Here is a 115,343-nt window from a genome sequence, read left to right as displayed (position 1 = left end):
AATTTTATACCAAAAACAACAAAACGATCGTGAAAAATGGAACATGATAAACTCATCTTTCATTACAACATTGCCAGATACTTGGGCTATTAATAAACGTTTCTTGATGCTGCCTTTAAATCGCTGGAACGATAGTTACGAGCGTGTTTTATTAGGTGGTTTAACTTGTGATAGTGATGATTATTACAACAGTGAGCAGAACATGAATGCGATCTATTTACCAAAGTATGATAAAGATAAACCTTTATATATCGGCTTTTTTAATACGGGTGCTTATCAAGAAACCATTGGTGGTTTTGGAGGTTTGCAGCACTGTTTAATTCCGTCGCCAAAGCATATTTTGATAGATAGAGATGAGGATGGAAACATTACAAAGAAAATATTTAGTGAACAACAAAAAAGTGAAGACTTACTTAAAATTTTAGGTTATGAGTAATAATACCTACGCTGGAATTTCAGAAGAGTTTGCGAAAAAAGAAACCGCAAAAATCGTTTTAATCCCTGTGCCTTATGATGGTACAAGCACTTGGCAAAAAGGAGCAGATAAAGGACCGAAAGCTTTTTTAGAAGCATCGGAAAATATGGAGCTTTACGATATTGAAACGGGAACAGAAGTATACCGACAAGGTGTGTATTTAGCAGATGCCGTAACTGAAAACGATTCGCCAGAAGCTATGGTGGAAGCCGTACATAAAGCGACTAAAAAATATATTAAGAAGAATAAGTTTGTAACCATTTTTGGAGGCGAGCATTCGGTATCTATCGGAACTATTCGTGCTTTTAATGAAATGTACCCAAGCTTAACAGTTTTGCATATTGATGCGCATGCCGATTTGCGTAAGGAGTATGATGGTTCTAGCTGTAATCATGCTTGTGCGGTTTACGAGGCGAGCCAAACTACAAATTTAATACAAGTAGGTATTCGCTCTATGGACGTTATGGAAAAAACGGTAATGGATGAAGAGAAAACTTATTTTGCTCACGATATGGCTGTGGATGATACTTGGGTAGATTCAGCAATCGATCAAATGACGGATAATGTATTTATTACTTTCGATCTAGATGCTTTCGATCCGTCGATAATGCCAAGCACGGGCACACCAGAACCAGGTGGTTTATTGTGGTACGAAACGCTTGACTTTTTAAAACAAGTGTTTGAGGAGAAAAATGTGGTAGGTTTTGATATTGTAGAACTTTGCCCGAATAAAAAAGAAAAATCGTCAGACTTTATAGCTGCTAAATTGTATTATAAGATGCTAAGCTATAAATTTATGAACGAGGATGTAGGCGAAGATTACGATAACGCTTACACCAATACAAAAGAAAAAACTAACGCAACTAAATTCAATGACAACGATGAGTACTAAAGGACCAATTTCGCAATTTATAGAAAAACATTATTTACATTTTAACGCAGCAGCTTTGGTTGATGCAGCAAAAGGGTACGAGGCTCAGTTAGAATCTGGCGCAAAAATGTTAGTGTCTTTGGCTGGAGCAATGAGCACCGCTGAGTTAGGTATTAGTTTTGCTGAAATGATTCGTCAAGATAAAGTACAAATTATTTCTTGTACTGGTGCAAATTTAGAAGAAGATATTATGAATTTGGTAGCGCATTCTCATTATAAACGTGTACCAAATTACCGTGATTTAACACCTCAAGATGAATGGGATTTACTTGAAAAAGGTTTAAACCGTGTTACAGATACTTGTATTCCCGAGGAAGAAGCTTTCCGAAGATTGCAAGAACATATTGTTCAAATTTGGAAAGAAGCTGAAGCTAATGGCGAACGCTTTTTACCACATGAATATATGTACAAAATGTTACTTTCTGGTGTTTTAGAAGAATATTATGAAATTGATTTAAAAAACTCTTGGATGTACGCTGCAGCGGAAAAAAACCTGCCAATTATCTGCCCAGGTTGGGAAGATAGTACTATGGGGAATATTTTTGCGAGCTACGTTCTTAAAGGTGAATTAAAAGCAAGTACCGTAAAATCAGGTATTGAATACATGACGTTTTTAGCAGATTGGTATACCCATAATTCTAAAAATGGTATTGGTTTCTTTCAAATTGGTGGTGGTATTGCTGGCGATTTTCCGATATGTGTGGTGCCTATGTTGTATCAAGATATGGAACGTACAGATACACCGTTTTGGAGTTATTTTTGTCAAATTAGCGACTCTACAACCAGTTATGGTTCGTATTCTGGAGCGGTTCCAAACGAGAAAATTACTTGGGGTAAATTAGATATTAACACGCCTAAATTTATAATTGAAAGTGATGCTACTATTGTTGCACCTTTAATCTTTGCTTACCTTTTAGGTCAATAAGCCATGAATATTAAAAAAATAGAAAATATAGAATTAAAGTATCTAACAGTTGATGATTTTGAAGAATTAAAAACAGCAACTTTAGAATCTTACGGAGGTGTGCTGGATTCGTATTGGAAAAAAGACCATATCCAGAAATTAACAAGCATGTTCCCGGAAGGGCAGGTGGTTATTAAAATTGATGGAAACTTGGCAGGTTGTGCATTATCGCTTATTGTAGATTATGATAAAATAGATGACAATCATACTTATAGTGATATTATTTCAGGCGAATCCTTTAAAAATCATGATCCAGAAGGCGATGTGCTTTATGGTATTGATGTGTTTATAAAACCAGAATATAGAGGGTTGCGTTTAGGTAGACGACTTTACGATTATAGAAAAGAAGTTTGCGAAACATTAAACTTAAAGAGTATCGTATTTGGTGGGCGTATGCCAAACTATCATAAACATAGAGACTTAACGCCTAAGGAGTATATTGAAAAAGTTAAACGCAAAGAAATTCATGATCCGGTTTTAAACTTTCAAATATCTAATGATTTTCATCCGGTTAGGGTTTTAAAAAACTATTTAGAAGGCGATACAGCATCAAGCGAATATGCGGTTTTAATGGAATGGGATAATATTTCTTATACCAAACCCAATAAAAAAGCAAGTAGTATTAAGACGGTTGTACGTTTAGGGTTGATACAATGGCAAATGCGACCGTATAAAGGCCTAGACGATTTAATGCAACAAGTAGAGTATTTTATCGATAGTGTTTCGGCATATCGATCGGATTTCGCTGTGTTTCCTGAGTTCTTTAATGCACCTCTAATGGCGGAATTTAACCATTTGCATGAGCCAGAAGCTATTCGAGAATTAGCAAAGTTTACTGAAACTATTGTTAATAGAATGAAGCAGTTATCTATTTCATATAATATTAATATTATTTCGGGAAGTATGCCAGAGTTGGTTGGTGATAAACTATATAATGTTGGGTATTTATGCCGCAGAGATGGTAGTTTTGAACGTTACGAAAAAATTCACGTTACACCAGATGAGGCTAAGGTTTGGGGTATGCAACGCGGAAATAAATTAAAAACTTTCGAAACCGATTGTGGTAAGATTGGTATATTAATTTGTTACGATTCGGAGTTTCCTGAGTTATCTCGTTTATTGGCAGATGAAGGTATGGATATTCTATTTGTACCGTTTTTAACCGATACACAAAACGGGTATTCTCGAGTGCGTTTATGTGCACAAGCACGTGCTGTAGAGAACGAATGTTATGTTGCTATTGCTGGAAGTGTTGGTAATTTACCAAACGTGAATAACATGGATATTCAATACGCGCAGTCTGCTGTATTTACACCATGCGATTTTTCGTTTCCAAGTAATGGAATAAAAGCAGAAGCTACGACTAATACAGAGATGATTTTGGTTGCCGATGTAGATTTAAGCTTATTGCGAGAACTACATTCTTTTGGAGCTGTTAAAAACCTGAAGGATCGACGAAAAGATTTTTATGATGTAATTCGTGTAAAGTAATCATAAATAATTATATTTATCTTGTGGCTAAATAATGCCCGAATCTAAAAAGGAATTAACCCTGTTTAATGCAAATAATATGTTTTTAAAAGGTACATGTGAAACCTAATAACTAAATAAAAACCAACACATGAAAAATAGAAATGAAAATTTAAAACGTGTCATTGTTGATTTTAAAAAATTGACACCAGAAATATTAGCCTTGTTAGTAGAACGATATCCTGACGGTTATGATGATGATCAAATCATTTCATTTAAAAATCAGCATAACGAAATGATAGAAGCGGTTGAGGTAACTACGGCGGATACCAAATATTTAGTAAAAGTAAGCTCGAAATTAGCCGTAACCATGGAGAATTATGATGAAGATGATTATGAGGATTTTGAAGATAACGATCCAGAAGCCGTGCAGGAGCCTAGTGTTGAGGACGAAGAAGATAACGATTAATAAAATTTAATATTATGAGAACAGCTGTTTTTAAATCTTACGAAAACGGTTACTTTAATTTTTGGTTTGAAAATGGCGAGGAGCTATTTTTTGAAGAAGTGCATCCTCGCGTTTTAAAACAATTCGATTTAAAAAACGATGACTCTTTAGTCGATAAAGAGTTCAGAATCACATTTGTTGAAGATGCAGATGGTGATGATGCCATTTACAGGGTTCAAAGTTTAAAGCCGATAGATTAATAATTAATAGAATATTTAGACCTGATGGGTTTTAAAATCTGTCGGGTATAAAATACCTTGCTCTAAAAATAAATAATATTTTATAAAACAAAATGTACTGTGTAGTTGCTTACCAAGTAGCTAGTGCTATCCAATTAAAAACTAGTAAACAAGAATTGCCGTGGCAATTAGTGTTTCAAGATAGCGACGAACTTTATTATAAAAGTTCAGATCAAAAATTTATTTACATCTTTCAATACGGGATGGTGTGTTTTTTTAATATGGCTCATGCCGAAATTGAACAGGCTTTAAAAAAAATAAAACCTTTTTGTTCTAATTATTTTACTGAAAAACTTTCTGAATCGGTTTCTGTTATTATAAAACCAGAAACCCTAAGAGTAACTTTCGATCATGTGGTACTTCCAAAATTAGATCAAGAAATGATTAGGTTAGTAATGCTGAATACATCGCAATCGGTGGCTTTAAATCGCTATGCGGAAATTACCGAAGAACTGCTTATCGAAACAAATAAGCATACGTTGTATTTAGAAGAAAAAGGCAAGCTCGATATTTCTGGAAATAAATTAAAACGGTTTATTGGGAAGATTTTAAATATTAAAAATAAAATTTCTGAGAATTTATATATTTTCGATTCCCCTGAAAGTACTTGGGAAAATGAACAGCTTAATAAACTGAATCAGGATTTAAAACGGACTTTCGATTTACAAGATCGATACCGATTAATTCATGATCGTATCGAGATTATAAAAGACAATCTCGAACTTTTTAAAGATATCATGGATCATAAAGAAAGTAGCAGACTAGAATGGATTATTATCATTCTAATTGTTATAGAAGTGATCGATTTATTTGTTGGAAAAATTTTAGGGTAACCCTTTATTACTGGTGATTTGTTTATTGTTTTTAACGATATTATATTAAAAAATAAAAGCGCATTTCTAAATTTAGAAATGCGCTTTTCACTAACTATAATCAATCAATCTAACAAAATTATTAATCTTTTTTGTTGTTTTTTCCTTTTTTATCACTGTCTTTTCCTCCACGTTTTTTATGACCTTTTTTCGCTTGAGATTTTTCCCATTTAGCGTATTGTTCATCATTTAAAATCTTTTTCATTTTTGCTTTTTCCGCAATTTTGTGGTCAAGCATGTCATTCATCATTTTTAATTTTTCTTCTTTTGATGGTTTTTCTGCAGTTCCAGCTTCTTTTTTAGCTTTGCGTTCAGCCATCATAGCTTTTCTTTGTGTGGCGTTGTCTAAATTTATTTTGTAAATTTTGTTTTGTTGCCCTTCATCTAAATCTAATGTTAAAGTCATTTTTTTAGTTTGAAGCGTAGCCATTTCTTCTGCAGTAAGATTCATCATTTTTTCTCCTCTGTCATTATTTTTTGGTCCGCCATCTTTTCTTTGAGCTGTTGCTTGTAATCCGATAAATGCTAATGCAATAATTATTAATTTTTTCATCTTATTTAAGTTTTAATGTTTATTTGCTATTAGGACTGTCACATTTCAAAAAGGTTTAAAAACATTTGTGGTTTTAACTAGCTTTTAACAAAAAAGGCTCCCAGTTATGGAAGTCTTTTAGGTGTGTTAATTATTTGATTTCTTATTGTTTAGGGTCTAAAATCTGATTAATTTGTTCGATCATATCTCTAAGATGAATATTCGTTATTGCATTTCTCGATCCAATACGGGAACGCACAAGATTTCTTAAAGTAGTAAGTTCTGCTCGTGAAATAGCTTTAATATCAGAGCTACTTTTACTTGTCATTAAATAAGCTAATCGACTAACATGTGCACGTTGTAAATTACGTTTGTAGGTGTCAATATTTTTTCCTGTATATAACTCTTTCCAAACACCTTTTCTTAGGTCACTCATCATAGAAGTTAACTTGTATGCCTTGTTACCGTTAAGAGATTCATTTTCAATCATTCTCTCCATTCTAGAAGTACTCAAGATACTGTTTAAGGTTCTAGTTTGAAGTGCATTAATGCGCTCTATAATTCCAGAAGCTTGAAGTTTATTGTTAATTTCAGGACTTATTAACCATTCTGGTGTTTTAAATAATTGATCGTTTATAAAAAGTAAAGATTCTTTTTGACGGTCTTTATCAACATGGCTATAAACATCACCTTCTTGATCGGCTGTTTTGTAGTTTTCGTAAACACCACCAATGTTATTAGAAACATGCCCCATATATCTGTTGAATTGTGAGAACACGTGGCCATACATAGTTTTTAGATCGTCGTAATCCGAAGTGTTTTTAGTGGTCCATTCAATTAAGTTTGGCACAACACGCTTTAAATTTTTAATACCATAAGTACTTGCTAAAACGGCGTCATCTCCTAAATCTTCGGTTTGTGAACTTGGATCTATAGTTTCTCTTTGTTGTTTACCGAATCTATAAAGGGGGTCTCCATTATGTTTCATAATCCAGCTGTCTAAAGTTTCTTTTTCTTCAACAGCAGTTTTGTCTAAAATAGGTTTGTATCCCCAAGCAATCGCATATTTATCATAAATACCAATGTTCGGGAATAATGAAACCCCAACATCTTCGGGTTGTGCAATATAATTGAAACGTGCATAATCCATAATAGATGGAGCTGTTCCGTATTTTTTAGTGAATTCTGGGTCGCGTAAATCTTCGACTTTATAAGCAGAACTACTCCCCATGTTGTGAGGCAAGCCTAAAGTGTGCCCAACTTCATGAGATGATACAAAACGAATAAGTTCTCCCATAACCTCATCGCTAAACTCGGAGTTTTGAGCATCTTTATTTGCAGCAGCTGTTTGGGTGAAAAACCAGCCGTTTACTAAGCTCATTACGTTGTGGTACCAGTTAATATCCGATTCTAATATTTCACCAGATCTTGGGTCACTAACGTGCGGGCCATTGGCATTAGGTATTGGTGATGCTAAGTAGCGCACTACAGAATAGCGTGCGTCTTCGGGAGTCCATTCTGGATCTTCTTCTATGCTTGGAGGATCTTTGGCAATTATTGCATTTTTAAAACCTGCAGCTTCAAAAGCAGTTTGCCAATCTTCAATACCTTGTTTAATGTATTTCCTCCATTTTACGGGAGTTGCTCTATCTATATAGTAAACAATTTGTTTTTTAGGTTCAACTAGTTCGCCATTTTTAAACTTTTCTAAATCTTCATCTTTCACTTCTAGTTTCCAACGATCTAAATATGTTAAGTTTTTACTTTTTTGAGCCTCTAAACCATAATCGGTTTGGTTGCTTGTAAACCATCCAACACGCTTATCGAAATAACGACGCTTCATTGGTGTTTTAGGAAGTAAAATCATGGAGTTGTTCATTTCAATACTAATAGTTCCTGTACTAGAGTTTGAAGGTGGATTTCCTGAGTAATATGTTTTTACATGGCGAGCTTCAATATTCAACGGGTAGCTTTTTACAGATTCTATGTAAGATTTGCTGTCGTCTAATCTAGTTACTTTGTATCTTTTTTTTGTATTAACACTTAGTCCTAAAGAGTTAACGTCTTTTTTATACAAATCGGTAACATCTATAACTGTTGCTGTAGAGTCTTTACTGAATGCCTTTATAGGAAAGGCATATAGGATAGGTTCGAAGTTAGAGTTTACAACCGCCTCGTGTATTGGTAAAGATTTATCGGCAACCACGTTGTTTGATACCACGCGAAGTAATACTTTTTTATCCTTTACTTGCCAGCGTAACACTTGTGTGTTTTCTTTTCCACCACCAAAGCCAAGTCCGTTTGCTGTTTTAGCAATACGGGTTACCATTAGCATTTCTCTATCAAATAGAGAATCTGGAATTTCATATAAATATTTATCGCCGATGGTGTGAATTTTAAATAAACCATCATCCGTTTTTGCTTCTTTCGTAACAATTTTGCTGTACGGTTGGATTTGTTGCTTTTTCAGTTTGTCGGCTTTCGCTTTCTTAGCGATCATAGCTTTTTTTGCCGCATTGGCTTCAGCTGTCTTTTTCGCAGAATTACAAGACAGTACTATTGTTGTAGAAAGCAACAATAATAGCTTGGTAGTTTTTTTCAATTGTGTAAGGGTTGTTAGTTAATAACGTGAAAATATTTATTTTGTAGAAAATTATCAGCTATTAGAGTGAATTTTAACGAAATTTTAATTAAAATCAATAAAAACGTGAATTTTATTTAATTAAATACGGGTATTTTAATGTTAAATCCTGTTTGGAAATCTGGAGCATTATTAACAATAAAATCTTCTTTTGCGTAAAATGCCAATTGTAGGTTTGGTCTGCCGTAAGTGTAAGTAAAATTCCAATTGGCTAATGTTCTGTAAAGTGTACTAATACCATATTGCCAACCACCATTTATTTCTCTCCATTTGCCAACAAGCCTGTAATAGCTTGCTTCTTCTTTTTTGTTGTAGCGTGATTGTAATTGATAATTAATACTGAATGCGTTATAATTTCTTTTTTTAGTGTATTTTGTAATTTCAACGGTGCTTTCGGCTGTTCCTAAATAATGGTTGTTACCTAAATCTACATTGTCTTGAAAATCAATTAAATTTTTGCGTAAAAGGTTTGCGCCTAATGCAATATTAAGCTCATAATTGTTTTTTAAATCAATCTTTTTTACGGCATTAGCAGAGATACCAAAATCTATAGATGAATTATATTTTGAAGTATTTAAACCTAAGTGACTTCCGAAATTAATAAATATGTTTCGATTCTTATTAATTAAAAACTCTGGATAGTAATAATGGTTTAGTTCTAAGCCTCCAATAAAAAAGTCGTTATTATCAAACTCTAAAACCTTTCCGTTTCTGTCTGTGTATTTAAAATCAACTTGATTTAATCCGTAATAGCGTCTGCCATAAGGGTCTTCGCCTCCTGCAATATTACTATGAAACCATTCTATACTTTCATCACTTGTAAAAAGTGAGAACGGATATTTTCCTTTGGTAATTAAATTAGAACGCAACGAAATACTTAACTCCTGATTTTTAGATAATGGTATACTTAAGTTTGCTCGAAACTCTTTAATTACTGCATCAACTACAATATTCATGTAATCGGCCGGAGTGATTTCTTGATCAATATAATTGAATGTGCGGTCATGCCAAATTAATTGACTTAAACGGTCTCTCGTATCTTGGTCTTTTGGTAAATAAGCTTCCACAAAAGGATGAAAGGTGTTTCCGTTTGATATATTGAAATTAAAAGTGGTTCTTTTTGGAGCTTTAAATTTAAAGTTGGTTGAAATTCTTGAACTAAACATTCCAAAATGATGCGTTGTTAAATGGTTTGGGTTATCTATTCCGTTTTTAAAAACCAAACTATCGCTTTGTTGCGCCTTAGCTATAAAACAACAAAGTAAACAAGCCGTTAAGAGGATGTTTTTATTCATTAAACAAATGTAAATAAAGTAATTCTATATGTGATTAAGAATTTTATGACGAAACATCTTGGAAATCTTTAGTAAGGTTTAAAGTGGTTAAATATAATGCTTCGCCTTCCATTTTGCTTTTTAGCCAGGCGTAAAAACTCATCACAAAAATATCTTCCTTCTCATTACTAATCCAAACAAAGCTCTGTTCTACGGTGTTTTTAAAAGCTTCGGAAGTTATACTTTCTGGATTTTTATAAAACTGTTCTACAAAACTTAAGAAAATAATAACACGTTCTTGATTTATGTTTTTTAAGTAATTGAAGTGTGAGCGTTTAAAGCTTAATAATCTTGATTCTACTAAATCGATATTATTTAATTCTATATGAAGTAATATTTCAATAATATTCTTTTTCATAGTCCATTCTTTTCCTTTTTTTTCGGTGTACCAGTTATCGGTATGATAAAATTTAGAAAATAATTGATGTGCTTTTTTGAATTCATTATTCTGAAAGTAAAAAACAATTAAACTTAACCTAATCCCTAATAAAGATTCAATGTCGTCATGTTTTTTAGGGTTTATTTGTTCTAAAAGTAGAATGGCCTCATTTTGTTTATTCGAGAAGTTTAAGTTCAATCCTAATAAAAGATGATGTTTTAATATAAAGCTGTTGAAGTATTTGTTTTGAGTATTTTGCATTTCACTAAGCATTAATTCGAGATAATGTTGCGATGCACTAAATTTTTTATTTCTGAAAAGGGTATTTGCAATTAAATATAATATTTGGATATGATAATAACCCTGTTTGTCTTTGTTTTTATGCTGAAGTATAGTCTCATAGGTTTTAATTAAAAACGGTTCTGTTTTTAAATAATCGTTGGTTACAAAAGCCGAAAGCCCAATAATAGACATAAGTTGGTAGAGTGATTTAAAAGATAAAGCTTCGGTTATACTTATGTTGTGATCTATTAAAATCTGATTTAAAATAGTTTCAAAATCTATAACCGCACCTTGATAAGTAATACTGTTTAATGTTTGGCGAACTTTGGAATAAACTACATTAAGCTCATCTTCTAAATAATGGTTTTTTTGATTTTGCTTAAATTTTAAAATTTCATCTTCTAAATTTAAACTTGGATTGGCATAAGCATATTGAATTTTAGTGTGGTAAATTTCATTTAACATCGGAAACAAGAAATGCTCCATTGCTAATAATTCTGCTTTATTCAAAATTTTATAAGCTATTTTATATTGTTTATGTTGCAGGCATTTTCTAGCAGCCAGTATGTATTTAATAATTTGCATATCGGTCGAGCTCTCTTCTTGTAAACTCGAATTCGCAATAAAATCGATAATAGATTGATATAGCCGTTTACGCAAAGCATGGTAAGCTCCTAGTTTTTCAGATCCGTAAATTTCAGTACAAACCGCTTTTGTTGGCAGCTTATTGCTTAGTAGTAGCTTGAAGAGTTTTATGTTCTTTACGTCGCTACGTTTGTTCTTTTTTTCTAAATATGAAATAAAAAACTGTTGTTCTTCAGTAGAAAAAGTAGAAACTATGGCGTTTAAATCATTCATTTTGTCGTCAGTAAATAGTTGTTATATGCTATAAAAATAATATTTATTTAATAAAATAATTAAATTATATCGTCAGTTTTATTAAAACATTGTGTTTGTCATGTTTCCGAAGTGTCGCAAATTTGCCATGTAATCATTAAAACAAAAATTATGAATTATCAAACAACAGTTTCAGTAGACGAAAAATCTTCTGATAAAAAAAAGAAAAAAGAAAATAAGCTTTACGATAAAAAACCAACTGCTGCATTTATAGGGGCGTCGTGGTCGGCATTACTAATTGGGATGACGTCATTTTGCATTGGTTTATGGAATGCAGATATGTTGCTTAATGAAAAAGGATATTACTTCACTATTTTGCTCTTTGGTTTGTTCTCTGTAATCTCTGTGCAAAAAGCGGTACGTGATAGAATGGAAAATATTCCAGTAACCGATATGTATTATGGTATTAGTTGGTTTACAACGGTAGCGTCGATTGCGCTGCTCGTTATCGGTCTTTGGAATGCTAATTTACTTTTAAGTGAAAAAGGTTTTTATGGTATGGCATTTTTATTGAGTTTATTTGCCGCCATTGCAGTGCAAAAAAATACACGAGATGTTCAATTTGTTGATAATAATGAAGATGAGAACATTTAATAAGCATTTAAGTTGTAATCAAAACACAAAACATAACGATTTGTTTTGATGGTTGGTTAGTTAACCAGAAACCTCGTAACACTTTGTTACGAGGTTTTAAATAATAGTATCTTTAAAATTGTTAAAATAAAAAGTATGTCATCAAAACTTCAAAGCGATATAAAAGAGCTTGTTAAACATAAAGTGATATCTCAAGATGTTGCTTTTAAAATTGAAAATTATTATCAATCTAAGGAACCCCAAACTTCAAACCGTTTGTTTACAGTATTTGCTGTTTTAGGTTCTACATTGGTAGGGTTGGGGCTTATTCTAATATTAGCTCATAATTGGGATCATTTTTCGCGAACTATAAAAACTGCTTTTGCTTTTTTACCATTAGTTATTGGGCAGTTCTTTGTTGGGTATTCTATTTTACGCCGTAAAAGTGAAACTTGGAAAGAAGCCTCTGGAGCATTTCTGTTTTTTGCAGTAGGGGCAAGTATGGCTTTGGTTAGCCAGATTTATAATATACCAGGAGATTTAAGTAGTTATCTTTTAACTTGGGTGTTACTTTGTTTGCCTCTCATCTATTTACTAAAGTCGAATGCTTTAGCGCTTTTGCATCTCATTTTTATAACTTGTTATGCGTGTTCACTCGGTTATTTTACCAGTAGTAAAACGCCATGGTTATATTTAGTAGGTTTAGGTTTGTATTTGCCTTATTATATTAAACTAGGAAAAGGTAAAAATATAAGCTCTGTTTTAAATTGGCTTACACCTTTAAGTTTGGTTATTGTTTTAGGTGCTTTTATAGATCATGATGAGCAAACAGGTTTTTTAATGTATGTTGTTTTGTTTGGCTTGTTGTATAATATTGGTAGAATGCCATTTTACGCTAATGAGAAATTAAGACGAAATGGATATTTAATTATTGGCTCGTTAGGAACGGTTTGTATGCTTTTAACAGCTAGTTTTAAATGGTTTTGGGAAGGTTTTTTTAGCCAAGGATATAATTTTGAATCACAAGAGTTTGTTATCACATTAATCTTTTTTATTGCTGCTTCTGGACTTTTAGTGAATTCTATTATTAAAAAGGGGGTTTCTAACGTTAATCTTTTTCAGGTGAGTTTTATATGTTTTACTATTTTGTTTTATCTAGGATTAGTAGATGGTTCAATAGCTGTAATATTAGACAATTTGTTTGTTTTAGCTTTAGGAGTTATGGCAGTTAAAATTGGTGCCGATAGGTATCATTTAGGTGTTTTAAACTATGGGCTGCTTATTATTACGGCATTAATTACTTGTCGTTTTTTCGATACGGATATCAGTTTTGTTTTTCGGGGATTATTGTTTGTTTGTGTTGGCGTTGGTTTCTTTTTAACGAATTATATAATGCTTAAAAAGAGAAAAAATAATGAAACTCCTAAAATTTAAAATTATGAAAACTAAATATATATTCATTCTATTTATACTTGTTGCGTTGGTGCAACTTGCTATTCCTGCTCAAATGATTTTTGGTCAAGAAACGGTGTTAAAAACAGGTGTGGCCTATAAGTTTAAAACACGACCTGTAGATCCGAGCGATCCATTTAAAGGAAAATATATCACCCTTAATTTTGATGTAAGCAATTTTAAAACTAAAGACTCCTTATGGGAGCGTAATGAAGAGGTTCTTGTTTATTTAACAACAGACTCGTTAGGTTATGCTAAAATAGACGCAGTAAGTAAACATGTTTTAGAACGTAATACTAACGATTATGTGAAAGCAAAAGCGTATTGGTATTCAACGTACTCCAAAGAGCTAGCTATCCGGTTTCCTTTCAATAAATATTATATGAAAGAAACAAAAGCCTACGCAGCGGAAACTGCAGTAAGAGATAGACAGCGCGATTCGTTACCAAACAATACACATGCCTTAGTTTATGTGCAAGAAGGAGAAGCTGTTTTAGAAGATGTTATTATTGATGATATCTCGATTAAAGATTATGTTGAAAAAAAGTAATTTATGTCAAATGTTTTAGGTCGAAACAGTTCGAGTTTTCTTAAAAAATTAACAAGTGCTGGTCTTTATTCTTAAAGAAAAGATAAAACTACAGCAAAGCATGTTAAACAAATCTAAACAAGGATTATAGTTTCGAGTTTAGGGTGTTTCTTTGTATAGAATTTAAGGAGTAGTTAACCTTAATATTTAATTTTCATAAAAGTTGATTAGTTAATTAGTTAGTTAAAAAGCCCGTAATCTCGTTAGAAATTACGGGCTTTTTTATTGTTGTAAAATGGTATGTTTTATATCACTTCTCTTAAAAAATTAACACATCGCGATCTGTTATCTTAAAGAAATTATAAAAAACATCAAAAGCATGTTAAACAAATCTAAATAAGTATAATGGTTTCGGTTTTAGGGTGTTTCTTTGTATAGAATTTAAGAAGTAGTTAATCTTGAATTTAAATTTTTCATAAAATTTGATAAGTTAGTTAGTTAGTTAGTCAAAAAAGCCCGTAATCTTGTTAGAAATTACGGGCTTTTTTAATGCTTTAAAATGGCGTGATTCCCGGCTGGTTTCTTAAAAAATTAACAGCTAGTTCTGTGTTCTCTTAAAGAAAATATAAAATACGCAGAAAGCATGTTAAAGATATCCAAACACCTATTGTCGTGCCATTTTTAGGGTGTTTCTTTGTATGGAATTTAAGGAGTAGTTAACCTTAAAAGTTAAATTTCATACAATTGGTTAGTTAGTTAAAAAGCCCGCAATTTATAAAATTGCGGGCTTTTTTAGTATGTTATAAAATGGTGAAACTTATATAGCTCCCACAAACAACCCTTCATCGGTTTTTTCAACCTTAGCCAAGTTGTGTTTAGTTAAACCTTTAATAGTTTTATCCCATTTTTTATTAGATAAACCACTTTGAGTTTTCAAAGTATTTAAATCAATTTTCTCTACCTTTTCAATTAAAGCAAGTAATGCTTTTTCATCGTCGTTTAATTCAACCGAAGAAGCTTTCTTTTCAGGTCGCATTTGCGGAAAGAATAAAACCTCTTGTATCGATTGGTTATTCGTTAAAAACATAATTAAACGATCCATACCAATACCCATACCAGATGTTGGAGGCATACCGTATTCTAATGCACGTAAAAAGTCTTCATCAATAAATTCAGTAGCTTCGTCATCACCTTTTTTAGCAAGCTTTAATTGGTGCTCAAAACGCTCACGTTGATCAATAGGGTCATTTAATTCCGAATATGCATTCGCAATTTCTTTACCACAAACCATTAGCTCAAAACGCTCAGTAAGTTCTGGGTTGTCTCTATGTTCTTTACATAGTGGGCTCATCTCCTTTGGGTAATCTGTAATAAAAGTTGGTTGTATGTAGTTGCCTTCACATTTTTCACCAAAAATTTCATCAATTAATTTCCCTTTCCCCATGGTGTCATCCACCTCAATGTGCATGCCTTTTGCAGCAGCTCTAATTTCATCTTCAGTTTTACCAGTAATATCAAACCCAGTAAAGTGTTTAATGGAGTCTGCCATAGTAACACGAGCGTAAGGCGCTTTAAAATCAATTTTATGCTCACCAAAAGTAGCCTCGCTAGTTCCGTTTACGGCAACAGCACAATGCTCTAAAAGTTGCTCACAGAAATCCATCATCCAGTTGTAATCTTTGTATGATACGTAGATTTCCATGGCTGTAAATTCAGGATTATGCGTTCTGTCCATACCTTCATTTCTAAAGTTTTTCGAGAATTCGTAAACCCCATCAAATCCACCAACAATAAGTCGTTTTAAATACAACTCGTTGGCAATTCGCATATACAACGGAATATCTAAACTGTTGTGGTGTGTAATAAATGGGCGCGCCGCAGCACCACCCGGAATAGGTTGTAAAACCGGAGTTTCAACCTCAAAATATCCAGCATCGTTAAAAAACGAACGCATAGCATTAAATAATTTAGTACGCTTAACAAATACCTCTTTTACGTGTGGGTTTACCACTAAATCGGCATAACGTTGGCGGTAGCGTAATTCTGGATCCGTAAAAGCATCAAATACTTTTCCGTCTTTTTCTTTTGGTAATGGCAATGGTTTTAAAGCTTTGCTTAATAGCGTAAAATCTTTAACACGAATAGTTTTTTCACCCACTTTCGTGTTGAATAATTCGCCTTCAACACCTACAAAATCACCTAAATCTAGTAATTTTTTAAAAACATCGTTATACTTTGTTTTATCTTCACCCGTACAAATTTCGTCACGGTTAAAGTAAACCTGAATACGGCCTTCGCTGTCTTGCAACTGCGCGAACGATGCTTTACCTTGTATGTTTATTGCCATCAATCTACCAGCAACAACCACCTGTTTTTCCTCAACAAAATCCTGTTTTATCGATTTCGATGTGTGGGTTACAGGGTATAAATCCGCTGGATATGGGTTAATCCCCATAGCGCGTAATTTTACTAATTTCTCTCTTCTTACAAGTTCTTGCTCTGATAATTGCGACATAGTCTAAATGCTCTAAAAATTTTAAAGGCACAAAGATAAACATTTGGTAGCCCAATTTCCATTATCAATTACCCATTTTTTTTTGGGCGCTACCACAAGGGTCGGGCTATTCGCTACAAGTCCTCGCAGGCCCAATTATCATTGGTTCTGCTGTGGGCTTTCCGCTGCTATCCCTAGCGCGGGTACAATTGGAACATTAAGTTTTAAAACGGCTATTTAAAGAACTATCAGTCAGAAATAATTCTCAAAAACTTGAAACTTTAAATTAAAGTGTAACAAAACAGTTAATAAAACGTCAAATAATTAAAATCATCAATCAAAATCAAATCATTATGAGTTTCTGGAGAGTTTTACTTTCAATCATTTGTCCGCCATTGGCCGTTTTAGATAAAGGCTGCGGATCTATAATAATCGTTTTCTTGCTATGGCTTTGTGGCTGGGTGCCAGGCGTAATTGCAGCATTAGTTATTTTAAATAATCCTAAAAATTAAGTTTTAGTTTTTTTAGAATAAAAAAAGGTCGTTACAATTATTAGTTGCACCGACCTTTAAAATAAGATGAAATATGTTTTATTGACAATAAGGCACTGTAAACGTACCTTCAATAGTTTTATCAGAACTAGAATCGGCTTTAATTTTCACAGTAATTTCATTATCAGTAAGTGATGTTACTTCAACGGTGGCACCTAGATAGTTGTATGGCGGTTCTCCGTCTTTATTGAAAACAACATTTATTCCTTCATAAACACCTACTTCAGGTGTAACGTAAGTAGATATTTCTAGGTCATAATCAAGAACAGAAGATTCACAGTCGGCGGCTATATTTGTAATGTTTACAGAAATATCTTCACCAGAATCGAATGCTTTACCTCCTAAAGCTGTAAAATCATTTCCAAATACTTGTCCTTGTAATATTTGATTAGAAATGTTATCTCCTGAATTGTTGTCGTCGTCCGAACAACTTATCATTAGAGTAATTAATAATGTTAATGAAATTTTAAAGTAGGTTTTCATGGGTTTTGTTTTTTTGTGAAGAACAAGATTAATGATAATCTTTGATATAATAAAATTCTTTCATTTATTAAATAATCAGTTTTTCTAATCACTCAAAATTGGTCACTAGTGTTCTTGGTTTGTAATACTTCAGTTTATAGTTTCTATTCTATAGGTTTGAAATACAGGTCTAACTTGTTGATTTTGAGTTAAAATTGTTCTTTGGGTTAGCTGAATTCAAGTAGAACAAAAACGGGTAAATTCATCGAAAAAAAGAAAATATTTCATTATTTTTGCACTTCATTTTTAATAAGATAGCAAACCGTTAATTATGTGGATTACCAACTGTGGACTACTAAATACGGATTGCCAACTGAATACTTAAAAACCATGTTCAATAATTTAAGCGATAAATTAGATAAAGCCTTACACGTATTAAAAGGTCACGGAAGCATAACCGAAGTAAACGTAGCCGAAACTTTAAAAGAAGTTCGTCGTGCGCTTTTAGATGCCGATGTTAACTTTAAAATAGCCAAAGATTTTACCAACCGTGTAAAAGAAAAAGCGCTAGGGCAAAACGTTTTAACCACTCTGCAACCAGGGCAATTAATGGTTAAAATTGTAAAAGATGAGCTTACCGAATTAATGGGGGGCGATGTAGAAGGTATTAATTTATCTGGTACGCCAAGTATTATATTAATGTCGGGTTTACAGGGTTCTGGTAAAACTACCTTTTCTGGTAAACTTGCAAATTATTTAAAAAATAAAAAAACTAAAAAACCTTTATTGGTTGCTTGTGATGTTTATCGTCCGGCAGCAATAGATCAGTTACATGTTGTTGGTGATCAAATTGGTGTTGAGGTTTTTAGTGATAGAGGAAATACCGATCCAGTAGCTATTTCGCAAGCAGGTATTGCTTATGCAAAAGCGAATGGGTTTAACGTTGTTATTATTGATACTGCTGGTCGTTTAGCTGTAGATGAGGTGATGATGACCGAAATATCGAACATTCATAAAGCCATCCAACCACAAGAAACTTTGTTTGTTGTAGATTCTATGACAGGGCAAGATGCTGTTAATACGGCGAAATCTTTTAACGATGTATTGAATTTTGATGGTGTTATCCTTACTAAATTAGATGGTGATACTCGAGGTGGTGCAGCTATTTCTATTAAATCGGTAGTAAACAAACCAATTAAGTTTATTGGTACTGGAGAGAAAATGGAAGCCATCGATGTGTTCTATCCGTCACGTATGGCCGATCGTATTTTAGGTATGGGAGATGTGGTGTCGTTAGTAGAACGTGCACAAGAACAATTTGATGAGGTTGAGGCAAGAAAACTTCAAAAGAAAATTGCTAAAAATCAGTTTGGTTTCGACGATTTCTTAAAACAAATTCAACAGATTAAGAAAATGGGAAACATGAAAGACCTTATGGGTATGATTCCTGGTGCTGGTAAAATGCTTAAAGATGTAGATATAGATGATGATGCTTTTAAAGGTATCGAAGCTATTATTCATTCTATGACACCTGGTGAAAGAACAAATCCTTCGACTATTAATGCAAGTAGAAAAGTAAGGATAGGTAAAGGTTCCGGTACATCGGTACAACAAGTAAATCAACTTTTAAAGCAATTTAACCAAATGAGCAAAATGATGAAAATGATGCAAGGCGGTGGCGGCAAAAAGATGATGCAGATGATGCAGAATATGAAATAAGCTTGCAGTTAGTATACTAAAAACATTAAGTAATTATAAATTTAAAATAAACTTATAGCCTTAACATTTTTACGAAACAATATTCGGGAACTTGTGGTGAAAACAGATAAAAGATGACAATTTTAGACGGAAAAAAAGTAAGTAATGATATTAAAGATGAAATCGCCGAGTATGTAACTGCTATGGTTTCTAAGGGTGAAAAAGTGCCGCACTTAGCCGCTGTTTTAGTAGGAAGTGATGGTGCGAGTATGACTTACGTGAATGCAAAAGTAAAAGCTTGCGAGCGTATTGGATTTAATTCTACTTTAATCGATTTACCAGATTATACTACCGAAGAAGAATTACTTGAAAAAATTCACCAATTAAATACCGATAACGATATTGATGGTTTTATTGTGCAATTACCATTGCCAAAACATATCGATGAGCAAAAGGTTTTAATGGCTGTAAATCCAGATAAAGATGTGGATGGTTTCCATCCAACAAATGTAGGTAAAATGGCTTTGGATTTGCCAACATTCTTACCAGCAACACCTTATGGTATTATGGAGTTGTTAGAGCGTTATCAAATTGAAACGTCTGGTAAAAATGTGGTCGTTTTGGGACGTAGCCATATTGTTGGTCGTCCGATGAGTATTTTAATGAGTCAGAAAAGAAAAGCAGGTGATGCAACAGTAACCGTTGTTCATAGTCGTTCTAAAAACTTAAAAGAAATTACACTAAAGGCAGATATTGTTGTTGCGGCCATTGGTATCTCTGAGTTTTTGACAGGAGATATGGTTAAAGAAGATGTTGTAATTATCGATGTTGGAATTACACGTGTTCCAGATGCTACAAAAAAAGCAGGCTATAGATTAGCAGGAGATGTAGAGTTTGAAAGTGTTAGCAAAAAAGCAAGTTATATTACTCCTGTTCCTGGTGGAGTTGGACCAATGACGATTGCCATGTTACTTAAAAACACATTATTGGCTCGAGAAAGAAATATACAATAGACGCTTAATAATTAATTTAATAGTTAAAATATAAAAATTATGCTGGATGCATTAATATTAAGGTATTTAACAAAAAAGGGAGTTATAGCGTATTTCGCAGGGCAAATTATATTATTTGGTCTTTTAGCTTTTTATATTTTTGGAATAGAAGATAACTCGATGGAGCAAGGAGAAACGCCTTTTTTTATAGGGATGGTTATTATCGCTCTAGTTTGGGCTGGTGTATGTTTGTTACTTTGGAAAAAGCCAAAGGAAAATAAGAATTTAGAAGCTACGGAAACTGAAAGTTAGAGCATAGAAATAAGAAAAAGTAAAAAAGCCCCAAATTTAAATTTGAGGCTTTTTTTTATGCTTTTCGTTTTTTATTGTCTTCATAAGTTTTTGTGGAATCTTCCAAAAGCTTATTTAAATCAATAAATTCATCCTTGCTTAACTCACGATATTCACCAAGAGGCATATCGAGTTTAATATTCATAATTCGAACACGTTTTAAAGTCTCTACCTCATAGTTTAGGTAATCGCACATACGACGAATTTGGCGATTTAAACCCTGTGTTAAAATAATTTTGAATGTGTAAGTATTAATTTTTTGAATTTCACATTTCTTTGTGGTTTTGTTTAACTCTGCTAAAGGAATTCCACCAGCCATGCGCTCAAGAAACGTTTGCGAGATTGGCTTATCTACAGTTACCAAATATTCTTTTTCGTGATTGTTACTGGCACGCAAAATCTTGTTTACAATATCTCCATCGTCAGTTAGTAGAATTAAACCTTCACTAGGTTTATCAAGTCTTCCAATTGGGAAAATACGTTTTGGGTAATTTATAAAATCAATGATGTTGTCTTTTTCCACGGAAGTGTCCGTAGTACAAACAATACCAACAGGTTTATTAAAAGCTAAATAAACAAACGATGTTTTTGTGTTTGTAATTTCTTTGCCATCGACACAAACTACATCATTAGGCGCTATTTTTGTTCCCATTTCAGGGATGCTTCCATTGATTGTTACTCTTCCGGCATCTATTAGTTTGTCGGCTTCTCTACGCGAGCAATATCCAACTTCACTTAAAAATTTATTAATACGTTTTAATTGTACTTCCATGTTGCAAAAATACGTTAATTAAGTGTTTAAAAAGTCTAAAATATGAGTGTAAACTAATTCCGATTTTAATCCATGGCCAAAACCTTTAGTAGAAACAAACTCAGCATTTGTATAGCTCTGTTTAAATTTTAGTCCATCCTTGTAAGGGATAATCCTATCTTTTTTGTCATGAACGATAAGTCCTTTAGCTTTAAAATTAGTGGTGAATTTAGCGGCGTCGAAATATTCTGGTAAGTGATTAAAACGCGCTAATACATATTTCCCCATAGCTTTGGAAGTACGATTATTATACCCCATCATGTCTATATATCTAGAAAAAACACCAGTAAAATCGGCGGGAGCTCCCAAAAGAACAAGTTTTTTTACCTGTGTTAATGGAAAGTTGTAATTGCCAAAAGCTGTTGCCATGCCGCCTACAGAATGCCCAATGATTACAGAGGTGTTAAATTTTTTTGCAACAGCATGTATGCATTCTGAATAAATTAAAGCATTAAAAAGTTTTCCGCTAGAGCTTCCGTGTGCTGGTGCATCTAGGGCGATTACGTTATAGTCTTCTGCTTTTAAAAGTTCAATTAAATCCTTCCATCTATATGTATTGCTTTCCCAACCATGTGCTAATAAAACAGTGTCTTTTTTACCAGACCATTGGTATGTTTTAATAGTAATACCGTTACAGATAACTTCGTCTTGCTTGGCTTCTTTTAAGTAGTTTGCTTGTTTCTCGTTTGTTTTTCCTTTTTTAGGAGAAGAAAACAAAGTCATTGATAAATGAGCAGCGTATTTTGGAGACAATATTCCAATGCTATTTATACCGAAACCAACAATTTTAGGGATATATTTTTTCATGATTAATTTAATCTTCTCTGTTTACTAAATCTATTGAAAAGGCAGGGGTGCAAATGGCAATGTATTCGCAAACCTCGGTAAATGGATTAGAGTATTGAACACGAGTATTTCGTTCAATTTTAATAGATTGGCCAGCTTCTAGAATAATAGCTTCGTTGTCGATAATAAATTGTTTTTTACCACTAATAATAAAGGTGAATTCGTCGAATTCTGGAGTTTGAAACGGTTCACTCCAGCCTGCAGGAGCTTTCATATGTGCAATACTAATGTCTTTATTGCCATCGGTAGTATTTCCAAAATGTTCTTTAATCACTTTGCCGTCGGTAGTTGGTACAACAAAGGGGTTGTTTTGAATGGTGTATTTTTTTTTAGACATAATTTTAATTTTGCTTTTGTCTTATGTTATTTTACTTCAATTTATCTCCTTAAAAAATTGTAATTTTGTAGTCTATGAATAAGCAAATTGAACTGCAAGATTTAGGCTATAAAGATTACAAAGAAACTTGGGATTACCAAGAGGCTTTGTTTAAGGAAGTTGTTGATGCAAAAATAAAGAATAGGAGAGAGGAAACCGCTCTAAAAACCAAAAACTATTTTTTGTTTGTTACGCATCCGCATGTATATACTTTGGGTAAAAGTGGTCACATGTCGAATTTACTTTTAAATGAAACACAGCTTGCTGAAAAAGGAGCAACGTTTTATAAAATAAATCGTGGTGGTGATATTACGTATCATGGGCCAGGACAAATTGTGGGTTATCCTATTTTAGATTTAGAAAATTTCTTTACAGACATTCATAAGTATTTACGTTTTTTAGAGGAAGTAATTATTTTAACCTTGGAAGAATATGGTTTAAAAGCAGAAAGGAGTCCAGGAGAAACAGGAGTTTGGCTTGGTGTAGGGACGCCTTTTGCTCGAAAAATTTGCGCAATGGGTGTGCGTGCAAGTCGTTGGGTTACTATGCATGGTTTTGCGCTTAATGTAAATGCTAATTTAGGGTATTTTGATAATATTATTCCCTGCGGAATACGTGGCAAAGCAGTAACATCGCTTAATGTAGAATTGGCGCAGAAAACGGTTGATGAAGCAGAGGTTAAAGAAAAGTTGTTAAAACATTTTGCAACGCTTTTTGAAGCCGAATTTTCATAGGTTTTAAGACATTCAGAAAAATATAGTATTTTCAGTTTTAAAAAGAACATTAAATTTGATATCACCAGCATCCATAGATTTAGTCTTTGAAACCGCCCGTGTAGAGGAGGTTATCGGCGATTTTGTAAACTTAAAAAAAGCAGGAAGTAACTTTAAGGGATTAAGCCCTTTTAGTGATGAGCGTTCGCCAAGCTTTGTAGTGTCTCCAGTAAAGCAGATTTGGAAAGATTTTTCTACAGGAAAAGGTGGTACGGCTGTTTCTTTTTTAATGGAACACGAGCATTTTACGTATCCAGAAGCTATAAAATATCTAGCTAAAAAGTACAATATTGAAATAGAAGAAACAGAACAATCTAACGAACAAAAAGAACAGGCTAACGAGCGTGAAAGTTTGTATTTAGTTAGTGAATTCGCAAATACCTATTTTCAGAAAATTCTTCATAAAACCGATCAGGGAAAATCTATTGGTTTAAGTTATTTTAAACAGCGTGGTTTTACAGAGGAAACTATAAAAAAATTCGATTTAGGTTATTCTTTAAACGAATGGCAGGGTTTTACAGATGAAGCTTTAAAGCAAGGTTATAATATTGATTACCTTGCTAAAACAGGGCTTACTATTGTTAAACAGGACAAGCGTTTCGATCGTTTTAAAGGTCGTGTTTTGTTTCCTATAAAGAGTATGAGTGGCCGTGTTTTAGGTTTTGGTGGACGTATTTTAGTGCTTGATAAAAAGGCGGCTAAATATATGAACTCGCCAGAAAGTGATATTTACCACAAAAGTAAAGTTTTGTACGGTATTTATCATGCGAAACAAAGTATTGCCAAAGAAGATAATTGCTATTTGGTAGAAGGTTATACCGATGTTATTCAGTTTCATCAAAGAGGAATTACAAATGTTGTAGCGTCTTCTGGTACAGCATTAACACCAGATCAAATTAGATTAATAAACAGGCTTACAAAAAATATCACCGTACTTTTTGATGGTGATGCAGCGGGTATGCGTGCATCATTGCGTGGTATCGATTTAATTCTGGAACAAGGCATGAACGTTAAGGTTTGTACTTTTCCAGAAGGAGAAGATCCTGATAGTTTCGCGAAACAAAACTCTTTAGAGGAGGTTACAACTTATTTATCGGAAAACGCTAAAGATTTTATTCAATTTAAAGCTTCTATTTTATTTGAAGAATCTAAAAATGATCCTATTAAAAAAGCGGAAACTGTTAGAGATATTGTAAATAGTATTGCTAAAATTCCTGATAATATAAAAAAAGAGATATACATTCAGGAATGTGCGCGCATCATGGATATTAGTGAGGAAGTTCTGTTTAGTACTCTGGCGCAAATTAATAGTCAAACAGCATCAAAACAAGATTCTAGGCAAGCTCCTAGGCAAAGTTTTAATCAGGATCCTAACATGGACCCTAATCAAGATCCTAGAGAAGGGCCTCCAGATAATTATCCTTTTGAAGTTGTTAAGAGTAAAGATGAGCCTGTAAAAAAAGTAGATGTTCAATATCTTTTAGAACGAAAAATTATAGAAGTTTTATTACTTTATGGGAATGAAGTGGAGGAGTTTGAAGATTTAGTTTTAAAAGAAAATGAAAAGGGCGATTTAGATTTAGAGCCAGTAATTCATAAGGCAAAAGTGTTTGAGAAAGTGTTTTTAGATTTGCAGGATGATGAAATGCAGTTTACAAATGCGCATTTTAAAGACTTGTATTATACTATAATCGATAGATTAAATCAAGACACAAAGTTTGAGTTAAGAACTTTTATTAATTCGGTTAGCACCGATATGTCTAGTGAAATTACGACTATTTTAATGGACGACGAGCGTTATGCATTAGATAACTGGAATAGAATGAATATTTTTCCGAAGGAGAAAAAAACGAGTATAGCTCAGTTGGTAAGTGAAACTATATTGAATTTACGCTGTTTTTTAATCGATCAGAAAGTTAAGGAATTTCAGAAGGAAACGATGGAAAACAAAAAAGACTCGAATAGAAACATACTTGAAGAAGTAAGAGATTATTCGGGTCTTAAAATGTTGTTATCTCGTAAGTTAAACCGTGTACTATAAGTGTTCGGCTAATTTTGCTTGATTAACTAAATCAATCAAGTTCGTTACTTTAAGTTTGCGCATTAAGCGTGCTTTGTAAGTACTAACCGTTTTTTCGTTAATGTCTAACTCTTTAGAGATTTCTTTGTTTTTTCTACCAATAGTTAAAAGCTTTAAAACTTCTGCTTCTCTAGTAGATAATTTTTTGTAGAACGTTCCAGAACCTTTATTTACTCTGTTTCCAAACGCGAGTTGTTGCGTTAAATCGTTACTTAAATAAATACCGCCATCATGTACTTTTAAAATAGCTTCGTTTATTGTAATAACATTTACAGATTTGTGAATAAATCCAGAAGCACCCGCTTTAATAGCGTTTATTGCATAAACTTCTTCGGGTTCACCGCTAAAAATAACGGTTTTAATGTCAGGGAAATCATTTTTTAAATAACGTAAAAGTGTTAATCCATTTAGCTTAGGAAAATCAGCTTCAGTTAAAATGATGTCTACTTCGTTTTTTCTGATGAAATCTAAGATGTCATTTCCATCTTGTAAACTTCCAACAATTTCGATGTTTGATGAGGCGGAAAAAAGCACCTCTAATCCTTTCCTAGTAATAGGATGGTTGTCTGCTATTAATAATTTTATCATAATTTTCCGAGCTTTCTTTGTTGAGGGTTGAGAGAATATACTACTTGAAAGAAAAAAGCTCGGGGCTAAAGTATGAGTTTTTTAGGTATTTTGCAAAAATTACATCAAATTATCAGGAATATCACATATTGGGATTGGAATCATCTTGTGTTTGTTACTAGAATTGTATCTTTTATAAATATTAAATACATCACGTTCACGATCAGAAAAATCGGATTCTGTCTTGCCCTTTTCATCCATCGTCATAGCCCATTCTAACTCGGGATATGAGGCGCCAATTTGATCTTCGTCGCTTCTTGTGTCTCCAAATAAGCCATCGCTAGGAGCGGCCTTCATAATGGATTCTGGAACCTCTAAAAATTCACCTAATTTATAAACTTCCGATTTTAATAAATCTGCAATCGGACTCAAATCTACACCGCCATCTCCGTATTTTGTGTAAAATCCAACTCCAAAATCTTCAACTTTATTACCTGTTCCGGCAACCAAAAGTTTGTAAAGACCAGCATAATAATATAAGGTTGTCATTCTTAAACGCGCTCTAGTATTCGCTAATGCCATGTCTACGGTTGCTTGGTCGCTATCAAAGAACACTTCCGTTTTAAAAGCTTCAAAAACAGGTGTTAAATCTGTTCTAGTATCGCTCACATTATCAAAACGTTTAGAAAGTTGTGCAATGTGTTCGTTTGCCCGTGTTACATGGCTTGCTGCTTGATGTATTGGCATTTCAATACATAAAACGTTTAATCCTGTTTTCGCACATAATGTAGATGCTACAGCAGAATCAATTCCGCCAGAAACACCTATCACAAAACCGTTAACTCCGGCTTTTGTTGCATAATCTTTTAACCAATTTACAATGTAATCTACTACTTTTTCTGTTTGCATTTTAGAAGAGTTTTGATATAAGAATACTACCTTTGTCAACAAAAATAGCGTAATCACTCAATTAATAAAAATTTAAAGCGTTTAACTTTTACTATGAAACAGCTGTCATTAATTATTCTTATTACAATTTGTTTTTTTTCTTGTAAAAAGAAAAGTGATGCAGATCTTGCTTTGGAAAACAATAAGATAGATATTTCTATTGAGCGGTTTGATAGGTTTTTTGCAAAAACTAATTTACAAGAATTGCCTAAATTAAAGAAAGCTTATCCGTTTATGTTTCCAAAAGCGATTAGGGATTCTGTATGGATTGATAAAGTGAACGATACGCTGCAACAAGAATTAAGTGCAGAGGTTGATAAAGTGTTTGCGGATTACTCCAATACTGAAGATGAAATAGAATCGTTACTAAGTTATATTCAATATTATTTCCCAACATTTAAAACGCCAAGAGTTATAACGACAACGAGTAATGTAGATTATAGAAATAGGGTGATTGTTACCGATACGATTGTTTTGGTCGCTCTAGACTCTTATCTCGGGGAGGATCATTATTTTTATCAAGGTATTCCGAAATATATTTCTGAGCATTTAAATAAAGAGCAAATTGTTGTAGATCTCGCCGAAGAATATGCTGAGAAATATATTTTTCAACCTGAAAGAAAAACACTTTTAGATGAAATGATTTATTTTGGAAAAGCTCTGTATTTTAAGGATAAAGTTATTCCTTTTAAGTTAGAAAACGAAAGAATAAGCTATTCTCAAGAACAGTTAAATTGGGTTCAGCAAAATGAAAGTTCTGTTTGGCAATACTTTGTAGAGCGTGAATTATTATTTAGCACAAACTCTAAATTGCCCAACCGATTTATAAATCCAGCTCCTTTTTCTAAATTTTATTTGGAGGGTATAGATGGAGAGTCGCCAGGTAAAATAGGGCAATACATAGGTTGGCAAATTGTGAAAGCTTATATGGAGCATAACGACACATCATTAAACGATATGTTAATTATGAATGCTGAAGATATTTTTAATAAATCAAAATTTAAACCAAGAAAAAATAATGGCTAATATTAAATCGAAAATCGAATTAAATATAGAGTTAGATGAAAATCGCGTTCCCGAAAAAATTAATTGGACAGCCAAAGATGGTGGGATATCAAATGCAGAGGCTAAAGCCATGATGCTTGCTGTTTGGGATTCTAAAACTCAAGAAAGTTTACGTATAGATTTGTGGACTAAAGATATGCCTGTAGACGAAATGAAAGTGTTTTTTCATCAAACTCTTGTTGCTATGAGTAGCACTTTTAACCGTGCAACACAGGATGAAAAAATGACGGCAACCATGAAAGATTTTTGTGATTATTTTGCCGAAAAATTAGAGATTAAAAAGTAGGTTTTTTTATTAAGTAATTTGTATCCCTTTGTTTTTGATGATTGAAAATTTAAAAAAAATAATCGTTTTTGTTATAAATATCAACTTTTAGCTTAAATTGTTACGTTCAAGACTTGTGATTTTTCAATAAGTGATTCTCGTTTTTTAAAAAAACAGAATTTCTGAAATTTAAAATTCACAATTATTTCAACAGAAAAATATATGAAAGAAGTAAAAATAGAGTCCACATTATACGTTTATGATAATTTAAGTGAACTTCCTGAAAATATTATAACCTTAATGGAAAAAGCCATTGAAGCTCGCGAAAAGGCTTATGCACCATATTCTAAATTCCATGTGGGAACTGCGCTGCTTTTAGATAATAACGAAATAATTACAGGGAATAATCAAGAAAACGCTTCTTATCCATCTGGGTTGTGTGCAGAGCGCACGGCCATTTATTATGCAGGATCTCAATATCCAGATGCTAAAGTTGTACGTATGGCTATAACAGCGGGTTCTAAGCTTAAAACTACTATAGCGCCTATCCCTCCATGTGGAGCTTGCCGACAAGCAATTGCCGAATATGAGGTAAAACAAGACAGTCCAATCGAGATCTATTTTATGGGAGAAACAGGTAAAGTAGCTAAATCTAATTCTCTAGCTAATTTATTGCCTTTAGGCTTTGATAAAACCTCCTTGTAAATTTTCTAAAAAATCAGTAATCTTTATAAAATATTTAAAGATTATTTAAAACGCTTCTAAAATTAAGTTTTTTTAATATTTTTTTCACTTTAAGCACGTTGAGTTTTTGCAATTACTTTCAATGTGTTACTTTTGTCCTTCGTGACAATACTAACATTAATTCTAGTCGATGCAAAAAATCACAAAAGAGGTTTACCTCAAATGGTACGAAGACATGTTATTCTGGAGAAAGTTTGAAGACAAACTAGCTGCCGTTTACATTCAACAAAAAGTAAGAGGATTTCTTCACTTATATAATGGTCAAGAAGCTGTTTTAGCGGGTGCTTTGCATGCTATGGATTTGACTAAAGATAAAATGATAACTGCTTACAGAAATCACGTTCAACCAATTGGTATGGGAGTAGATCCTAAACGTGTTATGGCAGAATTGTATGGAAAAGTAACAGGAACATCTCATGGTATGGGAGGTTCTATGCATATTTTTTCTAAAGAATTTCGTTTTTACGGTGGTCACGGTATTGTTGGTGGTCAAATTCCTTTAGGAGCAGGTATTGCATTTGGTGATAAGTATCACGGTAGTGATGCTGTAACTTTATGCTGTTTTGGTGATGGAGCTGCAAGACAAGGTTCTCTTCATGAGGCATTCAATTTAGCAATGCTTTGGAAATTACCAGTAGTATTTGTTTGTGAAAACAACGGATATGCAATGGGAACTTCTGTAGAAAGAACGGCAAACCATACCGATATTTGGAAATTAGGTTTAGGTTATGATATGCCTTGCGGACCTGTTGATGGAATGAACCCGATAAAAGTTGCTGAAGCTTTTGATGAAGCCATCCAAAGAGGACGTCGTGGTGATGGACCAACTTTCTTAGAGTTGAAAACTTACCGTTATAGAGGGCATTCAATGAGTGATGCTCAACATTACAGAACTAAAGACGAAGTTAAAGAATACAAGAAAATCGATCCAATTACACAAGTGAAAGATGTTATTCTTGAAAATAAATATGCTTCGGAAGACGATATTAAAGTAATTGACAAGCGTGTTAAAGATCGTGTTGCAGAATGTGAAAAATTTGCAGACGAGTCTCCATACCCAGAAAAGCAACAACTTTATGATATGGTTTACGAACAAGAAGATTATCCATTTATACAACACAAAATATAAGCTATGGCAATAGTAGTAAATATGCCTCGTTTAAGCGATACCATGGAAGAAGGTACCGTTGCAGCTTGGTTGAAAAAAGTAGGAGATAAAATTGAAGAAGGCGATATTTTAGCCGAAATTGAAACTGATAAAGCCACTATGGAGTTTGAGTCTTTCAATGAAGGGACTTTGCTTTATATTGGTATTCAAGAAGGTGAAACTACTAAGGTAGATGAGCTTTTAGCTATTATTGGTGAAGAAGGTGAAGATATTTCTGCACTTATAAGTGGAGGTGGTAACGCTTCCGCGGAAGCGACTGAAGAAAAAACAGAAGAGGCTCCTGCAGCAGTAGAGGTAGCTCCTGAAGCAACAAGTGCTGCAGCAGAATTACCAGAAGGTGTAATTGTTGTAACCATGCCACGTTTAAGTGATACCATGGAAGAAGGTACTGTTGCAACTTGGTTGAAAAAAGTTGGTGATAAGGTTGATGAAGGCGATATTTTAGCTGAAATTGAAACTGATAAAGCAACTATGGAATTTGAATCATTCCAATCTGGTACTTTATTATATATAGGATTACAAGAAGGCGATTCTGCAAAGGTAGATGAGCTTTTAGCTATAATAGGCCCTGCAGGAACAGATGTTTCTGGTGTTGCCTCTAGTTTTAGTACAGCTGCACCAGTAGCAGAAGCTCCAAAGGCTGAAGCTAAAAAAGAAGCTCCAAAAAGTGCGCCTGCACCAGCAGCTCCTTCTAAACCAAAAACAAGTGCACCTGCTCCAACGCCAGTAACGGCAGACGGACGTGTGCATGTATCTCCATTAGCAAAAAAGTTAGCGGAAGATAAAGGTATTAACTTAACAAGAATTCAAGGTTCTGGTGAAAACGGACGTATTGTAAAACGAGATATTGAAAATTACGAGCCAGCAGCATCTGCGGCATCCGCTGGTAAATTTGTAGCATCTGGTCAAGAAGATTTCGATGATATAGATAATTCTCAAATGCGTAAAGCAATTGCGAAGGCGTTAACAAATTCTAAGTTTTCTGCACCACATTATTATTTAAGTGTGGAGTTCGATATGGAAAATGCGATGTCTTTCCGTACGCAGTTTAACTCAATTCCAGATACTAAAATATCATATAACGATATTGTTGTTAAAGCTTGTGCTTTAGCGTTAAAGCAACATCCACAAGTAAACTCTCAGTGGTTTGCCGATAAAATGAGATTAAACAATCATGTACATATTGGTGTTGCAGTAGCTGTTCCAGATGGTTTAGTTGTGCCAGTTGTTAAGTTTGCTAATGAGCAAACGTTACCACAAATTGGTGGTGCAGTTCGTGAGCTTGCAGGTAAAGCTAAAAATAAAAAATTAACTCCAGATGAAATGCAAGGTAGCACATTTACTGTGTCTAACTTAGGAATGTTTGGTATCGATACATTTACATCGATTATCAATCAACCAAATTCTGCTATTCTTTCTGTTGGAAATATTGTTGAAAAACCAGTCGTTAAAAACGGACAAATTGTTGTTGGTAATACGATGAAGTTATCATTAGCATGCGATCACAGAACGGTTGACGGTGCTACAGGTGCATTATTCCTTCAAACTTTAAAAGGATATATTGAAAACCCGGTAACTATGTTAGTGTAACCAGATTTTTCAAAATCTAAATATTAAAGACCTGTTTCATATTATTGAAGCAGGTTTTTTTTATCTTTAATTTTTAAAATAAAATATGAAAAATATATTTAGGCTTAGTTTAGTACTGTTTGTTTTTAACTGTGCTGCTCAAAATAAAATAGAAGAAAAATCGATTATAGCAAGTTTAGAGTATTTAGCTTCCGACGCATTAGAAGGTAGGAATACAGGAAGTGAAGGTATCGAGAAAGCTGCTGTTTTTATAGAGAATTTTTTTAAAGAAAACAATGTAAAACCTTATTTTGAAACCTATAGAGATACTTTTAATGTAAAGGAAGTTGTAGGGTATAATGTGGTTGGCTATATAGAAGGAAACGATCCGGAATTAAAAAATGAATTTGTAATTCTAGGAGCACATTATGATCATATTGGTACAGCAAAAGAAGTGAATGGCGATGTTATTGCAAACGGAGCTAACGATGATGCTTCGGGGACGGTAGCCGTTATGGAATGGGCAAAATATTTTGCTGAAACTAAAAACAATAAGCGTAGTGTTTTGTTTACTTTATATGCTGCCGAAGAAATGGGTTTAAAAGGATCTGGACATTTAGCAAAGCGTTTAAAAGATGAAAATCTAAATGTTTATACCATGATTAATTTTGAAATGATTGGTGTGCCAAGAGCAGGTGGTGAAACTATGGCTTACGTTACAGGTTACAAAGAATCGAATATGGCCGAAAAGTTAAATGGTTATGCTAATTCTGAAATTGTTGGATTTTTACCAAAAGCTAAAGAGATTAGATTATTTATGCGTTCGGATAACTATCCATTCTACAATGCATTTAATGTTCCGGCGCAAGCCATTTCAACTTTCGACTTTACAAATTTCGATTATTACCATCATGTGGATGACGAAACCGAAAATATGAATTTTGAACACATGGCTAATTTTATAAATAAAATGATTCCGGCTTTGGAAGGAATGATAAATGCTCCAACTAAAGAAATAAAATTGAATAATGAGTAAAAATATAATTATAACAGGAACAAGTAGAGGCATTGGTTTCGAATTGGTTCGACTATACGCAAAAGCTGGACATCATGTATTGGCGCTTTCGCGGAATGAAAAGCCTATCCTGAATTTAAACTTAGAAAACGTAACGTGTTTTTCGTTCGATTTAAATGATGAAAAGGCTTATGAAAAAGTTGAAAATTTTATTTCTGAAAATTGGAAACAAGTAGATGTTTTAATCAATAACGCTGGCGCTTTGCTAAACAAGCCGTTTGCCGAAATAACAATGGCAGATTTTGAAGCTGTTTATAAAACAAATGTTTTTGGTGTAGCCGAAATAACTCGTAAAACACTTCCTTTTATGAAAGCTAATAGCCATGTAGTTACTATTAGTTCTATGGGCGGTGTTCAGGGCAGCATGAAATTTCCAGGTTTAGCGGCTTATAGTTCAAGTAAAGCGGCCGTAATTACGCTTACCGAATTATTAGCAGAAGAATATAAAGAATCTGGTATTGCTTTCAATGTTCTAGCTTTAGGAGCTGTACAAACCGAAATGTTGGAAGAAGCTTTCCCTGGTTATCAAGCACCAACTACAGCTCTAGAAATGGCACAATATATTTTCGATTTTTCACTTAACGGAAATAAATATTATAACGGTAAAATGTTACAAGTTTCTAATTCTACGCCTTAATACAAATATTTCTGCAGTGGTAAGTTATTCAGTATATTTTATGATAAATTGTGGTTTATGTTAATAATATATGTTGGATAAAAAGAACTTCTAAATATTCGAATACAAAGAAATATGATAGATGCGTTAAACTGTTAAGAGGCTTGATGCGAATAAATTAGGACGGAATGATGTTTTTCTAAGAGAAAAAACTAAAAATCCGATTATCCGTTTGATGAATTTTTAGATTATAAAAGTGAATTCTGGGGAGATTTTATGTTAAAATACTAACTGTTTCCAATAATTTTATAGATGAAATGCATAAAAAAAGGATATTATACATGAAATATTAACTTTTTCCTTCATTTTTTAGTTGTAAGTTTTTATTTTCCACACCTTTGCCCTTGCACAGTAAATAATACCTTGCATTGAATCTAATTTAACTATATTGAAAAAAGGCCTCTTTTTGACTCTTGCAGTTCTTATAACTTGTTTTGCAAAAGTACAAGCGCAATGCGATGAAGTAGTAACTTATAATGTTTGTGATATGACAATCATTGATAACGATGCTAACGGAACGCCCGATGGAATAATTAATTTGTACGATGTTTATAATAACGTCCCAGGTGTTGATGCTCCAATTTCATTAACCTCTGGTTCTTGGTTTGATCCTAATTATAATTTTTCTTTAGATGTGTCTACGGGGGATTTGTATTTATGGGATTTAAAAGATGCATCTGTTAATATAGATTCGTACCAATTTATGTTAATAGATACATCTAGTACTTGTCCTGATGGAATAAAACTTCGATTAAATATTGTTTTAGGCCCATTTGAAGGTAAGCCTTTACCTCCAGCAGGAGCTAACGATGCTAATATAACGATCTGTCAAGCAGTTTTAGCTGATTTCGATTTATTTCAGGTTTTCGAGTCTCAACCATCACCTCATAAAAATGGTGTATGGGAATTTGTGGGGAATGTAGGAGATTCTGATAATTTTGAAAGCCTAAGTCCTGAAGGTAAATTTAATGCAGAAATTCCTTATGAACCTTATGGAAGTTTAGTGGAATTTGATGTTTTCGAATTCACTTATACCGTTTCTGGAGTGTCACCATGTGCTTCGGAAAAAGTGTCTCGTTTTAAAGTTGAAGTTATTCGTGATGTAATTTCGGGTGAAGCTTCAGAATATGATATTTGTGAAGCCGATATATTATCTGGAATATGGGATGCTGATATTGATTTAACAAATGATGCTTTTTTAGAGGGAGAGGATGTTGAAGGTACTTGGAGTGCAATTTCCGATGCAGCAAATCAAATTGATAGTCCTGTTGATTCTACTATAAATATTAGAGAAGTTTATGATAATTTAAAAAATAATAATTCTAATTTTGGTTGTCGAGAATTTAAATACAAGTATTCTGTAGAAGCTCGATCTTCGTTAACGGATTGCCCAAGTAAGGAATCCGAAGTTGTGTTTAGAATTTACGAAACTATAAAACCTTTTTATCAAGAAGAACCTTTAGAGGTTTGTCTAGATGATAATCAACCTTCAAGTATAAATTTATATAATGAATTAACATTTACAACAGAAAATGGGGTGTTGTATAATTACCTTCCAAATTTGAGTTGTAATACTTGGAGTTTTGTTTCTGGACCTTCGGATATTAGAAGGGATGTCGATTCTGGAATTATAGATTTTGCATCACTCACACAAGCCAATGCTGGCACCTATATATTTAGGTATTTAGTTTCAGGTTTATGTAATACTTGTGGAGTTAGTGGAACTTCTCCATGCGATCCCAAGTTTACAAACGTTACTGTTGTTTTATTACCTAATAATTATGCTGGTGAAGATACGGTTGGTTTAGAGTTTTGTGAAAACGACGCGTTAATAGCAAATCCTTTAAATCTGTTTTCTCTTTTAACAACAAATAGTATTGACGATCCCATATATCAAGGTTCATTAGGAACTTGGGTTAATAATATTTCGGGAGATCCTGTTGCTAACCCTACAGCTTATGTATTACCAGAAATTAAAGGTGATGAGCTTTTCGATTTTACATATTCTACTCTAACGGACAAAGGTTGTATAAACTCAGCTAATTTATCATTTACGGTTTATGAAGAATATTCGGCTGGAATAGATACATTATTAGATGTTTGCGATAATACAGACATTATCAATTTGTTTGATGAATTGGATGGTACACCAAATACAACAGGAACATGGACAGGTCCAAACGGATTTACAACAACAGACTATACTGCCGATTTTGATCCTAGATCATCAGATGCTGGGGTTTATACTTATACTGTTCCAGATAATACTACACCATCAGGAACAACCATGTGTACAGGAAGCCAAGCAACAATTATAGTAACTGTTTATAAAAGTCCAAGTGCAGGTGAAGATGGTGCTTTTAATGTATGCCGATCAGATTTAGAAATCGATTTGGTAGACTATTTAGATGATACAGCTACTAGTGCAGGAATTTTTACAGACTTAGATAATACAAGTTTTTTAACAGGAAGCTTGTTAGATGTTTCGCAATTAGTTGCTGGAGTTTATAATTTTAGCTACGAAATTCAAGGTCATGTTACATGTAGTTTGGTTATTTCATTTATAGAAATTACTATTCTTGAGGTAGATGTTGCAACAACTTCTAATCAAACATTTTGTGCGGTAGATGGAGCGACAGTAAATAGTTTAGAGGCAGATAATGGCTATGGTTTTAATTGGTATGATTCGGAAATAGCAACCACGCCATTACCAATGGGAACTATTTTAGTTAATGGAGAAGATTATTTCGTTACAGCGGTAGATGAGAACGATTGCGAGTCATCAAAAACAGTAATGATGGTTACTCTTTTACCTTTTGGAGATGAGAATTGTGAGAGTTGTATAAAAGACGGAATTTCGGTTAATGGAGATAATATAAATGATGAGTTCGATTTGTGTAATCTGTCAGATACATATCCTAATTTCGAATTAAACGTTCATAATCGCTATGGAGTAACCGTTTATAAAGGTACAAAAGACACACCTCTCTTTGGGGGTGAGTCTAACGTATCGGCAACACTAGGAAAACAATTGTCATCAGGAGTGTATTTTTATGTTTTTGATCCAAAAGATGGGATAACTAAACCTTTTCAAGGTAATTTTTATTTAAGCAGATAAATTGATGAAAATAAAATTATATATACTATTTATAGTCTGTAACCTGTCTGTTTTTGCTCAGCAAGAACCACAGTATACACAATATATGTACAATATGAGCATGGTTAACCCTGCTTATATGATTAACGAACCAAGTCTTGTAGAAGTTGGTGCTTTGTATCGAACACAGTGGGTTGGCATTGATGGCGCACCTAAAACAGCAAATGTTTTTGCGAACATTCCTTTAAATGAAAAAATAGAATTAAGCATAAATTATTTAAATGATAATATAGGAGGAAATATAAATACAAGTGAAAATGTATTTAACATTGATGCGGCTTATAAGATTAATTTAAATAAAGAGTTGAATCTATCTTTTGGATTAAAAATGGGATTCGATCATTTAAACTTTAGTTCTATAGGAAGTAATGTCTCAACCGATCCTTCTTTTGGAAATACGAATAAAACAGTTCTTAATATTGGAGCTGGAGCATTTCTATTTCATAAAAATTATTATATTGGTTTATCTGCACCAAATCTAATTCCTGCGGATTTAAATATTAATGACGACGTTGTCTATGATAACAGTATTCATGGGTTTTTAATCGCGGGTTATATCTATGAGTTAAACGATTTGTTTAAAATAAAACCATCTACAGTCATGAAATTTGTAGGAGGTGCGCCATTATCATTCGATGTTTCAGCAAATGTTTTGTACGATAATAAGTTTGAGTTAGGCGTATCTTACCGTTATCAAGATGCGATATCTGGACTGGCTGTTATCAATATAACACCAGATTTACGTATCGGTTATGCTCACGATTTTAACACAAGTCAATTAAAAAGCTTTAACAACGGCAGTCATGAATTTGTTTTACTTTACAGGTTTGATGTGTTAGGTTTAAGTAAAAAATATTCATCTCCAAGATTCTATTAATATGATTAAGAAAATAACTTTAATTTTTGCAATCTGTTTTATGTCTCAGTTGGCCATAGGTCAAAAATCTAGAGGCGATCGTTTTTTCGAAAAAGGAGACTATATTAACGCAGCTAAATATTACGAAATTGCGTTAGAAAAAGAACGCCATAAAAAAGATTTAGAAAATCTTGCCGAGTGTTATTATAACACGTTTCAGTATAGGTTGGCTTCTCGTAATTTAAAACAATTAGTCCAAGGTCGCTTTGGCGAAAAGGATAAAAATTATAACAATCAATATAATTTTAAACTTTATCAAATGCTTTCTGCTTTGGGTGATTATGAAGCTGCTTTGGAGTATTTAAAGCTGTATAAAGAAAACAATTCGGCATCCTTAGATATTGCGGAATCTATTGAAACGATTGAAACTTTTAAGTTGAAAAGCCCAGATTATAAAGTTGAAAAAGTTCAGTTTAATTCTGAAGCTTCAGAGTTTGGAGCTGTAAAATTTGGGGATAGCGTATATTTTACTTCAGATAGGGGTGTTAATCAATTATTCGGAAAAACTTATAAATGGACACATCAACCCTTTTTGGACCTTTATGTTACTGCGGTAAATGAAAAAAATGATACTATTGGCCAAGTAAAAGTATTGCCAAAAACTATTAATTCTAAATATCATGAAGGGAATTTTTGTTTTAGTAAAGATGGCAACACATTGTATATTTCAAAAAGCAATACAGTAGAAGGTAAACGCGAGTTTAACGAAGCCAAGACGAATAATATTCATCTTTATAAATCGATAAAGGAAAACGGTAAATGGTCTACTCCAGAGAAATTAGCATTTAATAAAAATGGATTCTCCTATCAACATCCTGCTTTAAACGCCAAAGGGGATAAGCTATATTTTTCATCTAACATAGAGGGAGGTTGTGGTAGTTTCGATTTGTATTATGTTGTTTTAAATAAAGATAAAATTGGAGAACCTGTAAATTTAGGAACAACAATAAATACCGAAAATCGTGAGCATTTCCCTTTTATATCCGAAGAAGGACATTTGTTTTTTGCATCAAACGGCCATTTAGGTTTAGGGATGTTAGATAATTTTGTTTCAGAATTAGTTGATGGTTCATTTACAACTCCAACAAATTTAGGCTTGCCTATTAATTCTCAATATGACGATTTTAGTGTTACATATTATAATGAAAACGAAGGTTTCTTTGCTTCAAATAGAAACAAAAAAGACGATAATATTTTTCAGTTTAAACAATCTGGAGAAATCTTTATTCGTGAATACATTAATACATTCGAAATCCGAGATGCTGTTACAAAAGAATATATTCCGAATGCAAAAGTTGTTTTAAATGATAGAAGAAAAGCTGAATTATATAGTAATATATTAGATGATACTTCTTTTTTTAATATGAATCTCCTTGCTGATAATTATGAACTTAAAGCGGAAAGTGAAGGTTATTATCCAAAAGCCTTACAGGTTGAGGTTTTAGAAAAACAAGACCAGAAACACGTTTTGTATCTGAAACAGATTCCGCCACCACCGCCACTACCGATAGTAGTTATCGACCCGGTTGAAGCTATTATTGCTGAAAAGAAAATCGATAAGAAGTTAAAAGAAGAAGATCCAACTCGATTTGCTTTACTTACAGATGTTGATGGGCCACCTGTAGTAGAAAAAGAAGGGAAGTTGTATTTTCAGTTAGAGCCTATTTATTTCGATTTCGGTACGTGGAATATTAGAGCAGATTCTAAAAAAATATTAGATGCTTTGTCTGCTAAATTGGAACGTTATCCTAATATCTATTTAAAAATAAGTGCACATACCGATAGTAGAGGTACGGCGAAATACAATCAAATTTTATCGGAACGAAGAGCGGAATCCACAAGAAATTACATAGCTTTGGAAGGTTTTATAAATGCACGTCGATTATCATTTAAAGGTTTTGGTGAATTAGTTCCCATTGTACCTTGCCCAATGTTAAATTGTACCGAAGAGGAACATCAATTAAATCGACGATCCGAATTTGAAATTATTAAATACTAGAGCGAATTTATGAAAAAGTATAAATGTGTTATTTTTGATTGCGATGGTGTTCTTGTAGATAGCGAACCCGTAAGCATTCAGGTATTAGTTGATATAGCAAATGAATATGGCGCTGGTATTGATTTTGACTATGGAATGAAGCATTTTAAAGGTAGCTTTTTTACGGCTTGTAAACGTATGATTTCTGAGCTTGCCCAAAAGGAACTTCCAGACTCTATAGAGGATGAATATAGACAACGCAGTTTTCAGGCTTTTAAAAAAGATATGAAACCTGTTGAAGACGTCAAAGAGGTGCTTAAAAATTTAGACAGACCTTTTTGTGTAGCTTCAAGTGGGCCAGAAGATAAAATAGAACTTAATTTAGGTCTTACTGGATTACTTCCTTTTTTTAAGAATAAAATATTTAGTTGTTATAAAATACAAAAATGGAAACCAGATCCAGCCGTGTTTTTATGGGCAGCAGAAACTATGGGTTTTAAGCCCGAGGAATGTGTTGTAATAGAGGATAGTTTATCGGGTGTACGTGCGGCAAAAGCTGGCGGATTTGATGTTTTTGGTTATGTAGCTCACGATTATAATAATGAACTAAAAGGTGTGGCTACAGAAACTTTTGATAGTATGAGTAAATTATTAAAAATGATTTAGGTTTTTAACTATTTTTAATTCCTCAAGTTAGCAATGGCTTCTACCACTGCACTATGAGTTACGGGGTTATTAGCAAAATGTTCAATTAATATCACTTTTTCTGCATCGTTAGCTTCAAATTGATTCAAGATATTCATAAGATGCATTTTCATATGTCCTTTCTGAATCCCCGTTGTTGTAAGCGAACGTAAAGCCGCAAAGTTTTGGGCTAACCCAGCCACAGCCACAATAGACATTAACTCTTTTGCCGAAGGTTTGTGTAATAATTCTAAAGCCAATTTCACTAATGGGTGTAAACCTGTTAATCCGCCAACGGTTCCTAAAGCCAAGGGTATTTCCATCCAAAAAGTAAAAATACCATTTTCAATTTTAGCATGAGATAAACTACTGTATTCTCCATTCCTTGCGGCGTATGCATGTACACCAGCTTCCACGGCTCTAAAGTCGTTTCCGGTAGCAAGTACAACAGCGTCAATACCATTCATGATACCTTTGTTGTGTGTTACTGCTCTGTAAGGTTCAACTTCTGCAATTTTTATAGCCCTCACAAATTTTTCAGCGAAAGCTTCACCAGAAATGGTTTTTTTTTCGCTTAAATCTTCAACTTTACAACTTACTTCGGCACGCACTAAACAGTCGGGAACATAGTTGGAAAGTATACTCATTACAATTTCTATTTGCTTTTCTTCTTCAGGAAAACCTTTAAATTTTATCGCTTCGGTTTTAAAAGTCTTTGCAAACTGCTCTAAGCATGAATTTATAAAATTGGCTCCCATGGCGTCCAACGTTTCAAAAGAAACGTGTAGTTGGTAATAACCATCAATCTTGGCTGTTTTATCGCGCAATTCAATATCTAAGACACCGCCGCCTCGGGCTTCCATATTTTTGGTTAATGGTTTAGCATCTGCAATTAGTTTTGGCTTAACAGTATCAAAAAAGGATTTCAAGTTTTTAAAATCGCCGTGAAACATAAAGTGAACCTGACCAATTTTTGTAGTTGAAATTATAGAGGTTTTAAATCCTCCACGATCTAGCCAGAATTTAGCAGCTTTACTTGCTGCAGCTACTACCGAGCTTTCTTCAATAGCCATTGGTAAGGCATAGAGTTTATTGTTTATTAAAAAATTAGGAGCAACACCAAGCGGTAAATAGTAATTGCTAATGGTGTTTTCGATAAACTCGTCGTGTAATTGCTGTAGTTTTTCGTTATCGTTCCAGTACTGTTTTAAAACAGCTTTGGTGTTTTCTGCATTAGCAAAATAAGTGTTTGCAATCCAGTCAATTTTTTTAGATTTAGATAATTTTGAAAATCCAGCAATGGTTTTACTCATAATTTGTACATTTATTGGTGTAAAGATAATACTCTTCTTATAATTAATCATGAACTTGCATCTTACTCGTTATTTATGTGTTAATATTATGGTTTTTTTGAAGTATTTTTATTAAACTTGCCGTTCTCATGAGAAATAAACATCAATTTTAATGAAATACCTAAAATTTAGCTTTCAGATTTGTCTTTTTTTTACAGCTGTTTTATCTGCTCAAACTAAAGAAGTTACCCTAGAAGAAATATGGAATGGCACGTTTAGAACGGAAAGGCTGGATGCTTTGCATTCTATGGCAAATGGTCAGCAATATTCTGTTTTAAACTTTAATCGTGAAGAAAGAAGTACGTCCATCGATATTTATGATTATAAAACCTTAGAAAAGGTAAATACATTGGTGAATTCGAGTGATCTCGAAGCTATGGATTACTTTACCGATTATACGTTTAGTAAAGATGAAAGTCAAATTATTTTAGCAACAAATGAAGAATCTGTCTTCCGTCATTCTGTGTTAGGTAATTATTATATTTATAATGTAAAAGATGGTGAGCTAACGTTGATTTCCGAAGAGAAAATACAAGAACCTACGTTGTCTCCCAACGGAAATAAAGTAGCATTTGCTAAAAATAATAATCTATTTATAAAGGATTTAATTTCAGGTGAAACTTTTCAAATCACTTTCGATGGTGAAAAAAACAAGATAATTAATGGTATTACCGATTGGGTTTACGAAGAAGAATTTGCCTTTGTTCGTGCCTTTGATTGGAATGCAAATGGTTCTCAAATTGCCTACATAAGGTTTGATGAAACTGAGGTTCCGGAATTTTCAATGGATATTTATGGAACAGCACTTTACCAAACGCAGGAGGTGTTTAAATACCCTAAGGCTGGTGAGGCAAACTCTAAAGTGTCACTTCATATTTATAATTTGAAAGCAACAAAAACAGATGAGGTAAACCTTGGGCCACATGTGGATTATATTGCAAGAATTCAATGGACAAAAAATAACGATATATTAAGTGCTCAAATTTTAAATCGTCATCAAAACAATTTAGATTTAATAGCCTATAATTCTGCCACTGCCAAAACTAATGTGCTTTTAAAAGAGGTTGACGAGGCTTATGTTGATGTTACAGATAACTTAACGTTTTTAAAAGACAATAGTTTTATTTGGACAAGTGAAAAAGATGGTTACAATCATATCTATCATTACAGTAAGGATGGAAAGCTTATAAACCAAATTACAAAAGGTAATTGGGAAGTAACAAATTACTATGGCTTCAATGAAAAAACGAAAACTATTTTTTATCAATCGGTTGAAAATGGCTCAATCAATCGTGATGTATATTCTATTAAATTAAACGGTAGAAACAAGACGAGGCTAACCGAAGAAGAAGGAACTAATGGTGCCGATTTTAGTGCCGATTTCTCATATTTTATAAATACGTTTTCTAATGCTGCTACACCACCAAGATATACTTTAAACAGTGCGTCTACTGGTAAAGTTATCAAGTTAATTAAGGATAATAAAGGATTGGCAGAACAACTTTCTCAATATGGGATTTCTAAAAAGGAGTTTAGTACGATTGAAATAAACGGATATAATTTAAATATGTGGATGGTTAAACCTGCAGATTTTGATGCTTCTAAAGAATATCCATTATTAATGTTTCAATATTCAGGGCCAGGTTCTCAACAAGTTGCAAATAGTTGGATAAGTTCTAACGATTATTGGTATCAATTATTGGCGCAAAAAGGCTATATTGTAGCCTGTGTTGACGGACGGGGAACCGGGTTTAAAGGTGCTGCTTTTAAAAAGGTGACTCAAAACGAATTAGGTAAATATGAGGTTGAAGATCAGATAGCTGTAGCTAAAGAATTTGGCGCTTTACCTTATATTGATTCTGAACGTATTGGTATTTGGGGATGGAGTTTTGGAGGTTTTATGAGTAGTAATTGCTTGTTTAAAGGTAATGATGTGTTTAAAATGGCTATTGCAGTGGCACCAGTTAGTAGCTGGCGTTTTTACGATTCTATTTATACAGAGCGTTATATGTCAACTCCACAAGAAAATGCAAGTGGTTATGATGAAAATTCGCCAATTAATCATGTTGATAAATTAAAAGGTAATTTTCTGTTAATTCATGGTTCGGGAGATGATAATGTGCATGTGCAAAACACGATGCGTTTGGTTGAAGCTTTAGTGCAAGCTAATAAGCAGTTTGATTGGGGGATTTATCCTGATAAAAATCATGGTATTTACGGAGGAAACACAAGATTACATTTATACACTAAAATGACTGATTTTTTAGATAAAAATCTAGGTGATAAAATAAGCAAGTAATAATAAAAGCATAATTAACTAACAACAAATTTATGGCAGCTAAGGCATTGCAACCGCATCAAAAAGAACTATTTGGACAACCAATAGGATTGTATATTTTATTCTTAACAGAAATGTGGGAGCGTTTTTCTTATTATGGTATGCGTGCTTTGTTGGTTTTATATATGACGACTTCTACTTTAGGAGATGATGCTAGAGGAGCTGGACTTGGGTGGACTAGCCAAGAAGCTTTGGCGCTTTACGGTTGGTATACCATGCTGGTTTATGTGATGTCTATACCAGGCGGTATGATTGCCGATAAATTAATTGGCCAGAAAAAGGCAGTTTTATATGGTGCCATTATTTTATGTTTAGGGCATGCTGTTTTAGTTATGAAAGATATTTGGGCATTCTATACCGGTTTAGGTTTAGTAATTCTAGGTGTTGGTTTGCTAAAACCGAATATATCAACAATGGTTGGGGGTTTGTATAAAGCTGGTGATATTAGGCGTGATAAAGGATTTAGTATTTTTTATATAGGTATTAATTTAGGTTCACTTTTAGCGACTATGGTTGTTGGTGGCGTTATTGTAAAATGGGGTTGGCATGCTGGCTTCGGACTTGCCGGTGTTGTTATGCTATTGGGGTTAATAAATTATATTGGAGGTCAAAAATATTTGACTCAAGTTGGGAATTTTGTTCCTAGTACCAATGATGAACATGAGGTCTCTTACACTAAATTATATGGTAGACTGTTTAGTTCGCCTACGCAGCTCATGTTTACTGGTGTATTATTAGCTGGTTCATTAATAGGTTGGTATTTTCTAGGCTGGCCTTATGGTTTGCTTTTCTTGTTTTTAACAGCAATTGCGGCCTTATTAATGATGATTTATAAAGACCTAGATACGCAAGTTTATAAAGATCGTTTTGTGGTGTTATTATTATCATTCATTATGGTAATAATTTTCTGGGGAGCCTTTGAGCAAGCTGGTGGATTAATGAATTTATATACGGATACTAATACCGATCGCATGTTATTTGGTTGGGAAGTTCCAACAGTTATGTTTCAAAGTTTAAATGCTGCATTTATAATTCTTTTTGCAACTTTTATAGCTGGTGTTTGGGCAAAACGAAAACTTAAAGGAGGAGAAGCGTCTTCAATATTCAAAATGGCATCTGGTATTATAATTATGGGATTAGGTTTTGTTTTTATGGTTTTTGCAGCTTTAGAATTTGAGGAATCTGGAGCTTCTAGTATGATTTGGTTAGTTTTAGCTTATCTGTTTCATACAATTGGAGAACTTTGTTTATCTCCTGTAGCACTTTCTTTTATAACTAAGTTAGCTCCTGTTAAATATGCGTCTTTAATGATGGGTGTTTATTTTGCAGCATCTGGTTTAGGAAATAAAGTGGCCGGTATTATTGGTGAGTCTGCAAGTAAATTTGGGGAATTATATATCTTCTCCGGAATTGTACTTTTTACAGTGGTTATCGGAGTATTATTTATTATTATTTTAAAACCATTAAAGCGATTAACCCACGGTGCAGAAGAAAGTGAGCGCATTTTGAAAAACGAAGAAGCAGAAGGTTTTGAATTAGCCGAAGATTAAAATATCAACCCTCTTTGCGAGGGTTTTCTTTATTACAACCATTAAATATTCTTTTATGAATACAGACATTGAAAATCTATTTAAAGACAAGGTAATTGGGCATCCGGCAGGGTTGTTTATTATTTTCTTTACCGAAATGTGGGAGCGTTTTTCATTCTACGGAATGCGTATTCTTTTGGTATTGTTTTTAACAGCACCTATGCTTGGTACAAACCCTGGTTGGGAGTGGCCTCGCGAACATGCGTTAGCTTTAATTGGAACTTATGGTTCTATGCTTTACTTAACGCCTATTGTTGGTGGTTGGGTTGCCGATAAAATTACAGGTTATAAATGGGCTGTGGTTATTGGTTGTTTTTTTATGATGCTTGGGCATTTATCTATGGTTTTCGAAACGCCTTGGTCGTTGTATTTAGGGTTAGCTTTATTAATTATAGGTACAGGGTTTTTTAAGCCTAACATGACTTCGATGATTTCTGAAATGTACAAAGGCAAAGAATCTAAAAAAGATGGCGCTTACACTATTTATTATATGGGTGTTAATGCTGGTGCTTTCTTCGGAATGATGCTTTGCGGTTATTTAGCAGAAAACATTGGGTGGAGTTATGGTTTTGGATTGGCAGGTATCTTTATGTTGCTTGGGTTAATTCAATTTTGGTTGGCAAAAGACTTTTTTGGACAAATTGGTGAAAAACCATCTAAAGTTCACGAAGTTGAATTGCCTCAAAATATAAATGAAAGAAATCCAAAAGAACAGGATAATGCCGAACATATTGAAAAGCTAAACCCATTTACTGTAATCGATAAAATTTTAATTACTTTATCGGCTTTAGGAGGTTTTTTATATCTTATAAATGATCCGCTTTCTAAAGCAGGAAACATAAATCTTTTAAACTTTAACTTAGGTGGTTTAGATGGTTCTCATGTTACTGTTTTAACAGCATTGGCTTTGTTTTTGTATTTAATCATTACTCGTATTTCTAGATATTCTAGAATTGTACGTGATAAAATTATAGCAGTTTCAGTCTTTGCTGTCTTTACCGTTATATTCTTTGCAGCTTTCGAGCAAGCTTTAGGTTCTATGACGTTGTTTGCTCGTGATTATACAGAAAGAGCTCTTACCGGAAATTCGGCTATTATATTTAAAATCGTCGATTTAATATTAACCGTTGGTCCATTAGCAATTATTACTTGGGTGTTACTTTTGTTATTCAAAAAAACCTATTCGAAAATCCCATATTCTAATATTACATTAAGTATTTCATTTATATTTCTTTGGTATATTGTTTACTATAAAATTAATAATGAATTTAGTAAAGATACTACCGAAGTACCTGCTACTTGGTTCGGGATTTTAAATTCGTTTTTTATAATAACACTTGCGCCATTATTTTCTAGATGGTGGGAAAGTAAATATAACCCAAGTGCAGCCATGAAATATGGTATTGGCTTATTGCTTTTAGGCTTAGGTTTTGGTGTTTTAGTTTTTGGTACTTTAGGTATTCCTCAAGGTGCAAAAACAGCATCGGTAAGTATGGTGTTTTTAATATTAGCTTACTTGTTGCATACTATGGGCGAGTTATGTATTTCGCCAGTAGGCTTATCATATTTAAGTAAACTAGTTCCAGGTAGAATGATAGGGTTTATGTTCGGAATTTGGTACTTAGCCATCGCTATCGGTCAAAAAGCAGCAGGCTCTATGGGAGGCATGATTGATAAGATTACGGCAGAGTATTCATTAAGTAGTTTTTTCTTGATATTTACTATAGTTCCGGCGATATTTGCATTAATTTCTTTAGTGTTAAACCCAATGCTTAAAAGACTTATGCACGGCGTACGTTAACAAAATAAAATGTTAAATTATATAAGAACGCTCCTTTTTTAGGGGCGTTTTTTGTAAGTTCGGTACGGCTTTTGCTACTTTTGTATTAAGTTGAAGGTTTCAAATAATAAAAAGAAGCTTAATAAATTAAAAAAATTGCAATGAAAAAAATAACAATGGCGTTTTTATTGACGCTTATATCATCGGTTTACGTAAGCGCTCAAGAGATTAATTGGTTAACTCTTGAAGAGGCCGTTAAGCTTCAAAAGCAAACACCAAAAAAAATTATGATGGATGTGTATACTAACTGGTGCGGACCATGTAAAATGTTGGATAAAAACACGTTTCAAAATAAAGAAGTTGCCGAGTATGTAAACGAAAATTACTATGCTGTGAAACTTAATGGAGAAGGAAATGATATTGTAAATTATAAAGGCAAATCATATGGAAATCCTAATTACGATCCCGCGAAGGCTAATAGACGTAATTCAGCACACGAATTAGCACACTATTTTCAAATAAGTGCATATCCAACTGTTTTGTTTTTTGATGAAACGGCTGAGGTAATCACACCGCTTAGAGGATATCAAACACCAATTCAATTAGAGTTGTATTTAAAAATGTTTAAAAACGACGATCATAAAAAGATTAAAACACAAGATGAATTTAATGCATATTATAATGCATTTCAATCGGAATTTAAAGGATAGAGAAAACCTTATATATTCTCAATATTTAATTACAAAAGCTCCCTTTTCGTGTGTGTCATGAAAAGGGAGTTTTCGTTTTTTACAAATATTTTTCCATTGTAATACATACGACTTATAGTTGCTACCATCTGCAATAATATATTTTGGATGAATGGAATCTATTAATCTATTTAGATTTATTTTTGGAGATTGTCGAAGCAATAGATAATCTGGTTCAAAAGATTTTATATTGTAAGTGTTTAAGCTGTCTACTACTAATAATATTTTTTTGTTTTTCAGCACATAAACCGATTGTAATTCGGCATTTTCAATGGTGTTAATAAAATTTCCAACTGTGTAATTTTTTATAGTTGAATTTTTTAAGATAGAAAGGCTATCCAAATCATGTGTAATTTTTAATGTGTTTTTATTTGTATTACCAATCATGCTAAAACGACTTTTATGAAACACGATAAGTTCATTAGAAGATTTGCTGTAATTCGTGTAAATAAATGCACATTGAATGCTAATAATAGCAAAAAGAATCCATTTTAAATTGGCATAGTTCCATTTTTTAAAGGTTTTTATTAATGAAATAATTAAAAGATATGAAGCTAGAACATACCAAATATTAAAAGGAATATCATTGAAAATAAAAACTTCTTGTTTTGAAATGTAGTTCATAACATAATTCATGCTACTAATAATAAGTCCAAGAATATCGGCTAAAAATTGAGGTAATAAGTTTAGAGATGCCATTAAAATGATGACTATTCCAAAACCTAAAATAATTGCTAACAAAGGGATTATTATTATGTTCGATAGTAAAAACAGTCCCGCGAATTGATGGAAGTAGTAGAGCAGAAGCGGCGCTATGCCGAATTGGGCAGCAATACTCACTGTAATTGTATGCCAATAAATATCTACTAATTTATTTTGTGGTTGCCATAATTTATAAAGTATTGGGTCGATAGTAACAATAGCAAAAACCGCCATATAACTTAATTGAAACCCAACATCGAAGATAAATAAAGGTTTAAATAATAAAATAAGGAAAACCGAAATAGCTAAAGTGTTGTAGATATTCGTGGGGCGTTTAAGGTTGGCTGCAATAGTAACAATGCTGAACATAGTTACTGCGCGAGTTATAGATGCCGAAAGTCCTGCGATAACCGCAAAGTTCCATAAAAGAAAAAGAAGTAAAATAGTTTTTAATAATTTACCATGCTTCAAGCGTTCTATTGGCTTAAAAACCCAACTTAAGAGTATTAATATGATACCGATATGAAGTCCTGAGATAGCTAAAATATGAATAGCTCCGGCATTTTTGTAATCGTTGTATACTTCTTTACTCAAGTCTTGTCGCTGCCCAAGGAATAAGGCATTGATTACAGCAAGTTCATCGGGTTTAAAATGATAACGTTTCAATTTTAAATTGATGGATTCTCGAATAGAATTAGCATATCCAAAAAGGGTATGTGTATCGTTGCTAATTGGAAATAATTCTGATTGTTTTAAACTTAATTGATGGTAAATATATTTCTTTTCTAAATAGTTTTGGTAATCAAATTGATATGGGTTTAAGGGATAGCCTAAATCTTGAAAAGAGCTTTTAGTTGAAAAAACAGCATCAACTCTTAAGGCTAATTGTAAACTATCTTTCTTAATATTTAAAAGAGATTTTCCTATGGTTTGTTGCGCGTTAACCTGTAAAATGTCAATTACGTATTTATCATAATATGCATTTGGTTTTAAAACTTCGCGAATTCTAAAAGTAATGGTGTTTGTCGTTTCCTTTTCATTTAAAATATGCTGTGTATAGTGTTTGTCGAAACTCTTTTCATTATGAATATTTACAGTTAAAACACCCACTATAGTCATTAACATAAAAGCAAGAAGCCCAAACCAAATAGTTTTAAAAAATTGCTTTCGAGCAACAAAATATGCTATAACTAATAAAAGTAATACGGCTAATAAAAAATACAACACCGTAGGTAATGGAATAAAGAAAAAATACCCAATTAGAATACCTAAAACGAGGCAAATGGTTAGTTTAATTATGGTGAAATTGAATATTTTCATAATTAAACCAAGATATAAAATATCTTATAGAATTCGGCGTGCTTCGAAAAATGCTTTATTCCAGTAGTTTTCGTTAAGCCAAGATGTCATAACGCCTTTACTACTCGTGGCATGTATAAACTCAATATTGTTATTTTTAATGGCAACAATAAGCCCGACATGGTTAATTGCATTTCGACGGTTTTGGGTTTTAAAAAATAGTAAATCTCCTTTATGGACTTCTTTTAATGATATTTTATCTCCGCGTTTTGCCATATCTCGCGATATTCTTGGTAAATTAACATCATGGGCTCTAAACGATTCGTAAATTAAACCTGAACAATCCATACCTGATTTTGTGGTGCCACCCCATTTGTAACGTACGCCTTTAAACTCTTCAGCATAATCAATGATATTTTGAGCTTTCGATTTTGAAGTTGTATTTGTTGTTGGAATATTTTTTCTATTGGAAGAAATAATGACTTCGTCTTTCTTGCTGTTTTTTGGTTTTTTAGTAATGATTTTTGTAGTAGTGTTAGGCTTTCGTTTTGCTCGTTTTGAAGACTTGCAACTGCTAAAACTAATGATGAGAACAAGAATAAAAATTATTTTTTTCATGTAAAACTTAATTTTTTATGGAGTTGTAAATTAATTTTGCTGTTTTCTCGCTAGCGCCTTTTCCGCCTAGAGTTTTTTCTAATTCGTAATAATCTAAAAAGAGTTTTTTACGAGCGTCTTTATTTAAAATATGTGTTAATTCTTTTTTAAGGCGTTTTTTATTAAAATCACTTTGAATAAGTTCGGTAACTACTTCACGGTCCATTACTAAATTTACTAACGAAATATACTTTAATGTAATAATGCGTTTTGCAATTTGGTAAGATATAGCACTGCCTTTGTAGCACACTACTTGTGGTACTTTAAATAATGCGGTTTCTAGAGTTGCAGTTCCCGAAGTTACTAAGGCAGCCATAGATATACTTAGTAAATCGTAAGTTTTATTGTCTATGAATTTTACGTTGGCAGATTTTATAAAAGTTTGGTAAAAACTATAATCTTGACTTGGAGCACCAGCAATCACAAATTGATAATCTTTAAAATCGTCAACCAAACTAAGCATAACCGATAACATTTTTGTTATTTCTTGTTTCCGGCTTCCTGGCAATAAAGCAATAATGGGTTTGTCTCCAAGTTGGTGCGTTTTTCTAAAGGTCTTTTCGCTTACTTGCTCACGGTTAGCAATGGCATCGATAAGCGGATGCCCTACAAAGTTGACTTTATAATCGTGTTTTTTATAGAAATCTTCAACAAACGGAAGGATAACATACATAGCATCTATGTCGTGTTTAATATTTTTAACTCGACTTGCTCTGGATGCCCAAACTTGAGGCGAAATATAATAATGTGTTTTAAAATTGGCAGCTTTTGCCCATTTTGCAATTCGTAAATTAAAGCCCGAATTATCGATAAAAATAATAACATCTGGTTTAAAATTAGCAATATCTTCTTTACAAAAAGTTATTAATTTCGATATTTTACGCAGGTTCATTATCACTTCAATAAACCCCATAAAAGCACGTTCTTTATAATGGGTAACTAAAGTCCCGCCAACCGATTGCATAAGGTCTCCACCCCAAAACCTAATATCTGCGTTTGGATCCTCTTTCAACAATGCTTTCATAAGGTTCGAGCCGTGTAAATCACCAGATGCTTCGCCTGCTATTATGTAATATTTCATTTGTTGTATGTTGTTTTTCGGTGATTGATTGCTTCTTGTCGATTTGCGTTTCAGTATATTAATTAAAGCATATTAAAAACAAAAGTAAACACAGCAATAAGGACGGTAATTAGCAATACGCCTCTAGCGCGATAGTCTTCCTTTCTTTTAATAAAAATAAAAAAGCTGATAAGATTTAAAACGGCTCCCAAACTAATAAGTTTTCCTAGAAAGCCTTCATTCGCGGCCGCTGCAATAACTGTTGTAAAATCATCTCCCTTACCAAGTAGCGTTGCGGTTAAAATTAAACCAATAGCATTTGCAATTAGACCGACGAATACGCCTATAAAAATTTCTTTCTTCATCTATTTTAAATTCCAAGTATTTAATTGTTGTATAAAGTGGTGTGCAGTTAAGTCAAATTGTACGGGAACCACAGAGACGTAATGGTTTTCTAAGGCCCATTCATCTGTATCTTCTCCATTATCTAGGTTTACAAATTTTCCCGAAAGCCAATAATAATTTTTCCCTTGTGGATTTTTACGCTTGTCAAAGGATTCTACCCAATTTGATTTAGCTTGTCGGCAAATTTTTATGCCTTTTATAGTGTTGTTTTGTACATTTGGGATGTTCACATTTAGAACAACACCATTCGGTAAGCCTGATTTTATTACATTTTGAGCAATAATTTTTACGTACGGCTTAGAGGCTTCAAAATTAGCATTCCAACTGTAATCGAGCAATGAGAACCCTATAGAAGGGATGCCTTCAATTCCAGCTTCAATAGCAGCGCTCATTGTTCCTGAGTAGATTACGTTTATTGCTGAATTTGATCCGTGATTAATTCCTGAAACGCATAAATCTGGTGTTCTTGGTAATAATTCACGAATAGCAATTTTTACACAATCGGCAGGTGTGCCAGAGCAACTAAATTCTTTTTGTGGTCCGTCACTAATTTTTACATTTTGAGCAAAAAGCATGGCGTCTAGAGTAATAGCGTGTCCCATGCCGCTTTGTGGCTTGTCGGGAGCTACTACAAAAACATCGCCTAAGTCAACCATAACTTCAATTAGAGCTCGAATACCAGGAGCCGTTATGCCATCGTCGTTCGTAATTAAAATAAGAGGTTTTTTTGTCATAAATCTGTTCTTAAATCATACTGCTAAAATACATAATTTCGATTGTATACTTCGTATTTCTTTTGTTTAACAAAAAATTAGTAGCTAAAACAGATTGTTGGCATAGTTTTTTCTCTATTTTAGTGGAATGATATAAAATTCCCTTAAGAATTTTTAAATACAGAAGATGAAGAATATTATGAAAAAGAATTTTAAAGTATTATCGTTGTTAATGGTTTTGGCTTTTGCGTCCTGCAGTTTTACGACCAAGAAGTTCGATAATCCAGATAAAGATAAAAAATTAATTGAACTTATTACCTTTGTTATAGAGCGTGGTCACTTTGATCCTATTGATTTTGATGATGCCTTTTCAGAAGAATTGTTTTCTGATTATTTAGAAATTGTTGATCCTGTAAAACGGTATTTTTATGCTTCGGATTATAAAGATTTTGAAAAATATAGAACGAGTTTAGACGATCAATTAAAAGATGTAGACATTTCGTTTTTCAATTTAGTTCACGAACGTGTGTTAGAACGTATAAGTGAAGTTAAAATAATATATCGAGAAATATTATCAGAACCTTTTGATTACACAATTGATGAAGATTTTGATATGGATTATGAGAATACCGATTTTGTGAAAAATAAAAGAGAAATGAAAGAGCGTTGGAGACAACAGCTAAAGTTTTCTACACTTTCTAATTATGATGATATTTATGAAGAAGAGAAACGTGCTAAAGAAAAAGACCCAGAGCACGTTATGAAAACTGATGAAGCTATTGAAAAAGAAGCTCGTGAAGCTACGTTAAAATCTATCGATATTTATTTTAACGACAATGTTGATGATTTGCAACGAGACGATTGGTTTGCTGTTTATGTAAATACTATTGTAGAAGAGTTTGATCCTCATACTTATTATTTAGCACCAAGAGGGAAAGAGGATTTCGATCAGCGCATGTCTGGTAAACTTGAAGGTATTGGAGCAAGATTGCAAAAACGAATGGATTACATTAAAATTGTAGAGTTAATTTCTGGGGGACCTGCTTGGAGAAGTAAGCTTTTAGAGGTAGAAGATATAATTTTAAAAGTAAAACAGGAAAATGAAAATGTAGCTGTAGATATTGTTGGTATGAGAATCAGCGATGCCATTAAATACATAAAAGGCCCAAAAGGAACGAAAGTAACCTTAACCATTAAGAGTATGGATGGTACGGTTAAAGATGTTACTATAATTAGAGATGTGGTTGAGTTGGTAGAAACTTATGCAAAATCATCTGTAGTTGAAAAAGATGGAACCCGTTTTGGAGTGATTGATTTACCTGCATTTTATGCCGATTTTCAAGATTATAAAAATATAAATGCATCTAAAGATGTAAAGAACGAAATTTTACGTCTTAAAAAAGAAGGTATTCAAGGTTTAGTTCTAGATTTACGTAATAATGGTGGAGGATCTTTGCCAACAGTTGTTGATATGGCCGGATTGTTTATTAAAGAAGGACCAGTTGTTCAAGTGCGATCAACAGGACAAGCTAAAGAAGTTTTAAGCGATATAGATAAGTCTATTGTGTGGGATGGTCCAATGGTAGTTTTGGTTAATGAGATATCGGCTTCAGCATCAGAGATTATGGCTGCTGCAATGCAAGATTATAAACGTGCTATTATAATAGGTGGTAAGCAAACTTATGGTAAAGGTACGGTGCAAAATGTTATAGATCTTAATAATGTTTTACGCAGTAATACAGGAGGAGATCTTGGAGCTATCGCGCTTACTACTAAAAAGTATTACCGTATAAATGGTGGTTCAGTTCAATTGGAAGGCGTTAAGAGTGATGTGGAGGTTCCTGGTAGATTTAGTTATATTGATGTAGGTGAAAAAGATAAAGATAACCCATTACCTTATGATGAGATTGATGCCGCCGATTATACACCATGGAAAGGCTATTTCGATTATAGTTATATTGTAGCTAAGAGTAAGTTGCGTATGGCGAACAACGCTCAATTAAAACTTATTGATGAAAACGCAAAATGGGTGAAAAGTAAAATTGATGATACTAGATTTTCTTTAAACTTTGAGAAATACAAAGCAGAACTTGATAATAATGAAGAAGAGGCCAAACAGTTTGATGCTATTTCGGATTATAAAACCAATTTAACATTCAATTCAACAAGATATGAAAAGGCTCTTTTTGAAAAAGATACTACCGATTTAAAAGAAAAACGTGTACGTTGGCACGAGAGCTTAAGTCAAGATGTTTATGTGGAAGAAGCTTTAAACGTTTTAGAAGATTTAAAAAATTACCCAATTGAAAAGGTGGCGGCAACAAAACCACGGGCTAAAAAATAGAATAAATAAAATATATGAGTTCAAAATCTAGCTCACTAAAGCAATTAGCACTCCAAAAGTTTAAAAAGAACTTTTGGGGTGTTTTTAGTTTGTGCTTTATTGGTTTTGTGGGTCTAATTTCGGTTTTTGCTTATGTGTTTGCACCCGATAATTCACAGTACGCCAATCAAATGCATTTATCAATCCACTCTAAGAGGCCTGGTTATTCTACAACCATGTTAACTATACCGTCTGGATTGGAAGTAAATCAAAATATGTTTGATCAAGTTTTTTTTGGGAGAAAAAATACAGATACTGAAATTCCTATTTCGGAATATCATATAGATGAAAAGACTTTAAATTATACTGAATATGCTTCCGATGGATTGGAAGGTGTTAAAAAAACATTGCTTTTAAGTCGGTTTCCAAACAGTGATGCCTCTCAGTTTATAAAAGAAAAAGTGTTTGTTTTTGGAACTGATAAATATGGACGAGATTTACTAAGTCGGGTGTTGGTTGGAGCACGAATATCTTTTTTTATTGGGTTTGTTGCTGTTTTTATATCATTAGTTATTGGCATTTTTATGGGAAGCATCGCAGGTTATTTTGGCGGAAAGGTAGATGCTGTTATCATGTGGATTATAAATGTAACTTGGTCTATCCCAACACTATTATTAGTAATAGCAATTACTTTGGCTTTAGGTAAAGGCTTTTGGCAAGTGTTTATTGCTGTAGGTTTAACCATGTGGGTCGAAGTGGCGAGAGTTGTGCGCGGGCAAATAATTAGCACTAAAGAAATGCAATACGTAACAGCAGCTAGAGCCTTAGGTTTTAACGATTATAGAATAATAACAAAACATATATTGCCAAATATTATGGCACCTGTAATCGTGATATCTGCAGCCAATTTTGCCGCAGCTATTTTAATAGAAAGTGGCTTGAGTTTTTTAGGTATTGGGGCACAACCACCAATGGCAAGTTGGGGCGCCATGATTAAAGATCACTACAATTATATTATTTTAGGAAAGCCTTATTTGGCATTAATCCCGGGACTTTGTATTATGAGTTTAGTAATGGCGTTTATGCTTATTGGGAATGCCTTACGTGATGCTTTAGATGTGAAAGGGTGATAATTTTAATTTACCGTTAGGGTTCTTTTTATAATATGTTACTTCATATAATTCTCTACCCAATCTGTTAAAGCTTTTCTATGAATGTTTTTTGCGATTACCACACCATTTTCATCAAGAATGAAGTTCGCAGGAATGGTTTGTACTCGTATTTTTTTTAAAAAAAGAGCATCGTCTCCTTTTAAGTCGGATGCTTGAAACCAACGATTTGCTCCATCGTGGTCCGTAGCCGCTTTCCAAGCAGATGCATCACTTTCTAGAGCATAAGCAATAATTTGTAACCCTTTGTTGTGGTATTGATTCCATATAGGAACTAAAACTTCTCGATTTTCCTTTCGGCAGGGTGCACACCAAGATGCCCACAAGTCTATAATAGTGAGTTTACTTCCAAGTTCGTTTTTAATAGAAAGTGTGTCTTTTGTTATTAAAGGTAGTTTTATATTAGGAAATACATCACCTATTAAAACTGGTAAATTAGAAGGCTCACTTTGTTTGCAAAGTTCTTTTACCCAAGGATTATTAGGTTTTTGTTCCTTCCATTTATTACATTGATTTACCAAAAACTCGGGTACGCGTTCGTAATCATTTGCAGTGTTTACCCATCTTAGGGCTACTAGGGCAGGTATGAGATATGGTGTGTTATCTGCAAATTTTATTAACTCCGTTTGATATTGTAAAATAGCATGTTCCTTGTTCATTAATTGATCGCCATCTTTTACGTCCCAATGCTTCCGTTCAAGGTTTATTTGGTAAGCCTTATGGTTAATATTTCTTAACTCCAATAAAACTTTATTTATTTTTGAAGGATTTTCAATAGAAAAATCTTTTTGGAAGTTATTCGATGTAGATCTGATTTTTAGAGGTTTCCCTGTTTCCCATAGAATCGGCATATAGTTAGATTTAATGGGATTATCAGTTTGTAAATAATTAGGATACTTTCCAGATAGTTGTAACGCTAATTCTAATAATATAGGTTCTTTTGTTTTTGGCACGTTTAAAAATTCAAACGTACCATTGGGTTTTACTATTGTGGAGTCTATTACTTTTCCGAAATATGAAGCTGCTACATCTCGCAGATTTTCAGGTTGAATAAGGTAAATTTTAGCACCTTCTTTTTGAGTCCCCTCTAATATTCCTGATATATCGCTTGAAGTATGACAAGCTATTAGTGTAAAACTAGTTAGTATGAGGCTGATGATTTTTTTTATTAGGCTAGTTCTCATTTTATTAAATGTTTGGCAGTGTTGTACTTTGTAGAAAGTTACCTGTAAATTTACTATAATTTTCTATTTAACTCAGGGTTATAGTATAAAAACACTTAGTTTATAGCTACCGTTTTTTTTTTTTTTTTGAAAGTGGTTTCTTTTTTGTTACATTCATTGTTCTTATCAAAAATAGATATTAAATTTTAGGTTTTACTTTTTATCAATGGAAGTGCAACTAATTTTTATTAGATTAAAAATAATAATTTTCTAGAAACTAAATTTGACCGTGTTTTTTTTACCATTAATAAAAGAAGAAACAGAAAAACTATTCTTGTTAATATCAATTGCAATATAATAAGCTGGCATGGTTTGTGCCTAAGTTGTTTTAATTAGAAACTCTACTTAAATAACAATGTGAGTTTATTTGTATCTATAACTATAAATATATTTTTATAAAATGAAATACTTCAAAAAAAATCTAACTTTTAGTTTTGTAATATTTACTTTGGTTTTATTGTCTGGATGTAGTTCTGATGATAATAATGAAAGTGCTGTTGAAGGTGTAATTCCAGGGGAAGAACTATCAATCATTAGTTTTGATATATTATCAAAAGATCATTCCTTTTCTGTAATAAAATCAAATACTCAACCAGTAGATTCTCTGGTTATTTGTTTATTTCCATCGTCTATAGATTATTCTAATCTAATCCCAAAAATAAAATTTAAAGGAACTAGTATTGAATATAGAATAAACAACGACTCGTTTAATGCATATCCTCTTAGCATAGGAGATAATATTGATTTTAGTTATCCAAATACTGTAGATTTTAGGATAACGAACTCTGACGATTCAGAATCTAGAATTTATAGAATAATTATAGATACAGAGCAACCAATTTTATTTAATAATCCTGAGATTATAATACCAGACTCACAAGTTAATGCTAATTATCATGGTTTAGAAATAGATACTTGGTTAAATGTTGGGAATTACCCTATTAGGCTTACTCTAAGGACTACAGAATATATTGATATTATTACACCTGAAACGGGTATAAGCAATATTTTCAGTACAACTTTAACGAATGATTCCGATTTTGTAAAACCTAATGAAGAAGGTAACATCAATGTGTTTGAATCTAATATTACTGCCGTAATAGGAGCGTACAAGGCTACAGCTTTATTCAATCTTTATTTTAATGAAAACTTAGGATATATTGTTTATGACGATATTACTAATGATTATGTTAAAAATATTGGCTACAAACAAGCTGAATTAAAGTTGAAAGGGAATTTAATAGATTAATGACGATTATAATTTAGTGTCAAATATTTTTCTCTAACACTACGTTATTTGTAGAAATTTTTATATGAAATTACTGGTTTTTAGACTAAGTAACAAGTTAGGTGGGTTTTGGAAAAGTCTTTATTAAATATGCTTTATGGGGCATTGATTTCTTTTGAAGAACTTATTGAAAAAATAGCTTTTAATACTTTAAATTTCTCTATAAACCTAAATATTGAATGTTGCTAGTAAGTATAAAGCCATGGAGCTAAAAAAGTAAAACAAAATACTTTTCAGCAAACCAAATAGTGGCTGAACTTAAAAGAAAATAATTAACGAGCGCCCAACTCCATATTCTCATTCAACTCATTAATATAACCTAAAACTTCATCTTTTCCGATGTCTTTAGATGATGAAGTAATGAAATAATTAGGCATCTCTGCCCAAGTTTCAAGTAGAATATTTTTATAGGCTTCCACGTGGTTTTCAATAGCTTTGGGTCTTAACTTATCGGCTTTAGTGAAAATTATTGAAAAAGGAATGCCGTTTTCGCCTAACCATTTCATGAAATCTGAATCTACAGGTTGTGGTGTGTGGCGAATATCAACTAAAACAAAAGCAGTGACAAGTTGTTCACGTTGTCCAAAATAATTGGTAATAAATTTTTGAAATACTTTTTTAGAACTTTTAGAAACACGGGCGTAACCATATCCAGGTAAGTCGACTAAGTGCCAGTTTGAATTAATTAAAAAGTGATTAATAAGTTGTGTTTTTCCAGGTCGTCCCGAAGTTTTAGCTAAGCTTTTTCTACTAGTTAGCATGTTAATTAACGAAGATTTCCCGACGTTACTTCTACCAATAAAGGCATATTCTGGCAATCTGCTTTTTGGGCATTTTTCAACTTCGGAATTGCTCATTACAAATTCGGCCGATTTAATATGCATCTATTTTATGGTATTTAAAGTTGGGAGTTTATATGTAGAAATACTTCTAGAATTGTCTTTTTGTTAGCCAAGCATCCAAGATTTGGTTGAATTCATCTGGGTGCTCCATCATGGCTGCGTGGCCACATTTGTCAATCCAATGTAATTCGGAATCTGGTAAAAGTTCGTTAAATTCTTCTGCAACTTCTGGAGGTGTAACACTATCGTTTTTACCCCAGATTATACAGGTTGGCGTTTCCATTTTAGGTAAATCTTTCGCCATATTATGCCTAATAGCACTTTTTGCAATTGCTAAAGTTTTTATTAGTTTGCTACGGTTGTTTACGGTTTCGTAAACTTCATCTACAATTTCTTTTGTGGCAACTGCGGGATCGTAAAACACATCTTGTGCTTTCTTTTTAATCACTTCGTAGTCGCTACGTTTTGGGTATCCGCCTCCCATTGCGCTTTCGTAAAGACCAGAGCTACCTGTTATAATCAAAGCTTTTACGGTGTCGGGAAACATTTTTGTATGGTATAATCCAATATGGCCGCCAAGCGAATTTCCTAATAAAATTACTTCATCATAACCTTTAAAAATTATAAATTCGTGTAGGTATTTAGCGAAGCTTTTTACATTGGTTTTAAGCAGCGACATGGTATAAATAGGAAGCTCAGGAATAATAACTTTATACCCTTTTTGGCTAAAAAAATTAGTTACGCCGTCAAAATTACTCAACCCACCCATTAATCCGTGTAGTACAATAATTGGCGTGCCTTCTCCGACTTCCATGTATTTGTAATTACCTTCTTTTTTTAAACTATGCGTCATTAATCAGTATTCATTGCATGAAGAACAAATATAGTTATTTCATTGATATTTCAAAGGTTTAATTCCTTCTCAAAAAGAATAATTTTTATCTATCGAGATTAACATTTAAAGTTAAGGTTTTTCTTATAAAATTAATTAAAAACTAATCAGAATTACTTACAGCCTTTGTTAATCTCGTCGTTACTCGAGCGCATTTCATCAAAAACTTGTTAACAAAGTGGGGTAAAGTGGTAAAATGTGGTAAAATTTTCAATATATTTGAATCTTAAACGTTTAAACCATAGCGAAATACTATTGGACTTAATAACAGGAACATACGATTGTAAAGTTGATGCCAAAGGCAGACTTATGATGCCTGCTGCGATAAAAAAGCAGCTTGCGTCGGTGCTAGACGATGGTTTTGTTTTGCGAAGATCGGTTTTTCAGAAGTGTTTGGAGTTATATCCAATGCAAGAATGGCAAACGTTAATGCAGAAAATGAATAAGCTTAATAAGTTCAAGAAAAAGAACAACGATTTTATTCGAAGATTTACTGCTGGGGCAAAAATTATTGAAGTTGATGTTAATGGGCGCTTGTTAGTGCCGAAAGATTTAACGGTTTTTGCTAACATTTCGAAAAATATTGTAGTGGCTTCGGCAATCAATATTATTGAAATTTGGGATAAAGATTTATATGAACAAGCCATTGATGATGCGGCAATCGATTTTGCAGATTTAGCCGAAGAAGTTATGGGGCAAGATGATGAAGACTATGGAATATCATAATCCGGTATTATTAAAGGAAACGGTAGATGGTTTAGATATTAAACCCGACGGCGTTTATGTTGATGTTACTTTTGGTGGTGGCGGACACAGTAAAGAGATTTTAAAGCGACTTGGTGAAAACGGGAAATTATTTGCGTTCGATCAAGATTTGGATGCTCTTGAAAATACAATTGACGATTCTCGATTTACATTAATAAATGAGAATTTTAGATTTATAAAACGTTTTTTACGATTTCATGGTGTGAAAAAAGTAGATGGTGTTTTGGCAGATTTTGGTGTATCGTCACATCAATTTGATGTTGCAGAGCGCGGTTTTTCTACTCGGTTTGAGGCTGATTTAGATATGCGGATGAATCAAGAAAAAACATTGTCGGCATTTCATGTAATTAATGAATACGAAGAAGAACAATTGAAAGATGTGTTCTTGCAATATGGTGAATTGCGTGCGGCTCCTGCTATGGCTAGTTTAATTGTTGCACACCGTGAAAGTGAAGCTATTGTTACAAGTGAACAGTTGAAGTCTGTTTTACGAAAATTTTTACCACCAAGACACGAGAATAAAGTTTTAGCTCAAATATATCAGGCTATTAGGATTGAGGTGAATCAAGAAATTGAAGCTCTAAAAGAGTTTTTATCTCAAACACCTGAGATTTTGAACGAAAACGGAAGGTTAAGTTTTATATCATACCATTCTTTAGAAGATAGGTTAGTAAAAAGATTTATTAGAAACGGTCTGTTTGAGGGGGAGCCAGAGCGTGATATGTTTGGCAATTTTGAAGTGCCGCTTAAAAAAGTTGGTGGTTTAGTGGTGCCTACTGCTGCAGAGATTAAAATAAATAACAGAGCGCGAAGTGCAAAGTTAAGGATTGCTACTAAGGCTTAATTTCAAATAAATAAAACGAGAGTTCTAGATCCAATACCGAATTGAAAAAGGAGGATTTTGTGTCTTTAATAATAAGAGTGGTTTTTCCGCTTTTTTGAAAATATCGTATTTTAATAATTAAAGTGAAAAATAATATATACGACATATTAAAAGGAACATTTTTAGTTAGCGATGATTCGTTTAAGAATTGGCGTATGATTTTGTTTGTTTCCGCTTTAGCGATAGTTATGATAGCGAGCTCGCATAGTGCAGATAAAAAAGTTTACGAAATATCTAAACTTAATAATGAAGTAAAAGAGATGCGTTCGGCATTTGTGGACGGTCGTTCTAAATTGCAGCGATTAAAAATGGAATCGACTGTATTAGCAAAAATGAAAGAAAAAGGTTTGGCAACCTCCACAACGCCAGCAAAAAAGATAAAAGTAAAATCTCAAAATAATTAGAACACCTTGGCTGTAAACGATAAGGGCATATTAAATAGACTATATTTTGTAGCGGGATGCATGTTTGTGTTTGGGCTTGCTGTGCTGTTTAAATTGTTCAGTATTCAGTATTTGCAAGGTGATAAGTATAGAGAACTTGTTGAAAAACGGGATATTCAAAATATTACTATTCCTGCAAATCGTGGTAATGTATATTCTGATAATGGAGGTTTGTTGGCAACATCAATTCCGAAGTATAATATTGCTATAGATGCAGTAGTGTCTCCAACTAAAAAGTTCGAAGAATTTATTGGGCCATTGTCCGATTCACTTTCTAAATATTCAGGAAAATCATCATCGTATTACGAGAAGTCTATTAGGAAAGCACGTGCTAATAAAAATCAGTATTTGCTATTGGCAAAAAATATTAATTACACCGATTATGTGCGTTTTAGAGGGTTTCCGCTTTTAAAATTAGGCGCAATTCCGGGAGGACTTATTGTGAGTCAGAAAACAAAACGTGAATTTCCAATGGGTGCTATTGCACAACGTTCTATTGGTTACGAACGATTTGATGATGAAGGAAATGTAACACGTGCCGGGATCGATGGTGCTTTTGGAGTAAAGTATTTGCGTGGTACCGATGGTAAGCGTTTAAAACAAAAAATAGGAAAAAACAAATGGAAACCACTTACCGATTACAACCAAGTGGAGCCAAAAGATGGGTATGATGTTTACACAACTATCGATGTAAATATTCAAGATATCGCGCATCATTCGTTGTTGGGTCAGTTAGAGTATTACGAGGCAGAGCATGGCTGTGTTGTGGTTATGGATGTTAAAACTGGCGAAATTAAAGCCATTTCGAATTTAGCAAAAACCAAGAGCGGCGAATATTACGAAAAACGAAATTATGCCGTTTGGGAGTCGCATGAGCCCGGTTCTACTTTTAAAGTTATGGCGCTTATGGCTGCTTTGGAAGATAAAGTAATTGATACATCAACGGTTGTAGATACTAAAAAAGGAGCTAAGCGTTTTTATGGAAGAACAATTTACGATTCTCACCATGGTGGTTTTGGTAAAATTTCGGCAGCAAGAGCTTTAGAGGTGTCTTCAAATATTGGTTTAGCTACGATTATAGATGAAAATTATTCTAAAAATCCTAAGAAATTTATAGATCATATCAAGGATTGGAATCTTGACAAGCCTTTAGGGGTTTCAATAAAAGGAGAAGGAGAGCCAGATATTCCAGAGCCTGGTGATAAAAAGTGGAGTAGAAACGCCTTGCCATCTATGGCTTATGGTTATAATTTAAGCTTAACACCTTTGCAAACACTTGCTTTTTATAATGCTATTGCGAATGACGGTGAAATGGTAAAACCTAGATTTATAAAAGCAGTTAAGGAGTTTGATGAGGAAATTGAGGTTTTTGAAAAAGAAGTTATTAATAAAAAGATTTGTTCCGATAAGACCTTAGGTGAAATTAGAGAAATATTAAAAAATATTGTAGTTAGAGGGACGGCAAGCAAGTTGTATTCTCCAAATTTTTCCATGGCAGGAAAAACAGGAACGGCACAAACCGAATATTGGATGGCTGATTGGAAAAAGAATAAAAGATACGTCTCGTCTTTTGCAGGTTATTTTCCAGCGGAAAACCCAAAATATTCTTGCATTGTAGTTATTCATAAGCCAAGTACGAAAAAAGGATATTATGGTGCCGATGTTACAGGGCCTGTTTTTAAACGTATTGCGCAAAAAATATTTACAGACACGCCTTTAATAGATGAAGTAAAATCTTTAGATGTAAAAGTTGCGGCTGTGGAAGATGAGTATAATAAGTTTTACGAAACCACAAAAACATATAAAACCATTATGCCAAATGTTGTAGGCTTGCCTGCCATGGACGCATTAGCACTTTTAGAAAACATGGATGTGAAGGTTAAGGTAAAGCTTAACGGAAACGGCATTGTGAAAGAACAGTCAATAAATAAGAGTACCAAGTTGAAAAATAATCAAACGGTTACATTAAAAGCATCATGAGTGTATTAAAAGACATATTATATAAGGTTACTTTAAATGCTGTTGTTGGAAACACGAGCATGGATGTAAATAACATTCATTTCGATTCGCGCAACATTGTTAAAGGTGATGTGTTTGTGGCTATCCGTGGCAGTGTTGTGGATGGGCATAAATATATAGATGTGGCTATTAAAAATGGTGCTACTGCAATAGTTTGTGAGGCGACTCCGGAAGTGGTTGTTGATGGTATAACTTATGTAGAAGTTGATAATTCTAGTAAAGTTATGGCTATTATGGCATCCAATTTTTACGGTGTGCCATCCGAGAATTTAAAACTTGTTGGTGTTACTGGTACTAATGGAAAAACAACAGTTGCTAGTTTGTTATTTCAGTTGTTCAAAAACGCCGGTTTCAAGGTTGGTTTGCTTTCAACTGTAAAAATAATGGTAGATACTGTAGAGTATAAAGCAACTCATACTACGCCAGATTCTTTAACTATTAATAAGTATTTAAAGGAAATGAATGCGGCAGGTGTCGAGTTTTGTTTTATGGAAGTAAGCTCGCATGGTATTCATCAATTTAGAACAGAAGGTTTGCATTTTAAAGGTGGGATATTTACCAATTTATCACACGATCATTTAGATTATCATAACACTTTTGCAGAGTATCGCGATGTTAAAAAACGTTTTTTCGACGGTTTACCATCAACAGCTTTTGCGTTAGTGAATACCGATGATAAAAATGGAGCAATTATGCTTCAAAATACAAAAGCTAAGAAACTGACATATGCTTTAAAAGGCTATGCTGATTATAGAGCGCAGATTTTAGAAAACAGATTAAGCGGTTTATTGCTTAAGGTTAATGATAGTGAGGTTTGGACACGATTAATCGGGAATTTTAATGCTTACAATGTATTAGCTATTTACGCTACAGCGGAATTGCTAGGGCTAGAAAAAGTAGAGATCCTTCGTTTAATTAGTGATTTGGAAAGTGTGAGCGGACGCTTTCAGTATTTTATTTCAGATGAAAAAATAACGGCTATTGTCGATTATGCACATACACCGGATGCATTGAAAAATGTATTAGAAACAATAAATAGTATCCGAACTAAAAATGAAGAACTGATTACGGTTGTTGGTTGTGGTGGAGACAGAGATAAAACCAAGCGTCCAAAAATGGGGCATATTGCTACGGCATTAAGTACAAAAGTGATTTTTACTAGTGATAACCCACGAAGTGAAGAACCACAAGCCATTTTAGATGATATTGAAAAAGGCGTAGAGCCTCAAAATTTTAAAAAGACCTTAACAATTTCAGATAGAAAACAAGCCATTAAAGCGGCTTGCCAAATGGCACAACCTAATGATATTATTTTAATCGCAGGAAAAGGTCATGAAGATTATCAGGAAATTAAAGGAGAACGTTTTCATTTTGATGATTATGAAACCGTACAAGAGATATTAAAGCAATTACAGAAGTAATTAAAATAGAGAAAGAATGCTGTATTACTTATTCGAATATTTAGAAAAACAGTTCCAGTTTCCTGGGGCATCACTCTTTGGGTTTTTAACCTTTAGAGCAGCGTTGGCTATGATTTTTGCTTTGCTTTTTTCAACAATTTACGGTAAAAAAATAATTAGCTTTTTATCTAGAAAGCAAATGGGAGAAACCATTCGTGATTTAGGTTTAGACGGTCAAAAAGAAAAGGCTGGCACACCTACAATGGGTGGAATTATTATTATTCTAGCCACATTAATTCCTGTTTTGTTATTAGCAAAGCTTTCAAATATTTACATTATTTTATTAATAGTAACCACCATTTGGATGGGGATTATTGGCTTTATAGACGATTATTTAAAGAAGTTTAAAAATGATAAAGACGGATTAAAAGGACGTTTTAAAATTTTAGGTCAAGTTGGTTTAGGTATTATAGTGGGTAGCACATTGTTTTTTCATCAAGATGTTACCATGAAGGAGAAATTACCAATAGAGCAACAACGTGTTTTATTGGCAGAAAATCCGGATATAGTGCCATCGAAGTTATTTTCGGCCGAAATGAAATCGACTAAAACAACTATTCCTTTTGTAAAGGGAAATGAGATTGAATACGCAAAGTTAATCACATGGATTAGCCCAGATTTAGAAAAGTATGCTTGGATAATTTTTATTCTAGTTACCATTTTTATAATCGCAGCCGTTTCAAACGGTGCTAATTTAACCGATGGTATCGACGGTTTAGCTGCAGGAACATCGGCAATTATTGTCCTTACGCTGGGCATATTTGCATGGGTTTCTGGTAATATTATTTTCTCGGAATATCTCAATATTATGTATATCCCACGTGTTGAGGAAATCACTATTTATATAGCTGCCTTTGTTGGTGCGTTAATTGGTTTTCTTTGGTATAATACCTATCCGGCGCAAGTCTTTATGGGAGATACAGGGAGCTTAACTATTGGTGGGATTATAGCGGTAATAGCTATAGCTGTTAGAAAAGAATGGTTAATACCAGTGCTTTGCGGAATCTTTTTAGCCGAAAATTTATCGGTAGTAATGCAGGTGAGTTGGTTTAAGTATACAAGGAAGAAATATGGTGAAGGCCGACGCATTTTTAAAATGTCACCGTTGCATCATCATTATCAAAAATCGGGATATCACGAAAGTAAAATTGTAACGCGATTTTGGATTGTTGGCATTTTGTTAGCTATTCTTTCAATTGTAACATTAAAAATTAGATAGTAAATGTATGGTTTCCGCGAAAGCGGAGATTGTATAAAATAATAAAGAAATGACCAAACAAAGACTAGTCATATTAGGTGGAGGAGAAAGTGGTGTAGGAACTGCGCTTTTGGCTAAAACTAAAGGCTTCGATGTTTTTGTTTCCGATAAGGGAAAAATAAAAGAAAATTATAAACAAGTTCTTGTACAAAATGATATTGAATGGGAAGATGAAAAACATTCGGAAGAGAAAATTCTGAATGCTAACATCATCATGAAAAGTCCTGGTATTCCTGATAAAGTGTCTTTGGTAAAACAAATTCGTGAAAAGGGAATTAAAGTGGTTTCGGAAATTGAATTTGCATCCAAATATACCAATGCAACAGTAATTGGTATTACAGGGAGTAATGGTAAAACAACAACGGCAACGCTTGCGCATCACATTTTAAAAGAAGAATTAAATGTAGGGTTAGCAGGTAATATTGGCGATAGTTTTGCTAAGCAGGTTTTGGAAGAAAATTTTGATAATTACGTGCTTGAAATTAGCAGTTTTCAGTTAGATGATATCATCGACTTTAAGCCTAAAATAGCTGTGATAACGAATATTACGCCAGATCATTTAGATCGATACGATTATAAATTTGAAAATTATATCGCGTCTAAATTTCGAATTGCCAAGAACCAAAGTAAGGACGATTATTTAATTTATGATGCCGATGACGAGGTGATTGTAGATTATCTAAAAAAGAATCCGGTTCAATCAACATTATTGCCGTTTTCATTAGTGAAAACTATAGAGAATGGCGCGTATTTAGACAAAGAAAATATTAAAATAACAATAGATAACACCCAAATAATTATGCCAACAAATAAAATAGCATTAGAAGGAAAACACAACGTAAAGAACGCTATGGCAGCTTCTACTGTTGCGCATTTACTAAAAATAAGAAAACAAACCATTCGCGAAAGTTTAGAGAATTTTCAAGGTGTAGAGCATAGGTTAGAGCATGTTTTAAAAATAAATAAAGTACAGTATATAAACGATTCTAAAGCAACAAATGTCAATGCAACTTATTTTGCTTTAGAAAGCATGAGTGCGCCAACGGTTTGGATTGTTGGAGGTGTAGATAAGGGTAACGATTATCAAGAATTGTTTCGATTTGTAAACGAGAAGGTTAAAGCTATTATTTGTTTAGGTGCAGAAAACGAAAAGTTAATGAGCACTTTTGGCAACATGGTTGATGTAATTATTGAAACTCAATTTATGAGTGAAGCTGTAAAAATCGCTTATAAAATAGCAGAATCTGGAGATAATGTATTGTTATCGCCAGCTTGTGCAAGTTTCGATTTATTCGAAAATTACGAAGATAGAGGGCGTCAGTTTAAAAACGCTGTTAGAAATTTATAGAAAATGAGTTCTGTATAAAGTGCGGAACAAATAATAAAAAGAGGTAAGGCAAAAATTAAATGCAAGCGTTATTTAAAAACATAAAAGGAGATCGATTAATTTGGGCAATTGTAGCGCTGCTAGCTATATTGTCTTTCTTGCCTGTGTATAGTGCGGCGAGCGATTTGGCGTACAGTAAATACGACGGAAACACATTTATTTCTTTCGTAAAACACTTTATGCACTTGTTTTTAGGTTTTGCTATTATGTATGGTGTTCATAAAATACCATACCGTTATTTTAAAGGCTTGTCTTTAGTTATGATTCCTGTGGTTTTGGTGTTGTTGGTAATTACTATGATGCAAGGAACGGTAATGGGAGGAGCAAGTGCGAGCCGATGGATTAAGATACCTGTTGTTGGGTTATCTTTTCAGACATCTACGCTGGCGTTTGTTGTGTTAATGGTTTATGTGGCGCGATATATGTCGAAGATAAAAGATGTAGTTGTGTCTTTTAAAGCATCAATTTTACCGCTTTGGGTACCTGTATTTTTTATTTTGGCTTTAATTTTGCCGTCTAACTTTTCTACAGCGGCCATTATGTTTTTAATGGTTATGATTTTAGTTTTTTTAGGAGGCTATCCAATTCGTTATTTGGCTGTGATTTTAGGTTCAGGCTTAGTTGCTTTGGTGTTCTTTATTATGGTTGCTAAGTTAACTACAGGGCCACTTCATGTAAAAGTAACAACATGGGAAAATAGGATTAAAAACTATTCGAACAACGAAGATACCGATGCCGATTATCAAATTGAAAAAGCTAAAATAGCAATTGCTTCAGGAGGGATTAGTGGTGTTGGTCCAGGGAAAAGTATTCAAAAACATGCTTTGCCGCAATCATCATCCGATTTTATTTTTGCGATTATAATTGAAGAATACGGGTTAATAGGTGGTTTCTCAATCATGATTTTATACATGTGGTTATTGTTTAGAATTGTAATTGTATCTCAAAAAGCAGATACTATTTTCGGTAAATTATTAGTGCTAGGTGTGGGGTTGCCTATTGTTTTTCAAGCCTTAATAAATATGGCGGTTGCAGTGGAGTTGTTTCCGGTAACAGGACAAACATTGCCATTAATAAGTAGTGGAGGAACATCTATTTGGATGACGTGTTTAGCTGTTGGTATTATCTTAAGTGTAAGTGCTAGGCGAGAAGAAATCAAGGAAAAAGAAATAAATGAAGATAATCCGTTAGAAATTCTTTCGGAAGCTATATAATTATTGAATCTAAAAAGAGTGAATTATTCCCTTTCGGGGAAATGACTATAAGGTATGAAACCATATAAAATTATATTATCGGGAGGCGGAACAGGCGGACATATTTATCCGGCTATCGCTATTGCGAACGAGTTAAAGCTACGTTTTCCTGATGCTGAGTTTTTGTTTGTTGGCGCAAGTGATCGTATGGAAATGGAAAAAGTGCCTCAAGCAGGTTATGATATAAAAGGACTTTGGATTTCGGGTATTCAGCGTAAGCTAACCTTTAAAAATTTAATGTTTCCATTTAAGTTAATCAGTAGTTTGTGGAAAGCGAATGGAATTGTAAGATCTTTTAAGCCGGATATTGCCATTGGTACCGGTGGATTTGCGAGCGGGCCGTTATTGCAAGTTGCAAACTTTAAAGGTGTGCCAACTTTAATTCAGGAGCAAAATTCATACCCAGGAATCACTAATAAATTTTTATCTAAAAAGGCTAAAAAAATATGTGTGGCTTATGATAATCTAGAACGATTTTTTCCAGTAGAAAAAATTATAAAAACGGGTAACCCAGTGCGTCAAGGTTTATTGGACATTGATACAAAAAGAGAAGCGGGAATAGAGTACTTCGATTTAAAAAAAGGAAAAGTTACGCTTTTGGTTATTGGAGGAAGTTTAGGGGCTCGACGAATAAATCAATTAATTGAGAAGAAATTAGATTTTCTGGATACGCAGAATGTTCAAATTATTTGGCAATGCGGGAAATTATATTATCAACAATATAAAATTTATGGAAACACCAAAAATGTGCAGGTTCATGAGTTTTTAAACAACATGGATTTGGCCTATGCTGCTGCAGATGTGGTGATTTCGAGAGCGGGAGCGAGTTCTGTATCCGAGCTTTGTATCGTTGGAAAACCGGTGATTTTTATTCCATCGCCAAATGTTGCTGAAGACCATCAGACCAAAAACGCTATGGCTGTCGTAGATAAAGATGCCGCCATGATTATAAATGAGGAAGATTTGGATGCCGATTTTCAAAATAAGTTCTCGCAACTTATTGCAGCGCCAGGTCGTCAAGCAGAATTAGGAAAAAATATTAAACAATTAGCATTGGTAAATGCTACGAAAGATATAGTAAATGAAGTTGAAAAGCTTCTAAAGAGATAAATGAATTTAAACAGCATACATAATATCTATTTTATTGGCATTGGCGGTATCGGCATGAGTGCTATAGCACGCTATTTTAATGCGAATAATAAGCTTGTGGCAGGTTATGATAAAACCCAAACGGCAATTACTGATAGTTTGGTGGAATTGGGTGTGCAAGTTCATTTTGATGATGATATAAAACAGATTGATTCGGTTTTTTTAAATTCAGAAAATACATTGGTGGTTTATACACCAGCGGTTCCTAAAGGACATTTAGAATTAAATTACTTTAGAAAAAATGATTTTAAGGTTTTAAAGCGTTCTGAGATTTTAGGATTAATTACGGAAAACACGGTGTGTTTAGCTGTTGCAGGAACCCATGGAAAAACGACAACAACAAGTATCCTTGGACATTTAATGCATGAATGTAATGTACCACTTACTGCCTTTTTAGGAGGTATAAGTGAAAATTATAATTCAAATTTAATTTTACAAGGGGCAGAGGTTTCAGTTGTAGAGGCTGATGAGTTCGATCGTTCGTTTATGACATTGTCTCCAGATTTTGCTGGAATCACGTCAATGGATGCCGATCATTTGGATATTTATGGAGATGCTTCAGAATTAAAAAAAACTTTTGAAGATTTTTCAAAACGAATAAAACCAAACGGTAAGTTGTTTATAAAAAACGGATTACCATTAAAGGGAATAACTTACGGTATTGAAGATGATTCTGATTATACTGTTCAAAATATAAAAATTATAAATGGCACTTATGTTTTTGATGTAAAAACACCAATAACAGTGCTAGAAAATTTGGAGTTTAACCTGCCAGGTAGACATAATTTGTCGAATGCATTATTGGCTTTGGCGATGGCTGTAGAATATGGTTGCCCGTACCAACAGCTCGCCAAGGCATTAGCATCTTACAAAGGTGTTAAACGCAGATTTACTTATCAAATTAAAACGGATGCCTTGGTGTATATTGATGATTATGCACATCATCCAGAGGAAATTAATGCTGTACATCAAGCGGTTCGTGAAATGTATCCAAATAAGAAAGTATTGGCTATTTTTCAGCCACATTTATTCAGCAGAACAAAAGATTTTATTGCTGATTTTGCAAAAAGCTTATCGCAGTTTGATGAGTTAATGTTATTGGATATTTATCCTGCTAGAGAATTACCTATTGAAGGCGTAACATCGGAATGGTTATTGGATAAGGTTACAATTGAAAATAAGCAGTTGGTGAATAAAGCCGAAATGCTTTCAGAAATTAAAAAAAGTAATGCTGATGTGATACTTACTATTGGTGCAGGTGATATTGGCGAACAAGTAAAATATATAAAAAAAACGTTGAGTTGTGAAAGTTAATTGGAATTACATAAAGATGATCGGTTTGCTCGGTTTGGTAGTTTTTCTATTTGCTTTTGCATCAGGAAGAAATAACACGAGGTTTGTAACAGATCCCGCTGTGAAATTTATTGGAGAGGATAACTTATTTATTACTAATGAGACTGTTAGTAAATTGTTAATACAAAATTACGGTAGTGTTAGAAACGTTGCTAAAGAAACTTTAGATTTGAATAAGTTGGAAAATACTCTCAAATCTAATCCAATGATTGAAAGTGCGGAAGTTTATATAGCAGTAAATGGTACGCTTAACGCCGAAATAGAACAAAAAACACCAATAGCACGAGTTAATACAAATGCCTCTTATTATATTGACGATCGCGGTTTTTATATGCCGTTGTCAACTAATTATTCGGCAAGAGTGCCACTTGTTACTGGTTTTGTTGAGAAAAATAACTTAGAAAACATATTTAAAATTGCAACAAAAATTAAAGATGATCATTTTTTAAAAACGAATGTCATTGAAATTCACCAAAGTGCTAATAATGTGTTATTTTTAAAATTAAGACAGTGTAAGTTTTTAGTGCAATTAGGTGATTTAGAATTAATAGACAAAAAAATAAATAATTTGAAAGCATTTTATCAAAAAAACATCAAAGAAAAGACGCTAGATAATTATAGCAAAGTAAATTTGCAATTCGATAACCAAGTAGTATGTACCAAAATATAAGCCATGGAGCATAACATATCAGTAGGATTAGATATAGGGACCACAAAAATTGTGGCTATGATTGGTCGTAAAAATGAATACGGCAAACTTGAAATTTTAGGCATAGGAAAGTCTAAAAGTTTAGGTGTGCACCGTGGTGTAGTAAATAATATTACACAAACTATTCAATCCATTCAGCAAGCAGTTCAAGAAGCAGAAGCAGCAGCCGAAATGAAAATTGATGGTGTTACGGTAGGTATTGCGGGACAGCATATTCGAAGTTTACAGCATAGCGATTATATAACGCGATCAAATTCGGAACTTGTCATTGATGAAGATGATATAGATCGATTAATAAACCAAGTGCATAAATTAGTAATGCTTCCAGGGGAAGAAATTATTCATGTATTACCACAAGAATATAAAGTTGATGGTCAAGCTGAAATAAAAGAGCCTATAGGAATGTATGGTGGCCGTTTAGAAGCAAATTTCCATGTGGTAGTTGGTCAAGTATCATCTATTCGAAATGTTGGACGTTGTATACAAAGCGCCGATTTAAATTTAGAAGGTATCACGTTAGAACCTTTAGCATCAGCTAATGCAGTTTTAAGCCAAGAGGAAAAAGAAGCCGGTGTCGCGTTAATTGATATAGGTGGAGGTACAACGGATTTAGCCATTTTTAGAGATGGTATTATTCGTCATACCGCAGTTATTCCTTTCGGAGGAAATGTAATTACAGAAGATATAAAGGAAGGCTGTTCTATTATTGAGAAACAAGCCGAATTATTAAAAATAAAGTTTGGTTCAGCATGGCCAGGCGAAAACAAAGACAACGAAATTGTTTCTATTCCAGGTTTACGAGGTCGTGAACCAAAAGAAATAACATTAAAAAATCTCTCAAAAATTATTCATGCACGTGTTGTGGAAATTATAGAACAAGTGTACGTTGAAATTAAAAATTACGGTCACGAAGAACAAAAGAAAAACCTTATTGCGGGTATTGTTTTAACAGGTGGAGGAAGCCAGTTAAAGCACTTAAAGCAATTGGTAGAATACATAACTGGTATGGATACCCGAATTGGTTACCCTAACGAACATTTGGCAGGCGATAGTAACGAGGATGTTACAAGTCCGCTTTTTGCAACTGCAGTTGGTTTAGTGTTAGACGGGTTAAAACGTCAAGAACGCAAAAAAATAGAGCAACAGGTTGAAGAAGAAGTTATAGAAGAAGAAGTAGAAATAGAAGACAGCCCTGCTGAAGAAATTAAAGTAGAACCGGTTAGAGAAAGACGTTCTTTTCTCGATAAATTAACCGAACGCGTTAAAGATTTTTTAGATAACGCAGAATAAAAATATTGATAAAGAAATCCATTGAATAAAAAATATTTAGTACAAAACCCCAGTAAAACAGAGTTATGAGCAGCAACAAAGAATTCGAAAACATTGCATTTGATTTACCTAAAAATCAATCAAATGTTATTAAAGTTATTGGCGTTGGTGGTGGCGGTAGTAACGCTATCAATCACATGTTCCAACAAGGTATAAAAGGTGTCGACTTTTACGTATGTAATACCGATGCACAAGCCTTGCAAAACAGTGGTGTTCCAAACAAAATACAATTAGGTCTAAACTTAACCGAAGGTCTTGGTGCAGGAGCAAATCCTGATATCGGAGAACAATCGGCAGTAGAAAGTTTTGAGGATATCTCTCAAATGTTAGATTCAAACACTAAAATGGTATTTATTACTGCCGGAATGGGTGGTGGTACTGGTACTGGTGCAGCCCCTATTATTGCTAAAATGGCCAAAGACATGGATATTTTAACTGTAGGCATTGTTACTATGCCTTTTCAGTTTGAAGGAAAAATGCGTATCGAACAATCTCAAAAAGGTATTGAGAAATTGCGAGGTATGGTCGATTCATTAATTGTAATTAACAACAATAAGCTTCGTGAGGTTTACGGAAATCTTGGTTTTAAAGCCGGGTTCTCGAAAGCAGATGAAGTACTATCTACCGCTGCTCGTGGTATAGCCGAAGTTATTACACATCACTATACACAAAATATTGATTTACGTGATGCTAAAACCGTATTAAGTAATAGTGGAACAGCTATTATGGGTTCTGCATTAGCGTCTGGTCAAAACCGTGCGCAAGATGCTATTCGTAAAGCATTAGATTCACCATTATTAAACGATAATAAAATTACAGGTGCTAAAAACGTACTGCTTTTAATCGTTTCTGGAGCTCAAGAAATTACTATAGACGAAATAGGAGAAATTAACGACCACATTCAAAATGAAGCTGGCCACGGCGCCAACATTATTATGGGTGTAGGTGAAGATGAATCTTTAGATGAATCTATTGCTGTAACTATAATAGCAACTGGTTTTAATATTGAACAACAAGACGAAATTTCTAATACTGAAACTAAAAAAGTAATTCATTCTTTAAGTGAGGAAAAAGAGATAGAAGCTAAAGAAGTTAAATCTGAGGTTATTGTGCCGCCAGTTGTTGTTGAAAAAAAGGAAGAGCCGAAAGTAGTAAAACATACGTTGGATTTAGATGAAGAGGAGGAATTCACTTTTTTGGAAAAAAGCGTGATAAGAAAGGATAAATTATCATCGCCGCCACAAAATATTGATTTAATTCCTACCTCGGAGATTTTAAGAAACATGAAAGTCGTTTATGATGAAGTTCGTGTGAATGTAGAAGATGAAGATGATTTTATTATTAACTCTGTAAATAAACAAATAGACGAATTTGAAAATAGTCGTGAAGTTGAAGTAATTGCCGAAGACTTTGAAGAAGAAAAACAAATAACCTTAACCTTCGATTTGCCAATTAGCCGTGAGACTAAAAAGGAAGAGAGAAAAGAAGAAGTTATCGAGAAGAAAGTTACTTTCAGTCTAGACGATGAGGATATTAAGGATATTGCTGTTAACGACCATGTAGAGGTTATTCCAGAAGTTAAACCGAATGCAAACGGAGATGTTAGGTATTCTTTAGATGATTTCTCGGAAGTAGAAGCGGCGTTAATTAGAAAACAAACTTCTGCTAAACAGATTATTGATGAAATAGGAGAAGATATTGTTTTCGAAAGAAAAGTGGTTAGGAAAGAAGAACCTGTTAAGAAAGATGTTGTAGAGGAAGAGATTGACCCGATGAACACGCCAATTTCAGAATTATTGAAAGAACGTGCAGCAGAACGCCGTCGTAAAATGAAGGATTTCAACTATAAATTCAATAATGCAAAAATTGATGATATAGAAAAAGTGCCAGCATACAAACGTCAAGGTGTTAATTTAGAGGATTCTAAACACTCATCAGATAACGATTTTTCTAGAACAAGCATTGGTTTAGATGATAATGATGATTTACAAGTGAGAAGTAATAATTCATTTTTACATGATAATGTAGATTAATGATATAACTAGTAAATTTATCTAAATAATAAGCCCGAAAAGTAAACAATACTTTTTGGGTTTTTTTATGGTTTTTTTAAAATTTACTACCGAAACTAATCATTGATTCGAGTAATTTAATACTAAGTTTTTTTTATCTTCGCATACTAAATAAATTGAAAAATGGCTCTTCAAGAAGAAATAATGACTGCGCTTAAAAGTGCAATGAAATCTAAAGATCAAACGGCACTTACGGCTTTGCGTGCTGTAAAATCGGCTATTTTGTTAGCTCAAACAGAAAGTGGAGCTAAAGAAGAGTTAAACGAAGATCAAGAGCTTAAAATACTTCAGAAACAAGTAAAGCAACGTAAAGATAGTGCTGCTATTTATTTAGAGCAAGGTAGAGAAGATTTGGCTACTCCGGAACTAGCAGAGGCAGAGGTTATTTCTCAGTTTTTACCAGAAGCGTTATCCGATGAGGAAATTGAAAAGGTAGTTGTTGCTGTTATAGAACAAACAGGAGCAGACGGTATGAAAGATATGGGTAAAGTTATGGGAATGGTTAGCAAAGAACTTGCAGGACAAGCCGATGGTAAAACTATTTCTTCTATAGTAAAACAAAAATTAATTTAATAAACAATATCGCTTAGGCGGAAAAATGGCTGCGTAGTTCAACTGGATAGAATATCAGATTTCGGCTCTGATGGTTGGGGGTTCGAATCCCTTCGCGGTCACAAATATAAAAGTGTGAAATGTTTGTTTAAAACGTTTCACATTTTTTTTTTACCAATGAAATTATCTATAAGAGAAGACAATTAGCTATTTCAGAATTATTTATATCTTTCTAAGGAAAAATTTATAAAAATATGATTAAAAGAAATTTATCTAAAATAGTGCTTATAATTGCGATGCTTTTAAATATTCTAAGCTTTGACTTTGTTGATTTAAGTTTAGAATCTACAAGATTTCGTTTATTTCTATGTGCTACTGTAGTTTTTGTTATTTGTGTGATTTTAATTTTTGTTAATGAATCTAAACACAAAAAAAGAAACAGCTAGGTCTTATCAATATTAAAAAGTAATAGGTTGTGTCTTTAAACGAGTTTTGTGGGCAAAGTGTAATTTAGCCTCTTTTTTATAAATACTAGTAGTGAAAATTCTATGCGTTATTTTATGTCATTTTTCGAATAAAGAATTCTGAATAATTTCTTTAGTGATATTTGTCATAGAATAAGTTATCTTTCTTCAATAGATTTACGCTTGTAATAAAAAAAGAAAGATGAAAGCAAACACACCTATATCTACTATAATGACTAAAACAATTATAGGTTTAACTAGAGAAGATGATTTAAAAAGAGCAGAAATGCTTTTTAATAGACATAGAATTAAACATATACCCGTGGTTGAAGGAGAGAGTATTATTGGTATGATTAGTTATACCGATTTAATGCGTATTAGCATCCCTAAAGCTATTGCAGATAATAATTACAGCTTAGATAGTGTAGTGCCTAATAACTTTACTATAGAGCAGGTTATGGAGAAAAATGTAGTTACAGTAACTCCAGAAACATCAATTAAAGATGTAGCTTTAATTTTGGCTAGTAAAGGGTTTCATTCTTTACCAGTTGAAAAGGATGGAGTGTTACTAGGTATTATTACAACTAGGGATTTATTAAACTATTTTATTAAAGAATGTTAAGAATTAGCTAAAGCTTTCAATTGTTTTATTGTTTCTATTTGGTTTTCACTTTTAAATACGTGACTTCCAGCAACAAAAACATCTGCGCCAGCTTCAACTAGTTGTTTGATATTTTTATCGGTAACACCACCATCAATTTCAATTCGTGTATTTAAACCTTGTTCGTTAATCATTTTTCGAAGCTTTTTTACTCTGTTGTAAGTCATGTCCTCAAACTTTTGGCCACCAAAACCTGGGTTTATTGACATAAGTAAAACCATATAGCACTTAGGTAGAATATCTTCTAAAACAGAAACAGGTGTTGTAAGGTTTAAAACCACGCCTGCTTTACAGCCTGCATCTTCTATTTGAGTAAGTGTGCGGTGTAGATGTACTGTAGATTCATGATGAACAGTAATAATATCTGCTCCAACTTTTGCGAATTCTTCAATATAACGTTCTGGTTTTTCAATCATTAAATGCACATCTAAAGGTTTTGTAGCATGCTTTTTAATAGCAGCAATAACAGGCATACCATAAGAGATGTTTGGTACAAAATGACCATCCATTACATCAATATGAAACCAATCGGCTTCACTGTTATTAACCATTTCTGTATCACGTTGTAAGTTGCCGAAATCGGCAGCAAGCATGGAAGGTGCAATTAATTTAGAAGACATTTTATTTGATTTTGCGTTGTTTCCGCAAATCTAATGTTTTTTATTAGTTGGTAGTTAATAGGTCTTCAATAATTTTTAAAAAGAGACTACCGTTTTCAAAATTATTTTGCTCTAAGTTTGTAATGTATTTTTGTAAGCCGTAAAGTGCATTAATATCTTCAATAACCATATAATTGGTACCGAAGGCATTAAAGCTTAATTGAGAAATGGGATTGTTTAATATTTCGATAATATTTGTATGTCTCGAATCTTTTTTGATTTTTAGATAAACTTTATCTATTGCAGTAGATTGCCCTTCAATTATTTGAAAAAAAGTGTTTTCTTTTTTTACTAAAACTCCCGTAATGTTTTCGGTGTCATTTTTGTTTTGGGTTTCATTGAATAAGGCTTCGAGTTCTAAAATATTTAGAGTTGATTTTATCTTACTTTTATAGCAAATGGTTTTTAGCATTTACCAAATATAGTAATATAAATTTTGTAAATATAAAGAGACAGGTTTTGACAGATTAATCTTTTGTTTATAAAGATGGTGATTCTGTAGTCAAATATTCTGTCTTTTAGTTATTGAGAAACGTTAATAAAGTTTTCGACCATAACAATAATTTGATTTGCGAACTTGTTTTCTGCTCCACGAAGCCATTCTAAATAGTTATGGAGGTTTTTTATTGCTTGCTTGTTATCTACTATTGTAAAGCCAAAATGATAATCTTGAAAAATAATTTGTTCAATCGAAGTGTCTACTACTTTAAGAACGTGCTGGTGCCTTGGGTCGATTTTAATTCTTTCAAAAACCTCATTAACAGTGTTTTTTTCGCCTTCAAGAACTTGTAAAAAGGTTTGATTTTTGTATATAAGAATACCTGTTATACCTTGCTTTGAATTGTTTATTTTAGCTTTATTATATAATGTTTTTAGTTTTTCTTGGGATTTATGTTCTACAGAATGACTTATATAGCAAATGGTTTTCATAGTTGAGTTGGTTAAACTTTATAGTGGTTTCGCTAAAGTATAAAAAAAATAGTATGAAATAAGAAAATCTCAAAATGCATAAAAAAATAAACCCGCGGTAATCAGCCGCGGGTTCTTTCATCAATCAAAAAACGAACAGTTATTTTTGTAACTGTTTGTAGTCATTATTTAGTCGTAAAAAAATGATTTTACTAACCTAAATATGTTTTAAGTATTTTACTTCTAGACGTATGTTTTAATCTACGAATAGCTTTTTCTTTAATTTGGCGCACACGTTCTCGTGTAAGGTCGAAAGTTTCACCTATTTCCTCTAAAGTCATTGGGTGTTGGTTTCCTAAACCAAAGTATAAACGAATAACATCAGCCTCACGAGGTGTTAATGTTTCTAAAGCACGTTCAATTTCTGTACGTAATGATTCGTGTAATAATTCACGATCTGGATTTGGAGATTCACCTGAATTTAATACATCGTATAAGTTAGAATCTTCTCCTTCAACTAAGGGAGCGTCCATACTTACGTGACGTCCAGAGTTTTTCATCGACTCCTTAACATCATTAATCGTCATATCCAATTCTTTTGCAATTTCTTCAGCAGAAGGAGGACGCTCATGGCTTTGCTCTAAAAAGGCAAATGTTTTATTAATTTTGTTAATCGAACCAATTTTATTCAATGGTAAGCGCACAATACGAGATTGTTCTGCTAATGCTTGAAGAATAGATTGACGAATCCACCAAACAGCATAAGAAATAAATTTAAAACCACGTGTTTCATCAAAACGTTGTGCAGCTTTAATTAAACCTAAATTACCTTCATTAATTAAATCTGGTAATGTAAGACCTTGGTTTTGGTATTGTTTAGCAACCGATACTACGAAACGTAAATTAGCTTTTGTTAACTTTTCTAAAGCGATTTGATCTCCCGCTTTAATACGTTGTGCTAATTCAACTTCTTCGTCTGCAGTAATTAAATCAACCTTTCCAATTTCTTGAAGATATTTATCCAGCGATGCGGTCTCTCTATTGGTAACCTGCTTGGTAATTTTAAGTTGTCTCATTATAAAGTATGTTGTTTAGGTTCTCTGTTAAGGTATTCAATAGTTATACGTTTATATATCAATAAATGTTACAAAAAAAACAAACTATTTTTTAATATCTATATTATATAGACTCGAAAAGGAATAAAAAGTCACATTTTAGCTTCTTAAATTAGTTGGTGGAATGTATTTTTGTTAAATATTATAGCTCAAGATTAAAATTAATTTAAGTTTATAATTTAGATGTCATCTTATGTGTTTTTAGGTCTGAAAATAAATGTAATTTAAACATATAGATGTAAATTTAATGAGGTAATTCATACTTCATTGAAGAGTGATCTATATGGGTTATTTCATTTTGTTGATTCACAAGGATTTAGGTGCGGTCTGGTTTTTTTCAAAATTTAAGAAAGTGTTAATAAATTTGATGAGATTTTCATATATTACGCTGTTTTATCAGTTGTATAAAATAAATAGTTACATGGTAATAGTTTAATATTATCCAAGATAATATTGAATACGCAATATTTGCCACCAAATCACTTAAAAGTCTCAATTGGATACGGGCTTTTTAAACTTTAATAATAGAATAAATATTAAATTTGGAGTGCTAGGTAATCAATAATATATTTCTGTTTGAAAACCTTGTTCTGATAAATATTTTAAATTAGAATACCAATGAAAAATAATGTACTTATTGAAGATCAGTATAAAAGAACTAGTTTATTTGAAAAAGAAAATGTGAATTATCTGGTTCACGTTTTAAAAAGATTTAATACGGTACCAAAGATAAATAACATAAACATTATTACCTCTACAAGTGAGCCTAATGCATTTAAAATTGTACCTAACAAATCTATTATAATTGGAACATCATTTTTAAAAAAACCTGTTTTAGCTTTAGTTTATTTAAGATATGGTATTGAATGGCAGCTTTGGTATAAAGCTTTGGGTAGCGAAAAGCATGATACTGTTTTATGCGATATAGCAGCACTTAAAGTAACTAGGATATTTTATAAATTATTGCCAAAAGATGATAAGGAAAAATTAGAATCTCTTGATTCATTTTTAATTAATTTAATTAAAAGTGATGAAGAATTAAATACTGAATCGTTATTGAAGTATGACGAACTGCAAGCTTTTCATGGTTTAAATAATACCAACAAAGTTTTTAAGGATTCTTGGATACCTATTATTGAAAATCTTGCAAAACCAACGGAATATTTATTAATGGACGGTGGTGATCTAAGATTGAATATAGACGAAATTAATTTATTAAATAAATATGGTTGTCGTCCATTTCCTAGGCCTGATGCATTTACTTTTGCTTCATCTACGGCTTCAAGTGTTTCTAATTTTGCATTTGATAAAACCGATAAAGTTAGAAGTATATTAATAAGAAATAGCTTGAAAAATGGTTTTAGAAATGCCACTATTGAGTTTTCTGAGTTACTAAAAAACAACCTTAAAAAAATATTTAAATTAAATGACGAATGTCAAATAATTTTTTCCCCATCAGGTACCGATTCGGCACTTCAAATAGCGGCCATAACTCAAATTATTTCGAATAAAGATATTACACATGTTTTAGTCGCTTCTGATGAAACGGGTAGTGGTGTACCTGCCGCATTAAAAGGATGTCATTTTGAAAACACAACAGCTTTAAATCATCCTGTTAAAAAAGGTGATAGAATTGAAGGCTTTAGAGATATTGATTTAATTAAAGTTCCTTTTAGAGATGAAAAAGGAGTGTTAAAATCGTCTAGTCAATTAGATGAAGAAGTTTTTAATGCAATTTCTAAAACTAATGAATTGGGAAGGCATGTGGTATTGCATACCATGGATCAATCAAAATTGGGCTATCAATCTCCTAGTGACGAACTTATTCAAAGATTAAATACGTTTAATAATTTATCAATGCAAGTTATTGTAGATGCGGCCCAACTTAGGTTAGACCCTACAGATATAAAAAATTATTTAAGCAAAGGATATATTGTAACTATAACAGGAAGTAAATACTTTACTGGCCCTCCATATTCTGGTGCATTAATTCTGCCTAAAAACGTTAGTAAAGTAATAGATTCTTTAAAGGATACGTTACCAAAGGGGTTAACTGAATATTACCATCATTCCGATTGGCCAACTTCATGGTGCTGTTCAAATGATTTATCTAGTGGATATAATTACGGTTCTTACATGCGTTGGAATGCTGCCATTGTTGAAATGGATAGGTATTTTAAAACGCCAATTCTTTATAGAAATATGGGTATTGAAATGTTTTGTGATTTTGTTGATGAATCAATAAAGGAAGCTTCATTTTTAGAGCCAACTTATAGTGATGAAACAAAAACTAATAGTTATAATAGTAAAGAGTTTGGAATAAGAAATATCCGTACTATTTATCCTTTCTTTATTCTTAGAAACAATAAAGCATTATCCATAGATCAAGTAAAAAAGGTTTATACATTATTAAATTCTGATTTATCTGATCAATTTCAAGGTTCACCTTTAGAAATTATTAGGCTTGCTGGTCAAAAATGTCATATAGGACAAGCAGTTAATGTAAAGTATAGTAATGATATTGAAAGTGCTATATTAAGAATTAGTTTAGGAGCAAGAGTAATTTCAGAAAGTTGGGTAAATAGGGATATTAGTCTTTACTTTAGAAATATAGAGTTGCAAATGAATCAAATTACAGTAATTATTAAAAAGATAGAATTGATTCTTAATAATCCTGAATTATTGAATTAGATAAGATTGTCTTTATATCTGTCTCATAAAAAAAGCCCAGTAAATGTAAATTACTGGGCTTTTTATGTTTTTTAGAAAATTAAAAAATAGTTATTTAATTTCTCTCATTCTAACTATTTATATTTTTGAAGTAATAAATGTTCCGTTGTTTTCTTGAGCTAACGTTCTCATAAAATCTAAATCGGCATCTTCTCCAAAGGCAATAGTGTGAATTATTACATTGTTTGTGTTTACTTTGCGTATTTCTTCAAGTACAGCTTCAGGGCCACTATTTGGTAGACCATCACTCATTAATACTATTTCTTGTACATCATTCATAGATAAAGCTTCTAGAAGGCCTTTTAAAGTATCTGTGCCTCCTTTGGCTTTCAGGTTTTTTACAAAAATATTTGAAGAGGTTCTCGACATATTGTCGGCGATCCTAAATTCTGTAGACTGTTTTGTAACCTCATCACTAAAAGTAAATACAATGAATTTTTTACCGTCAGGCAGGCCTTTTATTGCAGGTATTAATTTACGTTTTACAGCACCTAGTTTAGTCGCTTCTTTAGAGACTTGTTTGCCAAGAAGGCTCCCTACTTTTCCACCAATAATTTTACTTACCTGATTGCCTGCTGTGTCTCCAACTTCTCTCATAACTTGGTCTTTTACGGAGCCTTCGTCTATGCCTTCCATACTACCAGAAACATCAATAAGGTAAAGGGTGTTAAGGTTTGATGTTTCAATTTTGTAAAAATCATCAGATTTTTTCATAACATAACACGATTGAAATAGCGTGCAAATAGTAATTAGAGTAAATACTGTTAAAGTTTTTTTCATTTTGATTATAATTTTTTTTTATTAGTGTTTAGAAATATGTCTTTCCCTAATTATCTTTTAGGTCGAAACGTATTCAGTCAGTTTATTGTTTTGGGTTATTTATATCTTTTTTGCAGGAAAGCAATAGTGTAATGGATAGTATTGATATAATGGTGTTCTTATTTTCTAGAAGTAAAGTTAAATCTTTTAAAGATGAATATTTCTACAAATGAGAATTTAACGTGAAGCATCTAGAAATGGAGCCTTATTGAAGAGAATTCTAGCTAATGCGCTTAGAATAATTCATCAATATAAGTAAGTAAATTCTTTTTTCTGCTTTGAGCTACAGGAATAGAATGATTACCGTTTAGAATAACTTCTTCATTACGTTTGTTAAATGAAGTGATATAGTTTAAGTTAATTAAAAAACTTTGATGTACACGGAAAAAATTATAATTTTTTAGTTTCTCATCAAATGATTTAAGAGGTTTAGAAACTAATATGCTTTTATCATTTGTTAATAAAAAAGAGGTGTAATTATTATCTGATTTTGCGTATAAAATATCTTTTATATCTACAACATGAATAGCATCTGCATTTTTTAGAACTAATTTTTTAGATTCATCTTTATGAGAAATATTATGCATTAATGTGTTTAACTGCGACTGGTAGTTTGTTTTACTAATATCATTTATAACTTTATTTATAGCCGAAATTAATTCTTTTTCCTTATAAGGTTTCAATAGATAATCTATAGCGCTAAACTTAAAAGCATCTATAGCAAACTTGGCATAAGAGGTGGTAAAAATAATTTTAAAATCAATGGTATCAAATAAATGAAGAAATTCGAAAGCATTACCATCAATAAGAAAAACATCTAAAATTATAAAGTCGGGTTTTAGTTTCTTTATTAGATTTGCGGCTTCTTTAATAGTGTTGGAGTTCCCAGCTATATTTATATTTTTATAGCTTTTTATAATGGACGAAGCATAGGAAAATGCTTGAGGATCGTCTTCTACAATAAAACAAGATATAGCGTTCATAGGAGGGCAAAGATAATATATTTATGCGGTTGTAAAACTTAAAAGAACTTGGGTGCCTTTAAGTGTTGTACTAATCGCAATATCGCCTTTAAAATGTTTTGATGTTTTATTAAGGTTTTTTAATTGTTCTTTTATAATTGCCATACTCATAGATTTATGTAATCGATTAGAATCTTCTTTTCTAACTTCAAAACCTTTACCGTTATCGGTTATGGATACATATAAAATGGTGTCATGCTTATAATATTTTATACTAATAATACCGTTAACATTCTCTTTTAGTCCATGTAATATGGCATTTTCCACAAAAGGTTGGGTAATTAATGTTGGTAGCATATCAAAATCTTCATCTATAGAGTCTTCAACGTTTATTGTGAATGAAAACTTATTATTGTAATTAAGTAGTTGTAGAGTAAGATAAGATTCTAGAGCAGTTTTATCATCTTCAACAGTGATAAAATCATCATCAGATTTTTCTAAAACCAATCGTATTAATTTGGAATAACTAGTAAGATAACTGCTGGATTTCTCCTTGTCATTTTGGTATATGAAATTTTGAATACTTTGTAAAGCATTGAATAGGAAATGTGGATTCAATTGAGTTTTTCTCAATTTTTGTTGCAATAATACTTTATCTAATTGTTGCTGCATTTTATAATTTTTGAATCCGAAATAACCTAAAACAGCAATTAGTAAAACAAAAAATATCAAGGCTACAAGTAAATAATTTTGTTGCCTTATTGTAAGTGCTTGAAGTTTGTTTTTTGTATCTAGAATATGAATACGTTGCTCTTTTTTCTCCGATTCATATTTTTCGGTTAATTCTGCTACACTTTCTTTTTGTTGCTCATTGGTAATGGAATCCTTAATTTTATCTTTTAAATCGGCATAATGTAAAGCTGTTTTATATTGTTTTAATCCTAAGTAAGATTCTTTCAGGTTGTTGAATATATATGATTTTAAAAGGCCTTGAGCATCAAGACTTGCGCTATCTAGAAAATTTATAGCTTTGGTGTATTCCTTTTTTTTAAGATAAGCATTGCCTACATTATTGTAAGTAACGTTGATTGTGTTAGTGCTGTTGAGTTCTTTTTTTAATGAAATTGCTTTTTTTCCATAAATAATAGCTCGGTTATAATCTGCCCCTTCATTTGTGAAATATATGGCTAAATTGGTATATATTGTAGATAATGTATTTTTGGAGTTGTACTTTATAGCGAGTTTTTCTGCTTTAAAAATACTTTGTGTATATTTTTCAAAAAGTTTTTGGCTATAGTAAATGTTACATAGGTTAACTAAAATTTGAAGTTTTATTACTTCGTTAAAATCACTTAAGGCAAGAGCTCTTTCTAAGTAAGTTTGTGCATTTTTATAGTTTTTTAATGAAGCATTAATAGCGCCAATATTAGAATAAGTACTAACGAGTTGTTTTGTTTTTTTTGTTTGTTCAAGAATTTCTGCAGCTTCTAAATAAAGAGAGAGAGCTTTAGGGAAATCTTGTTTATAGTACTGTATTGTTGCTAGGTTATGCAGTGTGAGTCCTTTAATGTGTTTAGGTAAATTTCGTGTAAGATTTTCTTGGAGTAAGGAATCTGATTTAGAAAACTCTTTTTTGAAAATGAAAAGACTGCTCTGTTGTAAGTGAGATTTTGCTAGTAGTGTATCATTCCTTATCAATTTTGATTCTTTTACAGCTTTTTCTGCATAAGAAAGTGAACTATCAATATTTGTTTGGGCTAATTTTTTAGATTTTAATAAAAGGGTTTCTATCTGTTGATATTTGTTAGTCTTTTCTTGAGCATTTATAGTTGAAGGATTAAATGCTATTGTGAAAAAGATAATAACGTAACATAACGTTGCATTAATAGAATAATGCCTTTTTTGTTTAATATAGAGAGTGAGCATATTAGGGTTTATAAACTTGATGCAATATAGAAAAAGCCCAATAAAATTAATTATTGAGCTTTTTTTATTTTGAGAAAAATTAAAAATTAATCTTCTTTTTTATCTTCTCTTGGTTTTCTGTCGTCACGACGGTTATCACGACCTCTATTGTCACGAGCACCTCTGTTATCACGTCCACCAGAACGTTTGTCATCTCTTGGTGGTCTTGCAACATAACCTTCTGGTTTTGGTAAAATGGCTTTACGAGATACTTTTTCTTTGCGTGTTCTTGGATCTTGTCCAAAATACTTCACATCAAAAACATCACCCATGTTAACAACATCAGATACGTTTTCAGTACGTTCCCAAGCTAATTCACTTACGTGTAATAAAACCTCGTTTCCTGGCGCATCCATATATTCTACAACGGCTCCAAAATCAAGCATTTTAATAACTTTTACTTCGTAAACGTTACCAACGGTTGGTTTAAATAATAAAGAATCTATTTTTGCCATAACAGCATCAATACCTTTACTACCAACTCCTAATATTTCAACAATACCTTCTTCAGTCACTGGATCTTCGTTAATAACGATAGTAGTCTCAGTTTCTTTTTGCATTTCTTGAATTACTTTTCCTCCTGGTCCAATTAATGCACCAATAAATTCGTTAGGAACTCTACGCGTTACCATTGTAGGCGCATGATCTTTAACGCTTTCTGCAGGAGCTGCAATTGTATCAGTAATTTTACCTAAGATATGTAAACGACCTGCACGAGCTTGTTTTAGTGCATTCACTAAAATCTCGTAGCTTAATCCTTTAATTTTAATATCCATTTGGCAAGCAGTAATACCTTCAGTAGTACCAGTTACTTTAAAATCCATATCTCCTAAGTGATCTTCATCACCTAAAATATCAGATAATACAGCATAACGATCACCATCAGAAATTAATCCCATAGCAATACCAGAAACAGGTCTTGTCATTTTAACACCAGCATCCATCATAGCCATTGTACCAGCACAAACTGTTGCCATAGAAGACGAACCGTTAGATTCTAATACTTCTGATACTACACGTACAGTGTAAGGACAATCTGCAGGAATCATTCCTTTTAATGCACGTTGCGCTAAGTTACCATGACCAACTTCTCTACGAGATGTTCCTCTTAATGGTCTAGCTTCACCTGTACAAAAAGGAGGGAAGTTATAATGTAAATAGAAATTCTCCTCACCTTCGTAAGATGGCATATCTATTTTGTTAGCATCTCTAGATGTTCCTAAAGTTACTGTTGCTAAAGCTTGCGTTTCTCCACGTGTAAAAATAGAAGAACCGTGTGTAGATGGTAAGTAATCTACCTCACACCAGATTGGTCTAATTTCATCAGTCTTTCTTCCGTCTAAACGTAAACCTTCGCTTAACGTTAATTCACGAACCGCTTCTTTTTCAGCTTTACTGTAGTATCCTCCAACAAGGTGGCCAAATTCAGCCATTTCTTCTTCAGTAAAAGAAGCTTTAACTTCTTCTTTAACTTCAGCAAATGCATTAGTACGTTCTACTTTAGAAGTTCCCTTCTTAGCAATAGCGTAGCATTTATCGTAAGCTAAATCGTGTATTCTTTTTTGTAATTCTTCGTTAACTTCTGCAGTAGCGTATTCACGAGTTTCTTTTTTACCAAAAGCCTCAGCTAAACGTAATTGTGCAGCAATTTGAACTTTAATCGCTTCGTGAGCAAATTTGATAGCATCTGCCATCTCTTCCTCAGAAATTTCATCCATTTCACCTTCAACCATCATTACAGAATCGGCAGAAGCTCCAATCATCATTTCAAGATCAGATTCTGCTAATTGAGCACGTGTTGGGTTAATTACAAATTCACCATTAACACGACCAACTCTTGCTTCAGAGATAGCACATTCAAATGGGAAATCTGATAATTGAATAGCAGCACTCGCCGCTAAACCAGCCATAGCTTCTGGCATAACATCATCGTCATGAGACATTAATTGAATCATCACTTGTGTTTCTGCGTGATAATCTTTTGGGAATAATGGACGTAAAACACGATCCACTAAACGCATAGTTAAAACTTCACCATCACTAGGTCTTGCTTCTCTTTTAAAGAAACCACCTGGGTAACGTCCAGCAGCAGCAAATTTTTCTCTGTAATCTACCGTTAAAGGTAAAAAGTCAACATCTGCTTGTTTGTAATTGGAAACAACTGTACATAATAACATACATTTTCCTGATTGAACAACAACAGAACCATGGGCCTGTTTTGCTAATTTTCCGGTTTCAATAGAGATTTCTCTACCGTCCCCAAGGTCAATAACCTCCTTAAAAACTTTTGGAATCATAAATTTTTTCTTGTAATTCAAGCATAAATATACTCAAATTATGTTAAACAATGGTCGTTGTGTTGTTGTGTGTAGTTGTTGTGTGCGACCAATGAAAAACCTTTTGTCCCAAACTCATTTTGGGATCTAGCTTCTTCTAATTTGAAAGTTATACTCGTTCAAATTGAGTTAATATATAATAAAAAACCACGCTGAAAAGCGTGGTTTTTGTATTGAGATTATTTTCTTAATCCTAATTCTTTTACTATAGCACGATATCTTAAGATATCTTTCTTAATTAAGTAATCAAGTAAGCTTCTTCTTTTACCTACTAACATAACTAAAGAACGCTCAGTATTATAATCTTTACGGTTCTTTTTTAAGTGTTGCGTTAAGTGCTCAATTCTTTGTGTAAATAAAGCGATTTGCCCTTCTGCAGAACCTGTATCGTTTTTGTCATTACCATGTTTTGCAAACATGGTTTGTTTTTCTTCTTTTGATAAGTACATTCTAATATTATTGTAAATGATTGTTATGTAAACTCGAAAGTTTTTCTTTCAAGCGTGCAAATATAGTGATTTTTAGAAATAAAATAAGGTAACAATAAAAGAATTACTGTTAGATTGATGAATTTTGTTTATGTAGTGTTTCGTCTCTATATATTTTAGTTTTAATGTCTGCTCATTTTTTAAGTTTTAGATTTTGATGTTTTTTAGATAATAAACGAGCTGTTTAAGCTTTTATAGTTCTTATAATTAGCTATTTAAATGGTAAATAATAGATGAAAGGTAATTTGTCGGCATTTTATAGTATTTTTCCTCATTTTTATGATTTAATTAAAAAAAAACATTTAACTTTTATCCTTGTATAAATTAACTTGCATTGTATGGCTATTAGTTTTTCACGACATAAATTATTTGAGAACATTTTTAATTATGCCATGGGCGGTCTTGCCATTGTGGGTATGCGTGGCGAATGGATTAAAGTTAATGATAGTATCGTGAAATATTTAGGGTACTCAAAGGAAGAACTCTATGAAAAAACCTTTCAAGATATTACGCATAAAGACGATCTCTATAAAGATTTAGGAGCTATGCGTGCTTTACTTCGTGACGATATTTCTAATTATACTATAGAGAAGCGTTATTTTCATCAAAACGGCTCTATTGTTTGGGTGCGGCTTTCTGTGTCGCTGGTAAGAGATGATAATGGGAATCCTGAGTATTTTATCTCTGAAATACATGATGTTTCTCAACAAAAATCTGATCAAGAAGAGTTGAAAATTTTACTAGATTTAAGTAAAGAACAAAATAATAGATTATCAAACTTTGCCGATATAGTTACACATAATTTAAGAACGCATTCTTCTAATTTAGAAACATTAGTTGGTTTTATTGCAGAGGAAGAAGCTACATCTACAGCCTGTAAAAGTGAGAATTTCGAGTATTTAAAGGAATCTATAAAAAACTTAAATGATACGGTATCTCACTTAAGTGAAGTAGCTAAAATAAAATCAATGAATAAGGAGGAAGTGAAGCCTTTAAACCTTCACGAGTATTGCAGTAAAGCAATCTATAATGTTAGTGGTTTAGCAAAAAATATAAAATGTAAGATAGCCAATAATGTAAATCCTAAACATGAGGTTATGGCTATACCGGCTTTTTTGGATAGTATAATTTTAAATTTTTTAACAAATGCTTTAAAGTATAGAGCTAGTGATAGGTTAGCGGAAGTGTTTTTATTTAGTGAAGTAAGTGAGGATTTTGTTGTAATAACTTTTAAGGATAATGGTTTAGGTATAGATATGAAGACTCATGGAGACGATATTTTTAAAATGTATAAAACATTCCATAAGCATAAAGATGCGAGAGGTGTTGGTTTATTTATAACTAAAAACCATATAGAATCGTTAGGAGGAAGAATTGATGTGAAAAGTGAATTGGGTAAAGGAACGGAGTTCTCAGTATCCCTTAGGAAAGCTGTATAAGGCGTTTTTTAAATTTAAAGAGAATATAAGGTTTTAGTCTATAATAAAAAAGCGAGCCATTTGGCTCGCTTTTTTATTTATGCTCTTAAAGGTTGATTTGTTATTAAATCAACATATTGATTAACTCTGTTTTTTAAATCTTTTCTTAGTGTTATAAAATCTAAGAAACCGTGTTCTAGTAAAAATTCTGAAGTTTGAAATCCTTCTGGTAATTCTTTTCCAGTGGTATCTCTCACAATTCTAGGGCCAGCAAAACCAATTAAAGCTCCAGGCTCTGCTATATTAATATCTCCTAACATGGCGAATGATGCCGTTGTTCCTCCTGTTGTAGGATCTGTACATAAAGAAATATATGGTATTCCAGCATCGGCTAACTGTGCAAGCTTAACAGATGTTTTGGCTAATTGCATTAAAGATAATGCGGCTTCCATCATTCTAGCTCCTCCAGATTTCGAAATAACCATTAATGGTAATTTATTTTTTAAAGAGTAATCTGCAGCACGTGCAATTTTTTCTCCAACAACACTACCCATAGATCCGCCAATAAAAGCGAAGTCCATACAGGCTATTACAATGTCTTTTCCTTTAGATTTACCAACAGCACAACGCACAGCGTCTTTTAGTTTTGTTTTCTCTTGAGCAGCTTTTAAACGTTCTGGGTATTTTTTAGTATCCTCGAATTTTAAAGGATCTTTAGAATCTAGATTTTTATCTAGTTCTTTAAATTTATTATCATCAAAAAGGATTTCGAAATATTCTTTACTTCCTATTCTAACGTGGTATCCATCTTCTGGACTTACGTAAAAGTTTTTTTCTAATTCTTCGGCATCTACAATTTTACCTGTTGGAGATTTGTACCAAAGTCCTTTTGGAGTGTCTTTTTTCTCTTCCGTAGTTGTAGTAATACCTTTTGTTTTTCTTTTAAACCAAGACATAGTAATGTGTGTTTTAAAGTTTAAAGCTTTAATATTAAGCCGTTAACTGCGTTAAGGATTGATGCGGCATCCTTTTTGTTTTTAATTGAAATGCAAAGCAATTTTAAGTAAAAATAAAAAGATACAGCGGAAAGCCTGACGGCAAAATTAAACCTTTTTTTAATTTTGTGGTAACGCCTAAGTGATTTTATTGACTTTTACCTTTTAATTATTTGATTTAGAGTATAATACATAAAAAAAGGCTCCGCTAAATGCAGAGCCTTAATGTATGTTAAAAAATAACCTATAATTATAGAGTATTTACGTTGTTTAAATCTTCAAAAGCTTTCTTTAAACGTGCAATAAAAGTTTTTTCACCTTCACGTAACCAAACTCTTGGGTCGTAATATTTTTTGTTTGGAGAATCAGATCCATCAGGATTTCCAATTTGTGCTTTTAAATATTCAGATTTTCCACCCATGTAATTTCTAATACCTTCCATGAAAGCGTATTGTAAATCTGTATCGATGTTCATTTTAATTACACCGTAGCTAATTCCTTCTCTAATTTCTTCGACTGTAGAACCAGATCCACCGTGGAATACAAAATCGATATGGTTTTCTTCAACACCATATTTTTTTGTAATGAATTCTTGAGAATTTCTTAAAATTTTCGGAGTTAATTTAACGTTTCCTGGTTTGTAAACACCGTGTACATTTCCAAAAGCTGCTGCAATAGTAAATTGTGGACTTACTTTGCTTAATTCTTCGTAAGCATAAGCTACTTCTTCTGGTTGTGTGTATAATTTAGAATCATCAACATCAGAATTATCTACACCATCTTCTTCACCACCTGTAATACCTAACTCTATTTCTAAAGTCATGCCCATTTTAGACATTCTTTCTAAGTATGTTTTACAAATTGCGATATTTTCTTCGATTGGTTCTTCTGAAAGATCAATCATGTGAGAACTGAATAATGGTTTTCCAGTTTCTTTAAAGTGTACTTCACTTGCATCTAATAAACCATCAATCCAAGGTAATAATTTTTTAGCACAGTGATCGGTATGTAAAATTACTGGAACACCGTAAGCTTCGGCTAAAGTATGTACATGTTTTGCGCCTGCAACACCACCTGCGATAGCTGCTTTTTGACCTTCGTTACTTAAACCTTTTCCTGCATTAAATTGCGCACCACCATTAGAAAATTGAATAATTACTGGAGCATTTAAATCTGCTGCAGTTTCTAAAACACCATTAATAGTGTCCGATCCAATAACGTTTACTGCTGGTAAAGCATATCCGTTTTCTTTAGCGTGATTAAAAATTGCTTGTACTTCTAGGCCTGTAGCTACACCTGGTTTTATATTGTGTCCCATTTTTAATTTATTGATTAATAATTACTAGTTACCAAAAGTAATCAATTTTTAAATAAAAAACTGCGATTTATTATGTTGAAAATACTAAAGTTATACTAAAACGTTATAGTGAAATCGAAAATAAAAAGGGGTTAAAAAGGGTAGTTTATACCTATGTTATATACAGCATTTGAGAAGTTATATTCTTGAAACCAACGGTTTTGTGTTTCGTTGGATGGATTGTAGGTTTTAAAGCCTACATCGAATCTAAAAACAAAAAAGCTAAAATCGTAGCGTAAACCAGTACCAGAACCTACAGCGATATCTTTTAATGAACTGAAGCTGTCGAAAGTGGCTCCTTCGGTTTCAACATCGTCAAAAACATTCCAAATATTTCCTGCATCGATAAAAAATGCGGCATTTAAATTACCAATTAAATTAAAGCGATGTTCTAAGTTAAAAGCAATTTTTAGGTTAGCTTCATTAAATTCGTTTGTGGTTTGCGAACTCCCTGGCCCTAAGCCATAGGCCGACCAAGCTCTGTTGTCGTTAGGTCCACCAGCATAGAAACTTTTAGAAAATGGTATACTTGTTGAGTTTCCGTAAGGAACAGCGATACCTAAAAAGCTACGCATAGCTATTACGTTTTTAGTACCTAAATCCCAATGTTTTGTATAATCTAATTCTGTTTTTAAGTACTGAGAAAAAGCAACACCTAAGAGCTCATATCGATCTTGATCGTCTTTTTTAAGACCAATAAAATCCGATGCACTTGCTAATATGTTTCCTGCCGCTTCTAATTTAAATTTAAATATTGAAAAATTTTCATCAAAAATATTGGTTCTACCATCTTTAGTAAAGCTGAAACTGGATGAAAGTATTAAGTTGTTTTCGGTAAGTCTTGTTTTCCGTTCGTCTATGGCTTGAATGGTTGAAACTTCACTGCTAGATATTTCAGATGGTGTAGTATCGGCCAAAGCATAGGCTATAAACTCATCGGCTTGATTATTTGGGTTATCGGAGTTAGGAATGTTTAATTCTTCATCTGGACCAACATAACCAACTTCTTGGGCAATATTGTTTAGTGTTGTGAAAGATGTTGTATAAACTCTAAAATAATTTTTTATGTTCAGGTTGTTGATGTATTGCATATTGAAAATATCCAATTTATCAGTCACTTTACTATTAGGTTGCCATTTAAAACTAAACGCTCCACTAAAGGTTTCTTTATCTAAACCAATATTAGTTTGGCTTGTTGTAGATAAGTTAATGCTAGTGCTTGGCGACATGTATTTTGGAATAATACGCTCGGTATAAAATGGAGAAAACAATCTAGGAATAGTTAGTTTTAAATCGAGACCATATTCGTTAATATCAAAAAAAGGATCGCCTGGGTCGTTTTTATCTTTTGAAGAGCCAATAGATGCAATTCCCGATATTTCAAAAGTTTCGGCACCTCTAAAAATATTTCTTATTTGTAAACTTGGGCTAAGTGAAAACCCGAAATTTTGAATATTACTTTGAGAAACATCCGTACTAAAGCCAAAATTAAATTTCTTTAAAGGGGTTAAGCGTATAGTATCTGTTAAGGTGTTATCTTCATGCTCGTAATACTCAATATTAGGATATTTAAAGGTTCGTAATTCGTTGAGGTGTCTATAAGTTCTAGTTCGGTCTAAATCTTTAAAAATAGTGCCAGCGTTGGTAAACATGGCATCGGTAAGTGCGCGTGGTCTGTATTTTATTTTATCGTAAGCATAAATATTGTAACCGTTGTATTTTATAGAATCTAGAAAAGGTTTATCTCGGTTTTCAAAAGAATAATCGGTAATAATGTTTACATCTCTAATGGTGTAAATTTTAAAAGGTACACGTGTAATTGAATCTTGATTTTTAATAGCTCGATCTTGAATAAGGATGCCAACATTCATTTTTTTATTAGTGCCAATGGTATCAATATCCATGGTAATGTAATCTTGAGAGAAATGATACACACCCGAATTCCTTATTTCTGTAGCGATGCGTTCTCGTTCTTGCTCAAAATTAACAGTCCTGTATTGGTCGTTGTGTTTTATTAATGCGTCCTTTTTTATTTTTTGATAAATAGTATCGATAATTGGCGATTTAATGTTTGGAGTAATCGTATCGATAATAAAAGGCTCACCTGTTTCTACTTGATATTCAATTTTAGCGCGTTTATCGTCTGTTTTTGTAATATCATAATCGGTTTTTACATCGAGCCAACCATTGTTAATGTAATAATCATTGAGACGGATTATCGATTTTTTTGTTTTTAACTCATTAACAATAATAGGAGCTTCTCCCGTTTTTTTTAGCCAAGCATTAAATTTTGTCTTCGATTCAATATATTTATTTAACTGCTTTTTTGATAGAAAATTTTCGAGATGTTTTTTCTTGTTTGGTCTTTTATTTAAATCAGCATTTATAATAGAATCAATATTTGGACGTGCTAAATTGTAGACGTGTAACCGCAACGGAACTCCTAATATTGGAATCTTCGTGTTAGGTTTTTGGTAAAGTAAATTATTTAATATTTCGGTGTTTTCTTTTTTACCGTTAACAAGAATGGTGTTTTCAGAAAGTACATGGTCTTCTTCTGCAACGCGTTTTAAACTATCACATGCGGTAATGCAAATAAAGCAAACTAGTGAAATTAATATATTGTTGAATTGAAGTTTCAAAATGTACTCGTCCTTTAATCTTGGTTAATTTTGTTTAAAAATTTTGTTTCAACTGAAAAAATAATTGAAATATACGTTACGCGTTCAAAAATACATTTTTTTCAACTGAAAAATTAATGTCGAGGCCAATGTTACTAATATTTTCTTTTTCTTTATAAAAAATTAGAAAAAGGCATGCTTAGTAAAAGCCAAATAAAATTAATAACGAGTTTAAAGCAAAAAAAATATAGACAAGACCTAGGTTTTTTTGTTGTTGAAGGTGTTAAAACAATAAAAGAATTGTTGGCGTCTAGTTTAAAGCTTCATGCATTATATACGACGGAATCTTTCAATATTGATGCCACAGATGAAGTTTTAATTTCTGAAACCGATTTAAAACGTATTAGTTTCTTAAAAACACCTAATAAAGCATTGGCAGTTTTTGAAATCCCTAAACAAACACCTATAGAAACCAAAGGACTTATTGTGGCTTTGGATGATGTTCGTGATCCTGGGAATTTAGGAACCATTATTAGACTTTGTGATTGGTTTGGTATAAAACAATTGGTTTGTAGTAAAGCAACTGTAGATTGTTTTAACCCAAAAGTGATACAAGCTACTATGGGCTCTATTACAAGAGTAAATATTAGTTATGTTGATTTGGAAACGTTTTTAAACGATGTTGATTCGCCTATTTTTGGTGCTTTTATGGATGGCGAAAATGTTTATAAAAAACAATTGCCACAACATGGCATTTTAGTAATGGGTAATGAAGCTAATGGTGTATCGAAAGATGTAGAAGCTTTAATTACTGAAAAAATAAGTATCCCAAGATTTGGAGATTTACAAGCTACAGAGAGTTTGAATGTGGCTATGGCAACCTCAATTTTGATAAGTGAATTTAGACGAGGTTAGCGTTTAGGTATATTATTTATTCTTCGTTCAAATTTTATTTTTCTAACGCCGTGGTCTGTGTCCCATTGTTTAACTTCTTTGAAATTAAATTTCTTATATAATTCAGTGGCTGGTCCATTTTCTAATCCAGTTTCTACAACAAGAAGTTTTGAATTAAATCTTTCAAAAATGAATTCCATTAGTTTTCTTGCAATTCCTTGTCTGAAAAAACTTGGAGCTACAACCAAGCTATTAATATGTGTAAAGTTATTGTTATGTTTAATTTCAATGACCCCAGCAAGTTCTTTATCTTTTAAGTATCCAAAAAACTCTGTTTCACTATTTATATAATTTTCAAGGGGTCTTTTTAAGGGAGGGAAATCAGTAGCATTTAATAATTTTGCCTCTATCTTATATGATAGTTGAAAAACTGAACGTATTTTTTTAGATACTTCTATATCATTATTTTGGAGTCTTTTAATCATTTTTTTGCAGTAGTTCATTTTAATTAAGCACAACAAAAGAATAACTTAATACTTTTTACTGAAAAGTAAAATTAACAAAAACACCACGAGTTTTCATGCTGTTTATGTTACTTGTCCATGCGCTATCTGGATCCTCATCTCTTACCAACTCATCATTTAATCCAAATACTCCACGAATGGATGGTGTGAATTTAAAGTTATATAAATAAAAATCGATGCCAAAACCTAATTCGTAAAATAGAGAATTTTTTACAGTTCTAAATTGTCCGTTTGAATTATCGTTTGGGTTGTCTTCATTGCTCGAAAGATTTAAAGCTGTAGAGAAACCTCCAACAACAAAAGGTTTAAAATTATTTATCCGTTTGGTAGAAACCTTTAATAATAGGGGTATATGAATGTATGTGGATTTTACTTCACGTATTAAATCACTCGCTCTTGGTTCCGATTCTGTAAAATATGTTGAGCTGTAATTTAATTCTCTTGTAGTAATTAGTAAACCAGGTTCTATACGGATGTCTAAAAATTTATTAATTCGTAAGTTTCCTATTAAGCCTACATTAAAACCGGTAGTGCTTTTTACATAAATATCTTGTAAATCTTGGTTGTAATCAAAATTGAAGTCGTAGTTGTTAAAACCTAAATAATAACCCCATCGAAGCAGTTTGTATTCCGTAGTTCCTCGACCCTGATTGGCATCATAGGTTATCTTCTCTCTTTTGAAAAGCTGTGCATTCGATGTTTGAATTACAAATAAAAATGCTAATAATGCAAAAACCTGCTTCATATTATTACTTCCTAGATTTATAAATTGTTGCCACACCTAAAGTTTGTGGTAAATCTTCAACATCTATAAACCCAATTTTACGTAAAATATTGTTCAAATCTTCTCCATAAGGAAAAACAGAAGCCGATTCACACAAATATTTATAGGCACTTCTATCCTTAGAAAATAGTTTCCCGATAAGTGGTAAAATATTTTTAGTGTAAAAATTGTAACCTTGTTTATAAGGTGTTTTGTCTGGCATAGAGGTTTCTAAAATCACAAAAGTACCGTTGGGTTTTAAAACTCTGTAAATTTCCTTTAAACCATTTTCTAACGATTCAAAATTACGTACACCAAAAGCTACCGTTATAGCATCAAAGCTATTATCTTCAAAAGGCATACTTTCGCTATCGCCTAAAATCATTTCAATTTTAGAATCTAAAGCCTTCTTTTTAATTTTTGTTTTACCAATTTCGAGCATACCGCTGCTTATATCGAAACCAACAATTCTAGTGGCATTAGTTTCGGCTAAATTAATAGCTAAATCACCAGTACCTGTCGCAACATCTAAGATGCTATCAGGATTAGAGTCTTTAACTATTTTAACAACTTTTTTTCTCCATTTTATATCAATTCCAAAAGAAATCACACGGTTTAGTCCGTCGTAATCACCAGAAATGGTGTCAAACATTTGGGTAACCTGTTCTTTCTTACCTAAATCGCTATCTTTATATGGTTTAATTTTCGACAAATCTTTATTTTTTTTGGCAAACCTACATAATTTATTTCTACTTTATAATATATTAGATAAAGTGAAAAGAAGGTTATACTGTTTTATGTTGTCAAATTTATTAAATTTATCGATATCATTTGGTTAGATTTAAGTTTATAATGCAGATTTCGAATGGATTTCTGCTTTGTTATAAAGTTTTATTTTAAATAACTAATATTAATTTTGCACTATCTTTGCAGCACTTTATAATGAAGAATTACAAATGAAAATAATTATAGCAGGAGCTGGCGAAGTTGGATTTCATCTAGCAAAACTCCTATCATACGAGTCTCAAGAAATCACTTTAATAGATACCCAGAAGGATAGTTTAGCTTACGCAGACACTCATTTGGATATTAGAGTTATCAAGGGCGATGCTACTTCTATTGCTATTTTAAAAGAGTCTCGAGTAGAGTCTAGCGATTTATTAATAGCGGTAACAGCAAGCGAAACCACTAATATTACAATTTGTGTTTTGGCAAAGCAGTTAGGTTCTAAACGTACTATTGCTAGAATTTCCAATACCGAATTTATACATCATAAAGATGAGGTCGGTTTTACCAAATTTGGTATAGATGAGTTAATTTCTCCGGAAGCATTGGCAGCATCAGAAATTGAGTTATCACTTAAACAATCATCCTTTAATGATACTTACGAGTTTGAAAATGGTGCATTAACCATGATTGGTTTAAACTTAAGAAGTTCTGCCTCTTTTGTTGGTAAAACCGTAAAAGAAGCTGCCAGAATATTTCCTGAGTTACATTTTGTACCCATTGCTATTCAGCGTTTTGGTACACAATTTACTATTATTCCACGTGGCGATACTAAATTTAAACGTGGTGATCATGTGGTTTTTATAACTTCTAAAGAGGGAAATGAAGAGTTGTGTCGTCTTACAGGTAAGCCTAATCGTGTTATTAAAAATGTGATGATTTTAGGCGGAAGTCAAATCGGTTTTAAAACAGCGAGGTCTCTTTCCGAAAAAGGATTTAATGTAAAGCTTTTAGAAGAAAATAAGGAACGTGCTTTCGATATTGCCGACGAGTTACCTAAGGTTTTAGTATTGCATAGTGATGGCCGAAAGGTCGATTTACTGGAGGAAGAAAATATTAGCGACATGGATGCTTTTATTGCGGTTGGTAAAAACTCCGAAACCAATATCATGACCTGTTTAGTCGCTAAATCTAAAGGTGTTAAAAAAACAGTAGCACTAGTAGAAAATATGGATTATTTCGAATTATCACATTCTATTGGTATCGAAACCTTAATAAATAAAAAGCTGTTAGCTGCAAATAATATTTTTAGATATATTAGAAAAGGAGAAGTCGTTGCTATGACGAAGCTTAGTAACATGAACGCCGAGCTTTTAGAATTTGAAGTTAAGCCAACATCTGCCATTTGTAACAAGGTTATTAAAAATGTCGACTTTCCGCGTTCTGCTATTATAGGAGGTGTTATTCGCGACGGATTGGGAGTTATTGCATTAGGCGATTTTAAAATACAAGCAGGCGATCGCGTGGTGGTTTGTAGTTTATTACAATCTATAAAAGGTGTCGAAAAATTATTCCTTTAAAAATGAAATTTCTGCTAAGTCAGATTTTACATTAAAACAATATTAAAATCCCACATGAAATTAAATTACAAAATCATTTTTCATTTCTTAGGACTATTACTTTTGTTCAATGGCGGGTTCATGTTGTTGTCGGCATTAGTTAGTCTGCTTTATAAAGATGGAGTAACGTTTCAAATCTTTTTAGCGGGTATGGCAACCCTTATTATTGGTGTTGTAGCTATGTTTTTAACAAAAGATCACAACAAAGAAATGAACAAGCGTGAGGGTTACATAGTTGTAACCTTTGGTTGGATTATTATGTCGCTCTGCGGTGCCTTACCATATGTTTTTACAGGTAGTATTCCGAGTTTTACAAATGCATTTTTCGAAACCATGTCTGGCTATACCACAACAGGCGCGTCTATTTTAAATGATATTGAAGCCGTACCAAAAGGTGTTTTATTTTGGCGAAGTTTAACACACTGGATAGGTGGTATGGGAATTATTGTTCTTGCCATTGCTATTCTTCCATTACTAGGTATTGGAGGTATGCAACTTTTTGCTGCAGAAGCACCAGGGCCAAGTGCCGATAAATTACACCCAAGAATTACAGACACAGCAAAACGTTTATGGCTTATTTATTTTGGCTATACAGCAGCCGAAACTTTGCTTTTAAAGTTAGCAGGTATGTCTTTTTTTGATGCCATAAATCATGCTATGTGCACGCTATCTACGGGTGGCTTTTCAACTAAAAATGCCAGTGTTGCCTATTGGAACGATCAGCCTTTAATACAATACATCATTATTTTATTTATGTTTTTGGCAGGTGTTAACTTTGTACTTAGTTACTTTGCTTTTAAAGGAAAGTTTTCAAAAATTATTGAAGATGAAGAGTTTCAAATCTATACAAAATTCATTATAATATTCACCTTAATAGCAGCGGTAATTATTTATTTTCAAGCCGATCCTTCTATATCAAGTATTAATCATCCTATGGTTTGGGGAGAAGCAGAAAGTGCCTTTAGGCATGCGCTTTTCCAAGTATTATCTGTAATTACAACAACAGGTTTTGTATCAGCAGATTATACGCTTTGGACCCCCTTTTTAGTCGTTTTCTTTTTCGGACTCATGTTTCTTGGTGGTTCGGCAGGAAGTACCTCTGGAGGTGTAAAAGTAGTTCGCCATTTAATTTTAATTAAAAACGGGTTTTTAGAGTTTAAACGTACGCTGCATCCCAATGCTATTTTGCCTGTTCGTTATAATAAACGTGCCGTTTCGGGGAATATCGTATTTAATGTGCTTGGCTTTTTTATCCTCTATATGCTGTCTTTTATTATCGGTGCGCTTGTGTTTTCTATGTTCGGAATTCAGTACGATTCAGCAGTAGGTTTAGCCGCGTCTAGCCTCGGAAACGTTGGTCCAGCCTTAGGCGATTTTGGTCCTGTAAACAATTACGCTGCATTACCGCCACTTGCAAAATGGTGGGCATCATTTTTAATGCTTATTGGGCGTTTAGAACTTTTTACAGTACTTATTTTATTCACACCATTTTTCTGGAGAAACCGATAAACATCGTCTTTATTTTATAAATAATTTGGCGTTACCCGAAAAGGGTCGGGCTTTCACTACTCAATCTTTTTGCGAAGCTTTCTGAGTTTTTTCAGGACTACTGCATATATTTAAGTAGGCGTTTAACCTAGTGTTCCGTTTTAATGTTTTTCGCAAAAAGGATTTCAAACATGCCGTTCAATCCCTAACGCGAGTTTTTGCTGAGGTAATTTTTATTACTTTAACTTAGCCTTCAACGCATTCGTTAATTCTTTAACCAATTCAGGATTGCTATCTGCTATATTTATAGCTTCATTGTCTCCACTTAAATAGCTATACAATTCAGCGAAACCATCCTTATGGAGAGTCAATCTATGCGTAGCAGTTCTTATCGTCGAAACATTAGCTTTGTAAGCAACAGCATTATGGCCCGTTGTATTCGGTTTTTCTAATATATTTTCGAGAGATACGCCTTGTGTAAAGTCAGGGATTTTAATTCCGGTTAACTCGCATAACGTAGGGAAAATATCAAGAGTTTCTACAATAGCATTAGACTTAAACCCGTTGTTTTTCATTCTTGGATCAAAAATAATTAATGGAGAATGTAGAGATTCTTCGAACAAACTATGCTTTCCCCAAATGCCATATTCTCCCAAGTGCCAACCATGATCTCCCCAAAGAACAACGATAGTGTTTTTGTCTGCTCCTGTGCGTTTCAATTCATCTAAAATCTTCCCAACTTGGGCGTCGGCATAACTTACACATGCTGCATAATGGCGGCGTAACTCATAAGCAAATTGCGAATCTGTATTTGCATCTTTTCCCCAATTGTTATATTTCATGAATTCAGAAGAATTATGCCAAGTTGTTCTTCCTTTTGGTTTTTGCGGATGTTCTATTTCCGGGAAGGTTATACTATCATAACTATCGTAATAAGATTTTGGAGCTCCGAAGGGTAGGTGTGGTTTAATTATTCCAATAGCTAGAAAAAAGGGGTTTTCAGTATTAGTTGATAAGTTACCGAGTTGTTTTAAAGCTTCATTTGTAATTGCGCCATCAGGATACAGATTATCATTTCCTTCTACAGTTTGATACACATCCATGTTACTAGCGTTTACTCGAATTTCTCCGTTGGCAAGCCCATGCATTGCGCCACGAGGATGTTCCCATTCTGCAACAGGCATTAAATGTTTATTCCAAGCGTTAGGCATTTCAATAATAGTACTGTCATTCCAATCGTCTCCACCTCTTCCTCCCGGATGATGAGATACTTTTCCAACAGAAACGGTAGTGTAGCCTTGTGTTTTAAACCATTCGGGCATACTTGGTTTTACGGTTTCTTTGCCTTGTGTTATTTTTTTGGACCGTATGAATAACGCATCATTACTAGGTGGACCATATAAACCTGTTAGTAAGGTATAGCGAGAAGGTCCGCAACTGGGAGCATTTGCAAAATGATTTTGAAATGAAACACCTGCATTTGCTAACTCATCAATATTTGGGGAGATAATATAATTTGCGCCAAAGCTTTTTAATTCCGGACGCAGATCATCAATACAAATAAGTAGAATATTTGGTTTTAGGTCGGGTTGATATTTTTTACAGCTGGTTATCATTACGATGCCCAAAACCATAAATGAAAGAGATGCGATTTTACTTATTTTCATTATTGAAAATTGTTTGTCTGTTATGTTTTTTTTGAAGAGATTTTAACTCATTTAACTTCAGTTGGAAACTATTTTTAATCCTACAATAGAAGCTATTAAAGTTGAAATAAAGAACAAACGCAAAAATATGGTGGGTTCTTCAAATATAAGAGTTCCTATGAATACAATTTCAAGGGGTCTATTCCTGTCCAAATGGCATATCAACCCATTATGAGGATTTTTTAAGTTTAATTCTCTTTTTCTGGTTTTTTAAAATTACTTATGTTTACTATGGCTAGTAAGGGAATTAAAAGTACAGAACTCCTTATTAGATATAGGTATTGTGTGTGCCCAGCATGGGCATGCTTTTATTTACGGAAAGGTAAATAATTAATCTATAGGGTGCAAGTCCCTTATGTGCAGGAGTAACGTCTTGAAGCATTAGTAAGTTGTAAGGGTGAAAACCGTGAGGTTTTATCTGAAGGTTATTTGTGATTGATTAATGAGTAAATACCATCACAAAACTCGGTACAGACGAACATAAATTGTATAGAGAGGCATATTTACTCGGGTAAGCAAGCACATGATTGTAACGCCCTAAGACTATCAAAAGTGTAAGTATGTAGATACGGCAGTGATTTAGAGAAAGAAGATCTTATTACCAGGGAGGATCTCCAAAACTACGAGTTGGTTATTTGGAGAAGTCAGCAGAGGTTATAGTGCCTATAGGAAACGAGCAGAGTCAATACCTCCGATGGACTCACAAGTAGGGAAGGACTGAACGTAATTCTCTTCAAAATTCTAATAGGAGCACTAGTGGTAGCTTATGTTTAAAGTAGAAAATAGTGCCAAGGGAGAAAAGAGCTTTGGTGTGATGATTTACGAACCGCCGTATACGAGACCCGCACGTACGGTGGAATGAGGGGTTCACTCCGTTATTTGATGGCGGAGCCATCCACTCGATTGTGTGTATGTACTTTTTAATTAACCATTTCTAATACTTCTTTCATGTTTTCTTTCATTTTACGATATTGGAAAATGTCTTCAATAGAAACTACGGTCATATTGTGCTTTTCTGCGAAGCTACAAACCTCGGGTAATTTCGAAATTGTGCCATCTATAATTAGTCAATTCATATAAAACTGAAGATTCTCCCAATCCTGAAATTTTCATTAAGTCAATACTTCCTTCTATAAGTACTCTTCTTTCAAATACTCCATTTTTTCTAGCTAACAAGGGAAATGCGTGACCTAGATGCGACAAGTCTTCAGGTGTTGCATTATGAGAAATAGCAGCTTTAATTGTCGTTAATCTATCTTGCGCAGAAACTCCCGTAGTTACATCATTTTTTGCTTCAATTGATATTGTAAATGCCGTTTGGTTTTTACTCGTATTCTCACTTACCATTTGACTTAAACAAAGGCACACTATGCCACTACATTCTCTAATCATTAAAGCCATATCTTTTTCTGTCATTTTCTCGGCAGAAAAATAATATCTCCTTCATTTTCTCGATGTTCATCATCTACTAGTAGAATTCCAAAACCCTGTTACAATTTTTAAACAGCTTTTTCAACTCTGTCTTTACTGTTCTTTCCAAATTAATTTAAACTTTTCATCATTACTCCTTTAGTTTATTAATATTAAATCTTCGGAGCAAAGCATACATCAATTATACAAGTGAGTTTATTTTAATTGTATAGTTAAGTTTTTTTCTTCTCACATCCAGACTTTAACTGTCGGTTTTGGCGTTTCGCCAAATCAATCCTTTTTCAAGGATCCGCGGACTCTAACCGCCGGTAAGGAATTACACCCTGCCCCGAAGAAAATTTAATCAAAAATATATCTTATTTTATCATTCTTGTTAATTTACAAAAACTTTTGCACGGCTCTCACTCATTTTTTTGCATTACACACAACGCCTGGTGTAAGAAGCATTTCTCTGTGAAACCGCTACAAACTTTATTAAATGTAACTCCCTTGAAATTAGGACTATTTTTGCTAGAGACTTTTCATAATTGCCATTACGTCTTCGTTACCCAAACCCATATCATGCGCATGATTAAAACTGTCGAACAAAGGATTTATTAACGGCGCATCCAGTCCGGCTTCTTTTGCCAATCGTAAATCTTTGACCAGATGTTTTAGCGCAAAAGCGGCGGGAAAAGAATTATTTATAATTGATGAAGATTTCAATTTGGTAATGCCGTTGCCGCAGGCTCCTTCATTAACAATGGCAAGCATATCTTCACGACTCACGCCGTTCTTTTCAGCAAACAGAACGGTTTCGGCCAGCCCCTGAAGGTTAAGTCCAAGCAGGTAATTAATCGCCAGTTTTGCAGAACTTCCTACACCAATAGCTCCCAGATGATGCGAAACTTTCCCAAGAACATCAAATATTGGCTTGGCTTTATTGTAGCTCTCTACAGTTCCGCCAACCAGAATAATCAGGGTTCCATCTTGAGCCGGTTTGACACTTCCGGAGACAGGTGCCTCCAAAAATTCAAGCTGATGTTTACTGCTGATTTTGGACAAATAACGGGAGGTATCGGGAGATACCGTACTCATATTGATAATGAGTTTTCCAGGTTGCTCTTTAGCCAGTAATCCCGACTCTCCTTCGAAAACCGCTTTTACCGCCTCATCATTCGACAACATGGTGAAAACCACATCGCAAATTTCAAGCAGATGTTGCGGGCTGTCTGCTGACTTTGCCCCAGACTCTATGAATTCTGTTTCCTTTTCTTTTGTCCGGTTAAATACGACCACCTCAAAGCCGGCTTTTATCAGATTCTTTGCCATTGGATTGCCCATATTACCAAGACCAATCCAACCTAATTTTAATTTATTCATAATTTATGTTTATTATTTGTAATTGGTGCGTGTTGCCTAATGCGTTTATACTGCCATGTATATCTCCAATTGCGTAAATTACCATAATTACTTTTATTTTTATACTGTGTAACCCAAAGCTTATATTAAGTTTGTTTGACTGTTGATATTCATTTAAATTCTAGTATTCTACCTTTGACTTATTCTTTAATTTATTTTCTATGATAGGATATAAGTTGTACGTTGGATAAATATCTGTTGTAAAAGCTTTCCATGCGGTTCTCTCAATAGCTAAATTTACAGCTGATAATTTTGAAGCAGGAAGCTCTAATACAACCACTTGGCCAAGTCCCATAACCACAAACCAATTAACTACAGAAACTCCTTCTGGAGGGAGATTTTCATAAAACCTTTGATTGGTTCTTATTTTTTCAATCTCATTTAAATTCATACTCTGATCATGTTTAAGAAAGACCGTTAATAACAACTTATCATCTTTTTCTTTTTCAAAAATGGGTTTTGAATTAAGTGTCACCTTTGACTTATTTTTCAACTTATTTTCTATGATAGGATACAAATTGTACGTTGGATAAATTTCTGTTGTAAAAGCCTTCCATGCGGTTCTCTCAATTGCCAAATTCACAGCTGATAATTTTGAAGCAGGAAGTTCTAATACAACCACCTGACCAAGTCCCATAACTACAAACCAATTAACTACAGAAACTCCTTCTGGAGGGAGATTTTCATAAAACCCTTGATCAGTTCTTATTTTTTCAATCTCATTTAAATTCATGCTTTGATCATGTTTAAGAAAGATTGTTAATAGCAACTTGTCATTATCTTTGTTAGAACTCGATTTTTGATCAAGTGATTGTGAATAACCGGTGAATTGTAATAAGAATAGTCCGAGTAATAAAATGTATTTCATATTTTATAATTTTTAGATGTATTGTGGTTTTTTATCAAGTTAATCCACCTAGAAATAGAGGAAATGGTTGGCAACGGTTTAGTATAACCAAAGTTGTACTCTGCTAATTTATTACCTCAAGCTTTTCCATTTTTTTCTCAGTTAACATTCTATACTGAAAAATATCTTCAATAGTAACAACCGTCATATTATGCTTGTTTGCAAATTCACAAATTTCAGGAAGTCGTGACATTGTGCCATCAATATTTGTTAATTCACACAAAACAGCAACATCTCTTAAACCTGATATTTTCATTAAATCTATGCTTCCTTCTGTATGACCTCGTCTTTTAAAAACGCCATCACTTTGCGCTAATAGAGGAAATACGTGACCTGGATGTGATAAATCTTCTGGTTTAGCTTTTTCTGAAATAGCTGTTTTTATTGTTTGTAATCTATCCTTTGCCGATACACCTGTAGTTACTCCTTTTTTTGCTTCAATTGATATGGTAAATGCTGTTTGGTTTTTACTTGTATTATTAGTAACCATTGGTTTTAATTGAAGACTTTTACTTTTTTCTTCAGTTAAACAGAGACATACTATTCCACTACATTCTCGGATCATTAAAGCCATATCTTTTTCTGTCATTTTTTCGGCAGAAAAAATAATATCACCTTCATTTTCTCTATTTTCATCATCTACAAGTAATATTCCGAAACCTTGTTGTAATTTTTCAACAGCATTATTAACTCTTTCTACGCTGTTTTTTCCAAATGTTTTTAAACTATTCATCTTTGCTACTTTTAAATTATTAGTATTAATTCTTCTGAGCAAAGTGTACAGCAATATAATACACAACTGATTTATATCAATTGCATAGTTAAGTGATAGACTTTTTCTTCTCTCATCCAGACTTTAACTGTCGGTTTTGGAGTTTCACCAAATCAGTCCTTTTTCAAGGAGTCGCGGACTTTTACCGCCGGTAGAGAATTGCACTCTGCCCCGAAGAAATTCAACTCAAAATTAGTAAATAATTTTCTATTTTAATGAGGATATCAAAACTTTGGGATTTTTTTTGCATTGCACACAAAGTTTGTGTATAGGAATAGTAACTGACTGCGTAGCGCTTTACTTTTAAGTTATCAAGAAAGCTGAAGCGGGATAAAACTCTTGAATTCACGGCTATTATTTTTATACATTATTGGTAACAGTTTGTTTTTTTAAGTAAATAAACAATAATGACAATTTTTTAACTATTTAATCTTTGACTAAATAAATATCAGGTATTTTTAATGAGAATAAATATTAAAGAACTGTTCTGTATCTTTAAATGTTTTGTATTCCCAAAATCCAACAAACTTCAGAAAAGTATGAGAAGTCTAATCCTCCAACCGAAATAGCCTTGTTATTATAGCGTCCGTCTTTTCCATTGTATTTATTTGATAAATCTGTTGCAAGCTGCCATACTTCAATCAACTTTTGATTTATGATTTTATCATTTCAATAGGTATATTCAGGGTCACGAAATCCAGGAGTTCCATTTCCAACAGTATTTCCATCGGAAATTTTCTGATCGTTAGAATTTTCTTTTACAAATTGAAGACTCTCCGTAGAAGTGGGGTTTTCATTCCAATCGCTATGTTGTATTACATGAATACGTTTTGAAACATTTATTTCAGGTAAGTCTAATTGAATAGCTTTTATTAGTCTAGCCGTAAAATCAGATTGACCTGCTTCTGCAATCCAAATATTCCCTTGCTTTATAAGCGTTTTTAAGGCAATAACCTTAACTTTTTCAATTGCGTCTGTCTAGTTATTTCCAAAGGAGAGTTGAAATAAATCATTAGGCGGAACATATAAACCTTCCTGAGTGTCATATGTACCGGCAACTACATGGTATTGTGTTTTTGAAAATTCGGGATCAGACATCAAAGCTACTAAGGCAGTTACAGTATGAAGGTCATCTACATCTGTTTTACAATCAAATTGTACTAGATAATAAATCTCTTTCTTTTTAGCAACTGATTTAGTAAACAGAAACGAACACAAGAAAAAATCCTGAAGGAATTTTCCAAATAAGTACTTGCCATAGCAATTAATTATACACGTTGGCAGTAGTTTTTATTTTAAATTTTCGAGTAATTTATATTTTTTATTTATAAGTTCTGATCTCTTTTTACCTACAGGTTCTGTTATTAGTTTTGATTGAATTTTAATTAATGTATTAGCGAAACTATAAAATGTTTCCGTTTTGGTAAAGTTTTCGATCCATTTAGCGAAATCATTGAGTTCTTCTTGGTTTTTCGAATATTTTAAATCTTCTACTAGGCTTGAGCATTCCCAATTTGAATTTTCAGATTTACTAAAATCTAGTATGTCATTTCCTAAAAATATATCAATTAAATAATTATTAGAATAAAATGTTTCCAAGGCTTTTTTTTCAGCTAGGTGGATTTTCTTCTTTTTGAAAAGTGTAATTGTCCATTCAAAAAGAAATATTGGAAATCCAGAGTCTTCAGGAAAATTTTTATCAAACCAGTTAAAGTATCTCAAAGCTCCTGAATAATCGTTTAATTTTAAATATAATTCTGGTGGCAGATATCTAAGTCCTCTACCGTCATGATAAAATCCGCCCCAATGCTTTTTGTCTGCTGCAAGTTCACGTTTTATTTTTCCGATTTTATTTTTTATTCTTTCAATCTGTTTTGGGGTCATTTTTTGTTCAGAATTTAATCATGTTTAACGTTAATTTCATTTTTGACATTCAGTTAATTAGCTTTTTTGTAAATCTAATAATTTTATCAAAATTCCGATAGGCTTTTACTGGTAAGCTTAAGGAATTACCGTTTTTTTTGCATGTGGAATTATTGCTAAGGTTGTTGCCAATAGTTTTTTATTCCGATTTCTTACTTATTTCTCGTTTGTAAAATGAATTCAAAAAGGTTTCATCGTATTCCACTCGATTTAACACAGTTTGTTTCATTTTCCTGAATTCATATTCTATATCCTCAACGTTATTCAATTCGAAGTCAAATAGATAAGAATCTCTTTCAAACACACTATAGTTTTTCTTGTTTTCTTTGTTCAAGGTCTCACTATATCTTCTATTAAAATATTGAGTTGCATAATATTTACCATTGTCATTAATTTGAGAATAAGTACAAATATTTTCCTCTTTAATAGTTGTTTCAACTATATCTTTATGGTTCTAATATCCTTCGAAATGTTTTTTAATTTCATCCTTTTTAAGTGTAGTTTCCCGATTTTCAACCACTTTCGTAATTGCAAAATTTTCTTTGGTTAGTTGCGTGTTTGAGCAACTAATTTAGTAAACAGAAACGAATACAAGAAAATCTCGAAGGAATTTTCCAAATAAACAACGACCAAAGCAATTAATTATAGATGGCATTGTGGTGTCGTTTTTTATTCTATTCATAACTATGTTCAACTCGGGTTGCATAAAAGTCATTGGTTGTTTTCAATAAGGCTAAAACTTCGGTTTCTATAAAAACCTGAAGATCTGTTAAATAGAAGTTAATTAAGATGAAAATAAAAGTTAATTAAGGTTTAATTAAGATAGCCTTCTTATTTAACTACTAGTTTTGGGTTATAACATAAAAACAATCTTACCATGAAAAAATTATTACTTACAAGTCTTATTTTAGTTTTAGCAATATCAAGTTTGAGTGCTCAAACCGAATTTGGAGTTAAATCAGGATATTTTAAATCTTTAAGAGAAACTAATACATCATTTGAAGGTGATGGATTAAAAACTGACAAAAATTATAATGATGGTTTCTACATAGGTGCATTCGTAGAATTTTCCATTTCTGAAAGATTTTATATTCAGCCTGAAGTTACTTATGTGAAAATTAAAAATGATTTTGACCAACTTCAAATTCCTATTTTAGCTAAGTATAGAATCGGAAAAAAGTTTAAGGTATTGGCTGGTCCAAATTTGGGATTTTTATTAAACACTAATGAAAATTTTCATTCTTATAATCTTGGTGTTTCTTTAGGTGTATCCTATGATATTACAGATAGGCTTTCCATCGAAGCAAGGTACAATTTAGCATTGTCAAATTCTCTAAAGGATGATTTTAGTTCATCGTCTGATTTATTCGCTGAATTTAATGGATTCCAGTTTGGTCTAGTTTATAGATTTGACTAAAAAATATTACTTTATTTAGGGAAGAGGGAATTAATAAATTATTATTGTTCGACAATTTACTTTACAAGTCAAACTCCAAAATCCGTTGTCTATTTTTTTCCTTTTCTCTAATCATGAAAGTTAAATCTTTCCAACCTTCTCTAAATACATTGTTTTCCCCATAAGAGACATATTCTGCCGACTTCGTCAACACAATATTCAGCTCTGGCCTATCGGCGAGCCGAATACTTAGTTATTAGCCACTGTTTTTCTTTCAGAATATATTTTCCATATAAAATAAGTAAGTCCTAAAAACCTAACTGAATAATTTAGTGACTTTGACCAACTGAATCGTGATAGAAGTTTATAATATGAATAATCTAAGTCAGTATTGTTATAAAAGTATTGTGTAACTAAAGACGTGTTTGCCATAGGTAAAAATATTAGTAAAACACCCACAGTTAATAGAATATAAATTATCTTTTTAGAAGGGTTTTTGTTTTTTAATATTCGATTATATACTGATACAAAGATTAAAACTGAATTTAATCCAAATATGATATTAATGCTTAATATTATAAATTCATTTTCTATTTTCAAGAGTGTGTATATAGAAGTAAGAATTAAAGTCAAAAGCAGATAGACCCTTTCAAAGACTAAATAACATAATACACTTGATATCCCAATTATTAAAAAGTCAGATTTGTTTTTTTGATTATCTCTTTCATAAACTCTTATCTTTTGCATAAGTATAATTAGTATGAAGGGAGAAAAATATAAGTATAAAACACCTTTAGTCCAAGAGTATTGCTGCATGAAAGTATTCCAGAATTCTCCTCTTTCTAAATCAGTTAAATATTGATTTATCTCTAAATCAATTACCTCTATTAAAAAAGTCGTAATTATTAATATTATGGATAACAGAAGTATGTTTTTCAAAGTTGGAACAATTGGTTTCAGTATACTTTTATTCAAATAAAATATCAAAATAATAAATGGTAAAATTCCGGTGACAATAACATTAAATATTAATAGGACTGTGTCATTTGTATTTTGTAATTTTAAATTAAGTAAAAGTAAAATACGCATCAAGACGAAGTGACTTTCTTTAAAAATTGAATAACACAAGATGCTAAATGTTCCAATTTTTAAAATGTCCCTTTGTTTCATTTACGTATTGATTTTAAATTGTGGCTAACGGTTTGTGTATGGTTAGTTGCGTGAGCGACTAAGATAACAAAAAAGGGCAGGAGTAAGGGAATCCGCTAGGATTTCCGAGCCCCCCATTATTCACTATTAGCCATTAATTATACACTGTGTAACTGTTGCACAAACTATTATTTTAAATAAATCGATATATTTTAGATTATTCAAAATGAAAAACCCCTATAAATTAGATACTTATTACTTATGCCGATTGGTTAAAAAGGGCTTTTTCACGATTTTTTTAGTTGTGCAACAGCCACCTGTGTTGTAAGTAGTTTTTATTTGTACATTACATTTAAATAAATATTGGAATTTTGACTTGCAACCTTCATTTGTATGTAAGGATAATATAATATGCAAGACAAAAAAAATATGAAAAAATCTATTTTAATATTATTATTATTTACGATTTCTATTTTTTCAAGCTGCAATGATGAAGATGATTTATTCGACATAAATGCAGTAAGAACACCACCTAACATTACAACTCCCAATAATTTTGCAGACCCTAATTTAAATCAACAAGCCAAAGATTTATACGATAGATTATTAGATTTAACGCAAAGAGGGATTTCGTTTGGACAACAACAACCTTTTGGAACAGGAAATAATTTTCCAGTACCTAACCAATTAGATGAAGATTTTTTTCAAGTTACAGGAGACTATCCTGCAATTGTGGGTTTTGACTTAGAACTAATAGGACTTCAACCTGAAGTAGAATCTCCAAATGTTTCTATTTTGGATGTATTCATCAACAGGTTTACAGAAGCAATAGTAGAAGCACATGAGAATGGGAGCATCATTACGATAAGTTGGCACCTTGTAAACCCAAACAGTACAAATTTAGGTGGAGATGGTAGTTTCAATAATGTGGTTTCTAGAATGTTGGAAGGAGGAGATTTTCGACAGAATTATTTAAGTAGTCTAGCACGAGCTGCTAGGTTATTAAATAACTTAGTAGATTCTCAAGGAAATCCCATTCCTGTATTATTCAGACCTTGGCATGAAATGAATGGCGACTTCTTTTTTTGGGGAGAAGGCTATAGAACCACAGAAGAATATATTCAACTTTGGAAAGATACTATTCGAATTCTATCAGAAGATTTTAATGTACACAATCTACTTTACGTCTATGCACCAAATTTGGTTTCTAGTCCGTCAGAGTATTTAAGAAATTATCCAGGAGACGAGTTTGTTGATATGCTAGGAGTTGATGTATACGATTTTAGAAACGGAAATTTTTTATCGAGTGCTCTGAGAAACTTGCAGATAGTAGAGGATATTGCTACCGATAAAAATATGCTTTTTGCACTTACAGAAACAGGTTTAGAGAATGTGGTAGAAAACAATTGGTGGACACAAAGTTTATACAGAGCTATCAGAAGTAGCAGTATTACTTATACCATGATATGGAGAAATGATATGACCACATTTTTTCATGCTCCCTTTCTAGGACATCCATCCGAAGATAATTTTAAAGAATTTCTAGACAACGAAACCATATTATTGAGTAACGACATTTTGTAAAATAAATTTTCTCTGTGTATTCTGATAAGTAGAATCAGAACAAGTTTTAAAATATAACATAAACGGTAGTATCTAACTATTCTTTGTTAAATTAGATTTTGTTTATTTAAACTTAAGTGTGTTTTTCATTTTAAGTTCATTATTTACAACGTCAGTCTGTCTAATAACTTACTGCAATTTTAAATATTTCTACTAAAATACAGTTTTTAGTATTAGTTGTGTTC

Annotated in this window: 98 protein-coding genes, 1 tRNA gene, 1 pseudogene and 2 riboswitches (1 of these 102 running past the window's edge); of the genes and pseudogenes, 57 read left to right on the top strand and 43 right to left on the bottom strand. The window is 32.8% G+C overall.

Annotated elements, in window-relative coordinates; genetic code table 11:
• From M4I23_RS17065 to M4I23_RS17035, 7 genes are all read left to right on the top strand, one after another.
• A protein-coding gene (locus M4I23_RS17065) for an arginine decarboxylase (protein WP_158845326.1) crosses the window boundary here: on the top strand, positions 1 to 436 show its 3' portion. It extends 959 nt beyond the left edge of the window; the window shows 436 of its 1,395 coding nt (coding positions 960-1,395); its start codon lies off the left edge, out of view; its stop codon occupies positions 434 to 436.
• A complete protein-coding gene (speB, locus tag M4I23_RS17060) occupies positions 429 to 1,367 on the top strand; it encodes an agmatinase (RefSeq protein WP_249755197.1) in 939 nt (312 codons plus the stop codon). Before M4I23_RS17065 ends, speB begins: the two co-directional genes overlap by 8 nt.
• Positions 1,357 to 2,331, top strand: coding sequence for a deoxyhypusine synthase family protein (locus M4I23_RS17055; RefSeq protein WP_249755196.1), 975 nt, complete (start codon positions 1,357 to 1,359; stop codon positions 2,329 to 2,331). Before speB ends, M4I23_RS17055 begins: the two co-directional genes overlap by 11 nt.
• Before the next feature lie 3 nt (positions 2,332 to 2,334).
• A complete protein-coding gene (locus M4I23_RS17050) occupies positions 2,335 to 3,861 on the top strand; it encodes a bifunctional GNAT family N-acetyltransferase/carbon-nitrogen hydrolase family protein (protein ID WP_158845318.1) in 1,527 nt (508 codons plus the stop codon).
• A 130-nt stretch (positions 3,862 to 3,991) separates the two neighbouring features.
• Entirely contained in the window at positions 3,992 to 4,309 is a 318-nt protein-coding gene (locus M4I23_RS17045; RefSeq protein ID WP_158845316.1) for a hypothetical protein, read from the top strand.
• Positions 4,310 to 4,323: 14 nt separating this feature from the next.
• Complete coding sequence (locus M4I23_RS17040; RefSeq protein ID WP_158845313.1) at positions 4,324 to 4,548, top strand: hypothetical protein; 225 nt, start codon at positions 4,324 to 4,326, stop codon at positions 4,546 to 4,548.
• A gap of 92 nt (positions 4,549 to 4,640) precedes the next feature.
• Positions 4,641 to 5,420, top strand: coding sequence for an RMD1 family protein (locus M4I23_RS17035; protein ID WP_249755195.1), 780 nt, complete (start codon positions 4,641 to 4,643; stop codon positions 5,418 to 5,420).
• Between the two features lie 121 nt (positions 5,421 to 5,541).
• On the opposite strand, the gene M4I23_RS17030 is transcribed toward M4I23_RS17035, so the two are convergent.
• From M4I23_RS17030 to M4I23_RS17015, 4 genes are all read right to left on the bottom strand, one after another.
• Positions 5,542 to 6,012: a DUF4890 domain-containing protein gene (locus tag M4I23_RS17030; RefSeq protein ID WP_249755194.1), complete on the bottom strand. Its 471-nt coding sequence runs from the start codon at positions 6,010 to 6,012 to the stop codon at positions 5,542 to 5,544.
• A 142-nt stretch (positions 6,013 to 6,154) separates the two neighbouring features.
• Positions 6,155 to 8,593, bottom strand: a complete 2,439-nt coding sequence (locus tag M4I23_RS17025; RefSeq protein WP_233267593.1) for a zinc-dependent metalloprotease — start codon at positions 8,591 to 8,593, stop codon at positions 6,155 to 6,157.
• Positions 8,594 to 8,709: 116 nt separating this feature from the next.
• Positions 8,710 to 9,927: a hypothetical protein gene (locus tag M4I23_RS17020; RefSeq protein ID WP_249755193.1), complete on the bottom strand. Its 1,218-nt coding sequence runs from the start codon at positions 9,925 to 9,927 to the stop codon at positions 8,710 to 8,712.
• A 43-nt stretch (positions 9,928 to 9,970) separates the two neighbouring features.
• Positions 9,971 to 11,485 (bottom strand): hypothetical protein, encoded by a 1,515-nt coding sequence (locus M4I23_RS17015; protein WP_249755192.1) that lies wholly within the window; start codon positions 11,483 to 11,485, stop codon positions 9,971 to 9,973.
• Between the two features lie 150 nt (positions 11,486 to 11,635).
• Between M4I23_RS17015 and yiaA the strand changes: the two genes are divergently transcribed.
• From yiaA to M4I23_RS17000, 3 genes are all read left to right on the top strand, one after another.
• Positions 11,636 to 12,118 carry an inner membrane protein YiaA gene (yiaA, locus tag M4I23_RS17010; RefSeq protein ID WP_158845299.1) on the top strand — a complete coding sequence of 161 codons (483 nt, stop codon included), beginning with the start codon at positions 11,636 to 11,638 and terminating at the stop codon, positions 12,116 to 12,118.
• A 135-nt stretch (positions 12,119 to 12,253) separates the two neighbouring features.
• The gene (locus M4I23_RS17005) at positions 12,254 to 13,531 is read left to right on the top strand and encodes a DUF2157 domain-containing protein (RefSeq protein WP_249755191.1); all 1,278 of its coding nucleotides are present in this window, start codon (positions 12,254 to 12,256) and stop codon (positions 13,529 to 13,531) included.
• 4 nt (positions 13,532 to 13,535) lie between these two features.
• On the top strand, positions 13,536 to 14,099 hold the full coding sequence (locus tag M4I23_RS17000; RefSeq protein WP_249755190.1) for a GDYXXLXY domain-containing protein: 564 nt from the start codon (positions 13,536 to 13,538) through the stop codon (positions 14,097 to 14,099).
• A gap of 796 nt (positions 14,100 to 14,895) precedes the next feature.
• Here M4I23_RS17000 and lysS read toward each other — a convergent pair.
• Positions 14,896 to 16,593, bottom strand: a complete 1,698-nt coding sequence (gene lysS / locus M4I23_RS16995) for a lysine--tRNA ligase (RefSeq protein WP_249755189.1) — start codon at positions 16,591 to 16,593, stop codon at positions 14,896 to 14,898.
• 332 nt (positions 16,594 to 16,925) lie between these two features.
• Between lysS and M4I23_RS16990 the strand changes: the two genes are divergently transcribed.
• Positions 16,926 to 17,084 (top strand): YqaE/Pmp3 family membrane protein, encoded by a 159-nt coding sequence (locus tag M4I23_RS16990; protein ID WP_158845287.1) that lies wholly within the window; start codon positions 16,926 to 16,928, stop codon positions 17,082 to 17,084.
• A 78-nt stretch (positions 17,085 to 17,162) separates the two neighbouring features.
• Here M4I23_RS16990 and M4I23_RS16985 read toward each other — a convergent pair whose 3' ends face one another.
• Complete coding sequence (locus M4I23_RS16985) at positions 17,163 to 17,606, bottom strand: hypothetical protein (protein WP_249755188.1); 444 nt, start codon at positions 17,604 to 17,606, stop codon at positions 17,163 to 17,165.
• A 369-nt stretch (positions 17,607 to 17,975) separates the two neighbouring features.
• Between M4I23_RS16985 and ffh the strand changes: the two genes are divergently transcribed.
• The 3 genes from ffh (at position 17,976) to M4I23_RS16970 (ending at position 20,587) form a co-directional block, all read left to right on the top strand.
• Entirely contained in the window at positions 17,976 to 19,304 is a 1,329-nt protein-coding gene (gene ffh / locus M4I23_RS16980; protein WP_249755241.1) for a signal recognition particle protein, read from the top strand.
• A gap of 113 nt (positions 19,305 to 19,417) precedes the next feature.
• A complete protein-coding gene (gene folD, locus M4I23_RS16975) occupies positions 19,418 to 20,296 on the top strand; it encodes a bifunctional methylenetetrahydrofolate dehydrogenase/methenyltetrahydrofolate cyclohydrolase FolD (RefSeq protein ID WP_158845281.1) in 879 nt (292 codons plus the stop codon).
• Positions 20,297 to 20,335: 39 nt separating this feature from the next.
• Positions 20,336 to 20,587 carry a hypothetical protein gene (locus M4I23_RS16970; protein ID WP_158845279.1) on the top strand — a complete coding sequence of 84 codons (252 nt, stop codon included), beginning with the start codon at positions 20,336 to 20,338 and terminating at the stop codon, positions 20,585 to 20,587.
• Between the two features lie 55 nt (positions 20,588 to 20,642).
• Here the strand turns inward: M4I23_RS16970 and rluF are convergent, their stop codons facing one another.
• From rluF to M4I23_RS16955, 3 genes are read right to left on the bottom strand one after another with little or no spacing between them, the layout of a single operon-like run.
• Complete coding sequence (gene rluF / locus M4I23_RS16965; RefSeq protein ID WP_158845276.1) at positions 20,643 to 21,398, bottom strand: 23S rRNA pseudouridine(2604) synthase RluF; 756 nt, start codon at positions 21,396 to 21,398, stop codon at positions 20,643 to 20,645.
• Positions 21,399 to 21,416: 18 nt separating this feature from the next.
• Positions 21,417 to 22,244 carry an alpha/beta fold hydrolase gene (locus tag M4I23_RS16960; RefSeq protein ID WP_249755187.1) on the bottom strand — a complete coding sequence of 276 codons (828 nt, stop codon included), beginning with the start codon at positions 22,242 to 22,244 and terminating at the stop codon, positions 21,417 to 21,419.
• A gap of 7 nt (positions 22,245 to 22,251) precedes the next feature.
• On the bottom strand, positions 22,252 to 22,620 hold the full coding sequence (locus tag M4I23_RS16955) for a cupin domain-containing protein (RefSeq protein WP_158845270.1): 369 nt from the start codon (positions 22,618 to 22,620) through the stop codon (positions 22,252 to 22,254).
• Between the two features lie 74 nt (positions 22,621 to 22,694).
• On the opposite strand from M4I23_RS16955, the gene lipB reads away from it, so the two are divergent.
• Positions 22,695 to 23,393 carry a lipoyl(octanoyl) transferase LipB gene (gene lipB / locus M4I23_RS16950; RefSeq protein WP_158845267.1) on the top strand — a complete coding sequence of 233 codons (699 nt, stop codon included), beginning with the start codon at positions 22,695 to 22,697 and terminating at the stop codon, positions 23,391 to 23,393.
• Between the two features lie 55 nt (positions 23,394 to 23,448).
• Entirely contained in the window at positions 23,449 to 25,473 is a 2,025-nt protein-coding gene (gene dnaG / locus M4I23_RS16945; protein ID WP_158845264.1) for a DNA primase, read from the top strand.
• Here dnaG and M4I23_RS16940 read toward each other — a convergent pair.
• Together M4I23_RS16940 and nadE are read right to left on the bottom strand one after the other, a co-directional pair.
• Positions 25,468 to 26,100, bottom strand: a complete 633-nt coding sequence (locus M4I23_RS16940) for a response regulator transcription factor (protein ID WP_158845262.1) — start codon at positions 26,098 to 26,100, stop codon at positions 25,468 to 25,470. The genes dnaG and M4I23_RS16940 overlap by 6 nt on opposite strands.
• A gap of 99 nt (positions 26,101 to 26,199) precedes the next feature.
• Positions 26,200 to 26,988, bottom strand: a complete 789-nt coding sequence (gene nadE / locus M4I23_RS16935) for an NAD(+) synthase (RefSeq protein WP_158845259.1) — start codon at positions 26,986 to 26,988, stop codon at positions 26,200 to 26,202.
• Between the two features lie 93 nt (positions 26,989 to 27,081).
• Here nadE and gldB point away from each other — a divergent pair, with 93 nt between their 5' ends.
• From gldB to M4I23_RS16880, 11 genes are all read left to right on the top strand, one after another.
• Positions 27,082 to 28,053 (top strand): gliding motility lipoprotein GldB, encoded by a 972-nt coding sequence (gldB, locus tag M4I23_RS16930; RefSeq protein WP_158845257.1) that lies wholly within the window; start codon positions 27,082 to 27,084, stop codon positions 28,051 to 28,053.
• Positions 28,046 to 28,378 (top strand): gliding motility protein GldC, encoded by a 333-nt coding sequence (gene gldC / locus M4I23_RS16925; protein ID WP_158845254.1) that lies wholly within the window; start codon positions 28,046 to 28,048, stop codon positions 28,376 to 28,378. The genes gldB and gldC overlap by 8 nt, the downstream gene beginning before the upstream one ends.
• Before the next feature lie 201 nt (positions 28,379 to 28,579).
• Positions 28,580 to 29,062, top strand: coding sequence for a cytidine deaminase (cdd, locus tag M4I23_RS16920; protein ID WP_249755186.1), 483 nt, complete (start codon positions 28,580 to 28,582; stop codon positions 29,060 to 29,062).
• A 169-nt stretch (positions 29,063 to 29,231) separates the two neighbouring features.
• Positions 29,232 to 30,230: a pyruvate dehydrogenase (acetyl-transferring) E1 component subunit alpha gene (gene pdhA, locus M4I23_RS16915; protein ID WP_158845249.1), complete on the top strand. Its 999-nt coding sequence runs from the start codon at positions 29,232 to 29,234 to the stop codon at positions 30,228 to 30,230.
• A 3-nt stretch (positions 30,231 to 30,233) separates the two neighbouring features.
• On the top strand, positions 30,234 to 31,859 hold the full coding sequence (locus tag M4I23_RS16910; RefSeq protein WP_158845246.1) for a pyruvate dehydrogenase complex dihydrolipoamide acetyltransferase: 1,626 nt from the start codon (positions 30,234 to 30,236) through the stop codon (positions 31,857 to 31,859).
• 85 nt (positions 31,860 to 31,944) lie between these two features.
• On the top strand, positions 31,945 to 32,874 hold the full coding sequence (locus tag M4I23_RS16905; RefSeq protein ID WP_158845243.1) for a M20/M25/M40 family metallo-hydrolase: 930 nt from the start codon (positions 31,945 to 31,947) through the stop codon (positions 32,872 to 32,874).
• On the top strand, positions 32,867 to 33,550 hold the full coding sequence (locus tag M4I23_RS16900) for an SDR family oxidoreductase (RefSeq protein WP_249755185.1): 684 nt from the start codon (positions 32,867 to 32,869) through the stop codon (positions 33,548 to 33,550). Before M4I23_RS16905 ends, M4I23_RS16900 begins: the two co-directional genes overlap by 8 nt.
• A 526-nt stretch (positions 33,551 to 34,076) precedes the next feature.
• Entirely contained in the window at positions 34,077 to 36,707 is a 2,631-nt protein-coding gene (locus tag M4I23_RS16895; RefSeq protein WP_249755184.1) for a gliding motility-associated C-terminal domain-containing protein, read from the top strand.
• A gap of 4 nt (positions 36,708 to 36,711) precedes the next feature.
• The gene (locus M4I23_RS16890; RefSeq protein ID WP_158845234.1) at positions 36,712 to 37,623 is read left to right on the top strand and encodes a type IX secretion system membrane protein PorP/SprF; all 912 of its coding nucleotides are present in this window, start codon (positions 36,712 to 36,714) and stop codon (positions 37,621 to 37,623) included.
• 1 nt (position 37,624) lies between these two features.
• Positions 37,625 to 39,661 carry an OmpA family protein gene (locus M4I23_RS16885; RefSeq protein WP_249755183.1) on the top strand — a complete coding sequence of 679 codons (2,037 nt, stop codon included), beginning with the start codon at positions 37,625 to 37,627 and terminating at the stop codon, positions 39,659 to 39,661.
• A gap of 9 nt (positions 39,662 to 39,670) precedes the next feature.
• Positions 39,671 to 40,306, top strand: a complete 636-nt coding sequence (locus tag M4I23_RS16880) for an HAD family phosphatase (protein ID WP_158845228.1) — start codon at positions 39,671 to 39,673, stop codon at positions 40,304 to 40,306.
• Positions 40,307 to 40,320: 14 nt separating this feature from the next.
• Here the strand turns inward: M4I23_RS16880 and M4I23_RS16875 are convergent, their stop codons facing one another.
• Positions 40,321 to 41,637 (bottom strand): hydroxymethylglutaryl-CoA reductase, degradative, encoded by a 1,317-nt coding sequence (locus M4I23_RS16875; RefSeq protein WP_249755182.1) that lies wholly within the window; start codon positions 41,635 to 41,637, stop codon positions 40,321 to 40,323.
• Between the two features lie 151 nt (positions 41,638 to 41,788).
• On the opposite strand from M4I23_RS16875, the gene M4I23_RS16870 reads away from it, so the two are divergent.
• The 4 genes from M4I23_RS16870 to M4I23_RS16855 all read left to right on the top strand — a co-directional run bounded on the left by M4I23_RS16870 (position 41,789) and on the right by M4I23_RS16855 (position 48,093).
• A complete protein-coding gene (locus M4I23_RS16870; protein ID WP_249755181.1) occupies positions 41,789 to 43,975 on the top strand; it encodes a S9 family peptidase in 2,187 nt (728 codons plus the stop codon).
• Between the two features lie 32 nt (positions 43,976 to 44,007).
• Positions 44,008 to 45,564, top strand: a complete 1,557-nt coding sequence (locus M4I23_RS16865; protein WP_249755180.1) for a peptide MFS transporter — start codon at positions 44,008 to 44,010, stop codon at positions 45,562 to 45,564.
• A 55-nt stretch (positions 45,565 to 45,619) separates the two neighbouring features.
• A complete protein-coding gene (locus M4I23_RS16860) occupies positions 45,620 to 47,404 on the top strand; it encodes a peptide MFS transporter (RefSeq protein ID WP_249755179.1) in 1,785 nt (594 codons plus the stop codon).
• 140 nt (positions 47,405 to 47,544) lie between these two features.
• On the top strand, positions 47,545 to 48,093 hold the full coding sequence (locus tag M4I23_RS16855; protein WP_158845213.1) for a thioredoxin fold domain-containing protein: 549 nt from the start codon (positions 47,545 to 47,547) through the stop codon (positions 48,091 to 48,093).
• A gap of 18 nt (positions 48,094 to 48,111) precedes the next feature.
• Here the strand turns inward: M4I23_RS16855 and M4I23_RS16850 are convergent, their stop codons facing one another.
• The 5 genes from M4I23_RS16850 to surE all read right to left on the bottom strand — a co-directional run bounded on the left by M4I23_RS16850 (position 48,112) and on the right by surE (position 52,989).
• Complete coding sequence (locus tag M4I23_RS16850) at positions 48,112 to 50,154, bottom strand: ComEC/Rec2 family competence protein (protein WP_249755178.1); 2,043 nt, start codon at positions 50,152 to 50,154, stop codon at positions 48,112 to 48,114.
• Between the two features lie 24 nt (positions 50,155 to 50,178).
• Positions 50,179 to 50,751 (bottom strand): C40 family peptidase, encoded by a 573-nt coding sequence (locus M4I23_RS16845; protein WP_249755177.1) that lies wholly within the window; start codon positions 50,749 to 50,751, stop codon positions 50,179 to 50,181.
• Between the two features lie 7 nt (positions 50,752 to 50,758).
• Positions 50,759 to 51,871, bottom strand: a complete 1,113-nt coding sequence (lpxB, locus tag M4I23_RS16840; RefSeq protein ID WP_249755176.1) for a lipid-A-disaccharide synthase — start codon at positions 51,869 to 51,871, stop codon at positions 50,759 to 50,761.
• Positions 51,872 to 51,933: 62 nt separating this feature from the next.
• Complete coding sequence (locus tag M4I23_RS16835) at positions 51,934 to 52,215, bottom strand: hypothetical protein (RefSeq protein ID WP_158845202.1); 282 nt, start codon at positions 52,213 to 52,215, stop codon at positions 51,934 to 51,936.
• Entirely contained in the window at positions 52,216 to 52,989 is a 774-nt protein-coding gene (gene surE / locus M4I23_RS16830; RefSeq protein ID WP_158845199.1) for a 5'/3'-nucleotidase SurE, read from the bottom strand.
• A 166-nt stretch (positions 52,990 to 53,155) separates the two neighbouring features.
• On the opposite strand from surE, the gene M4I23_RS16825 reads away from it, so the two are divergent.
• Together M4I23_RS16825 and M4I23_RS16820 are read left to right on the top strand one after the other, a co-directional pair.
• On the top strand, positions 53,156 to 55,312 hold the full coding sequence (locus tag M4I23_RS16825; RefSeq protein WP_306799996.1) for a carboxy terminal-processing peptidase: 2,157 nt from the start codon (positions 53,156 to 53,158) through the stop codon (positions 55,310 to 55,312).
• 14 nt (positions 55,313 to 55,326) lie between these two features.
• Positions 55,327 to 56,421, top strand: a complete 1,095-nt coding sequence (locus M4I23_RS16820) for an ABC transporter permease (RefSeq protein ID WP_158845197.1) — start codon at positions 55,327 to 55,329, stop codon at positions 56,419 to 56,421.
• A gap of 38 nt (positions 56,422 to 56,459) precedes the next feature.
• Here the strand turns inward: M4I23_RS16820 and M4I23_RS16815 are convergent, their stop codons facing one another.
• Positions 56,460 to 57,644: a TlpA disulfide reductase family protein gene (locus tag M4I23_RS16815; protein ID WP_249755175.1), complete on the bottom strand. Its 1,185-nt coding sequence runs from the start codon at positions 57,642 to 57,644 to the stop codon at positions 56,460 to 56,462.
• Between the two features lie 439 nt (positions 57,645 to 58,083).
• Between M4I23_RS16815 and M4I23_RS16810 the strand changes: the two genes are divergently transcribed.
• Positions 58,084 to 58,932, top strand: a complete 849-nt coding sequence (locus tag M4I23_RS16810) for a hypothetical protein (RefSeq protein ID WP_158845190.1) — start codon at positions 58,084 to 58,086, stop codon at positions 58,930 to 58,932.
• A 311-nt stretch (positions 58,933 to 59,243) separates the two neighbouring features.
• Here the strand turns inward: M4I23_RS16810 and yihA are convergent, their stop codons facing one another.
• Together yihA and M4I23_RS16800 are read right to left on the bottom strand one after the other, a co-directional pair.
• Complete coding sequence (yihA, locus tag M4I23_RS16805; RefSeq protein WP_158845187.1) at positions 59,244 to 59,855, bottom strand: ribosome biogenesis GTP-binding protein YihA/YsxC; 612 nt, start codon at positions 59,853 to 59,855, stop codon at positions 59,244 to 59,246.
• 46 nt (positions 59,856 to 59,901) lie between these two features.
• Complete coding sequence (locus M4I23_RS16800) at positions 59,902 to 60,666, bottom strand: alpha/beta fold hydrolase (RefSeq protein ID WP_158845184.1); 765 nt, start codon at positions 60,664 to 60,666, stop codon at positions 59,902 to 59,904.
• Between the two features lie 294 nt (positions 60,667 to 60,960).
• On the opposite strand from M4I23_RS16800, the gene mraZ reads away from it, so the two are divergent.
• From mraZ to M4I23_RS16720, 16 genes are all read left to right on the top strand, one after another.
• Positions 60,961 to 61,431, top strand: coding sequence for a division/cell wall cluster transcriptional repressor MraZ (mraZ, locus tag M4I23_RS16795; protein WP_158845182.1), 471 nt, complete (start codon positions 60,961 to 60,963; stop codon positions 61,429 to 61,431).
• Positions 61,418 to 62,314 (top strand): 16S rRNA (cytosine(1402)-N(4))-methyltransferase RsmH, encoded by an 897-nt coding sequence (gene rsmH / locus M4I23_RS16790; protein ID WP_158845179.1) that lies wholly within the window; start codon positions 61,418 to 61,420, stop codon positions 62,312 to 62,314. The genes mraZ and rsmH overlap by 14 nt, the downstream gene beginning before the upstream one ends.
• 122 nt (positions 62,315 to 62,436) lie before the next feature.
• Positions 62,437 to 62,757, top strand: coding sequence for an FtsL-like putative cell division protein (locus M4I23_RS16785; RefSeq protein WP_042497085.1), 321 nt, complete (start codon positions 62,437 to 62,439; stop codon positions 62,755 to 62,757).
• 60 nt (positions 62,758 to 62,817) lie between these two features.
• Positions 62,818 to 64,776, top strand: coding sequence for a penicillin-binding protein (locus M4I23_RS16780; protein ID WP_158851564.1), 1,959 nt, complete (start codon positions 62,818 to 62,820; stop codon positions 64,774 to 64,776).
• Positions 64,773 to 66,236 (top strand): UDP-N-acetylmuramoyl-L-alanyl-D-glutamate--2,6-diaminopimelate ligase, encoded by a 1,464-nt coding sequence (locus M4I23_RS16775; protein WP_249755174.1) that lies wholly within the window; start codon positions 64,773 to 64,775, stop codon positions 66,234 to 66,236. Before M4I23_RS16780 ends, M4I23_RS16775 begins: the two co-directional genes overlap by 4 nt.
• A 16-nt stretch (positions 66,237 to 66,252) precedes the next feature.
• Positions 66,253 to 67,494: a phospho-N-acetylmuramoyl-pentapeptide-transferase gene (gene mraY / locus M4I23_RS16770; protein WP_249755173.1), complete on the top strand. Its 1,242-nt coding sequence runs from the start codon at positions 66,253 to 66,255 to the stop codon at positions 67,492 to 67,494.
• A gap of 49 nt (positions 67,495 to 67,543) precedes the next feature.
• Entirely contained in the window at positions 67,544 to 68,881 is a 1,338-nt protein-coding gene (gene murD / locus M4I23_RS16765) for a UDP-N-acetylmuramoyl-L-alanine--D-glutamate ligase (RefSeq protein WP_249755172.1), read from the top strand.
• A 59-nt stretch (positions 68,882 to 68,940) separates the two neighbouring features.
• A complete protein-coding gene (locus tag M4I23_RS16760; protein ID WP_158845167.1) occupies positions 68,941 to 70,134 on the top strand; it encodes an FtsW/RodA/SpoVE family cell cycle protein in 1,194 nt (397 codons plus the stop codon).
• A gap of 54 nt (positions 70,135 to 70,188) precedes the next feature.
• On the top strand, positions 70,189 to 71,283 hold the full coding sequence (gene murG / locus M4I23_RS16755) for an undecaprenyldiphospho-muramoylpentapeptide beta-N-acetylglucosaminyltransferase (RefSeq protein WP_158845164.1): 1,095 nt from the start codon (positions 70,189 to 70,191) through the stop codon (positions 71,281 to 71,283).
• Entirely contained in the window at positions 71,284 to 72,636 is a 1,353-nt protein-coding gene (murC, locus tag M4I23_RS16750) for a UDP-N-acetylmuramate--L-alanine ligase (protein ID WP_158845161.1), read from the top strand. It begins immediately after the preceding gene.
• A 16-nt stretch (positions 72,637 to 72,652) separates the two neighbouring features.
• The gene (locus tag M4I23_RS16745) at positions 72,653 to 73,345 is read left to right on the top strand and encodes a cell division protein FtsQ/DivIB (RefSeq protein WP_262922301.1); all 693 of its coding nucleotides are present in this window, start codon (positions 72,653 to 72,655) and stop codon (positions 73,343 to 73,345) included.
• A 3-nt stretch (positions 73,346 to 73,348) separates the two neighbouring features.
• Positions 73,349 to 74,674, top strand: coding sequence for a cell division protein FtsA (ftsA, locus tag M4I23_RS16740; protein ID WP_158845156.1), 1,326 nt, complete (start codon positions 73,349 to 73,351; stop codon positions 74,672 to 74,674).
• 65 nt (positions 74,675 to 74,739) lie between these two features.
• Positions 74,740 to 76,746, top strand: a complete 2,007-nt coding sequence (gene ftsZ, locus M4I23_RS16735) for a cell division protein FtsZ (RefSeq protein WP_158845153.1) — start codon at positions 74,740 to 74,742, stop codon at positions 76,744 to 76,746.
• Between the two features lie 162 nt (positions 76,747 to 76,908).
• Positions 76,909 to 77,358 carry a GatB/YqeY domain-containing protein gene (locus tag M4I23_RS16730; RefSeq protein WP_158845150.1) on the top strand — a complete coding sequence of 150 codons (450 nt, stop codon included), beginning with the start codon at positions 76,909 to 76,911 and terminating at the stop codon, positions 77,356 to 77,358.
• A gap of 27 nt (positions 77,359 to 77,385) precedes the next feature.
• Positions 77,386 to 77,459, top strand: a tRNA-Arg gene (locus M4I23_RS16725).
• Positions 77,460 to 78,003: 544 nt separating this feature from the next.
• On the top strand, positions 78,004 to 78,423 hold the full coding sequence (locus M4I23_RS16720; protein WP_158845147.1) for an HPP family protein: 420 nt from the start codon (positions 78,004 to 78,006) through the stop codon (positions 78,421 to 78,423).
• On the opposite strand, the gene rpe is transcribed toward M4I23_RS16720, so the two are convergent.
• From rpe to M4I23_RS16700, 4 genes are all read right to left on the bottom strand, one after another.
• Complete coding sequence (gene rpe, locus M4I23_RS16715) at positions 78,420 to 79,082, bottom strand: ribulose-phosphate 3-epimerase (RefSeq protein ID WP_158845144.1); 663 nt, start codon at positions 79,080 to 79,082, stop codon at positions 78,420 to 78,422. The genes M4I23_RS16720 and rpe overlap by 4 nt on opposite strands.
• Before the next feature lie 43 nt (positions 79,083 to 79,125).
• The gene (locus tag M4I23_RS16710) at positions 79,126 to 79,533 is read right to left on the bottom strand and encodes a BLUF domain-containing protein (protein ID WP_249755171.1); all 408 of its coding nucleotides are present in this window, start codon (positions 79,531 to 79,533) and stop codon (positions 79,126 to 79,128) included.
• Between the two features lie 110 nt (positions 79,534 to 79,643).
• Positions 79,644 to 80,051 (bottom strand): BLUF domain-containing protein, encoded by a 408-nt coding sequence (locus tag M4I23_RS16705; protein ID WP_249755170.1) that lies wholly within the window; start codon positions 80,049 to 80,051, stop codon positions 79,644 to 79,646.
• 191 nt (positions 80,052 to 80,242) lie between these two features.
• Entirely contained in the window at positions 80,243 to 81,106 is an 864-nt protein-coding gene (locus tag M4I23_RS16700) for an RNA polymerase sigma factor RpoD/SigA (protein WP_034041378.1), read from the bottom strand.
• Between the two features lie 657 nt (positions 81,107 to 81,763).
• Here M4I23_RS16700 and M4I23_RS16695 point away from each other — a divergent pair.
• Positions 81,764 to 83,836: a hypothetical protein gene (locus M4I23_RS16695; protein ID WP_249755169.1), complete on the top strand. Its 2,073-nt coding sequence runs from the start codon at positions 81,764 to 81,766 to the stop codon at positions 83,834 to 83,836.
• Positions 83,837 to 83,953: 117 nt separating this feature from the next.
• Here M4I23_RS16695 and M4I23_RS16690 read toward each other — a convergent pair whose 3' ends face one another.
• From M4I23_RS16690 to rpsO, 5 genes are all read right to left on the bottom strand, one after another.
• Entirely contained in the window at positions 83,954 to 84,655 is a 702-nt protein-coding gene (locus M4I23_RS16690; protein ID WP_249755168.1) for a VWA domain-containing protein, read from the bottom strand.
• Positions 84,656 to 84,927: 272 nt separating this feature from the next.
• Positions 84,928 to 85,677 (bottom strand): LytTR family DNA-binding domain-containing protein, encoded by a 750-nt coding sequence (locus M4I23_RS16685; protein ID WP_249755167.1) that lies wholly within the window; start codon positions 85,675 to 85,677, stop codon positions 84,928 to 84,930.
• A 21-nt stretch (positions 85,678 to 85,698) separates the two neighbouring features.
• Positions 85,699 to 87,582, bottom strand: coding sequence for a histidine kinase (locus M4I23_RS16680; RefSeq protein ID WP_249755166.1), 1,884 nt, complete (start codon positions 87,580 to 87,582; stop codon positions 85,699 to 85,701).
• A gap of 86 nt (positions 87,583 to 87,668) precedes the next feature.
• Positions 87,669 to 89,918 carry a polyribonucleotide nucleotidyltransferase gene (locus M4I23_RS16675; protein ID WP_249755165.1) on the bottom strand — a complete coding sequence of 750 codons (2,250 nt, stop codon included), beginning with the start codon at positions 89,916 to 89,918 and terminating at the stop codon, positions 87,669 to 87,671.
• A 218-nt stretch (positions 89,919 to 90,136) separates the two neighbouring features.
• A complete protein-coding gene (gene rpsO, locus M4I23_RS16670) occupies positions 90,137 to 90,406 on the bottom strand; it encodes a 30S ribosomal protein S15 (protein ID WP_158845121.1) in 270 nt (89 codons plus the stop codon).
• Positions 90,407 to 90,783: 377 nt separating this feature from the next.
• On the opposite strand from rpsO, the gene M4I23_RS16665 reads away from it, so the two are divergent.
• A complete protein-coding gene (locus tag M4I23_RS16665; protein WP_249755164.1) occupies positions 90,784 to 91,884 on the top strand; it encodes a PAS domain S-box protein in 1,101 nt (366 codons plus the stop codon).
• 77 nt (positions 91,885 to 91,961) lie between these two features.
• On the opposite strand, the gene accD is transcribed toward M4I23_RS16665, so the two are convergent.
• The 3 genes from accD to M4I23_RS16650 all read right to left on the bottom strand — a co-directional run bounded on the left by accD (position 91,962) and on the right by M4I23_RS16650 (position 96,857).
• Entirely contained in the window at positions 91,962 to 92,819 is an 858-nt protein-coding gene (gene accD, locus M4I23_RS16660; protein ID WP_249755163.1) for an acetyl-CoA carboxylase, carboxyltransferase subunit beta, read from the bottom strand.
• 289 nt (positions 92,820 to 93,108) lie between these two features.
• Positions 93,109 to 94,176 (bottom strand): class II fructose-bisphosphate aldolase, encoded by a 1,068-nt coding sequence (gene fbaA, locus M4I23_RS16655; RefSeq protein WP_158845112.1) that lies wholly within the window; start codon positions 94,174 to 94,176, stop codon positions 93,109 to 93,111.
• Between the two features lie 131 nt (positions 94,177 to 94,307).
• A complete protein-coding gene (locus tag M4I23_RS16650; RefSeq protein WP_249755162.1) occupies positions 94,308 to 96,857 on the bottom strand; it encodes a BamA/TamA family outer membrane protein in 2,550 nt (849 codons plus the stop codon).
• Between the two features lie 174 nt (positions 96,858 to 97,031).
• On the opposite strand from M4I23_RS16650, the gene M4I23_RS16645 reads away from it, so the two are divergent.
• Positions 97,032 to 97,751 carry an RNA methyltransferase gene (locus tag M4I23_RS16645; protein WP_249755161.1) on the top strand — a complete coding sequence of 240 codons (720 nt, stop codon included), beginning with the start codon at positions 97,032 to 97,034 and terminating at the stop codon, positions 97,749 to 97,751.
• Here the strand turns inward: M4I23_RS16645 and M4I23_RS16640 are convergent.
• Genes M4I23_RS16640 through ubiE form a run of 3 tightly spaced genes read right to left on the bottom strand, consistent with a single transcriptional unit; the run spans position 97,748 to position 99,729 of the window.
• Positions 97,748 to 98,215, bottom strand: coding sequence for an N-acetyltransferase (locus M4I23_RS16640; protein WP_249755160.1), 468 nt, complete (start codon positions 98,213 to 98,215; stop codon positions 97,748 to 97,750). The genes M4I23_RS16645 and M4I23_RS16640 overlap by 4 nt on opposite strands.
• Positions 98,216 to 98,270: 55 nt before the next feature.
• Positions 98,271 to 98,999 (bottom strand): porin family protein, encoded by a 729-nt coding sequence (locus tag M4I23_RS16635; RefSeq protein WP_249755159.1) that lies wholly within the window; start codon positions 98,997 to 98,999, stop codon positions 98,271 to 98,273.
• A gap of 4 nt (positions 99,000 to 99,003) precedes the next feature.
• Positions 99,004 to 99,729 (bottom strand): bifunctional demethylmenaquinone methyltransferase/2-methoxy-6-polyprenyl-1,4-benzoquinol methylase UbiE, encoded by a 726-nt coding sequence (gene ubiE / locus M4I23_RS16630; RefSeq protein ID WP_249755158.1) that lies wholly within the window; start codon positions 99,727 to 99,729, stop codon positions 99,004 to 99,006.
• Positions 99,730 to 99,973: 244 nt separating this feature from the next.
• On the opposite strand from ubiE, the gene trkA reads away from it, so the two are divergent.
• The gene (trkA, locus tag M4I23_RS16625; protein ID WP_158845096.1) at positions 99,974 to 101,323 is read left to right on the top strand and encodes a Trk system potassium transporter TrkA; all 1,350 of its coding nucleotides are present in this window, start codon (positions 99,974 to 99,976) and stop codon (positions 101,321 to 101,323) included.
• 54 nt (positions 101,324 to 101,377) lie between these two features.
• Positions 101,378 to 102,871 (top strand): TrkH family potassium uptake protein, encoded by a 1,494-nt coding sequence (locus tag M4I23_RS16620; RefSeq protein ID WP_158845093.1) that lies wholly within the window; start codon positions 101,378 to 101,380, stop codon positions 102,869 to 102,871.
• 215 nt (positions 102,872 to 103,086) lie between these two features.
• Here the strand turns inward: M4I23_RS16620 and M4I23_RS16615 are convergent, their stop codons facing one another.
• From M4I23_RS16615 to M4I23_RS16585, 7 genes and pseudogenes are all read right to left on the bottom strand, one after another.
• Positions 103,087 to 104,517 (bottom strand): sulfatase, encoded by a 1,431-nt coding sequence (locus tag M4I23_RS16615; RefSeq protein WP_249755157.1) that lies wholly within the window; start codon positions 104,515 to 104,517, stop codon positions 103,087 to 103,089.
• Positions 104,518 to 105,476: 959 nt separating this feature from the next.
• Positions 105,477 to 106,115 (bottom strand): annotated as a pseudogene (locus M4I23_RS16610) (3,4-dihydroxy-2-butanone-4-phosphate synthase).
• A gap of 90 nt (positions 106,116 to 106,205) precedes the next feature.
• A riboswitch (FMN riboswitch) is annotated at positions 106,206 to 106,327 on the bottom strand.
• Between the two features lie 170 nt (positions 106,328 to 106,497).
• Positions 106,498 to 107,349 (bottom strand): NAD(P)-dependent oxidoreductase, encoded by an 852-nt coding sequence (locus M4I23_RS16605; protein WP_249755156.1) that lies wholly within the window; start codon positions 107,347 to 107,349, stop codon positions 106,498 to 106,500.
• Between the two features lie 160 nt (positions 107,350 to 107,509).
• Entirely contained in the window at positions 107,510 to 108,256 is a 747-nt protein-coding gene (locus M4I23_RS16600) for a hypothetical protein (protein ID WP_249755155.1), read from the bottom strand.
• Between the two features lie 103 nt (positions 108,257 to 108,359).
• The gene (gene ribB, locus M4I23_RS16595) at positions 108,360 to 109,028 is read right to left on the bottom strand and encodes a 3,4-dihydroxy-2-butanone-4-phosphate synthase (protein WP_249755154.1); all 669 of its coding nucleotides are present in this window, start codon (positions 109,026 to 109,028) and stop codon (positions 108,360 to 108,362) included.
• 100 nt (positions 109,029 to 109,128) lie between these two features.
• A riboswitch (FMN riboswitch) is annotated at positions 109,129 to 109,250 on the bottom strand.
• 312 nt (positions 109,251 to 109,562) lie between these two features.
• A complete protein-coding gene (locus M4I23_RS16590) occupies positions 109,563 to 109,712 on the bottom strand; it encodes a hypothetical protein (protein WP_158845081.1) in 150 nt (49 codons plus the stop codon).
• Positions 109,713 to 110,357: 645 nt separating this feature from the next.
• Positions 110,358 to 110,951 carry a hypothetical protein gene (locus tag M4I23_RS16585; RefSeq protein ID WP_249755153.1) on the bottom strand — a complete coding sequence of 198 codons (594 nt, stop codon included), beginning with the start codon at positions 110,949 to 110,951 and terminating at the stop codon, positions 110,358 to 110,360.
• A 916-nt stretch (positions 110,952 to 111,867) separates the two neighbouring features.
• Here M4I23_RS16585 and M4I23_RS16580 point away from each other — a divergent pair.
• Positions 111,868 to 112,407, top strand: coding sequence for a porin family protein (locus tag M4I23_RS16580; protein WP_158845073.1), 540 nt, complete (start codon positions 111,868 to 111,870; stop codon positions 112,405 to 112,407).
• A gap of 228 nt (positions 112,408 to 112,635) precedes the next feature.
• Here the strand turns inward: M4I23_RS16580 and M4I23_RS16575 are convergent, their stop codons facing one another.
• Positions 112,636 to 113,556: a hypothetical protein gene (locus M4I23_RS16575; RefSeq protein WP_249755152.1), complete on the bottom strand. Its 921-nt coding sequence runs from the start codon at positions 113,554 to 113,556 to the stop codon at positions 112,636 to 112,638.
• Positions 113,557 to 113,964: 408 nt separating this feature from the next.
• Between M4I23_RS16575 and M4I23_RS16570 the strand changes: the two genes are divergently transcribed.
• Positions 113,965 to 115,119 carry a glycoside hydrolase family 26 protein gene (locus M4I23_RS16570; protein ID WP_249755151.1) on the top strand — a complete coding sequence of 385 codons (1,155 nt, stop codon included), beginning with the start codon at positions 113,965 to 113,967 and terminating at the stop codon, positions 115,117 to 115,119.
• Positions 115,120 to 115,343: the final 224 nt, after the last annotated feature.

The sequence above is a fragment of the Algibacter sp. L4_22 genome (assembly GCF_023473045.1).
Classification (GTDB): Bacteria; Bacteroidota; Bacteroidia; order Flavobacteriales; family Flavobacteriaceae; genus Algibacter.
This window is presented reverse-complemented; position numbering and strand designations above follow the sequence as displayed.

Coding starts and splice junctions, on each gene's coding strand:
- M4I23_RS16970 (WP_158845279.1), top strand. CDS start 20,336: ATGCTGGATGCATTAATATTAAGGTATTTAACAAAAAAGGGAGTTATA.
- M4I23_RS17050 (WP_158845318.1), top strand. CDS start 2,335: ATGAATATTAAAAAAATAGAAAATATAGAATTAAAGTATCTAACAGTT.
- M4I23_RS16870 (WP_249755181.1), top strand. CDS start 41,789: ATGAAATACCTAAAATTTAGCTTTCAGATTTGTCTTTTTTTTACAGCT.
- M4I23_RS17055 (WP_249755196.1), top strand. CDS start 1,357: ATGAGTACTAAAGGACCAATTTCGCAATTTATAGAAAAACATTATTTA.
- mraY (WP_249755173.1), top strand. CDS start 66,253: ATGCTGTATTACTTATTCGAATATTTAGAAAAACAGTTCCAGTTTCCT.
- M4I23_RS16580 (WP_158845073.1), top strand. CDS start 111,868: ATGAAAAAATTATTACTTACAAGTCTTATTTTAGTTTTAGCAATATCA.
- lipB (WP_158845267.1), top strand. CDS start 22,695: ATGAATAAGCAAATTGAACTGCAAGATTTAGGCTATAAAGATTACAAA.
- gldB (WP_158845257.1), top strand. CDS start 27,082: ATGAAACAGCTGTCATTAATTATTCTTATTACAATTTGTTTTTTTTCT.
- rpsO (WP_158845121.1), bottom strand. CDS start 90,406: ATGTACTTATCAAAAGAAGAAAAACAAACCATGTTTGCAAAACATGGT.
- M4I23_RS16885 (WP_249755183.1), top strand. CDS start 37,625: ATGATTAAGAAAATAACTTTAATTTTTGCAATCTGTTTTATGTCTCAG.
- M4I23_RS17045 (WP_158845316.1), top strand. CDS start 3,992: ATGAAAAATAGAAATGAAAATTTAAAACGTGTCATTGTTGATTTTAAA.
- M4I23_RS16730 (WP_158845150.1), top strand. CDS start 76,909: ATGGCTCTTCAAGAAGAAATAATGACTGCGCTTAAAAGTGCAATGAAA.
- ffh (WP_249755241.1), top strand. CDS start 17,976: ATGTTCAATAATTTAAGCGATAAATTAGATAAAGCCTTACACGTATTA.
- murC (WP_158845161.1), top strand. CDS start 71,284: ATGAATTTAAACAGCATACATAATATCTATTTTATTGGCATTGGCGGT.
- M4I23_RS16760 (WP_158845167.1), top strand. CDS start 68,941: ATGCAAGCGTTATTTAAAAACATAAAAGGAGATCGATTAATTTGGGCA.
- rluF (WP_158845276.1), bottom strand. CDS start 21,398: ATGGAAGTACAATTAAAACGTATTAATAAATTTTTAAGTGAAGTTGGA.
- nadE (WP_158845259.1), bottom strand. CDS start 26,988: ATGCAAACAGAAAAAGTAGTAGATTACATTGTAAATTGGTTAAAAGAT.
- M4I23_RS16585 (WP_249755153.1), bottom strand. CDS start 110,951: ATGACCCCAAAACAGATTGAAAGAATAAAAAATAAAATCGGAAAAATA.
- M4I23_RS16890 (WP_158845234.1), top strand. CDS start 36,712: ATGAAAATAAAATTATATATACTATTTATAGTCTGTAACCTGTCTGTT.
- M4I23_RS16860 (WP_249755179.1), top strand. CDS start 45,620: ATGAATACAGACATTGAAAATCTATTTAAAGACAAGGTAATTGGGCAT.
- rpe (WP_158845144.1), bottom strand. CDS start 79,082: ATGTCTTCTAAATTAATTGCACCTTCCATGCTTGCTGCCGATTTCGGC.
- M4I23_RS16710 (WP_249755171.1), bottom strand. CDS start 79,533: ATGCTAAAAACCATTTGCTATAAAAGTAAGATAAAATCAACTCTAAAT.
- cdd (WP_249755186.1), top strand. CDS start 28,580: ATGAAAGAAGTAAAAATAGAGTCCACATTATACGTTTATGATAATTTA.
- M4I23_RS16940 (WP_158845262.1), bottom strand. CDS start 26,100: ATGATAAAATTATTAATAGCAGACAACCATCCTATTACTAGGAAAGGA.
- M4I23_RS16645 (WP_249755161.1), top strand. CDS start 97,032: ATGCTTAGTAAAAGCCAAATAAAATTAATAACGAGTTTAAAGCAAAAA.
- ftsZ (WP_158845153.1), top strand. CDS start 74,740: ATGAGCAGCAACAAAGAATTCGAAAACATTGCATTTGATTTACCTAAA.
- M4I23_RS16855 (WP_158845213.1), top strand. CDS start 47,545: ATGAAAAAAATAACAATGGCGTTTTTATTGACGCTTATATCATCGGTT.
- M4I23_RS16820 (WP_158845197.1), top strand. CDS start 55,327: ATGAGTTCAAAATCTAGCTCACTAAAGCAATTAGCACTCCAAAAGTTT.
- murD (WP_249755172.1), top strand. CDS start 67,544: ATGACCAAACAAAGACTAGTCATATTAGGTGGAGGAGAAAGTGGTGTA.
- M4I23_RS16875 (WP_249755182.1), bottom strand. CDS start 41,637: ATGAGTAAAACCATTGCTGGATTTTCAAAATTATCTAAATCTAAAAAA.
- gldC (WP_158845254.1), top strand. CDS start 28,046: ATGGCTAATATTAAATCGAAAATCGAATTAAATATAGAGTTAGATGAA.
- M4I23_RS16605 (WP_249755156.1), bottom strand. CDS start 107,349: ATGAATAAATTAAAATTAGGTTGGATTGGTCTTGGTAATATGGGCAAT.
- M4I23_RS16600 (WP_249755155.1), bottom strand. CDS start 108,256: ATGAAATACATTTTATTACTCGGACTATTCTTATTACAATTCACCGGT.
- M4I23_RS16615 (WP_249755157.1), bottom strand. CDS start 104,517: ATGAAAATAAGTAAAATCGCATCTCTTTCATTTATGGTTTTGGGCATC.
- M4I23_RS16680 (WP_249755166.1), bottom strand. CDS start 87,582: ATGCTCACTCTCTATATTAAACAAAAAAGGCATTATTCTATTAATGCA.
- M4I23_RS16665 (WP_249755164.1), top strand. CDS start 90,784: ATGGCTATTAGTTTTTCACGACATAAATTATTTGAGAACATTTTTAAT.
- M4I23_RS16575 (WP_249755152.1), bottom strand. CDS start 113,556: ATGAAACAAAGGGACATTTTAAAAATTGGAACATTTAGCATCTTGTGT.
- surE (WP_158845199.1), bottom strand. CDS start 52,989: ATGACAAAAAAACCTCTTATTTTAATTACGAACGACGATGGCATAACG.
- pdhA (WP_158845249.1), top strand. CDS start 29,232: ATGCAAAAAATCACAAAAGAGGTTTACCTCAAATGGTACGAAGACATG.
- M4I23_RS17015 (WP_249755192.1), bottom strand. CDS start 11,485: ATGAATGATTTAAACGCCATAGTTTCTACTTTTTCTACTGAAGAACAA.
- yiaA (WP_158845299.1), top strand. CDS start 11,636: ATGAATTATCAAACAACAGTTTCAGTAGACGAAAAATCTTCTGATAAA.
- M4I23_RS16825 (WP_306799996.1), top strand. CDS start 53,156: ATGAAGAATATTATGAAAAAGAATTTTAAAGTATTATCGTTGTTAATG.
- M4I23_RS16705 (WP_249755170.1), bottom strand. CDS start 80,051: ATGAAAACCATTTGCTATATAAGTCATTCTGTAGAACATAAATCCCAA.
- M4I23_RS16895 (WP_249755184.1), top strand. CDS start 34,077: ATGACAATCATTGATAACGATGCTAACGGAACGCCCGATGGAATAATT.
- M4I23_RS16910 (WP_158845246.1), top strand. CDS start 30,234: ATGGCAATAGTAGTAAATATGCCTCGTTTAAGCGATACCATGGAAGAA.
- yihA (WP_158845187.1), bottom strand. CDS start 59,855: ATGCATATTAAATCGGCCGAATTTGTAATGAGCAATTCCGAAGTTGAA.
- folD (WP_158845281.1), top strand. CDS start 19,418: ATGACAATTTTAGACGGAAAAAAAGTAAGTAATGATATTAAAGATGAA.
- M4I23_RS16990 (WP_158845287.1), top strand. CDS start 16,926: ATGAGTTTCTGGAGAGTTTTACTTTCAATCATTTGTCCGCCATTGGCC.
- lysS (WP_249755189.1), bottom strand. CDS start 16,593: ATGTCGCAATTATCAGAGCAAGAACTTGTAAGAAGAGAGAAATTAGTA.
- trkA (WP_158845096.1), top strand. CDS start 99,974: ATGAAAATAATTATAGCAGGAGCTGGCGAAGTTGGATTTCATCTAGCA.
- M4I23_RS16880 (WP_158845228.1), top strand. CDS start 39,671: ATGAAAAAGTATAAATGTGTTATTTTTGATTGCGATGGTGTTCTTGTA.
- M4I23_RS16720 (WP_158845147.1), top strand. CDS start 78,004: ATGAAAGCAAACACACCTATATCTACTATAATGACTAAAACAATTATA.
- M4I23_RS17020 (WP_249755193.1), bottom strand. CDS start 9,927: ATGAATAAAAACATCCTCTTAACGGCTTGTTTACTTTGTTGTTTTATA.
- M4I23_RS16700 (WP_034041378.1), bottom strand. CDS start 81,106: ATGAGACAACTTAAAATTACCAAGCAGGTTACCAATAGAGAGACCGCA.
- M4I23_RS16620 (WP_158845093.1), top strand. CDS start 101,378: ATGAAATTAAATTACAAAATCATTTTTCATTTCTTAGGACTATTACTT.
- M4I23_RS16695 (WP_249755169.1), top strand. CDS start 81,764: ATGAAAAATAATGTACTTATTGAAGATCAGTATAAAAGAACTAGTTTA.
- M4I23_RS16835 (WP_158845202.1), bottom strand. CDS start 52,215: ATGAAGAAAGAAATTTTTATAGGCGTATTCGTCGGTCTAATTGCAAAT.
- M4I23_RS17040 (WP_158845313.1), top strand. CDS start 4,324: ATGAGAACAGCTGTTTTTAAATCTTACGAAAACGGTTACTTTAATTTT.
- M4I23_RS16955 (WP_158845270.1), bottom strand. CDS start 22,620: ATGTCTAAAAAAAAATACACCATTCAAAACAACCCCTTTGTTGTACCA.
- M4I23_RS16960 (WP_249755187.1), bottom strand. CDS start 22,244: ATGAAAAAATATATCCCTAAAATTGTTGGTTTCGGTATAAATAGCATT.
- M4I23_RS16985 (WP_249755188.1), bottom strand. CDS start 17,606: ATGAAAACCTACTTTAAAATTTCATTAACATTATTAATTACTCTAATG.
- M4I23_RS16775 (WP_249755174.1), top strand. CDS start 64,773: ATGAGTGTATTAAAAGACATATTATATAAGGTTACTTTAAATGCTGTT.
- M4I23_RS17005 (WP_249755191.1), top strand. CDS start 12,254: ATGTCATCAAAACTTCAAAGCGATATAAAAGAGCTTGTTAAACATAAA.
- speB (WP_249755197.1), top strand. CDS start 429: ATGAGTAATAATACCTACGCTGGAATTTCAGAAGAGTTTGCGAAAAAA.
- rsmH (WP_158845179.1), top strand. CDS start 61,418: ATGGAATATCATAATCCGGTATTATTAAAGGAAACGGTAGATGGTTTA.
- murG (WP_158845164.1), top strand. CDS start 70,189: ATGAAACCATATAAAATTATATTATCGGGAGGCGGAACAGGCGGACAT.
- M4I23_RS16685 (WP_249755167.1), bottom strand. CDS start 85,677: ATGAACGCTATATCTTGTTTTATTGTAGAAGACGATCCTCAAGCATTT.
- M4I23_RS16815 (WP_249755175.1), bottom strand. CDS start 57,644: ATGAGAACTAGCCTAATAAAAAAAATCATCAGCCTCATACTAACTAGT.
- M4I23_RS16570 (WP_249755151.1), top strand. CDS start 113,965: ATGAAAAAATCTATTTTAATATTATTATTATTTACGATTTCTATTTTT.
- M4I23_RS16800 (WP_158845184.1), bottom strand. CDS start 60,666: ATGACGCATAGTTTAAAAAAAGAAGGTAATTACAAATACATGGAAGTC.
- M4I23_RS17030 (WP_249755194.1), bottom strand. CDS start 6,012: ATGAAAAAATTAATAATTATTGCATTAGCATTTATCGGATTACAAGCA.
- M4I23_RS16780 (WP_158851564.1), top strand. CDS start 62,818: ATGTTTGTGTTTGGGCTTGCTGTGCTGTTTAAATTGTTCAGTATTCAG.
- M4I23_RS16850 (WP_249755178.1), bottom strand. CDS start 50,154: ATGAAAATATTCAATTTCACCATAATTAAACTAACCATTTGCCTCGTT.
- lpxB (WP_249755176.1), bottom strand. CDS start 51,871: ATGAAATATTACATAATAGCAGGCGAAGCATCTGGTGATTTACACGGC.
- M4I23_RS16900 (WP_249755185.1), top strand. CDS start 32,867: ATGAGTAAAAATATAATTATAACAGGAACAAGTAGAGGCATTGGTTTC.
- ribB (WP_249755154.1), bottom strand. CDS start 109,028: ATGAATAGTTTAAAAACATTTGGAAAAAACAGCGTAGAAAGAGTTAAT.
- M4I23_RS16865 (WP_249755180.1), top strand. CDS start 44,008: ATGGCAGCTAAGGCATTGCAACCGCATCAAAAAGAACTATTTGGACAA.
- M4I23_RS16905 (WP_158845243.1), top strand. CDS start 31,945: ATGAAAAATATATTTAGGCTTAGTTTAGTACTGTTTGTTTTTAACTGT.
- M4I23_RS16745 (WP_262922301.1), top strand. CDS start 72,653: ATGATCGGTTTGCTCGGTTTGGTAGTTTTTCTATTTGCTTTTGCATCA.
- fbaA (WP_158845112.1), bottom strand. CDS start 94,176: ATGGGACACAATATAAAACCAGGTGTAGCTACAGGCCTAGAAGTACAA.
- M4I23_RS17035 (WP_249755195.1), top strand. CDS start 4,641: ATGTACTGTGTAGTTGCTTACCAAGTAGCTAGTGCTATCCAATTAAAA.
- accD (WP_249755163.1), bottom strand. CDS start 92,819: ATGTCTTGGTTTAAAAGAAAAACAAAAGGTATTACTACAACTACGGAA.
- M4I23_RS16640 (WP_249755160.1), bottom strand. CDS start 98,215: ATGATTAAAAGACTCCAAAATAATGATATAGAAGTATCTAAAAAAATA.
- M4I23_RS16675 (WP_249755165.1), bottom strand. CDS start 89,918: ATGATTCCAAAAGTTTTTAAGGAGGTTATTGACCTTGGGGACGGTAGA.
- M4I23_RS16845 (WP_249755177.1), bottom strand. CDS start 50,751: ATGAAAAAAATAATTTTTATTCTTGTTCTCATCATTAGTTTTAGCAGT.
- M4I23_RS16810 (WP_158845190.1), top strand. CDS start 58,084: ATGAAATACTTCAAAAAAAATCTAACTTTTAGTTTTGTAATATTTACT.
- M4I23_RS16690 (WP_249755168.1), bottom strand. CDS start 84,655: ATGAAAAAAACTTTAACAGTATTTACTCTAATTACTATTTGCACGCTA.
- M4I23_RS16635 (WP_249755159.1), bottom strand. CDS start 98,999: ATGAAGCAGGTTTTTGCATTATTAGCATTTTTATTTGTAATTCAAACA.
- M4I23_RS17000 (WP_249755190.1), top strand. CDS start 13,536: ATGAAAACTAAATATATATTCATTCTATTTATACTTGTTGCGTTGGTG.
- ftsA (WP_158845156.1), top strand. CDS start 73,349: ATGGAGCATAACATATCAGTAGGATTAGATATAGGGACCACAAAAATT.